The sequence below is a fragment of the Paraburkholderia sp. DD10 genome (genome assembly GCF_049177125.1).
GTDB classification, from domain to species: Bacteria; Pseudomonadota; Gammaproteobacteria; order Burkholderiales; family Burkholderiaceae; genus Paraburkholderia; species Paraburkholderia terricola.
Genome location: NZ_CP185392.1, coordinates 734,831 through 847,679 on the forward strand (window position 1 = coordinate 734,831; position 112,849 = coordinate 847,679).

102 protein-coding genes and 2 pseudogenes (2 of these 104 cut by a window edge) are annotated in these 112,849 nt (G+C 64.1%); 45 read left to right on the plus strand and 59 right to left on the minus strand.

Annotated features, from left to right (window positions below):
• The 5 genes from ACOCG7_RS03435 to ACOCG7_RS03455 all read left to right on the plus strand — a co-directional run.
• A protein-coding gene (locus ACOCG7_RS03435) for a NupC/NupG family nucleoside CNT transporter (RefSeq protein WP_244745928.1) crosses the window boundary here: on the plus strand, window positions 1–232 show its 3' end. It extends 1,046 nt beyond the left edge of the window; the window shows 232 of its 1,278 coding nt (coding positions 1,047–1,278); its start codon lies off the left edge, out of view; the stop codon is at window positions 230–232.
• A 15-nt stretch (window positions 233–247) separates the two neighbouring features.
• A complete protein-coding gene (locus tag ACOCG7_RS03440; RefSeq protein WP_083082592.1) occupies window positions 248–637 on the plus strand; it encodes a cytidine deaminase in 390 nt (129 codons plus the stop codon).
• Window positions 634–1,599 (plus strand): nucleoside hydrolase, encoded by a 966-nt coding sequence (locus tag ACOCG7_RS03445; RefSeq protein WP_083082590.1) that lies wholly within the window; start codon window positions 634–636, stop codon window positions 1,597–1,599. The genes ACOCG7_RS03440 and ACOCG7_RS03445 overlap by 4 nt, the downstream gene beginning before the upstream one ends.
• Before the next feature lie 212 nt (window positions 1,600–1,811).
• Window positions 1,812–2,747, plus strand: a complete 936-nt coding sequence (gene panE / locus ACOCG7_RS03450; RefSeq protein WP_073430861.1) for a 2-dehydropantoate 2-reductase — start codon at window positions 1,812–1,814, stop codon at window positions 2,745–2,747.
• Window positions 2,748–2,792: 45 nt separating this feature from the next.
• Window positions 2,793–3,092 (plus strand): hypothetical protein, encoded by a 300-nt coding sequence (locus ACOCG7_RS03455; RefSeq protein WP_073430862.1) that lies wholly within the window; start codon window positions 2,793–2,795, stop codon window positions 3,090–3,092.
• Between the two features lie 75 nt (window positions 3,093–3,167).
• Here the strand turns inward: ACOCG7_RS03455 and ACOCG7_RS03460 are convergent, their stop codons facing one another.
• From ACOCG7_RS03460 to ACOCG7_RS03490, 7 genes are read right to left on the minus strand one after another with little or no spacing between them, the layout of a single operon-like run.
• On the minus strand, window positions 3,168–4,214 hold the full coding sequence (locus tag ACOCG7_RS03460) for an ABC transporter substrate-binding protein (protein ID WP_244745930.1): 1,047 nt from the start codon (window positions 4,212–4,214) through the stop codon (window positions 3,168–3,170).
• A gap of 55 nt (window positions 4,215–4,269) precedes the next feature.
• Window positions 4,270–5,394, minus strand: a complete 1,125-nt coding sequence (locus tag ACOCG7_RS03465; RefSeq protein ID WP_244745932.1) for an NAD(P)/FAD-dependent oxidoreductase — start codon at window positions 5,392–5,394, stop codon at window positions 4,270–4,272.
• Window positions 5,387–6,820, minus strand: coding sequence for an NAD(P)/FAD-dependent oxidoreductase (locus ACOCG7_RS03470; protein WP_244745934.1), 1,434 nt, complete (start codon window positions 6,818–6,820; stop codon window positions 5,387–5,389). Before ACOCG7_RS03470 ends, ACOCG7_RS03465 begins: the two co-directional genes overlap by 8 nt.
• A complete protein-coding gene (locus ACOCG7_RS03475) occupies window positions 6,817–7,179 on the minus strand; it encodes a (2Fe-2S)-binding protein (RefSeq protein ID WP_244746107.1) in 363 nt (120 codons plus the stop codon). The genes ACOCG7_RS03470 and ACOCG7_RS03475 overlap by 4 nt, the downstream gene beginning before the upstream one ends.
• A 23-nt stretch (window positions 7,180–7,202) precedes the next feature.
• Window positions 7,203–7,997 carry an ABC transporter permease gene (locus ACOCG7_RS03480; protein ID WP_083082580.1) on the minus strand — a complete coding sequence of 265 codons (795 nt, stop codon included), beginning with the start codon at window positions 7,995–7,997 and terminating at the stop codon, window positions 7,203–7,205.
• Window positions 7,998–8,024: 27 nt separating this feature from the next.
• The gene (locus ACOCG7_RS03485; protein WP_421376844.1) at window positions 8,025–8,939 is read right to left on the minus strand and encodes an ABC transporter permease; all 915 of its coding nucleotides are present in this window, start codon (window positions 8,937–8,939) and stop codon (window positions 8,025–8,027) included.
• A complete protein-coding gene (locus ACOCG7_RS03490) occupies window positions 8,932–10,023 on the minus strand; it encodes an ABC transporter ATP-binding protein (protein WP_421376846.1) in 1,092 nt (363 codons plus the stop codon). Before ACOCG7_RS03490 ends, ACOCG7_RS03485 begins: the two co-directional genes overlap by 8 nt.
• Window positions 10,024–10,326: 303 nt before the next feature.
• Here ACOCG7_RS03490 and ACOCG7_RS03495 point away from each other — a divergent pair, with 303 nt between their 5' ends.
• On the plus strand, window positions 10,327–11,205 hold the full coding sequence (locus ACOCG7_RS03495; protein WP_154872116.1) for an IclR family transcriptional regulator: 879 nt from the start codon (window positions 10,327–10,329) through the stop codon (window positions 11,203–11,205).
• Between the two features lie 80 nt (window positions 11,206–11,285).
• Here ACOCG7_RS03495 and ACOCG7_RS03500 read toward each other — a convergent pair whose 3' ends face one another.
• The 8 genes from ACOCG7_RS03500 to ACOCG7_RS03535 all read right to left on the minus strand — a co-directional run bounded on the left by ACOCG7_RS03500 (window position 11,286) and on the right by ACOCG7_RS03535 (window position 20,093).
• Window positions 11,286–12,845, minus strand: a complete 1,560-nt coding sequence (locus ACOCG7_RS03500; protein ID WP_310129482.1) for an OprD family outer membrane porin — start codon at window positions 12,843–12,845, stop codon at window positions 11,286–11,288.
• A gap of 154 nt (window positions 12,846–12,999) precedes the next feature.
• On the minus strand, window positions 13,000–14,058 hold the full coding sequence (locus tag ACOCG7_RS03505) for an oligopeptide/dipeptide ABC transporter ATP-binding protein (RefSeq protein WP_310129480.1): 1,059 nt from the start codon (window positions 14,056–14,058) through the stop codon (window positions 13,000–13,002).
• Window positions 14,055–15,053 (minus strand): ABC transporter ATP-binding protein, encoded by a 999-nt coding sequence (locus ACOCG7_RS03510; RefSeq protein ID WP_244745943.1) that lies wholly within the window; start codon window positions 15,051–15,053, stop codon window positions 14,055–14,057. The genes ACOCG7_RS03505 and ACOCG7_RS03510 overlap by 4 nt, the downstream gene beginning before the upstream one ends.
• A gap of 1 nt (window position 15,054) precedes the next feature.
• Complete coding sequence (locus ACOCG7_RS03515) at window positions 15,055–15,969, minus strand: ABC transporter permease (RefSeq protein WP_421376849.1); 915 nt, start codon at window positions 15,967–15,969, stop codon at window positions 15,055–15,057.
• 3 nt (window positions 15,970–15,972) lie between these two features.
• The gene (locus ACOCG7_RS03520) at window positions 15,973–16,911 is read right to left on the minus strand and encodes an ABC transporter permease subunit (protein WP_083082571.1); all 939 of its coding nucleotides are present in this window, start codon (window positions 16,909–16,911) and stop codon (window positions 15,973–15,975) included.
• A 16-nt stretch (window positions 16,912–16,927) separates the two neighbouring features.
• Window positions 16,928–18,544 (minus strand): peptide ABC transporter substrate-binding protein, encoded by a 1,617-nt coding sequence (locus ACOCG7_RS03525; protein WP_421376851.1) that lies wholly within the window; start codon window positions 18,542–18,544, stop codon window positions 16,928–16,930.
• Between the two features lie 171 nt (window positions 18,545–18,715).
• Complete coding sequence (locus ACOCG7_RS03530; RefSeq protein WP_073432490.1) at window positions 18,716–19,288, minus strand: cupin domain-containing protein; 573 nt, start codon at window positions 19,286–19,288, stop codon at window positions 18,716–18,718.
• A 367-nt stretch (window positions 19,289–19,655) separates the two neighbouring features.
• The gene (locus ACOCG7_RS03535; RefSeq protein ID WP_244745948.1) at window positions 19,656–20,093 is read right to left on the minus strand and encodes a carboxymuconolactone decarboxylase family protein; all 438 of its coding nucleotides are present in this window, start codon (window positions 20,091–20,093) and stop codon (window positions 19,656–19,658) included.
• Between the two features lie 112 nt (window positions 20,094–20,205).
• On the opposite strand from ACOCG7_RS03535, the gene ACOCG7_RS03540 reads away from it, so the two are divergent.
• From ACOCG7_RS03540 to ACOCG7_RS03565, 6 genes are all read left to right on the plus strand, one after another.
• Entirely contained in the window at window positions 20,206–21,684 is a 1,479-nt protein-coding gene (locus tag ACOCG7_RS03540; RefSeq protein ID WP_244745951.1) for a PLP-dependent aminotransferase family protein, read from the plus strand.
• Between the two features lie 280 nt (window positions 21,685–21,964).
• Window positions 21,965–22,414 (plus strand): HU family DNA-binding protein, encoded by a 450-nt coding sequence (locus ACOCG7_RS03545; protein WP_073432487.1) that lies wholly within the window; start codon window positions 21,965–21,967, stop codon window positions 22,412–22,414.
• Between the two features lie 458 nt (window positions 22,415–22,872).
• Complete coding sequence (locus ACOCG7_RS03550; RefSeq protein ID WP_073432497.1) at window positions 22,873–24,282, plus strand: circularly permuted type 2 ATP-grasp protein; 1,410 nt, start codon at window positions 22,873–22,875, stop codon at window positions 24,280–24,282.
• A gap of 198 nt (window positions 24,283–24,480) precedes the next feature.
• On the plus strand, window positions 24,481–25,431 hold the full coding sequence (locus ACOCG7_RS03555) for an alpha-E domain-containing protein (protein WP_073432486.1): 951 nt from the start codon (window positions 24,481–24,483) through the stop codon (window positions 25,429–25,431).
• Window positions 25,432–25,444: 13 nt separating this feature from the next.
• Complete coding sequence (locus tag ACOCG7_RS03560) at window positions 25,445–26,245, plus strand: transglutaminase family protein (protein WP_073432485.1); 801 nt, start codon at window positions 25,445–25,447, stop codon at window positions 26,243–26,245.
• A 177-nt stretch (window positions 26,246–26,422) separates the two neighbouring features.
• Entirely contained in the window at window positions 26,423–27,295 is an 873-nt protein-coding gene (locus ACOCG7_RS03565; protein ID WP_073432484.1) for a proteasome-type protease, read from the plus strand.
• 268 nt (window positions 27,296–27,563) lie between these two features.
• Here ACOCG7_RS03565 and ACOCG7_RS03570 read toward each other — a convergent pair whose 3' ends face one another.
• Both ACOCG7_RS03570 and ACOCG7_RS03575 read right to left on the minus strand, forming a co-directional pair.
• On the minus strand, window positions 27,564–28,745 hold the full coding sequence (locus ACOCG7_RS03570; RefSeq protein ID WP_073432483.1) for a porin: 1,182 nt from the start codon (window positions 28,743–28,745) through the stop codon (window positions 27,564–27,566).
• Between the two features lie 391 nt (window positions 28,746–29,136).
• On the minus strand, window positions 29,137–30,468 hold the full coding sequence (locus ACOCG7_RS03575) for a YihY/virulence factor BrkB family protein (RefSeq protein ID WP_244745955.1): 1,332 nt from the start codon (window positions 30,466–30,468) through the stop codon (window positions 29,137–29,139).
• 177 nt (window positions 30,469–30,645) lie between these two features.
• Between ACOCG7_RS03575 and ACOCG7_RS03580 the strand changes: the two genes are divergently transcribed.
• Window positions 30,646–31,185, plus strand: coding sequence for a YbaK/EbsC family protein (locus tag ACOCG7_RS03580; protein ID WP_244746109.1), 540 nt, complete (start codon window positions 30,646–30,648; stop codon window positions 31,183–31,185).
• 41 nt (window positions 31,186–31,226) lie between these two features.
• On the opposite strand, the gene ACOCG7_RS03585 is transcribed toward ACOCG7_RS03580, so the two are convergent.
• The 6 genes and pseudogenes from ACOCG7_RS03585 to ACOCG7_RS03610 form a co-directional block, all read right to left on the minus strand.
• Window positions 31,227–31,673, minus strand: coding sequence for a histidine kinase (locus ACOCG7_RS03585; RefSeq protein WP_073432481.1), 447 nt, complete (start codon window positions 31,671–31,673; stop codon window positions 31,227–31,229).
• 118 nt (window positions 31,674–31,791) lie between these two features.
• Entirely contained in the window at window positions 31,792–33,279 is a 1,488-nt protein-coding gene (locus ACOCG7_RS03590; RefSeq protein ID WP_421376856.1) for a SulP family inorganic anion transporter, read from the minus strand.
• Window positions 33,280–33,518: 239 nt separating this feature from the next.
• Window positions 33,519–34,109: a BPSL1445 family SYLF domain-containing lipoprotein gene (locus tag ACOCG7_RS03595; protein WP_073432479.1), complete on the minus strand. Its 591-nt coding sequence runs from the start codon at window positions 34,107–34,109 to the stop codon at window positions 33,519–33,521.
• Between the two features lie 153 nt (window positions 34,110–34,262).
• Window positions 34,263–35,342: a transporter gene (locus tag ACOCG7_RS03600; RefSeq protein ID WP_073432478.1), complete on the minus strand. Its 1,080-nt coding sequence runs from the start codon at window positions 35,340–35,342 to the stop codon at window positions 34,263–34,265.
• Window positions 35,343–35,489: 147 nt separating this feature from the next.
• Entirely contained in the window at window positions 35,490–36,881 is a 1,392-nt protein-coding gene (locus tag ACOCG7_RS03605; protein ID WP_114163841.1) for an FAD-binding oxidoreductase, read from the minus strand.
• Between the two features lie 2,661 nt (window positions 36,882–39,542).
• Window positions 39,543–39,835: pseudogene (locus ACOCG7_RS03610) on the minus strand (DNA ligase-associated DEXH box helicase); the annotation flags it as partial.
• Between the two features lie 61 nt (window positions 39,836–39,896).
• Here ACOCG7_RS03610 and ACOCG7_RS03615 point away from each other — a divergent pair.
• On the plus strand, window positions 39,897–40,847 hold the full coding sequence (locus ACOCG7_RS03615) for a carbon-nitrogen hydrolase family protein (protein ID WP_244746110.1): 951 nt from the start codon (window positions 39,897–39,899) through the stop codon (window positions 40,845–40,847).
• 367 nt (window positions 40,848–41,214) lie between these two features.
• Here the strand turns inward: ACOCG7_RS03615 and ACOCG7_RS03620 are convergent, their stop codons facing one another.
• Window positions 41,215–42,504 (minus strand): NRAMP family divalent metal transporter, encoded by a 1,290-nt coding sequence (locus ACOCG7_RS03620; RefSeq protein ID WP_073430219.1) that lies wholly within the window; start codon window positions 42,502–42,504, stop codon window positions 41,215–41,217.
• Between the two features lie 251 nt (window positions 42,505–42,755).
• On the opposite strand from ACOCG7_RS03620, the gene ACOCG7_RS03625 reads away from it, so the two are divergent.
• The 5 genes from ACOCG7_RS03625 (at window position 42,756) to ACOCG7_RS03645 (ending at window position 46,789) form a co-directional block, all read left to right on the plus strand.
• A complete protein-coding gene (locus tag ACOCG7_RS03625; protein ID WP_176035791.1) occupies window positions 42,756–43,106 on the plus strand; it encodes an FKBP-type peptidyl-prolyl cis-trans isomerase in 351 nt (116 codons plus the stop codon).
• A 411-nt stretch (window positions 43,107–43,517) separates the two neighbouring features.
• On the plus strand, window positions 43,518–44,591 hold the full coding sequence (locus ACOCG7_RS03630) for a DUF6765 family protein (protein WP_073430218.1): 1,074 nt from the start codon (window positions 43,518–43,520) through the stop codon (window positions 44,589–44,591).
• Between the two features lie 300 nt (window positions 44,592–44,891).
• Window positions 44,892–45,230 carry a hypothetical protein gene (locus tag ACOCG7_RS03635; protein WP_073430217.1) on the plus strand — a complete coding sequence of 113 codons (339 nt, stop codon included), beginning with the start codon at window positions 44,892–44,894 and terminating at the stop codon, window positions 45,228–45,230.
• Window positions 45,231–45,441: 211 nt separating this feature from the next.
• Window positions 45,442–46,284, plus strand: a complete 843-nt coding sequence (locus tag ACOCG7_RS03640; RefSeq protein ID WP_073430216.1) for an H-NS family nucleoid-associated regulatory protein — start codon at window positions 45,442–45,444, stop codon at window positions 46,282–46,284.
• Between the two features lie 22 nt (window positions 46,285–46,306).
• Window positions 46,307–46,789, plus strand: coding sequence for a hypothetical protein (locus ACOCG7_RS03645; RefSeq protein ID WP_073430215.1), 483 nt, complete (start codon window positions 46,307–46,309; stop codon window positions 46,787–46,789).
• A 12-nt stretch (window positions 46,790–46,801) separates the two neighbouring features.
• On the opposite strand, the gene ACOCG7_RS03650 is transcribed toward ACOCG7_RS03645, so the two are convergent.
• The 4 genes from ACOCG7_RS03650 to ACOCG7_RS03665 all read right to left on the minus strand — a co-directional run bounded on the left by ACOCG7_RS03650 (window position 46,802) and on the right by ACOCG7_RS03665 (window position 50,479).
• Window positions 46,802–47,689 (minus strand): DUF72 domain-containing protein, encoded by an 888-nt coding sequence (locus ACOCG7_RS03650; protein WP_073430214.1) that lies wholly within the window; start codon window positions 47,687–47,689, stop codon window positions 46,802–46,804.
• 104 nt (window positions 47,690–47,793) lie between these two features.
• Window positions 47,794–48,345 carry a hypothetical protein gene (locus tag ACOCG7_RS03655; RefSeq protein WP_073430213.1) on the minus strand — a complete coding sequence of 184 codons (552 nt, stop codon included), beginning with the start codon at window positions 48,343–48,345 and terminating at the stop codon, window positions 47,794–47,796.
• Between the two features lie 56 nt (window positions 48,346–48,401).
• Window positions 48,402–49,055: a response regulator gene (locus ACOCG7_RS03660; protein WP_073430212.1), complete on the minus strand. Its 654-nt coding sequence runs from the start codon at window positions 49,053–49,055 to the stop codon at window positions 48,402–48,404.
• Window positions 49,052–50,479, minus strand: coding sequence for a cache domain-containing protein (locus ACOCG7_RS03665; RefSeq protein ID WP_073430211.1), 1,428 nt, complete (start codon window positions 50,477–50,479; stop codon window positions 49,052–49,054). The genes ACOCG7_RS03660 and ACOCG7_RS03665 overlap by 4 nt, the downstream gene beginning before the upstream one ends.
• 195 nt (window positions 50,480–50,674) lie before the next feature.
• Between ACOCG7_RS03665 and ACOCG7_RS03670 the strand changes: the two genes are divergently transcribed.
• Both ACOCG7_RS03670 and mctP read left to right on the plus strand, forming a co-directional pair.
• Window positions 50,675–50,872, plus strand: a complete 198-nt coding sequence (locus tag ACOCG7_RS03670) for a DUF3311 domain-containing protein (protein ID WP_073430210.1) — start codon at window positions 50,675–50,677, stop codon at window positions 50,870–50,872.
• Window positions 50,869–52,350, plus strand: a complete 1,482-nt coding sequence (gene mctP / locus ACOCG7_RS03675; protein ID WP_073430209.1) for a monocarboxylate uptake permease MctP — start codon at window positions 50,869–50,871, stop codon at window positions 52,348–52,350. Before ACOCG7_RS03670 ends, mctP begins: the two co-directional genes overlap by 4 nt.
• A gap of 68 nt (window positions 52,351–52,418) precedes the next feature.
• Here mctP and ACOCG7_RS03680 read toward each other — a convergent pair whose 3' ends face one another.
• Both ACOCG7_RS03680 and ACOCG7_RS03685 read right to left on the minus strand, forming a co-directional pair.
• Window positions 52,419–52,649 (minus strand): tautomerase family protein, encoded by a 231-nt coding sequence (locus tag ACOCG7_RS03680; protein WP_073430208.1) that lies wholly within the window; start codon window positions 52,647–52,649, stop codon window positions 52,419–52,421.
• A gap of 78 nt (window positions 52,650–52,727) precedes the next feature.
• Window positions 52,728–53,438 carry an SDR family NAD(P)-dependent oxidoreductase gene (locus ACOCG7_RS03685; protein ID WP_073430207.1) on the minus strand — a complete coding sequence of 237 codons (711 nt, stop codon included), beginning with the start codon at window positions 53,436–53,438 and terminating at the stop codon, window positions 52,728–52,730.
• A 314-nt stretch (window positions 53,439–53,752) separates the two neighbouring features.
• Between ACOCG7_RS03685 and ACOCG7_RS03690 the strand changes: the two genes are divergently transcribed.
• Together ACOCG7_RS03690 and ACOCG7_RS03695 are read left to right on the plus strand one after the other, a co-directional pair.
• Window positions 53,753–54,664 (plus strand): LysR family transcriptional regulator, encoded by a 912-nt coding sequence (locus ACOCG7_RS03690; RefSeq protein WP_244745958.1) that lies wholly within the window; start codon window positions 53,753–53,755, stop codon window positions 54,662–54,664.
• An 82-nt stretch (window positions 54,665–54,746) separates the two neighbouring features.
• The gene (locus tag ACOCG7_RS03695) at window positions 54,747–55,847 is read left to right on the plus strand and encodes an NAD(P)H-dependent flavin oxidoreductase (RefSeq protein WP_421376865.1); all 1,101 of its coding nucleotides are present in this window, start codon (window positions 54,747–54,749) and stop codon (window positions 55,845–55,847) included.
• A 28-nt stretch (window positions 55,848–55,875) separates the two neighbouring features.
• Here the strand turns inward: ACOCG7_RS03695 and ACOCG7_RS03700 are convergent, their stop codons facing one another.
• Window positions 55,876–56,652, minus strand: coding sequence for a hypothetical protein (locus ACOCG7_RS03700; protein ID WP_310129456.1), 777 nt, complete (start codon window positions 56,650–56,652; stop codon window positions 55,876–55,878).
• A gap of 254 nt (window positions 56,653–56,906) precedes the next feature.
• On the opposite strand from ACOCG7_RS03700, the gene ACOCG7_RS03705 reads away from it, so the two are divergent.
• The 4 genes from ACOCG7_RS03705 to ACOCG7_RS03720 are packed head-to-tail and all read left to right on the plus strand — an operon-like array spanning window position 56,907 to window position 61,350.
• The gene (locus ACOCG7_RS03705; protein ID WP_073430202.1) at window positions 56,907–57,662 is read left to right on the plus strand and encodes a DUF3348 domain-containing protein; all 756 of its coding nucleotides are present in this window, start codon (window positions 56,907–56,909) and stop codon (window positions 57,660–57,662) included.
• Between the two features lie 10 nt (window positions 57,663–57,672).
• Complete coding sequence (locus ACOCG7_RS03710) at window positions 57,673–60,030, plus strand: DUF802 domain-containing protein (protein ID WP_421376867.1); 2,358 nt, start codon at window positions 57,673–57,675, stop codon at window positions 60,028–60,030.
• Entirely contained in the window at window positions 60,027–60,674 is a 648-nt protein-coding gene (locus ACOCG7_RS03715; protein ID WP_073430200.1) for an OmpA family protein, read from the plus strand. The genes ACOCG7_RS03710 and ACOCG7_RS03715 overlap by 4 nt, the downstream gene beginning before the upstream one ends.
• The gene (locus ACOCG7_RS03720; RefSeq protein WP_114163834.1) at window positions 60,667–61,350 is read left to right on the plus strand and encodes a DUF2894 domain-containing protein; all 684 of its coding nucleotides are present in this window, start codon (window positions 60,667–60,669) and stop codon (window positions 61,348–61,350) included. Before ACOCG7_RS03715 ends, ACOCG7_RS03720 begins: the two co-directional genes overlap by 8 nt.
• Here the strand turns inward: ACOCG7_RS03720 and ACOCG7_RS03725 are convergent.
• The 9 genes from ACOCG7_RS03725 to msuE all read right to left on the minus strand — a co-directional run bounded on the left by ACOCG7_RS03725 (window position 61,347) and on the right by msuE (window position 70,635).
• Complete coding sequence (locus ACOCG7_RS03725; RefSeq protein WP_421376870.1) at window positions 61,347–62,558, minus strand: MFS transporter; 1,212 nt, start codon at window positions 62,556–62,558, stop codon at window positions 61,347–61,349. The two genes, ACOCG7_RS03720 and ACOCG7_RS03725, sit on opposite strands and share 4 nt — an antisense overlap.
• Before the next feature lie 150 nt (window positions 62,559–62,708).
• Window positions 62,709–63,509, minus strand: coding sequence for an ABC transporter ATP-binding protein (locus ACOCG7_RS03730; protein WP_073430197.1), 801 nt, complete (start codon window positions 63,507–63,509; stop codon window positions 62,709–62,711).
• Between the two features lie 2 nt (window positions 63,510–63,511).
• Complete coding sequence (locus tag ACOCG7_RS03735; RefSeq protein ID WP_073430196.1) at window positions 63,512–64,882, minus strand: ABC transporter substrate-binding protein; 1,371 nt, start codon at window positions 64,880–64,882, stop codon at window positions 63,512–63,514.
• A gap of 80 nt (window positions 64,883–64,962) precedes the next feature.
• Window positions 64,963–65,982: a branched-chain amino acid ABC transporter permease gene (locus tag ACOCG7_RS03740; RefSeq protein WP_416448101.1), complete on the minus strand. Its 1,020-nt coding sequence runs from the start codon at window positions 65,980–65,982 to the stop codon at window positions 64,963–64,965.
• A gap of 86 nt (window positions 65,983–66,068) precedes the next feature.
• Window positions 66,069–66,950 carry a branched-chain amino acid ABC transporter permease gene (locus ACOCG7_RS03745; RefSeq protein WP_073430195.1) on the minus strand — a complete coding sequence of 294 codons (882 nt, stop codon included), beginning with the start codon at window positions 66,948–66,950 and terminating at the stop codon, window positions 66,069–66,071.
• A 13-nt stretch (window positions 66,951–66,963) separates the two neighbouring features.
• On the minus strand, window positions 66,964–67,743 hold the full coding sequence (locus ACOCG7_RS03750) for an ABC transporter ATP-binding protein (protein ID WP_073430194.1): 780 nt from the start codon (window positions 67,741–67,743) through the stop codon (window positions 66,964–66,966).
• 18 nt (window positions 67,744–67,761) lie between these two features.
• Window positions 67,762–68,919: an AMP-binding protein gene (locus ACOCG7_RS03755; protein ID WP_244745963.1), complete on the minus strand. Its 1,158-nt coding sequence runs from the start codon at window positions 68,917–68,919 to the stop codon at window positions 67,762–67,764.
• A gap of 2 nt (window positions 68,920–68,921) precedes the next feature.
• A complete protein-coding gene (gene sfnG, locus ACOCG7_RS03760) occupies window positions 68,922–70,025 on the minus strand; it encodes a dimethylsulfone monooxygenase SfnG (RefSeq protein WP_073430192.1) in 1,104 nt (367 codons plus the stop codon).
• Between the two features lie 28 nt (window positions 70,026–70,053).
• The gene (gene msuE / locus ACOCG7_RS03765) at window positions 70,054–70,635 is read right to left on the minus strand and encodes an FMN reductase (RefSeq protein ID WP_421376874.1); all 582 of its coding nucleotides are present in this window, start codon (window positions 70,633–70,635) and stop codon (window positions 70,054–70,056) included.
• Between the two features lie 465 nt (window positions 70,636–71,100).
• Here msuE and ACOCG7_RS03770 point away from each other — a divergent pair, with 465 nt between their 5' ends.
• Complete coding sequence (locus ACOCG7_RS03770) at window positions 71,101–72,216, plus strand: sigma-54 interaction domain-containing protein (protein WP_073430189.1); 1,116 nt, start codon at window positions 71,101–71,103, stop codon at window positions 72,214–72,216.
• A 110-nt stretch (window positions 72,217–72,326) separates the two neighbouring features.
• Here the strand turns inward: ACOCG7_RS03770 and ACOCG7_RS03775 are convergent, their stop codons facing one another.
• On the minus strand, window positions 72,327–73,571 hold the full coding sequence (locus ACOCG7_RS03775) for an acyl-CoA dehydrogenase family protein (protein ID WP_073430188.1): 1,245 nt from the start codon (window positions 73,569–73,571) through the stop codon (window positions 72,327–72,329).
• A gap of 424 nt (window positions 73,572–73,995) precedes the next feature.
• On the opposite strand from ACOCG7_RS03775, the gene ACOCG7_RS03780 reads away from it, so the two are divergent.
• The gene (locus ACOCG7_RS03780; protein ID WP_073430223.1) at window positions 73,996–74,958 is read left to right on the plus strand and encodes a response regulator; all 963 of its coding nucleotides are present in this window, start codon (window positions 73,996–73,998) and stop codon (window positions 74,956–74,958) included.
• Window positions 74,959–74,981: 23 nt separating this feature from the next.
• Complete coding sequence (locus ACOCG7_RS03785) at window positions 74,982–76,412, plus strand: ATP-binding protein (protein ID WP_421376877.1); 1,431 nt, start codon at window positions 74,982–74,984, stop codon at window positions 76,410–76,412.
• A gap of 49 nt (window positions 76,413–76,461) precedes the next feature.
• On the opposite strand, the gene ACOCG7_RS03790 is transcribed toward ACOCG7_RS03785, so the two are convergent.
• The 6 genes from ACOCG7_RS03790 to ACOCG7_RS03815 all read right to left on the minus strand — a co-directional run bounded on the left by ACOCG7_RS03790 (window position 76,462) and on the right by ACOCG7_RS03815 (window position 81,656).
• Complete coding sequence (locus ACOCG7_RS03790; RefSeq protein ID WP_073430186.1) at window positions 76,462–76,962, minus strand: acyl-CoA thioesterase; 501 nt, start codon at window positions 76,960–76,962, stop codon at window positions 76,462–76,464.
• Window positions 76,963–77,113: 151 nt separating this feature from the next.
• Entirely contained in the window at window positions 77,114–78,061 is a 948-nt protein-coding gene (locus ACOCG7_RS03795) for an alpha/beta hydrolase (protein ID WP_421376880.1), read from the minus strand.
• Between the two features lie 2 nt (window positions 78,062–78,063).
• Entirely contained in the window at window positions 78,064–78,564 is a 501-nt protein-coding gene (locus ACOCG7_RS03800) for a thioesterase family protein (protein WP_073430184.1), read from the minus strand.
• Between the two features lie 109 nt (window positions 78,565–78,673).
• Complete coding sequence (locus ACOCG7_RS03805) at window positions 78,674–79,639, minus strand: L-carnitine dehydrogenase (protein WP_073430183.1); 966 nt, start codon at window positions 79,637–79,639, stop codon at window positions 78,674–78,676.
• An 85-nt stretch (window positions 79,640–79,724) separates the two neighbouring features.
• The gene (locus ACOCG7_RS03810) at window positions 79,725–80,654 is read right to left on the minus strand and encodes a 3-keto-5-aminohexanoate cleavage protein (protein ID WP_083082500.1); all 930 of its coding nucleotides are present in this window, start codon (window positions 80,652–80,654) and stop codon (window positions 79,725–79,727) included.
• 48 nt (window positions 80,655–80,702) lie between these two features.
• Entirely contained in the window at window positions 80,703–81,656 is a 954-nt protein-coding gene (locus ACOCG7_RS03815) for a choline ABC transporter substrate-binding protein (protein WP_083083063.1), read from the minus strand.
• A 367-nt stretch (window positions 81,657–82,023) separates the two neighbouring features.
• On the opposite strand from ACOCG7_RS03815, the gene ACOCG7_RS03820 reads away from it, so the two are divergent.
• Both ACOCG7_RS03820 and ACOCG7_RS03825 read left to right on the plus strand, forming a co-directional pair.
• A complete protein-coding gene (locus ACOCG7_RS03820; RefSeq protein ID WP_347143389.1) occupies window positions 82,024–83,049 on the plus strand; it encodes a GlxA family transcriptional regulator in 1,026 nt (341 codons plus the stop codon).
• Between the two features lie 111 nt (window positions 83,050–83,160).
• The gene (locus tag ACOCG7_RS03825; protein ID WP_310125616.1) at window positions 83,161–83,487 is read left to right on the plus strand and encodes a DUF4148 domain-containing protein; all 327 of its coding nucleotides are present in this window, start codon (window positions 83,161–83,163) and stop codon (window positions 83,485–83,487) included.
• Between the two features lie 147 nt (window positions 83,488–83,634).
• On the opposite strand, the gene ACOCG7_RS03830 is transcribed toward ACOCG7_RS03825, so the two are convergent.
• The gene (locus ACOCG7_RS03830; protein WP_421376884.1) at window positions 83,635–84,540 is read right to left on the minus strand and encodes a LysR family transcriptional regulator; all 906 of its coding nucleotides are present in this window, start codon (window positions 84,538–84,540) and stop codon (window positions 83,635–83,637) included.
• Between the two features lie 100 nt (window positions 84,541–84,640).
• Between ACOCG7_RS03830 and ACOCG7_RS03835 the strand changes: the two genes are divergently transcribed.
• Genes ACOCG7_RS03835 through ACOCG7_RS03845 form a run of 3 tightly spaced genes read left to right on the plus strand, consistent with a single transcriptional unit; the run spans window position 84,641 to window position 87,651 of the window.
• Entirely contained in the window at window positions 84,641–85,945 is a 1,305-nt protein-coding gene (locus tag ACOCG7_RS03835; protein ID WP_154872077.1) for a CitMHS family transporter, read from the plus strand.
• Window positions 85,946–85,970: 25 nt separating this feature from the next.
• On the plus strand, window positions 85,971–87,332 hold the full coding sequence (locus tag ACOCG7_RS03840) for an acyclic terpene utilization AtuA family protein (protein WP_421376886.1): 1,362 nt from the start codon (window positions 85,971–85,973) through the stop codon (window positions 87,330–87,332).
• 1 nt (window position 87,333) lies between these two features.
• Window positions 87,334–87,651: an AtuA-related protein gene (locus tag ACOCG7_RS03845; RefSeq protein WP_421376888.1), complete on the plus strand. Its 318-nt coding sequence runs from the start codon at window positions 87,334–87,336 to the stop codon at window positions 87,649–87,651.
• On the opposite strand, the gene ACOCG7_RS03850 is transcribed toward ACOCG7_RS03845, so the two are convergent.
• The gene (locus ACOCG7_RS03850; RefSeq protein ID WP_154872075.1) at window positions 87,648–88,220 is read right to left on the minus strand and encodes a chromate transporter; all 573 of its coding nucleotides are present in this window, start codon (window positions 88,218–88,220) and stop codon (window positions 87,648–87,650) included. The genes ACOCG7_RS03845 and ACOCG7_RS03850 overlap by 4 nt on opposite strands.
• Window positions 88,221–88,222: 2 nt before the next feature.
• Window positions 88,223–88,801 (minus strand): chromate transporter, encoded by a 579-nt coding sequence (locus ACOCG7_RS03855; protein ID WP_310129423.1) that lies wholly within the window; start codon window positions 88,799–88,801, stop codon window positions 88,223–88,225.
• Between the two features lie 194 nt (window positions 88,802–88,995).
• Here ACOCG7_RS03855 and ACOCG7_RS03860 point away from each other — a divergent pair, with 194 nt between their 5' ends.
• The gene (locus tag ACOCG7_RS03860) at window positions 88,996–89,289 is read left to right on the plus strand and encodes an antibiotic biosynthesis monooxygenase family protein (protein ID WP_073430170.1); all 294 of its coding nucleotides are present in this window, start codon (window positions 88,996–88,998) and stop codon (window positions 89,287–89,289) included.
• Between the two features lie 208 nt (window positions 89,290–89,497).
• On the opposite strand, the gene ACOCG7_RS03865 is transcribed toward ACOCG7_RS03860, so the two are convergent.
• Window positions 89,498–90,781, minus strand: coding sequence for a 4-aminobutyrate--2-oxoglutarate transaminase (locus tag ACOCG7_RS03865; RefSeq protein ID WP_421376891.1), 1,284 nt, complete (start codon window positions 90,779–90,781; stop codon window positions 89,498–89,500).
• 121 nt (window positions 90,782–90,902) lie between these two features.
• On the opposite strand from ACOCG7_RS03865, the gene ACOCG7_RS03870 reads away from it, so the two are divergent.
• Window positions 90,903–92,426, plus strand: a complete 1,524-nt coding sequence (locus ACOCG7_RS03870) for a PLP-dependent aminotransferase family protein (RefSeq protein WP_347143385.1) — start codon at window positions 90,903–90,905, stop codon at window positions 92,424–92,426.
• Window positions 92,427–92,447: 21 nt separating this feature from the next.
• Here the strand turns inward: ACOCG7_RS03870 and ACOCG7_RS03875 are convergent, their stop codons facing one another.
• The 5 genes and pseudogenes from ACOCG7_RS03875 to phnC form a co-directional block, all read right to left on the minus strand.
• Window positions 92,448–93,020 carry a PIN domain-containing protein gene (locus tag ACOCG7_RS03875; RefSeq protein WP_347143384.1) on the minus strand — a complete coding sequence of 191 codons (573 nt, stop codon included), beginning with the start codon at window positions 93,018–93,020 and terminating at the stop codon, window positions 92,448–92,450.
• A gap of 3 nt (window positions 93,021–93,023) precedes the next feature.
• The gene (locus tag ACOCG7_RS03880; RefSeq protein WP_154872070.1) at window positions 93,024–93,482 is read right to left on the minus strand and encodes an excisionase family DNA-binding protein; all 459 of its coding nucleotides are present in this window, start codon (window positions 93,480–93,482) and stop codon (window positions 93,024–93,026) included.
• A gap of 103 nt (window positions 93,483–93,585) precedes the next feature.
• A complete protein-coding gene (gene phnE / locus ACOCG7_RS03885; RefSeq protein WP_083082486.1) occupies window positions 93,586–94,428 on the minus strand; it encodes a phosphonate ABC transporter, permease protein PhnE in 843 nt (280 codons plus the stop codon).
• Complete coding sequence (gene phnD / locus ACOCG7_RS03890; RefSeq protein WP_421376894.1) at window positions 94,425–95,402, minus strand: phosphonate ABC transporter substrate-binding protein; 978 nt, start codon at window positions 95,400–95,402, stop codon at window positions 94,425–94,427. The genes phnE and phnD overlap by 4 nt, the downstream gene beginning before the upstream one ends.
• 45 nt (window positions 95,403–95,447) lie before the next feature.
• A pseudogene (phnC, locus tag ACOCG7_RS03895) lies at window positions 95,448–96,358 on the minus strand (phosphonate ABC transporter ATP-binding protein).
• Window positions 96,359–96,654: 296 nt separating this feature from the next.
• Here phnC and ACOCG7_RS03900 point away from each other — a divergent pair.
• The 4 genes from ACOCG7_RS03900 to ACOCG7_RS03915 all read left to right on the plus strand — a co-directional run bounded on the left by ACOCG7_RS03900 (window position 96,655) and on the right by ACOCG7_RS03915 (window position 104,504).
• On the plus strand, window positions 96,655–97,689 hold the full coding sequence (locus ACOCG7_RS03900; protein ID WP_073430221.1) for a M14 family zinc carboxypeptidase: 1,035 nt from the start codon (window positions 96,655–96,657) through the stop codon (window positions 97,687–97,689).
• Complete coding sequence (locus tag ACOCG7_RS03905) at window positions 97,686–98,462, plus strand: alpha/beta fold hydrolase (protein WP_421376896.1); 777 nt, start codon at window positions 97,686–97,688, stop codon at window positions 98,460–98,462. The genes ACOCG7_RS03900 and ACOCG7_RS03905 overlap by 4 nt, the downstream gene beginning before the upstream one ends.
• Window positions 98,463–98,601: 139 nt before the next feature.
• Window positions 98,602–103,443 (plus strand): NAD-glutamate dehydrogenase, encoded by a 4,842-nt coding sequence (locus ACOCG7_RS03910; protein ID WP_421376898.1) that lies wholly within the window; start codon window positions 98,602–98,604, stop codon window positions 103,441–103,443.
• Between the two features lie 155 nt (window positions 103,444–103,598).
• Window positions 103,599–104,504: a cation diffusion facilitator family transporter gene (locus tag ACOCG7_RS03915; protein WP_083082476.1), complete on the plus strand. Its 906-nt coding sequence runs from the start codon at window positions 103,599–103,601 to the stop codon at window positions 104,502–104,504.
• A 43-nt stretch (window positions 104,505–104,547) separates the two neighbouring features.
• Here the strand turns inward: ACOCG7_RS03915 and ACOCG7_RS03920 are convergent, their stop codons facing one another.
• On the minus strand, window positions 104,548–105,528 hold the full coding sequence (locus ACOCG7_RS03920) for an aldo/keto reductase (RefSeq protein ID WP_347143379.1): 981 nt from the start codon (window positions 105,526–105,528) through the stop codon (window positions 104,548–104,550).
• A 271-nt stretch (window positions 105,529–105,799) separates the two neighbouring features.
• Between ACOCG7_RS03920 and ACOCG7_RS03925 the strand changes: the two genes are divergently transcribed.
• The gene (locus tag ACOCG7_RS03925; RefSeq protein ID WP_347143378.1) at window positions 105,800–106,870 is read left to right on the plus strand and encodes a purine nucleoside permease; all 1,071 of its coding nucleotides are present in this window, start codon (window positions 105,800–105,802) and stop codon (window positions 106,868–106,870) included.
• A 273-nt stretch (window positions 106,871–107,143) separates the two neighbouring features.
• Here the strand turns inward: ACOCG7_RS03925 and ACOCG7_RS03930 are convergent, their stop codons facing one another.
• Window positions 107,144–107,452 (minus strand): DUF4148 domain-containing protein, encoded by a 309-nt coding sequence (locus tag ACOCG7_RS03930; RefSeq protein WP_073430159.1) that lies wholly within the window; start codon window positions 107,450–107,452, stop codon window positions 107,144–107,146.
• Window positions 107,453–107,711: 259 nt separating this feature from the next.
• The gene (locus ACOCG7_RS03935) at window positions 107,712–108,716 is read right to left on the minus strand and encodes a LysR family transcriptional regulator (protein WP_073430158.1); all 1,005 of its coding nucleotides are present in this window, start codon (window positions 108,714–108,716) and stop codon (window positions 107,712–107,714) included.
• Window positions 108,717–108,889: 173 nt separating this feature from the next.
• Here ACOCG7_RS03935 and ACOCG7_RS03940 point away from each other — a divergent pair, with 173 nt between their 5' ends.
• The 3 genes in view from ACOCG7_RS03940 to ACOCG7_RS03950 are tightly spaced (at most 57 nt apart) and all read left to right on the plus strand, a layout consistent with a single transcriptional unit that may run on beyond the window.
• Window positions 108,890–109,744 (plus strand): alpha/beta hydrolase, encoded by an 855-nt coding sequence (locus tag ACOCG7_RS03940; protein WP_083083061.1) that lies wholly within the window; start codon window positions 108,890–108,892, stop codon window positions 109,742–109,744.
• Between the two features lie 46 nt (window positions 109,745–109,790).
• Window positions 109,791–110,999: an efflux RND transporter periplasmic adaptor subunit gene (locus ACOCG7_RS03945; RefSeq protein WP_073430157.1), complete on the plus strand. Its 1,209-nt coding sequence runs from the start codon at window positions 109,791–109,793 to the stop codon at window positions 110,997–110,999.
• Window positions 111,000–111,056: 57 nt separating this feature from the next.
• Window positions 111,057–112,849, plus strand: partial view of an efflux RND transporter permease subunit gene (locus ACOCG7_RS03950; protein WP_073430156.1) — the 5' portion only. The gene runs 1,393 nt beyond the window's last position; only the first 1,793 of its 3,186 coding nucleotides appear in the window; the start codon lies at window positions 111,057–111,059; its stop codon lies beyond the right edge, outside the window.

Sequence of the window (112,849 nt, forward strand, 5' to 3'; positions counted from 1 at the left end):
GAGCGCGGCCGGTCTGCAAGCGCTCGATCCGCGTACCATTGCTATTCTGTCGTTTGCGTTGTGCGGCTTCGCGAACTTTTCGTCGATCGCGGTGTTGACCGGCGGTTTTAGCGCCGTCGCGCCGGGACGCCGCGCTGAAGTCGCGCGCTACGGCCTGCGTGTCGTGCTCGCCGCGACGCTCTCGAACCTGATGAGCGCGACGATCGCGGGCATGTTCGTTACGCTCAATTGAATCGAGGATCGCTGCATGAACATGGAACAACTGCTGGAGCGCGCGGGCGTCGCGCGCGACAAGGCTTATGCGCCTTATTCGAAATTCAAGGTCGGCGCCGCGCTGCTGACAAAAGACGGCAAGATATTCGACGGTTGCAACGTCGAGAACGCGTCCTACGGTTTGTGCAATTGCGCTGAACGTACCGCGTTTTTCAGCGCGATCGCCGCCGGTTATCAACGCGACCAGTTCGCCGCGCTCGCCGTGATCGGCGATACGGACGGCCCCATCGCGCCGTGCGGCGCGTGCCGCCAGGTGATCATCGAACTCGGCGGACCCGAGTTGCCGATTCGCCTCGGCAATCTGCGCGGCGTCACACGCGACACCACCGCGCGCGAACAACTGCCGGACGCGTTCTATCTATGAGCCAGCACAAGGTCATCTACGACACCGATCCGGGCGTGGACGACGCAATGGCGCTCGTTTTTCAGGCGCTGCATCCGGACATTGAATTGCTCGGGTTGACGAGCGTGTTCGGCAACGCCACGATCGAAACGACCACGCACAATGCCCGTTTTCTCGCCGGACGGTTTGCGCCGGGCGTGCCGGTCGCGCAGGGCGCGGCGGCGCCGCTCAAGTGCCTCGCGCCCGAACCGCTCGCATGGATTCACGGCGACAACGGGCTCGGCAACATCGCGCTAGAAACCGGCGGGGAAGCGGCGCTCGACACGCGCCCCGCGCATCGCTTCATCATCGACACGGTGCGCGCGCATCCCGGCGAAGTCACGCTGATCGCGGTCGGCCCGCTGACCAATCTTGCATTGGCGCTCGCCGACGATCCGGGAATCGCCTCGCTCGTCAAGCAGGTGGTGATCATGGGCGGCGCGTTCGGCACGGACGGGGTGTTCGGCAATGTCACGCCCGCGGCGGAAGCCAATATTCTCGGCGACCCGGATGCCGCCGACATCGTTTTCGGCGCGCCGTGGCCGGTGGCGATCGTCGGGCTCGACGTCACGCAGCGCACGATCATGAGCCGCGATTATCTGGCTTCGCTGCGCGATCGTGGCGGCGCGGCGGGGCAGTTCGTGTGGGACGTGTCGCGTCATTACGAAACTTTTCACGAGCAAAGCGCGCGGCTCGCTGGAATCTACACGCACGATTCGTCCGCGGTCGCCTATGTGTTGGCGCCGCATCTCTACACGACGCGCAGCGGTCCCGTGCGCGTGTTGACGGAAGGCATCGCGGCGGGGCACACCATCCAGAAGCCTTCCACTATGCCGGTGCCCGCGCCGGATTGGGACAGCCGCCCCGAGTGCGAGGTTTGCGTGGACGTGGACGCGGCGGGAATGCTCGCGCTTTACGAACACACGATCTGCGGCACGGTTTAACCGGTCTATCGCATGGCACGACGCCAACGATTGATAGGACATAAACGCCAACGCCAGCCGTCATTGCATTGCAGCAAACCGCACACGCGCAATCGTGGCCGATGTCGATCATCAATCTTTGCTACATTTCTGCACACGCACTGCGCCCGCGGCCCCGGAGTTTTCGCTTCCCGGCGCGGCGCGCGTGATCCATCTTCATCAAGAGGCGAAAGATGCGAATTCTAGTAGTAGGGGCAGGCGCGGTGGGCGGCTATTTCGGCGGACGTCTCGCGGCGGCGGGCCAGGACGTGACCTTTCTCGTGCGCGCCGGCCGTGCCGAAAAACTGCGGCGTGACGGGCTCGTCATCAGCAGCCCGCGCGGCGATCTGACACTGCGCGACGTCAAGACGATTCTCGCCGGCGTGAGCGCCGAGCCGTTCGATCTGGTGCTGCTCAGTTGCAAAGCCTTTAGTCTCGACGACGCGATCGACTCCTTCGCGCCGCTCGTCGGCGAGTCCACGCTGATTCTGCCGATGCTCAACGGCATGCGCCATATCGACGTACTCACGGAAAAATTCGGCGCCGCGCGCGTGCTCGGCGGTCAGTGCGTGATCGCGGCGACGCTCAACCCCGAGCAGCACGTCGTGCATCTGAACGAAATGCACGCGATCACCTTTGGCGAACTGGCGGGCGGCGCATCCGAGCGCGTGCAGGCGATCGCGGACGCGATGACCGGCGCGAATTTCGACGTGGTGGTGAGCGAGAACATTCTGCTGCGCATGTGGGAGAAGTGGGTGTTCCTCGCCACGCTGGCAGCGAGTACCTGCTCGATGCGCGGCTCGGTCGGCGATATTCTGGCGGCGCCGGACGGCAAGCGCGTGATCGAAAATCTGCTGGGCGAGTGCCGCGCGGTTGCCGAGCATAACGGCTTCACGATGGGCCCGGACTTCGACGCCCGCGCCACTCAAACGCTGTTCACGCCGTCGCCGCTCACGGCTTCCATGTTGCGCGACATGGAAAACCACTCGCATACCGAGGCGGATCACATTCTCGGCGACCTGATCTCGCGCGGCGGCGACGCGCAAAAGGGCGAGCACGGCTTGTCGCTGTTACGTATCGCCTATACCCACCTGAAGACGTATGAAGCGAGGCAAACCCGCACGTCCTGAATGAACGGGCGGCGCGTCACGAAGCCTGACAATCGGAGGTGAAGCATGCCGAGCCCAACCGGATCGGTGCCCGCGCTCAGTGCCGCGTCGGCCACGATCTTCTCGATCGGCATCGTCTTTCTCGGCTACTGGGGCCTCTACGAGCCGACGGGATGGCGAGCCATCGACGTGATCGTGTTCGTGTTCGCGCTGATCGGTTTCGGCTGCCTCGGCCTCGTGCCGTGGATGGCGACGAGCCCCGTCGAGCCTGAAACGAGCGACGCGCGTATCCGCATCGCGCGTCACATGTTTCTTGCCGGCGTCGTGGCGATCTGGCTGGCGGTGGCGCTGTCGGTGATCTTCTGAGGCTTGTTGCACGGGCAAAAAAACGCGCGCCTTGCAGCAAACAAGGCGCGCGTTCCATTCAACGGAAAGCCGGCTTCAACGCTCGATCTGCCTGTTCCAGCGCGTGTCCCACTGCGCGCGATGCGCGTTGATCGTGTCCCAATCCACCACCGTCACCTTGCGCACCAGATCCTCGACATTGCCGAGGCTTTGCTGCATCGGCGGCGTCATCTTCGCGAGACGATTGGTCGGAATCTGGCGGCCGGCTTCGGCGGCTTTCGTCTGCGCCGGCGCGGACAGCAGGAATTGCGCGAGCTTCTGCGCCAGTTGCGGATCGGGGCTATTGTTGACCACGCACAGATCCACCAGCAGCAACACCGGGCCTTCTTTCGGATTCACATAGCCGACCGGAATGCCCTTGTCCTGCAGATCGCCCACGGCGGTCGGCGTCAACGGGAACAGGCCCGCTTCGCCGGTCTGCACCATTTCGGAAATCTTCGCGGAGTTCGGAATGTACTCCACCACGTTCGGGCCCACCGTGCTCGCCCATTTCGTGAAGCCCGGCTCGACGTTCTGCTCGCTGCCGCCCATCAGGCGGTTGATCGCGAGAAAGCCGTGCAGGCCGAACGTGCTGCTCGACGCCGATTGAAACACCACTTTGCCCTTGTACTTCGGATCGGTGAAATCCATCCACGAAGTCGGCGGCGCCCAGCCTTTTTCTGCAAACAGCTTCTTGTTGTACGCGATGCCGGTCATGCCCAGTTGCACGCCCGCGCCCATGTCGTCCTTCATGCGCGCGAACGGATAGAGCTCCTTGAGCACCGGCGCGTCGTCGAGCTTCTTGCACACGCCCATGCTGACCGCGCGCGCCATCACGCCGTCGTCGAGAAACACCACGTGGATTTGCGGATTGGTTTTGTTGGCGAGCAGCTTGGCGAGAATGTCCGACGACGTGCCGGGCACGACCACTACCTTCACGTTATTGGCTTTCTCGAACTCGGGCAGCACCTGGCTCGTATAGGCCTTTTCCATCGGGCCGCCGTTCATGCCGATGTAGATCGTTTTGGTCTGCGACCACGCCGGCGCGGCCGCGCCGAACGCACACAATGCGGCGAGCGCCGCGATCGTCTTGAACAGTTTCATGGATCGACTCCTGGGGTTTCACTAAACGATGACTAGCGTTGATTCAAGCGGACAATCACGCGACCGGTGAGGCAACAGCGGCAAAGCGATTGATCGAGAAAGCGTCGAGCGGTGTGGCCGTGGCGCCGTCGATCACGAGGTCGGCGAGCACTTCGCCGACGCCCGGCGCCAGCAAGAACCCGCCGCCCGAAAAACCGAACGCATGCAAGAGACGCGGCGCCGTGCGGCTCGCGCCGATGATCGGATTGCCGTCCGGCGTTTCGCCCTCCACGCCGCTCCACGTGCGGATCAGCAGCGCCTCGCGCAACGCGGGCAGCAGCGCGCAGGCGTCGCGCATCACGGCGCGCGTGGTTTCCGTCGACGGCTGACCGTATTCGCCGTCGCCCTGTCCGCGCCCGCCGCCGATCACGCAGTTGCCGCGCGCCACTTGCCGCGCGTAGATGCCGCCGCCATACACGCCGAGGTTGTGCGTGATGAAGAGCGGCAAGGGTTCGGTGACCCACAGGTTGGGGTAGATCGGTTTCATCGGCACCGTTTCGCCGAAGTAACCCGCCACCGTATTCGCCCATGCGCCGGCGGAATTGATGAGCCAGTCGGCGCTCATGCGCGTGTCGCCCGCGCGCAATTGAAAGCGCGTGCCGTCGTGATGGATGTCGGTGAGTTCGGTTTGCTCGCGCACGTCCGCGCCCGCCGCGCGGGCCGCTCGCGCGAACGCGGGCGACACGAGACGCGGATTCGCATGACCGTCCGTCGCGCACAACGAGCCGCCGATTGCCGCCGCGCCGAGCCACGGGTAGCGTTGGCGGAACGCCGCGCCGTTGATCAACTGCGCATGCAGTCCGTGGCCGCGCGCCATGTCGGCCCACGCCTGTAGCGCGACGAGATCGCCTTCGCTGCGCGCAAGCCGCAAATGTCCCGACACGGTGAATTCGCCGTCGATGCCGATCAGCTCCGGCAAGCGGTCCCAGATGCGCCGCGCGCGCATGGCGAGCGGCATCTGTTCGGCCGGACGTCCCTGGCAGCGCACGCCGCCGTAGTTCACGCCGCTTGCTTGCGCGCCGCAATAGCGCCGCTCGAACAGGCCCACGCGCAAGCCGCGCCGCGCCAGCGCCAACGCGGCCGATGAACCGACCAGGCCGCCGCCCGCGATTGCGACGTCGTAGTGCAGGGCGTCACTCATCGCGCGCCTCCTCGGGAATCTCGGCGACGCCGTCGGCGTACAGGGCGGGTGAGAGCGGAATCGGCTTGACGGGCGGCTGGCTGCGCAGACGGCCAAGCGCATCGAGCGGCTTGCCGGTTTCCTCGCTCAGCAGCGTCAACGCGGCTTCGCCGCACATGCGTCCCTGGCAGCGGCCCATGCCGACGCGCGTGAGCGCTTTCAGGCGATTGATCTCGTTCGCTTCGCCGTCGCGGATGCAGCGACGCAAGGCGCCCGCGTCGACTTCCTCGCAGCGGCACACGATCATGTCGTCGGACCATTGCGCGGCGCAGTGGGCAGGCGGCGCAAACGCCGTTTCGATGCCCTCGCGAAACACGGCGATGCGTTGCAGGCCGCGTTCGAGCGAGGCCGCGTTGCGCAGGCCGGGGCCACGCGGATGCGCAATGCCGAGGTCGTCGAGCAAGGCCAATGCGGCGCGGCGTCCGGCGAGTTCGGCGGCATCGGCGCCGGCAATGCCCGCGCCGTCGCCGGCGAGGTAGATGCCGCGCACGGAGCTGCGGCCGGCGGCGTCGAGCTCGGGCAGCCAGCAGCGGTTGCCGGCGTCGAAACGAAAGCGGCAACCGGCGAGATCGGCGAGTTGCGTTTCGGGCTTCAGGCCGAAGCTGATGCCGACCGCGTCGCAAGCGATGGTTTCGGTTGCCGTGCTGGAGCCTGAAGCGCGCCATTCGATCGCCTGCACGCTTGCTTCGCCGCGTACGGCCAGCGAGTTCACCTCGCGTTCGATACGCACGCCATGCGTTGTCAGCCAGGCGACGTAATAGAGGCCCTTGGCGAACGTGGCCGGCAGACGCGCGAGTTTCGGCGCGGCGGCGATCTGCTGCGAGAGAGGACTCGTATCGAGCACGGCCGCCACATGAGCGCCCGCTTTCACGTATTGATACGCGACCAAGTACAGCAATGGCCCGGTGCCCGCGAGCACCACGCGTCGACCGATCGCGCAGCCTTGCGACTTCAACGCGACTTGCGCCGCGCCGAGCGTGTAGACGCCGGGCAAGGTCCAGCCCGGCACCGGCAGCACGCGATCCGTCGCGCCGCTCGCGATGATCAGATGCGAGAACGGCACGCCGATTTCGCGTCCCGCGTTCAGCGTATCCAGGCGGCCCGCTTCGCACGCCCAGGCCAGCGTGTCGGGACGATAGTCGAGATGCGGCAGAAGCGCGGCCATCGTCGTATGCAAGGCGTCGGCCTTGCGTGCCTCGAAGCCGTAGAGTGCTTTTTTCGAGCGCTGAAAGCCGCCGTTTGCGGGCGGTTGCCGATAGATCTGACCGCCCCAGCGCGCGTTTTCATCGAGCACGATCGGCCTGACGCCGGCTGCGACCAGCGTCTCGGCGGCGCGCACGCCCGCCGGTCCCGCGCCGACGATCACGATGCGGCGTGCGTCGGTCATTGGGCGTCTCCGTTCGTCACGGTGGCAACGCCAGTAGCCAGCCGCGTCACCACGCGCATGCCCTCGGCCACCAGCGTCGAGCATGCGCGCAAACGCAATCCGTCTTCGGTGCGCATCCAGCAGTCCTGGCACGCGCCGATCAAACAGAAGCCCGCGCGCGGCGCGCCGCTGAATTCGCTTTCGCGCACGCGGCGTTGCTGCATCAGCACCGCGGTCAATAAGGTATCGCCGTGCAGCGCGGTGACTTCCTGACCGTCGAGAAAGAAGCGCAGCGGTTCACGCTGCGTTTCGGCGACGCGCAGGAATTGCGGCTCACGCCTCGGCGCGGCGGCATCGGAAGACGGCAAGTTCGACGGCATGGGAGAGCGTGCGGTGGAGGACATCAATGCTGGCCGATCAGAATCCGGTTGAGCCCATACACGCGATCGAGCAGCAGCATCGCGCCGGCGGTGATGAAGATCACCAGCGCGGACACGGAGGCCATCATCGGATCGATCGATTCGGTCGCGTACATGTACATGCGCACCGGCAGCGTGACGGTTTGCGGCGAGGTGACGAAAATCGACATCGTCAATTCGTCGAAGCTGTTGATGAAGGCGAGCAGCCAGCCGCCGGTAATGCCCGGCAGAATCATCGGAAAGGTGATGCGGCGAAACGTGGTCCACGCATCGGCGCCGAGCGAGTGCGCCGCGTGTTCGACGCTGCGGTCCTGTCCGCTGATCGAGGCCAGCACCAGGCGCATCACGAACGGCGTGATGATGATCATGTGCGCGAGCACGAGCCACGCGAACGAGCCGGTCGCGCCGATGAGCGCGAAAAAGCGCAGCAGCGCGATGCCGAGCACGAGGCCGGGAATCACCAGTGGCGAGAGCAGCAGGCCGTTGAGAAAGCCGCGGCCCGGAAAGCGCGCGCGGCCGATCGCCAACGCGGCGGGCAGTGCGACGATCAACGACAAGGTTGCGGAGGCGAACGCCAGCTTCAGGCTGTTGACGAACGCCGAGATGAAATCGGGGTAGTTGAGGATCGCGCGAAACCACCGCAGCGAGACGCCGTGCGTGGGCAGCGTGAGCGTTTCGTCCGGTGTGAAGGCGACCAGCACGACGATCACGAGCGGCGCAAGCACGAACGCAATGACGAGCGTGTGGAAAATCAGCGCGATGGGTCCGTTCTTTCTCATGATGTTCTCACTCGGCGGGCCGATGAATTAACCCAGGCTTCTGGTGTACTTGCGTTCCAGAACCTGGTAGTAAGTGAGCATCACGATCAGATTCGCGACCAGTAGCAGCAGCGCGATGGTCGCGCCGAGCGGCCAGTTCAGCGAGCCGAGGAATTCGTCGTAGACGGCGGTGGCGGCAACTTTCAGCCGCCGTCCGCCGAGCAGGCCGGGAATCGCGAAGGCGCTCGCGGAGAGGCCGAACACCATCAGGCTGCCCGACAGAATGCCCGGCGTGAGTTGCGGCAGCACGATGCGGCGCAGCGTGGCGGCGGGCGAGGCCATCAGCGAAAGCGCGGCGTTTTCCGTTTGCGGGTCGAGCTTTTGCAACGCCGTCCACACCGGAATCACCATGAACGGCAGCATCACGTGCACCAGTGCGATGACGATCGCGAAGGTGGTGTATTCGAGCTTGTACGGCCCGAGTCCGAACAGGCCGAACGCCTGATTCACGAGGCCGTTGGTGTTGAGCAGCATGCTCCAGCCGAAGGCGCGCACCACCACCGACACCAGCAAGGGCGCGAGAATCACCAGCAGGAACATCGAGCGATACGGATCGCGCATGCGCGACAGCACATACGCTTCGGGCGTGCCGATCACGACGCACAGCAGCGTGACCAGAGATGCGATGCCGAAGGTGCGCAGGAAAATCGTGTGGAAATACGACGAGCCCAGCACTTCCGCGTAATTGCCGAACTGGAATGCCGCGAGCGGCCCGCTGGCCGGGTCGAAGCGATAGAAGGTGAGCACGAGCGTCATCAGGAGCGGCGCCAGCACGAGCGCCGCGAAGAGCAGGAATGCGGGCAGGCACATCAGCCATAGCGGCAAGAACGCGTGCCACGGCGCGCGCCTGGCGTGGGCGGCGTTCATGCCGCTGTCGTCGGCAGCGGGCAGCGTGCTAGCCATGTTGCGCATCCCGTTGAATGAAGCGGATCGCTTCGCTGTTCCAGTCGACGCCGACCGCCGCGCCTTCCGGCAGCGGCTCGCTGCCTTCGTTCTGACAGCACACCAGCACTTCGCCGAGGCGGCTGTCGAGGCGATACAGCCATTGGCTGCCGAGGAAGAAGCGGCTCGTCACGGTGGCCGGCACGCGTCCCGCGTTCGGCGCGCACAGGCGCAGCTTTTCCGGGCGGATGCACAAGGTCACCGCATCGCCGACGTCGATCACGCGCTCGCGCATCGGCAGTTGCCTGGTGTGGCCGGTTTCGGCGAGGTCGTGGCCGAGGTCGATGCGGATCGCGTCGCCGTCGCGCGCGATCACGGTGCCCGGCAGCATGTTGGCCTTGCCGATGAACTGCGAAACGAAGCGGTTCTCGGGGCGTTCATAGGCTTCGTATGGCGTGTCGATCTGCGTGATGCGGCCGGCTTCCATCACCACGACGCGATCGCTGATCGACAGCGCTTCCGACTGATCGTGCGTGACCATGATGGTGGTCGTGCCGATCTTGCGTTGAATCGCGCGCAGCTCGAACTGCATGTCCTCGCGCAGCTTGGCGTCGAGATTCGACATGGGTTCGTCGAGCAGCAGCACGGGCGGCGCGATCACGATTGCGCGGGCCAGCGCCACGCGTTGCCGCTGTCCGCCGGACAACTCGCGCGGAAAGCGATGCGCGAGCGTGTCGAGCCGCACCAGCGCGAGCACTTCACGCACGCGTTCGTTGCGCTCGGCCTTGCCGACGTTGCGCATTTCCAGCCCGAAGCCGACGTTGTCGGCCACGCTCATGTGCGGGAACAGCGCATAGCTCTGGAACACGATGCCGAGGCCGCGCCGGTTCGGCTTCATGTGCGTGATGTCGCGGCCGTCGAGCGTGATGCACCCGCGTGTCGTTTCCACGAAGCCCGCGATCATTTGCAGCGTGGTGGTCTTGCCGCAGCCGGACGGCCCGAGCAACGAAACGAACTCGCCTTTTTCCACCGACAGGTTCACGTCGGCGACTGCTTGCAGGTCGCCGAACGATTTCGTTACGTCCGTGAGTGTGAGGAACGACATGATCTGGCCTTTGGATGTTCGACGCCGGTTCAATCGACTGCTGCCTCGATGGAGCCGACTCTAGCCAGCCAAATTACATGGCGTCAATTTCAAATTCCGTTTGGCGGTAGAAGATTAGAAAAAATTCCGTTTGACGGAATGTATTCGGGCGAAGCCACGGTAACTGTTCCGCTGCATGAGCTACGGAAAACCCCTATGAATTACCGTGCTCGCCGTCTTGTAAAAGGATCGGCCCGAACATTCCATTCGAAGATAAAACGCTCTATAGTGTTCCGGCCAATGAAATAGCTGAGATCGCTAACGATGAATGCCGCCGCCAAACGAGATACCGACACCGCACTCGCCGAAACAGGCAATGCGCCCGGCACAGGCATGCTGGAGCGCGCGTTCGCGGTGATCCGCGCGTTATCCGAAGCGCAACCCGAGGGCGGCCGCGTCACGCGTCTCGCGAAAGCGGTGGGGCTCACGCAAGGCACCGTCCATCGCATCCTGCATGCGTTGATCGCCCAGGGCATCGTCGAACAGGACGAGAACTCGAAGCTGTACCGCCTGAGTGTCGACTTCTTCGCGCTCGCCGCGCAGGCCGGCAATCCGAGCGGCATGCGCACGCTATGCCGTCCCGCCTTGCTGCGGCTGTGCGCCAGTCTCGGCGACACGATCTTTCTATTGGTCAAAAGCAGTTTCGACGCGGTGTGTCTCGACATCTGCGAAGGGCCGTTTCCGATCCGCTCGTTCACCGGCGATATCGGCGGGCGCGTGGCATTGGGCGTTGGCCAAGGGAGTCTCGCGATTCTCGCGTTCCTGCCGGAAGCGGAGCGTGAGGAGATCATTCGCTTCAACGTGCCGCGTATTCGCGGCTACGGCGTGCTCGACGAAGTGTATTTGCGCACCGAGATCGAACGCGTGCGCCAGTTGGGGTACGCGGGCCGCAACAGCGGCGTACTCGACGGCATGGCGGGCGTGGCCGTGCCGATTCTGGACCGTACCGGCGTGGCGGTGGCGGCCTTGAGCGTCGGCACGCTGGCGGCGCGTCTCGGCGACGACCGCTTGCCGATGGTGGTCGAATTGCTGCGCCGCCAGGCGGATGCGATCGGTCCGCAAACCAATCCGTTCGATGTCGCGTTGCGCCGGCCGATGCACGGCTTGTCGCGCGCGATGACAACCGAGCGGATCACCGGCTAGACGAGGCATGAAAAAGGCGTCACGTGGAATCAACCGGCGTGACGCCATTCGGAAGCCGCGAAAACCGTTGCGTTTAGCGCCTAGAACACCTTCACCGGCACATTCACCACCAGCCGGTACTCCATGTTGTTGCCGTCCGAGTAGTGGTACTGGCCGTTGTGCCACATCGCGATGAAGGTGATCTTCGTGTCCTTGAAGCGGCCGCTTTGCAGCGTATAGCTCGGAATGAAGCCGAACTCGTGATGATGGCCGTGCACGGGCTCACCGTTCTTCCAGTACAGATCATGCAGCGGGGCCGAGGGCGAGGCATTCTCCGCCGCGCCCGCCGACCCGTCCGCGCCCCAGCCATAGGCGCCCCAGAACATCGCCTTGAGTCCCGGCAAGCCGGCGTACTTGCCGTCGAACGTATAGCGCAATTGCAACGACTGCTCGTGCGGCGCGTTGTAGTCCACATCCATCGAGTTGGTGAGATAGATGCCGTTGGTCTCGTTGATGTAGTCGAAGAACTGGTCGCCGAGCACCTGCTGGTAGCCGAGCAGCAGCGCGTGCGGGCCGTGCTGCGCGGACACCGAGAGGCTGTACGCGTTGCTGTTGATATGCCCCTGGCGCGAGGCGCCGGTGTCGTGCGTCGAGTAGACGTTCGCGAGGCCGCTCCACTTGATCGTGCCGGGATCGCCGAACGATTGCGACACGGAACCGTAGTATTGACGCCAGACGTCGTCGGCCTGGTCGATATACAAGGACATCTCGCCGTTTTTGGCGTAATGCCAGGTGCCGCCCACATAGGTCACGCGGTCGATACGCGTGCCGCCGTAGGAAGTCGTCAGGTTGCTCAGGTTCGTATGGCCGCGGGCATCGACCTTGGTGAAGCTGCCGGCTTCGAGCGTGGTGTGCACCAGATCGTTGCTGACCAGCGAGACACCCAGGAAAGTCGGCGGCAACGCGCGATTGTCGTGGGGTTCGAGGAACGGATTGGCGACCGTCTGCAAGCCGTACTTCACCACCGTTTCCGAAATGCGCCCCTTGATGTCGTACATGCCGGGGTAGGCCCACGCGAGTTGCCGCGAACCGCCGCCGTCCTTGCCGACGTGCACCATGTTGCCCGCGCCGTTGCCGCCGTCGAGCTTGAGCGCGGCGAACAGCGACGCGTCCACGCCGAAGCCGATCAGCCCTTGCGTGTAGCCCGATTCATAGTTGACTTGCGCGCCTTGCACCCATGCGTGGCGATAAAGCGAGGGCGGCCCCTCGAAGTAATCCGAGTAGTTGCGGAACTGCAGGTTCAGATGGCTATCGGCGATGAAGCCCTTGCTGGCTGCCTGGCTCGACGGCGGCGTGGGCGGCGTGACGGTCTGATCGGCTTCCGCGTTGACGATTGCGTTGGTGGTATCCGGCTGATCGTTGCGCACCTGGCCGCCCGAATTCGCCCTGCGCTTGTTCGCGGTCTCGGCTTGCGCCTGCTGCGTGGGGGACGACAACGTTTGCGCGAGTGTTTGAGTGCTGGACGTGCTGGAGGTGGGCTGCGTTACGGCATCGTCGGCGTAGGCACTCGCGGCGACAGTTAGAGCGGGGAGGGTGAATGCGCAGCAAAGGAGGGTAGCTGTGCCGGATTTTTTTGAGCGGTTTTTTGTTGGGTTATTCATTAACGGTGTCTCCGTTTATTGTGGTGAATCCTTGGCTGGCGGTTAGCCAGTCCACGTTTACCGCTCGTCACAGAAACGACAGGACGAGCGGATCCAACGGCGCGACGGCCCGTCGCGCCGGGGAATACGGTTTTAAGTTCTCAGGCTGTGTGCTTTAGCTGTTCGCCAAGGGCGCTTCCTCCGGGGCGTGCCCCACGCGAATGCAGGCCACGCGCGTCGCGTTCGCACCGTGCGTGACGGGCTGCGGAATCTGCGTGGCGCAAGCGTCGATCGCATCCGGGCAGCGCGTGCGAAACGCGCAACCGGAAGGCGGATTCAGCGGCGACGCGATCTCGCCGCGCAACAGCAGATGACGCCGCGCGCGTTCGACGGCCGGATCGGGCACCGGCACGGCGGAGAGCAACGCGCGCGTGTACGGATGACGCGGCGTGCGGTACACGTCGCGCTTGTCGCCGAACTCCATCACACGTCCGAGGTACATCACCAGCACGCGGTGGCTGATCGCCTTGACGACCGCGAGATCGTGCGCGACGAACAGCAGCGAGAGCGACAACTCGCGTTGCAGATCGCGCAGCAGGTTGACGATCTGCGCCTGGATTGACACATCGAGCGCGGACACCGGTTCGTCGCAGATCACCAGTTGCGGCTCGCCGATCAAGGCGCGCGCGATGCCGACGCGCTGGCACTGTCCGCCGGAAAACTCATGGGGATAGCGGCGCAAGTGCTGCGCGTTGAGGCCGACGCGTTCGAGCATGGTCAGCACGCGCCGCTGCACGTCGGTGCGCGCAAGGTTCTGGCCGTGCGTGAGCAGCGGCTCCGCGACGATCTGTTCGATCGTCATGCGCGGATCGAGCGAGGCGAGCGGGTCCTGGAAAATCATCTGCACGTCGCGGCGCAAGCGCGAGGTATTGCGTGTCGTGCTCGAAGTCGACGCGGGCAGCACGGTTTCGTCGCCGAGCCAGCGCACGCTGCCGCTCGCCACCGGCGCGAGTCCGACGATCGCGCGCGCCAGCGTGGATTTGCCGCAACCCGATTCGCCGACGAGCCCGACGGTTTCGCCGCGCCGCACGTCGAACGACACGCCGTCCACCGCGCGCAGCGTCGTCTTGCCGGACCACGGAAAGCCGCCGCGCGGCACGCCGAATTGCACCTTGAGATTCTCGACCGACAGCAGCGTGGCCGCGTTCTGGTTAGCAAGAGGAGTCGCGTTCATGCGTGTTGTGCCTCGATGATTTCCGCAACCGGCCGATGGCACGCGCGCAACGCGTCGAGATAGCCCTCTGCCGCGGCAAGCGGCGGACGCGATTCGCGGCACCGCTCGCTGCAAAACGCGCAGCGCGGCGCGAATGCGCAGCCCGCGCCGACCTCGCCGGGCAGCGGCGGATTGCCGGGAATGGTTTGCAGCGGACGGTCGTCGTCTTCGTCGGTGAGGCGCGGCAGCGCGTTCAGCAAGCCGAGCGTGTACGGATGCGTCGGCGCGGCGAACAGCGCGGCGGCGCTCGCCTGCTCGACGGTCTGGCCGGCGTACATCACCATCACGTCGTCGCATAGACCGGCGACCACGCCCATGTCGTGCGTGATCAGAATGATCGCGGTGCCGCGTTCGCGGTTCAGCTCGCGCAGCAATTCGATGATCTGCGCCTGCACGGTGACGTCGAGCGCGGTGGTGGGTTCGTCGGCGATCAGGATTTCCGGCTCGGAGAGCAGCGCCATGGCGATCATCACGCGCTGGCGCATGCCGCCGGAGAACTCGTGCGGATACATGCCGATGCGCCGCGCGGCGTCGGGAATGCGCACGGATTCGAGCGTTTCGATCGCACGGCGGCGCGCTTCGCGGCGCGGCATCTTGCGGTGCAGTTGCAGCGTTTCGGTCATCTGCCGTTCGATCGTGAGGAACGGATTGAGCGAGGTCATCGGGTCCTGGAAGATCATGCCGATGCGGTCGCCGCGAATCCTGTTGAGCTCCGCCTCGGTCATGGTCAGCAGATTTTCGCCGCGATAGCTCGCCGTGCCCGACACGCGGCCGTTGCCCGCCAGCAGACCCAGCAGCGCCATCACGGTCTGACTCTTGCCCGATCCCGATTCGCCGACAATGCCGAGCGTCCGGCCGGCTTCCAATGAAAACGACACGCCCTGCACCGCGTCGACGGGGGCGCCTTCGCGGCGCGTAAAGCGCACGCCGAGGTCCTTGACTTCGAGTAGCGGCATGTCAGCGGTCCTTCGGATCGAATGCGTCGCGCAAACCGTCGCCGACGAAATTCACGCAATACAGCGTCACGCACAGCATCACGGCGGGGCACAGCAGGAGCCACGGCATGGATTCGAGCTTCTGCGCGCCGTCCTGGATCAGCACGCCCCAGCTCGTCATCGGTTCCTGCACGCCGAGGCCGAGAAACGACAGCACCGATTCGGTCAGCACAATGTTCGGCACCGTCACGCTCGCGTACACGACGACCACGCCGAACAGATTCGGCACGATGTGGCGCGCGATGATCGAGCGCGAACTCACGCCGATCGCGCGGGCCGCGTCGATGAATTCGCGCGAGCGCAGCGACAGCGTCTGGCCGCGCACCACGCGCGCCATGTCGAGCCACGAGAACGCGCTGATGGTCAGCACGACCAGATAGAACGCGCGGCCGAACAGGGTCATCATCAGGATCGCGATCAGCATGTAGGGGATCGCGTACATCATGTCGACGATGCGCATCATCACCGCGTCGACGCGGCCGCCCAGATAGCCGGCGCTCGCGCCGTAGGTGACGCCGATCAGCCCCGATACCAGCGTGCCGAGCAGGCCGACTTCGAGCGACACGCGCCCGCCTTGCAGCGTGCGCGCGAGCAGGTCGCGGCCGAGTTCGTCGGTGCCGAACCAGTGCGCGTTTTGCCAGGTGGGCGGCAGGCTGATCGCGCTCCAGTCGCTGTCGATCGGTCCGTTCGGCAAGAGCCACGGACCGGCCACGCAGGCGATCACGATCAGAAGCAGCACGACGGAGCCGGTCAACGCCGCGCGATTGCGCACGAAGCGCATGGCGGCGGTGGCGAGCGGCCCGCGCGAGCGCGGCGCTCCGGCGATGGCCGCGAGCGGATCGAGCGCCGCGGCGGTCGTTTGAAGAGAGCGGGACATGGATCAGTACCGGATGCGCGGATCGAGCCATGCATACGCGAGGTCGACCAGCAGATTGAACAGCACGGCGATCGCCGTGGTCAGCACGACGAGGCCGAGCACGAGCGTGTAGTCGCGATTGATCGCCCCGTTGACGACCAGTTGGCCGACGCCCGGCAGCGCGAACACCGATTCGGTGACCACCGCCGCGGTGATCGACGAGATGCACACCGAGCCGAGCAGCGACACGACCGGCATCAACGCGGGCTTGAGCGCGTGGCGCAACACGATCGTGCGGCCCGGCAGACCCTTGGCGCGCGCCGTGCGGATGAAGTTGCCCGACAGCACCTCGATCATGCTGCCGCGCATCACGCGGGCGATCGCGGCGACGTTGATGAAGGTGAGCAGCACGATCGGCAGCACGCGATAGCGCCATTCGCCTTCGCCCCAGCCGCCGGCCGGCAGCCAGCCGTGACCTTCGGAGGTTCTGAGCAGAATCGCGAAGATCCACACCAGCACCGGGCCGAGAACGAACGGCGGCACCACGTTGCCGATATTGCCGAGCACCATCACCGCGTGATCGACGAAACGGTCGCGCCGCACGGCGGCGAGCGTGCCGAGCGTGACGCCGATCACGAGCGCGATCGGCACCGACACGCCGCCCACGCCGAGGCTCACCGGCAACGCCTTCCACACCAGATCGTTGACCGACCAGTCGGCGTAGCGGAACGACGGCCCGAGATCGCCGTGCAGCAGCGAGCCGAGGTAGTGCAGGTATTGCAGCCACAACGGTTCGTCGAGGTGATATTTGGCGTTGAGGTTCGCGAGCACGGCCGCCGACAATTGCTTCTCGGTGTCGAACGGCCCGCCCGGCGTGAGGTGCAGCAGCAGGTAGCACGCGGTGATCACGGCGAGAATCGTCGGGATCGCCCAGAGCGTGCGGCGCAGCGTGTAAGCCAGCATGACGGTGCTCCCGCGCTTAGTGCTTGATCAGATACATGTCTTGCGTGGCGCGCTGATCGACGTAATTGGTCGACGTGTAGCCGCCGACATACGGCTTCACCAGCCGCACCGCCGAATACTGGAAGAGCGGCACCATCGGGTAGTCGTTCATCGCCAGATCGTGCGCCTGCGTGAGCATGGCGGTGCGTTTCGCGTCGTCGAGTTGCTGGTTGGCTTCATCGACCAGTTTGTCGACTTGCGGATTGCAATAGCGCTGATCGTTCTGCACGCTGTGGCAGCGTATCAAGTCAAAATACGACATGGCGTCGTTGTAGTCGACGAACCAGCCGTCGCGCGAGGCTTGCACCTTGCCGTCGTGGCGCTGCTTGAGCAGCACCTTGTACTCCACGTTCTCCAGTTTCGCGTTCACGCCGAGCTTGGTGCGCCATTCGGAGGAGGCGAATAGCGCGACCTTTTTATGCAGATCGTTGGTGTTGTACGTGAAGGTGAAGGTGAGCGGCTTCGCGTCCGAATAGCCGGCGGCCTTCAGCAGATTGCGTGCGTATTCCATGCGCCTGGGCATCGGCCAGGCGGCCCAGTCAGGCTTGAAGACCGCCGCGCCTTGCGTGCCCTTGGAGATCAGGCCGTACATCGGCAATTCGCCGTCCGCGGTCAGACGCTGGGTCAGCAGGTCGCGATCCAGCACCATCGACAGCGCCTGGCGCACGCGCTTGTCCTTGAACACCGGGTCTTCGTTGTTCAGGCTGTAGTAATACGTGGCGATCTGCAGGCCGGTTTTCAGTTCGGAGCCGAACTGCTTGCCGACCTGCGTATAGACGCCCGACGGAATCGTATAGGTGTAGTCGAACTGGCCGGCCTGATACATGCGCATCGCCGTTTCGTCGTTTTCGATCGGCAGGTAGGTCACTTTCGTGATCACGACCTTGCCGGCATTCCAGTACGTGCTGCTTTTCGTGCCCACGAGGCGGTTGCTCGGCTGCCAGTCGGTCAGCGCATAAGGACCGTTGCCGACGAAGTTGCCGGGCCGGGTCCACTCGCCGCCGAACTTCGTCACGACCGCGCGGTTGACCGGAACCATCGTCGGCATGGCGGTGAGTTGCGGGAAGAACGCGGCCGGCACCTCGGTGGTGACTTCCAGCGTGTAGGGATCAGGCGCGCGCACGCCGAGGCTCGTCATCGGCGCTTTGCCGGCGAGAATCGCCTTGGCGTTCTTCACGAATTCGACCAGCACCGTGTACTTCGAGCCGGTTTTCGGATCGAGCACGCGCTGCCATGCATAGACGAAGTCCGCCGCCGTGACCGGCTGCCCGTTGCTCCAGCGCGCGTCGTGGCGCAGCTTGAACACCCATGTGTCGGGCCCGGTGCGCGTCCACGATTGGGCGACGCCCGGCACGACCGCGCCGGCCGCGTCGATGCGCGTCAGACCTTCGAACAGGTCGAGCGCGATCGTATTGCCGGTCCAGGATTCGACGTGCGCGGGGTCGAGCGATTCGGTTTCGGCGGGCACCTGGCGGGTCAATTCCTGGCTGGCGGCGAGCGTGACGCCGGCGGGCACGTTGACTGCGAATGCGGAAGACTGAAACGTAAGGACGAGCGCGGTCAGCGCCGTCGCGTAGGCAAACGGGGTTTTCATCGGTTGAGATCGCGGATAAGGTCGAGAGAAGAACGCGTGGCGCGAGAGCGCCTGGTTATCTGCGTGGCTCGGGCCAGGGCGGCCCTTGTTGCTTGTCCGGCATCGAGGATTCCTTGCATTTGTTAATGCAGGCAATCCCTGACCGGCTCAACCGGAAAAGTTGCCTGCTCTTTAGAACAGTCTCGGTGTGCCCACCCAGACGACCACCGACTCGATACGCGCGGTGTTCATCCAGCTATGCGGCACCGTCGATTCGTAATGCGCGCTGTCTCCCGCGTGCAATACGAACGTCTTGCCTTCCAGCGTCAACGACACTTCGCCGTCGATCACGTAAATGAACTCTTCTCCGGCATGCGTCGTGACCTCGGAGCGCTTCTGCCCTGGCGGCATCCTGACGAGGATCGCTTCAAGCTGACGACCGCCCGTCAGATTGGTCAGCCGCGCGAACAGATTGGCCGAATCCGCAAAACCGAAAAACTTCAACTGATCCCCGCGACTCACGCAGCGTTCCTCGCTGGGTGTGTCGACGAAATACTGCACCGTTACGCCAAGCGCGCCGGCAATCCCGGCCAGCGAAGTGATGGACGGTGACGCCAGGCCGCGCTCGACTTGCGACAGGAACGGCTTGGAAATACCCGCCGCGGTTGCCGTGTCATCCAGCGTGCGCTTGAGCCGTTGCCGCAGCGCGCGGATCTTGCTGCCTAGTTCAAGTGCCGGATTGCTCTTTTGAATTGTCGTGACCATAGCAGGAGGAAATTAGCCCGTCAAAATTTGTTTGATATAAGTAAATATGGTTTGATCGCGGCTTGGACCGAGGCGCGGGCGATTGAACCCCTGGTCGTGGAAGGAACCGCTTTTAGAGACAGGCTCTATGTTGCCAGAAGCGAACGCGGCTCCCGCCAATTCGGCTTTGACGATGCCGAAAACAGCAGTGTTGCAAAGGGTGACGGCATTTATGCTGACTGAGTATTAGCGGGAATAAACGCATGGCGTCTTGAAGGGCGTATGCCGGGTAAACGCCGCGAGCGAGAACAAAAAAATGGCGCGCCGTTTCACACGGCGCGCCATTTTGCATTTATCCGCAGCGCGTCAGCGCCGCGTATCCAACGCTTTACTCCGGCATCTTCCTGAACGAAACCGCAATCCGGTTCCAGCCGTTGATCGCGATGAGCAACAAGGTCAGATCGCTGATCTCCTGATCGGTGAAATGCGGTTTGACCGCTTCCCACACCGCGTCCGGCACATGCGTTTGCGCGACCAGCGTGACGGCTTCCGTCCATTCGAGCGCCGCGCGTTCGCGCTCGGTGAAAAACGGCGCTTCACGCCAGGCGGCTATCGTGGCGAGACGCCGGTCGGTTTCGCCGTGCTTGCGCGCGTCCGCGACGTGCATGTCGAGGCAGAACGCGCAGCCGTTCAGTTGCGACGCGCGAATCCGCACCAGTTCCGCAAGCGTCTTGTCGACCGTGCTTTTGCCGATGGTTTCCTCGAGCGCGAGCATCGCGCGCGTGCCGCTCGGGTTGGCCTTGTAGAAGTCGAGACGTGCCTGCATGAGTTTCTCCTTTCGTAAATGTCCGCTCGTGGCGCGACGACGGAGGTAAGCTTACGATCGCCATTGGTCTTTCGGAATAACCATTTTCTGGATATTCGAGGTAACCACTCAAATGGAAATCCACATCGCCGTCGAAGGGCATCACGATCTGTCGGGACAGATTTATCGGCAGTTGCGCGCCGGCATTCTCGAAGGACGTCTTGCCGGCGGCACGCGCTTGCCGTCCACGCGCGATCTCGCCACGCAACTGGGCGTGTCGCGCAAGACCACGCTCGACGTATTCGAGCGGCTTCTGTCCGAGGGCTATCTCAGCGCTCGCGCGGGTTCGGGCACCTTCGTCGCCGACGGCCTGGAGCGTCTGCCCTCGGAGCGCTCGCCGCACGCGCGGGCCGCCGAAGCGGCCCGCGAACGGGCCAAGGCGAGGGCGAAGGGCGCGGCGCGCGCGCAACCGCTGTGGGAAGCGATGCCCGAGACCCTGCCGTTGCCGCGACCTTCGGTGAGGTCGCCGCAAGACTTCGTCGGCGGCGCGACGGACAAGACGCTGTTTCCCTTCGACGTCTGGCGCCGCTGCGTGAATCACGCGTTGCGTGCGCAAGCGCGCGCGCCGGGCACCTATCGCGATGCGGCGGGCGAGCAGGAGTTGCGCCTCGCGATCTCGCGCTACCTCGCGTTCAACCGCGCGGTGTCGAGCAACTGGGAAGACGTGATCGTGACGCAAGGCGCGCAGCACGCACTCGATCTGATGGCGCGCATCACGTTGCGCCCCGGCGAGATCGCGGCTGTCGAAGACCCCGGCTATCCGCCGGCGCTCGCGTGTTTCAAAGCCACGGGCGCGCGCGTCGCGCCGGTGCCGGTGGATGGCGAAGGGCTGATCGTGAGCAAGCTGCCGGACAAGGCGCGGCTCGTCTACGTGACCCCTTCGCATCAGTTTCCGCTCGGCATGCCGATGAGTCTGGAGCGGCGCGTCGAGTTGCTCGAATGGGCGCAGAAACGCGGCGCGGTGATCATCGAGGACGACTACGACTGCGAGTACCGTTTCGAGGGCCGTCCGATGGAGCCGCTGAAAAGCCTCGATCGCGCCGGGCTCGTCGCCTACGTCGGCACGTTTTCGAAGACGATCTTTCCCGAGTTGCGGGTCGGCTACATGGTGCCGCCGGCTTCGCTGTTCGGCGCGCTCTTCAAGGCGCGGCAGATCGCGGACTGGCACGGCTGCACGCTCACGCAAACCGCGCTTGCGTCCTTCATGCTCAACGGCGACTTCGCCAAGCATCTGCGGCGCACGCACAAGGCGTATGCGGCGCGGCGCGCGATGTTGCTGGAGCATCTGCGCGGCGGCCTCGCGCCGTGGCTGGAACCGATCGTGCCGACGGCCGGTATCCACATGGCTGCGCGCCTAAGAGCGCCGTTGACGGAGCAGGCGGTCGTGGGCGCGGCGCGTGAAGCGTCGATCGGTCTGTACGGAATCGCGCCGTTTTATCAGCGCGTGAAGCCGCAGGCAGGCTTGATATTCGGCTATGGCGCCATCGCCGTGGAGCACATCGACGCGGCGCTCACGAGGCTCGCGCAGATACTTCCGCGCCTTGTGCGCTGATCGTCTCGCGAAGAAAACACCGCTATTCATGCGGTGAAATGGCTTGTAACGCGCGTTACGAGTTCGTATCGCCGACCTCGCGAGATTCGCTAACGGACCGGTTTACCCGCTAAAACAAGCCTCAAAATGCGTTGCGCAGTCTGCGCCACGCAACAAACCTTGGCCGTTATACATAAAAGAGTCGCGCAAATCGTGCGAGCGCTTGTAGAATCCGGCGTTGAAGCGTGCACATACCGTGTGCGCTTCGTGCAATTCACTGACCACAACAGGTAGGAGAAACATGCCGACTTCCGCAAAAAAGGTGGCCAAGAAGGCTGCCCCGGTACCGACCAAAAAGGTTGCTGCAAAGAAAGCCCCTGCGAAGAAAGCCGTCGCAGCTAAGAAGGTCGCCGTGAAGGCGTCCAGCGCACCGTCGCCGATCAAGGACACCTTCACGAAGGCCTCGCTGGCTGCACACGTCGCTGAACGCGCCGCGGTGGAACCGAAGGCTGCCAAGGCCGTGCTGGCCGCGCTCGAAGACACGATCCTCGGCGCCGTGCACAAGAAGGGCGCTGGCGAATTCACGCTGTCGGGTCTTCTGAAGATCGTCGTGCAAGCCGTGCCGGCGAAGAAGCGCCGCTTCGGCAAGGACCCGTTCTCGGGCGAAGAGCGTTGGTTCCCGGCCAAGCCGGCTAGCGTGCGCATCAAGGCACGTCCGCTGAAGAAACTGAAAGACGCTGCCGCAGGCTGATCGCGCTTCATGCGTTGGCAGGGGGTTAACGCCACGGCGCTTAACCTTCGCTTAACCTTCGCTTAACGTTGTTAACGTCGCGAGGTTAACATTGCGAAGTTAAGTCGCTTAACGCTTGAGCCGATCCCTGGTGCAAGAAGCTGTCCGAATCCCCGTGGGTGCAAATCCACGGGGATTTTTCATGCGCGTGCGAAGCAGCTTGCGAATTCCGCCGCCGCGCCAGGATGCATTCTCCTGAGCGCGCACCGCCGTCGCCGGGCATGCACCGTACTAGCGCATCATGGGCCGCCGCAGTACGATGGCGACGAGGGCCATGCCGGTCGGATGCGCTGTTCGCGTGCATAGTCAGCGTTTCACGCGCGGGCAAGCCCAATGGCATAGCGCTTGCTTCAACGATTGTCGAACACCGAATGCGCAGCGCATTCGCCTTCTATCCGACAACAAGAGCGGGGCGTGACATGCGATGCTATGACGAGATGCGTCATCACGACGATGCCGTGCGGCCACACTACGCACGCTTCGAGCGATGGCTGGTGAAGCAGGGTAATGAAGCGATCGCGCGCAAGCGCGCGGAAGCCGACCTGCTGTTTCGCCGGGTCGGCATCACCTTCGCGGTGAACGGCGACCTGTCGGGCACCGAACGGCTGATTCCCTTCGATCTGATTCCGCGCATCATTCCGCGCAGCGAATGGCAGACACTCGAAGCCGGTTTGCGCCAACGGGTGCGGGCACTCAATCTGTTCATCCACGACGTCTATCACGAGCGCAATATCGTGCGCGCCGGCATCGTGCCGGCCGAGCAGGTTTATACCAACGCGCAGTACCGGCCGGAGATGCAGGGCGTGGACGTGCCGCTCGGTGTTTACGCGCATATCGCCGGCGTCGACGTGGTGCGCGCGGGCGACGACGGTGCGTTCTACGTGCTCGAAGACAACCTGCGGGTGCCGTCGGGCGTGTCGTACATGCTCGAAAACCGCAAGATGATGATGCGGCTGTTCCCCGAACTGTTCGTGCAGAACCGCATCGCGCCGGTCGCGCATTATCCCGATCTGCTGCTCGACACGTTGCGCTCCGTCGCGCCGGAAGGCGTCGACGATCCGGTCGTGGTCGTGCTCACGCCGGGCATGTACAACTCCGCGTATTTCGAGCACACGTTCCTTGCGCAGCAGATGGGCGTGGAACTGGTGGAAGGCAAGGATCTCTTCGTCGACGACAACTACGTGTTCATGCGCACCACCCAGGGGCCGAAGCGCGTGGACGTGATCTACCGCCGCGTCGACGACGATTTTCTCGACCCGCTCGCGTTTCGCAACGATTCGGCGCTGGGCGTGCCCGGCTTGCTGACCGCGTATCGCGCCGGTCGCGTCGCGCTGGCGAACGCGATGGGCACCGGCATCGCCGACGACAAATCGATCTACCCGTTCGTGCCGGAGATGATCGAGTTTTACCTCGGCGAAAAGCCGATCCTCAATAACGTCCCCACGTTCCAGTGCCGCAAGCCGGACGATCTGGCCTACACGCTCGCGCATCTGCCGGAACTGGTCGTCAAGGAAGTGCACGGCGCGGGCGGCTACGGGATGCTGGTGGGACCGGCTTCGACGAAGGCCGAAATCGAGTCGTTCCGCGAGCGCCTGATCGCGCGGCCGGCGGGTTATATCGCGCAGCCCACGCTGGCGCTTTCCGCGTGCCCGACGTTCGTTGAGTCGGGCATCGCGCCGCGCCATATCGACTTGCGTCCGTTCGTGCTGTCCGGCAAGACCGTCACGATGGTGGCGGGCGGCCTGACGCGCGTGGCGTTGCAGGAAGGCTCGCTCGTCGTCAATTCGTCGCAGGGAGGCGGCACCAAGGATACCTGGATGGTCGACTGACGCGGTTGCCGTCGCGGTTGCCCGTGCCGCTGCATTTCATGCCGCGATTCATGCGGCGGTTCATGCAGTGCTTCACGCAACCGCGCCCGCAGCCCAACGCGCCGGCCGGCGCTCGACGCGCCGCCGGCGCACACGGATAACCAGCGCGGACCCTTTACCTTTGCAAAGGTCCCGCGTCATCAGATACGGAACGCCGTCATGCTAAGCCGCACCGCCGATCACCTCTTCTGGATGGCCCGCTACATGGAGCGCGCGGAGAACACCGCCCGCATGCTCGACATCAACCTCAAGGCGCTGCTGTTGCCGCAGACGCCCGAACAGGAGGCGCGCGCGCAACGCTCGGTGCTGCGCATCTCCGAACTGGAAAGCGCGTTCTCGCAGCGCTACGACGAACCGACTCGCGAGCACGTGCTCGATTTCATGGTGGCGGATGCGACCAACCCGTCGAGCATCCATTCGTGCCTGCATGCCGCGCGTGAGAACGCCCGCGCCGTGCGCGGCACCTTGACCACCGAATGGTGGGAAACCATCAACGATACGTGGCTCGAATTCAACGAACGCGCGGCGTCAGGGCAAGCCGCGAGCAATCCGGGCGCGCTGTTCGAGTGGGTCAAGTTCCGCTCGCATCTTTCGCGCGGCGTGACGATCGGCACCGCGCTGCAGGACGACGCGTTCTTCTTCACGCAGCTCGGTACTTTTCTCGAGCGCGCGGACAACACCGCGCGGATTCTCGACGTGCGCTTTGCCGACGTCGAGCCGAATTCACGCGACGCGGCGCGCCAGCTCGAAGATTTCTATTACTGGACCTCGATCCTGAGTTCGGTGTCGGCGCTGGAAATCTATCGCAAGGTGTATCGCGACGTGGTCACGCCGGCGCGCGTGGTCGAACTGATGATCCTGAATCAGCAAATGCCGCGTTCGCTGCTTGCGTCGCTGGAAGGCGTCTGCGCGAATCTGGCGATGCTGCGCACCTCGGGCTCGAACCAGTGCGAGCGGTTTGCCGGCAAGCTGCGCGCCGAACTGCTGTACTCCGACATCCGGCAGATTTTCGAAACCGGCCTGCACGCCTATCTGACGCAGTTCCTTGCTCGCGTGTTCGAGCTCGGCAATCTGGTTGCGCGTACCTATCTGATGCTGCCAGTCGCCTGACGGAGTTCTTTTTATGTACCTGACGATCCGCCACGACACTTCCTATCGCTACGAAGCGACTGTCCATTACTCGATCCAGCAACTGCGTCTGACGCCGATGAGCGGCGCCTCGCAGGTGGTGCGGCGCTGGAGCATCGACGCGCCCGGCAAGCTCGACGCGACCTTCGACGCCTACGGCAACGCGCTGCACACGCTCGTGATCAACAAGCCGCATAGCGAGATTCGTCTGCACGTGTCGGGAGAGGTGGACACGATTCCGCTCGTCGACGGCTATCTGCCCGACGGCGTGGGCCCGATTCCGCTCGAGCATTTCACCTGCGCCACGCGGCTCACCGAAGCCGATGCGGCGATCCGCGAACTGGCCGACTCCGTGCCGAGCCTCGCGAGTTCGAGCAATCTGATCGCGCTGTCCGAACAGATTCTGCAGCGCGTGAAGTACAACCCCGGCATCACCGAGGTCACCAGCACCGCCGCGCAGGCGCTCGAACTCGGCAACGGCGTGTGCCAGGACCATGCGCATCTGATGCTGGCGTGCTGCCGCGCGCGCGGCGTTCCGGCGCGCTACGTGAGCGGCTATATCGAACCGGGCGACGTTCCGCATGCGGCGAGCCACGCATGGGTCGACGTGTGGCTGGAAGGCAAGGGCTGGATTTCCGTCGATGTCACGCACGCGGCGTTTGCCAGCGAGATCTACTGCCGGCTCGCCGTCGCGCGCGACTATGAAGCCGCCGCGCCGGTGCGCGGCCGGCGCATCGGCGGGCTGGAAGAACAGCTCAAGGTGTCCGTTACCGTGAGCGCGCAACTGTCGCAATAGCGGCCGGCGGCCGGCGGCCGCGGAGGGCGGCTTGCTCCCGGCTCGCTAGGGACGCCGGCGAGCGCCAGCCCTCACAACCATTCAGTTTGGACCTGCAAAGGCCGTAATACGGCATGGAGGCGCGTGCGCGCCGCATTACAATAGCGCCGTTCAGTCGTTTTTTTGCGGGTACTTCCTATGACTTATTGTGTCGCGATGTCCGTCGAAGAAGGGCTCGTGTTCCTCTCGGACACGCGCACCAATGCGGGCGTCGATCACATCAGCACCGCGCGCAAGATGTCGGTGTTCGAGCAGCCCGGCGAGCGCATGCTCGTGCTGCTTGGCGCCGGCAATCTGTCGCTCACGCAGGCGGTGCTGCACGAGTTGTCCGAGCCCGTGGATGCTTCGCAGCCGACGCTTTGGAGCGCGCCCACCATGGCCGACGCCGCGCGCGTGATCGGCCGCGCGGTGCGTTCCGTGCATCAGCGCGAGGCCGAGGCGTTGCAGGAATTCGGCGTCGACTTCAATTGCAGCTTCATTCTCGGCGGGCAGATCGCCGGCAACCGGCCGCGCCTGTTCATGATTTACGCGGCGGGCAACTTCATCGAAGCGTCGGCCGTGAATCCGTATTTCCAGATCGGCGAGGCCAAATACGGCAAGCCGATCATCGATCGCGTGTTGACGCCGTCCACACCGCTCGACGAAGCCGCCAAGTGCGCGCTGATCTCGATGGATTCGACGCTGCGCTCGAACCTGTCCGTCGGGCTGCCGCTCGATCTGCTGGTCTACGAGAAGGACGCGCTGTGCGTCACGCGTTTCGTCTCGGTCGACCACGACAACGCGTACTTCGAGATGATCCACCGCACGTGGGGCGAGCGGCTGCGCCAGGTGTTCGGCGAGATCCCCGATCCCGACTGGCAGGCTTCGCCCAATGTGCCGCTGTTGCAGCGCGAGCGGGCGCTGGTGCTGCACCGCGCGCCGGTGGGCGCGGATGGTATCGAGCATGAGTTCGACGCCACGCCTGCGCAGACGTTGGCGCAGGCGGACAAAGGCAAGGGGCAGCGGCGATAGCCGGTTAACTATGACCGCGCTCGCCGGCTCTCGGCGACGCGAATTGCATCAAGGTCGTCACGGGTCTTATCCAGGGCTGGCTGGCGGCCTTTTTTGTTTCCGTCGCGGATCTTGCGGCGCGAAAGCGGCGCTTCCTCAGGTTAAGCGCCGTGCCCGGGCCAGTGCACACCGCGCGCACCCCAACCACGGGACGAAAAAAACCAGCCACGGGCTTTCGCCCGTGGCTGGTTTTCAACTGCGTGTTGCTTCAGCAGTCCGTCAAGCTCGATTAGAACTTGTGGCGGATGCCCAGGCTGACGATCTCTTGCGAGCTGGTAGCCGAGTTGTAGCCATACGAGCCGATTGCCGCGCCGGCGTTGACCAGCGTGCCGTCCGAAGCACGTTGCTGGCCGCTTGCGTGTTGATACGCGCCGACCAGGTAGATGTCCGTGCGCTTCGACAGGTTGTAGTCGCCGCCGATGGAAGCCTGGTGGTACGTTGCGCTCGAGTCGCCGTTGGCCTTCGTGTACGTGTAGCCCACGCCAACCAGCATGGCCGGCGTTGCCTGGTAACCCAGGTATGCGCCGATGACGTGGAACTTCTCGGTCGAACCGAAGCCCGAGTTCGCGTCCGGCTTGTACTGTGCGTTGCTGTAACGCACGTTGGCCGTGAACGGACCTGCCACGTATTGCGCAGCGACCGAAGCAATGCCGATCGACTTGGCAGCGGCGTATGCGCCGTTGATCTGGTTGTCGAACGTGCCGTCCGACGTGCTGCCGTTCCAGCCCGGCGTGCCGGCCACCGTGCGGCTAGCCAGCGTGTTGCCGTTGTTGGCGCGGAAGTAGCCCGCTGCCACGCTGAACGGACCCGTTGCGAACGTTGCGGCGCCCGACCACGTTTGGCCCGAACCCGTTTGACCGGCCACGCCGCCGAATGCGTACATGCCTTCGAACTGGAAGCCGCCCCACACCGGCGAGGTGTACTTGACGGCGCTATTCGTGCGCGAGGAGTTGTCGTTGTTGTCGACGTCGCCCGGCGTGGTGAAGGTCGAACCGAAGTAGTTGTCAGCCGTCAGCGGTTGAACGAGGTCGACCACCGGATCGTACTGACGACCCAGCGTGACGGTACCGAACGAGTCGTTCGTCAGACCGACATACGCTTGACGACCGAACATCTTGCCGCCCTGACCGAGCCTGCCGCTATTGATGTCGAAGCCGTTTTCCAACTGGAAGATCGCCTTCAGACCGCCGCCCAGGTCTTCCGTACCCTTCAAGCCGAAACGGTTGCCTTGCAGGTTGCCGCCCACCAGGCCGACCTGGTTGCTGTTCTTGCCGGAAGCGTCGACGGTGTTGTGTGCGTACTGGATCGATTCATCGATCAAACCGTACAGGGTAACGCTGCTTTGAGCATGTGCCACGCCGGTGACGCTCAGAAGCGCCAGCGAGAGGGTAGACAGTGCGAGTCGTTTCATCCATTTCTCCACGCAGATGATTGGTTTCGTTGTTGCGAAAAGGAGAATAGCTCACCGGCTCTATCGGCACGAACTGGAAAAAAAAGAGTGTCGCCAAAATGTGACAAACAGCGGAAAGCCTTGTATTTACAGCGCGTTAAGAATTGTTGCCATTTGAGCAATAGTTATTCGTTGACTGAGCATTATTGTTGTTTTCCTGACAGTGGCGGCTGCACTACCTCCACTTTGGGTAGAGATTTGAAGGTTGTTTGTAATCTAGTTGTCTAACTGGAGGCCCTGGTCGCTGGCGTCGCTATCAAGAAGGCGGCGTGCTTCGTTTGATGAGCGTGCTGGACAGACTTCCAGCGTTGTGCGTTGGCGCAATTCACCAGCGGAGCGACGGCTCGGCAGGTCATTGCCGACGCGTGTTCTCGTCCGCGTGGCGGCGGCGTGCCAGCGCCACGGCGGCCAGCCCCGAAGCGGCTGCGAGCAGCACCGAAGTCCACGGGTGCCGCTTGACGTAGCGGTCGGCCGCGGCCGCCTTGCGACCGGCTTCGAGCAGCGCTACCGCGGCGACACGGATGGCCTGTTCCTCGGCGAGGGCAACGCTGCGGCTGACCTTGGCCGCAGCCGTGGTCACACCCGCCGAACCTTGCTTGCGCGGTCGCACGCGTAAACCCGAGCCTGCCGACGCGCCGGCAAGCGCCCCGGCGCTCGACGTGCGGACCGTCCGCGCCGCGCCATCGGCGGCGGCCGCCTCGCCCGTTCGTGGCGCCGCATCATCCGCGGATACCGTCGACGCCGCCAGCACCGAAGCGAGCTTCGCGCGGCTGCCGGGCGGCGTGTTGTCCTGCATGCCCCAGCCTCCGCGCGGATCGTGCATGCGCCCGCGCGCCGCCGAAAACTCCGCGCCGAGCAGGAGCACGGCGGCCGAGAAATACAGCCACATGAGCAGCACGGCGAGCGAACCGGCCGCGCCGAACGAACTGGTGATGCCCGCGTGCGCGAGATACAGCGCGAACAGCTTCTTGCCGGCCGAAAACAGCACGGCCGCAACGACTCCGCCGACCAAGGCATCGCGCCAGCGCACGTGCGCGTCCGGCAGAAATTTGAGCAGGCCGGCGAAGGCGAACGCCAGCACCACCAGACCGACGCTGAGTTGCAGCAGATTGCCGATCACCACATAAGGCGAGTCGCCCCACAGCCATTTGCCGACGAACGTGATGACCGTATCGAGCACCAGCGACACGATCAGCAGAAACGCGACGCCGAGCACCAGCCCGAACGAGATCAGCCGCACCCGCACCAGCGCGACGAGGCTCGACCAGCGCGGTCCGGTATACGGCCATACCACATTGAGCGCGCTATTGAGCGACGAGAAGGTGGCCGACGCGCCGATCGCCAGCATCGTGAACGAAATGATCGCCGCGACGCCGCCCGCGCTGCCGCTGTGATGCGCGTTCTCGACGATGGTCTGGACGCCCGCGGCGGCCTGGTCGCCGAGCAGGCCGTGAATGTGATCGAACAGTTCGCCGCGCGCGGCTTCGGCGCCGAAGAACCAGCCGGCCACCGCGATTACCATGACCAGGGTCGGCGCAAGCGAGAAGGCCGCGTAGAACGCGATGCTGGCGGCCATCGCGGCGCAGCGATTTTCGGAGAACTGCCTGAAGGCGCCGATTGCCCAGTTGGCCTGCTTGCGTGCCACGAGTTGCAGGTGCTCTGCGGAAAGCGTGTCGATATCCATGATCGTCGTTCTCGATGAGTCCGTCCTCGCGGCGGATGCGGCGTGCCCGCGCGGTGAACTACCTCGGCGCGGCGTTCGCATCCTGCCTTTCGCAAGCCTTATGCCTGTGACTATAACAAGCGCCGTCAGCGGGACGTGCCGTTAGAATGCCGGGAATCCTTGCTCCCTCTGATCACCATGCACTCGCACGAACTCGTACAGCAGCTCGACATCATTGCCGCGGAGAACCTTGGCTCGCACTTGCCGGCGCACGTCGTCGCCCAGTTGCCGGCACGCGGTGTGACCGTCTTCGCCGTCAGCGACGACGCCTCGGACACCGCCGAATTCAGCGCACGCTACGGCTTCGGCCTGGAGGACTGCGCGAACACGATCGTGATCCGCTACAGGAAGGAGGGCGCCGAACATTACGCGGCGTTGGTCTCGCTGGGTTCGCTGCGCCTGGACATCAACGGCGCGGTGAAGACGGCGCTCGGCGCGCAGCGGCTTTCGTTCGCCAAACGCGAGGCCGCGGTGGAGCATAGCGGCATGGAGTTCGGCGGCATTACGGCTTTCGGCTTGCCGGACGACTGGCGCATCCTGGTCGATGCCGCGGTGATGGAGCGCTCGCAGATCGTGATGGGCGCGGGCGTGCGCGCCGCCAAACTGCTGCTCGCACCCGAGGTGTTGCGGCAGTGGCCCCGCTGCGAAGTCGCTTCGCTGACGGTGGCGCCCGAGTAAGGTCACTCGGGCTTGTCACGCAAGCTCGCCGCGCAAGCCGCTCACGCGCCGGCGAAATAGCCTTCGAGAATATCCGCCACGCGCCATAGCGAGCACGGCCGCCGGCAGTGGCCGTCGAAACCGCCTTGTTTCAGCGAGCCGATCGGATCGAGCGGCCAGAGGTTGCTCATGGCGAGCAGCAGTAAGTCGGCGTTCGATGGGTCGGCGCGCACCGCGCGCGTGAACTGGTAGTCCGAGGCGGAGTCGAGCCGCGTATCGAGCAGGATCGCATGCGGCTTCCACCGGTTCATGAAGGATTTCACCTTCGGCAGGTCGGCGGCGTAGATCGCCTCGTAACCCTTTAGCGACAGCAGCAGCACCAGCGATTCGCCGATCGCCTTGTCGCGATGCGCGACCAGCACGCGGCGCGATAGCGTCGGCTGTACCGCGCTGCGGCGCTTCCAGATTGCAAACTCGGTTTCATCGTCAAGCGAGACCCGTCTCGTCACAATGGACTCCCCGGAAGACCGCGCACCGAAACGTCCAATGTAGTGAAAACAAAAGTCCGTGGGGAGTCTTATCGCGATCTTTCTCGACTATTACGTTTGGTCAGCGTTCGCATAACAGCTACGCGAACTCGATACCGGCCCGGCTCAGCAAGTGCCGGTTGCGGGCGGAGAGATTCTTCATACGGAGTTGCTTGCCGGCTTTTCGATAGCGTTCGTAGAGACCTTGCAAGGCCGCCAGCGCGGAATGATCCGCAAGCAGCAACTGACTGCAATCGATCGTGACGTGGCCGGGATCCCCGGCCGGGTCGAAAAGCTCGTGAAAGCGCGTGGTCGACGCGAAAAACAGCGTGCCGCGCGGCAGGTAGATCTTGTCGCCGGTGTGATCCTCGACATGCGCGTGAATTTCGCGGGCATGCTGCCATGCGAAGCTGAGCGCGGCGATCACGATGCCGCACAACACGGCGATCGCGAGGTCGGTGAACACCGTGATGATCGTGACCGCGACGATCACCAGCGCGTCGTTGCGCGGCACCTTGCCGAGCACCCGCAGCGAGCCCCACGCGAAGGTTTGCTGCGCGACCACGAACATCACGCCGACCAGCGCCGCCAGCGGAATCCGCTCGATCAGCGGCGACAGAAACAGGATATACATCAGGATCATCACGCCGCTGACGATGCCCGACAGCCGCGAGCGGCCGCCCGAGTTCAGATTGATCATCGTCTGCCCGATCATCGCGCAACCGCCCATGCCGCCGAACAGACCCGAGGCGATATTCGCCGCGCCCAGCGCGAGACATTCGCGGTTCGGCTGCCCGCGCGTTCCGGTGATCTCGTCCGTCAGATTGAAGGTGAGCAGCGTTTCCAGCAGGCCGACGGTCGCCATCAGCACCGCGTAGGGCAGCACCACCTGCAAGGTGTTCAGATCGAGCGGCACGTCCGGCATGCGCAGGCTCGGCAGGCTGCCGGCAACGTGCGCCATGTCGCCGAGCGTGCGCGTGGGCAGATGCAGCCACTGCGTGAAGAGTCCCACGCCGACGATCGCCACCAGCGCGGGCGGCGCGGCGCGTGTGAGCCGCGGCAGCAGATAGACGATCAGCATCGTGAGCGCGACGAGACCGCACATCGTCAGCAACGCGCCGCCGTGCAGCCAGGGTTCGCCTTGCGGCGTGCGCTGCCTGAAGTGCGCGAGCTGCGCCATTGCGATGACGATCGCGAGCCCGTTGACGAAACCCAGCATCACCGGATGCGGAACCATGCGGATCAGCTTGCCGAGCCGCAACGCGCCGAACAGCACCATCAGGATGCCGCTGAGGATCACGGTGGCGAGCAGATATTGCGCGCCATGCTGCACGACGAGCGCCACGATGACCACCGCCATCGACCCGGCCGCGCCGGAAATCATGCCCGGCCGCCCGCCGAACAGCGCGGTGAGCGTGCAGATGAAGAAGGCGCCGTAGAGGCCCATCAACGGATTGAGGTGGGCGACCAGCGCGAAGGCGATGCATTCGGGCACCAGCGCGAACGACGAGGTCAGACCGGCGAGCACATTGCTCCGGATGCCGGGAAGGTTGGCGAGCCAACTTCGAGTGGGACTAGCGGTGTTCATCTTCAACGATACGGGAAGCGGGCGCAGAAACGGCGTGGCGATGCACGCGGCCCGACATGGGATGGCTGCCCCGGCCTGAGACGACGATGGCCGGGCAAGCGTGCGAAAGGCGCGGATTTTACAGCAGTGCGGCCCTTGCGGCCGTGAAGGCGGGCGACGCCTGGTGAGAGGCGGGCAAGCCCGCCGCCTGAAACGCCACGCGGCCGCTGAGACGGCCGCGCGGCAATGAGCGTATTCCCTCAGATCATCAGACGTGAAATCTTGGTGCCTTCGAGCGACACGCCCGCCATCAAGCCCGCGTTGGTGAGCACGAAAGCTTCGACCGGGCTGGTGGCGGTGGAGGTGTCGACCGCGCCGTTCGCGCCCACGTTCAGCACGGCGACCGTGGCATCCGCGCCTGCGGCCCAGCCCTGGCTGCCGAGGAATTTATCGAGCGCTTCCTGCGTCATGAACAGGAAGATCAGCGCCTTCGACTGCGCGCCGATCTGCAAGCCGAACGAGCCCGCCACCGTGCTGTAGTAGCCGGCCGTGCGGCCGCCCACGCGCAACGCGCCTTCGCCGTACTGGCCGCCGACCCAGAAGCCCGCCGAGATGACGGAGGGAAACACCAGCACGCCGCGCGCCTTGGCGACGAGTTCACGCGAGCCATTGACGTTCGTATAGAGGCGCGAAAGCGTGGAGTCGACACCCGCATTGATCGTGTCGCGCTTGCTCGCATTCACCGCCGACGACGAACTGGACGATGGCGAGGTGGTGGTGCAGCCGGCGAGGCCAAGGCCGGCGGTGGCGAGAGCCGCGCTGGTGGTCATGATGAATTGTCGTCTGCGCATGATTGTTCTCCGGGTGCGTTCGTGTTCGTTATAGGAAGTTCGGCGTTGCTGTCCGCGCTAGGCCGCGCGCGAGCGCGCCGGGCCAAACGTGTGACGCGTTAACCGGGCAGCAGTTCCCGTGCCCGGCGCGCGGCATGACCTCGCGGCATGCGCTCAACGCCCCGCGCGGCGGCGAAAACCCCACCATCCGGCGAGCGCGGTGAAGCTCACCACCATCAGCACCATGACCCAGAAGCCGTGCCGGTTTTCCGCGAGCGGAATGCCGCCGACGTTCATGCCGAACAGCCCGGCAATGATGTTGATCGGCAACGCGAGCACCGTCACGAGCGTCAGCGTGAAGAGCGTGCGATTGCTTTGCTCGGTGAGCCGCGCGGCGATCTCTTCCTGCAGCAGCTTGATGCGCTCGGCAAGACCGGACAGGTCGCCGAGCACCAGCGAGAATTCTTCCGTCGAGTCTCGCAGACTCTGCACGTCCCGCTGCGAGAGCCAGATGGGCGGCCTCACCAGCAGCCGGAAGATCGAACCGGGCTCGGGCGCCAGCAGTCGTTGCAGGCGCACGAGCACGCGCCGCATCGCGCCCAGGTCGCGACGGTTGTCGAAGGTTCTGCGGGAGAGAAACTGATCCTCGAGCCGGTCCACCTCGGTACTGCTTCGGCGCACGATCGTGACGAGCAGATCGGCCTGGTCGCGCAACAGGTGAATCAGCAATTCGGCCGGCGTTTCGAAGATTTCGCCTTCGCGCACCGATGCGCGCAGGCGGTCGACGGAACGCAGTTGCTTCAGCCGCGCCGTGATCATGATCCGCTCATGGGTGTAAACCCATAGCGTGGCGATGTCGGACGGCGTTTGCTCGAAATCGAACATCACGTCGTTGACCACGGCGAGCAACGCGCCATGCTGATGTTCGATCCGCGTCGAGTGCGAGCCTTCGCGCAATGCCTCGAAAAAGGTCTCGGGCAGGTCGAGATGCGCGCGCATCCACTTTTCGCTGGACACGTGCGCGAGATTGAAATGCAGCCAGAGAAATTGGCCGTCGCCCCTGGACGGTTGCGGCACGGGTTGATTCCTGTCGTCGTCAGCGACGCCGGCGTGCTCGCGCGCATTGTCGGCGAGCCATTGGGCGGCGCCGTCCGTGTCGATCGATACGCCGGGCTCGCCCGCTGAAAAACGGAAGCCGCACACGAGGCCCGAGCGATCCGCACCATAAGTGACAGGCGCAACATTCAGGTTCATAAGCCGTTCGAGAAGAGCGTTCCACAGCCGCGCATTCTGACACATCATATTGAGCTGGTGTCCGCCGCACGGGCCTCGAGAGGATGGCGGCGGACACGCCGGTGTCACGATCGCGGTGTAGGGCGCTCGTCCCTTCGGCCTTTGCCTTTAGCGCACGGCTGGCTGAATGTTCTGGTTGTGACGGAACAGGTTGTGCGGATCGTAGCGGCCTTTCACGGCGACGAGGCGCTCGTAGTTCGGGCCATACGCATCGGCCACCCGGCCGCCTTCTTCCTGCGTCATGAAGTTGACGTAGACGCTGCCCAACGCGAACGGCGCGGCGGCGTCGAAGAACGCGCGCGCCCAGCCGATGCAGCGCTCGTCATCGCTTGCGTCGTCCCAACGGCCATGCACGTTCATCGCATACTGCGTGTCGCGGCTCGAGTAGGCGGTGGCCTCGACCGGCACGCGGCTGGTCTGCGCGCCGATCTGACCGAAAAAGATCTCGCATTGCGGCGACGGCAACGTGTCGATCGCAGCGAGCAGCGCATCGATCAACCCGTCTTCTATGACGCCGATATTGTGCGACTTCCAGTAATTGCGCGCGCCCGGCGTGAGCAGTGGATCGAACGCCTGTTGCCACATCGCGTAGGGCATTGGTCCCAGATGTTCGCCGACGGGTGTGCCGAAGCCTCGCACGAACTCGACGGCGAGCGGTCCGTTGTCGACCGGGCCGGAGTAGCACATGGCGAATACGATCACCGGCTTGCCGTGCGCTTCGGGCGGCAGAAACGGTAGCGGCGGCGCGAGCCGCAGCACCGCCCATACGCTCAGATCCTCGGGCATGTCGGCCGCCGCCGCGCGGTATTGAGCGAGGGCGTCCCTCGCCTGATCGAGCGGCAGCACGACGAGGCCGCCGTATACCAGCGGGCCGACCGGATGCAGCGCGAATTCGAAGAGCGTGACGACGCCGAAATTGCCGCCGCCGCCGCGAATCGCCCAGAACAGATCTTCGTGCGAATCGGCGCTTGCGTGGAGCAGCTCGCCGTCGGCGGTGACGATGTCCGCGGATAGCAGATTGTCCACCGTCATGCCGTATTTGCGGCTGAGCCAGCCGAAGCCGCCGCCGAGCGTCAAGCCCGCCACGCCCGTGGTCGAGTTGATGCCGAGCGGCGTGGCGAGGCCGAACGCCTGCGCCTCATGATCGAAGTCGGCGAGCGTCGCGCCCGGTTCGACGTAGGCGCGTCGCGCCGCCGGATCGATACGCACGGATTTCATCGGCGACAGGTCGATCACCAGGCCGTCGTCGCACAACGCGCTGCCGGCGATGTTGTGGCCGCCGCCGCGCATCGCGAGCGGCAGGTCGTTGTCGCGCGCGAAGGCGACGCCGCGGCGCACGTCCGCGACGCCCGCGCAACGCAGGATCATCGCGGGGCGTTTGTCGATCATTGCATTCCAGATGCTGCGGGCTTCGTCGAAGCCCGCGTCGTCGGGCAGCAGCAGTTCGCCGCGCACGGCCGTTTTCAGTTCGTCGATGGCGCTACTGGACACCTGAGCCATGGCACACCTCGTGAGATAGTGGAAGACGCTCCCGGCGCACTATTCAGCCGATCAAATCAAAAACGAATATGCGTTGGGCAATTTGGTCTGTTTCAGTAAACGGGCCGGCATCCTTAAGTCAAACATAGGTTTACCCGCGCTTTGCGCCGCCGCTGTGCGAAGCTCATGCAGCAAGCGTCCGCGGGGCGCGCGGTCACTGCAGCGTGTACCGGTGGCGTGGATGATGGGAATGCTTCGGAAAAAAAGCGGCGAGGCGAACTCATCGGGCATGCCGCCTGGCAATGACGTGTCCGCGTTTTCATTGGCTCGGTGTTTCTCGTGCGTTGGCGAAGTCCAACGATAGATGGCGCGATAACAGTGTGGAACGCTCTGGTGTCGGCTGTCTGTGGGATTGCTCTCACTCGCGCTATCGCAATCCACCTGCTGTGTTCGGATAAGTACTTATCGAAGCGATCCGACTAGCCATAGCCCACTTATTTTCCTGTACGTGTCGGCACTCGCGGTGCGAGATCCGTTGCAGCGATTCGATTCATTCGGCGACGCAAAAGCCGGAAGTAAAGGTAATGGCTCGGATTGCGTATGCAGCAGAACGTATAGCGGAATCCGCGAATCCGGCAATTGACGATTGCCGACATTCCCATTGCGAAATTAATGGAAACGCCTCGGCGGTATCGCATTGCGTGGGCTAACGCACCGTCACTCGATGACGCTCCGCATAACTTTAGCCTCCATCAGGCCCTGATGCGTGCGTTAGCGGTTTTGTTCGCGCATCGCTAGTCGTTTCTCTCGGATCACCTCGAATCGGAACGGGATTTTCCGCGAGAAAGAAGATGCCGGATGCGATGCGTTCCGCTGTAACGCGAGGCAATGCCGACTGGGCTTTGAAGTTTCATTTTGCACAGTGAGCTGAGATTCACTCGTTATCCAGTCCGGTCTTTCGATAAAAAAATGGGGAGCATGAAATGAAAAAGCAAAACGGGGACGCGCGGGCGTTGGGGACGCGCAAGGCGGTATTGGCGGCTGCCGTGAGTCTGTATGCGGCGATGGCGGGCGCTGAAACTAATCCTGCATTATTTGCCGCACCGCCGGTCAGTCCGGCGGAGATGATCGTCGCGCAAGCATTGCCAATCGATTGCCCGATGTTCGACACGCCAGGTTGTAAGCAGGAAGCCGATAGCTTGTCGACGTCTGTCGGAATCGGCGTGGCTGCCGCCGCGGCTGAGGGTCCGGGTTCAGCGGAGGCCGGAGGGGCTCCGGGCAGTGATGGAAGTGGGACCGCGTCGGCAGGCTTGGGAGCGGGCGGCGCGCGAGGAGGCGCGAACTCGGGGGCGGCAGGAGTCGGTGCGGGGAGTCCGGGTAGTGGGGGGCAAGGAGGCGTGGCTGCGGGTGGTGGGGGCGGCGGTGGTGCGGGTGCGGGCGATGGGGGAACAGGAAGTGGTGGGGTTGGGGGTGGTGGGAGTGGGGGTGGTGGGAGTGGGGGTGGTGGGACTGGGAGTGGCGGGACTGGAAGTGGCGGGACGGGGAGTGGCGGGACTGGAAGTGGCGGGACTGGGACTGGTGGGACTGGGAGTGGCGGGACTGGGAGTGGCGGGACTGGGAGTGGTGGGACTGGAAGTGGCGGGACTGGAAGTGGCGGGACTGGAAGTGGCGGGACTGGAAGTGGTGGCACTGGGAGTGGTGGGACTGGAAGTGGTGGGACTGGGAGTGGCGGGACTGGGAGTGGTGGCACTGGCAGTGGAGGAACAGGTAGCGGAGGGGATGGCGGCAGCGGTCATGGCGGCAGCGGTCATGGCGGCGGTGGCCAAGGTGGTGGCCAAGGCGGTGGTGGCCAAGGCGGCGGCGGTCATGGCGGTGGTGGTCATGGCGGCGGTGGCCAAGGTGGTGGTGGTCAAGGTGGTGGTGGCCAAGGCGGTGGTGGCCAAGGTGGTGGTGGTCAAGGTGGTGGTGGCCAAGGCGGTGGTGGCCAAGGCGGCGGCGGTCATGGCGGCGGTGGCCAAGGTGGTGGTGGTCAAGGTGGCGGCGGTCATGGCGGTGGTGGTCATGGCGGGGGTGGCCAAGGTGGTGGTGGTCAAGGCGGCGGTGGCCAAGGTGGTGGAGGTCAAGGCGGTGGTGGTCAAGGCGGCGGCGGTCATGGCGGTGGTGGTCAAGGCGGCGGTGGCCAAGGTGGCGGTGGCCAAGGTGGTGGCGGTCATGGCGGTGGTGGCCAAGGCGGTGGTGGCCAAGGCGGCGGAGGCCAAGGTGGTGGCGGTCAAGGCGGCGGCGGTCAAGGCGGCGGTGGCCAAGGCGGCGGTCATGGCAGCGCTGGCCAAGGCGGTGGCAGTCAAGGCGGTGGCAGTCAAGGTAGCGGTGGCCAAGGCGGTGGTGGCCAGGGCAGCAGCGGTCAAGGCGGCGGTGGTCACGCCGGTGGCCAAGGCGGCAGCGGTCAAGGCCAAGGCGGTGGCTTCGGCCGTGGCGGCGGCTTCGGCGGCGGCGTCGGCGGCGGTGGCCGCGGCCACTAACGCGGCGCCCGCAAAAATGCGGACAGGCTTCGGGCGGCCGGGCAACCGGCCTCCCGTTCCGACGTCGGGCCCAAGCGCACACCTGCCGGGCCGCTCACAGCAAACGAGCCGACAGCAACAAATCAGACACACGCACCACAACGCAGCGCCGGATCGAAGATCGCGCAAACGGTGTCGGGTTTTTGGGCCGCGTAATGACCACGCGGCTCGCGTTCATGCGTTTGCGCGCAGTACGAATGCGCCGGGCGTCGAGTTCCTGCAACAGCACTTCCGCATCGGCCTGATCGAGCAGCGGATTGCCGCTATCGTGATTGCGGAAGATCTCATGGAAAAGACCCCTCGACGCCTGCAATTGCCGCGCGCTTTTCTGCTGTGCGGGATGCTCCCGAAACACCCGCCCCGAACGCGGGCAATCGCGCGAAAGCGCCGCATCGAGAGTTCGGACGAGTCGACGCTGGTGGATGTCTTCTGGACCCGCGGACCCGGTACCCTGGCACTAACGCGCGCCACGGTGTCCGTGTTTAAATGCCGAGGCTTCGCTCGCCGCTCTCGAAAGCTGACAGTCAGAAGCGGGCGCATACGCAATGGTCCATTCATAACGGAGTTCGCGTTGAATAACAAACAGGCATCGTTGCCGCAAACGTCGTTGCGAATCGCGGCGGCCCAGGCTCAACCCGTTTCGGGCGACGTCACCGCCAACATCGCAAGAACGGTCGAACTGACCCGCCTCGCCGCCGATCACGGCGCGAAGCTGGTGGTATTCCCCGAGAAATTCCTGAGCGGATATGAGCCCGACCTGATTGCCGGCGATCCAACGAACTATGCATTCGATGCACACGATGCCCGGCTCGAACCGATTCGCAAGGTGTGCCGTCAGCGGGAGATTGCCGTCGTCGTCGGCGCGGCCACGCGCGGCGCGGACGGGCTTCGTATTTCCTCGCTGGTGTTCAACCGTCGCGGCGAGCAGATCGAGCCTTATCACAAGCAATACCTCTACCGTAGCGAGACGGAAATCTACCGGCCGGGCACGCACGGCGGCATGCTCGAACTCGACGGCTGGCGCCTCGCACTCGGCGTGTGCTACGACTCCGGCTTTCCGGAACATGCCCGGCTTGCCGCGCTCAACGGCGCGCACGCTTACCTGGTGAGCGCGCTCTTTAGCGTCAAGAGCGGTTATCACCAGTCACGCATCTGGTTTCCGGCGCGTGCCTTCGACAACACCGTGTACGTGCTCATGTCGAATCACGTCGGCACGACCGGCGGCTGGTCGACGTGCGGTTCGAGCGCGATCTGGAGCCCGTACGGCGATGTGCTGACCGAGGCGGGCCGCGAGCGCGACGAAGTCATCACCGCGCTACTCGATCCGGCCGTGCTGACCGACGTTCGTGCGCGCGAGACGGTACTGGCCGACTTCAACGCGCGAGGCGATGCGATGGCGGGCGACTACGTGGTGCAGAGCCTCGATTGATCGCGCCGACAGCTTGCGTCGATTACCGCGCCAACGCGCCAACGCGCCAACGCGCCAACGCGCCAACGCGCCAACGAGCCCAACGAGCCCAACGAGCCCAACGAGCCCAACGAGCCCAACGAGCCCAACGAGCCCAACGAGCCCAACGAGCCCAACGAGCCCAACGAGCCCAACGAGCCCAACGAGCCCAACGAGCCCAACGAGCCCAACGAGCCCAACGCGCCCAACGCGCCCAACGCGCCCAACGCGCCCAACAAGCCCAACAAGCCCAACAAGCCCAACAAGCCCAACAAGCCCAACAAGCCCAACAAGCCCAACAAGCCCAACAAGCCCAACGAGCCCAACGCGGCGACCAAACCGCACCGAGTCAATCCGGCCACACAACGCCGAGCGCGGCCAGCGCCATTGCGACGGTCGCGGTCCACCCCATCCAGCGCAACCAGCCGGTCACCGCGAATTGCCCCATCACCTTGCTGCTGCCCGCCATCAACATCACCAGGGCCATGATCGGCACGGCCGCGATTCCGTTGATCACCGCGCTCCAGTACAACGCCTTGATCGGATCGAGATGCATGAACGTGAGCGCGATGCCGCCGAGAATCGCCAAGGCGATCACGCCGTAGAACTGTTTCGCCAGATTCACCTGCAAAGCGAGGCTGTTCTTCCATCGCATCGTGCCCGCTGCCGCGTAGGCGGCGGACCCCGCGAGTACCGGCAAAGCCAGCAGACCCGTGCCGATGATCCCGACACTGAATAGCGCGAAGGCCAGATCGCCGGCGATCGGCTTGAGCGCAGTGGCGGCGTCGGCGGTCGTTTTCACCTCGACGTGATGCACGTTCAGCGTGGCGGCCGCCGCCAGCATGATGAAGAACGCCACGCCATTCGAAACGGCCATGCCGACCCATGTGTCCAGGTTGATCCGCTTCAGTTGCACCGACGCCTGCATCGGCGCGCGCAATAGCGGACGCTGTGCGGGCTCCGAGCGAATCTCCTCGACTTCCTGCGAGGCCTGCCAGAAGAACAGGTAAGGGCTGATCGTGGTGCCGAGTACCGCGATCACGGTGGTGAGATAGTCGCCGGACCATTGGATCGGCGGCTTGACGATGCTCAGGCCGACCGTCTTCCAGTCGATCGGAATCACGAAAACGATCGCGACGTAGGCGAACAGCACGAGCGTCAGCCACTTCAGAATGCCGGAGTAACGCTCGTACGAAATGAAGACCTGCATCAACAAGGACACCGTGCCGAACAACGCGACATACAGTTGAACCGGCCCGCCTATCACCAGTGTCGCGGCTGCTGCCATTGCCGCGAGGTCGGCGGCGATGTTGATGATGTTCGCGGTCAGCAGGATCAGTACCGCGAGATATAACAGCGGGGCAGGGTAGTGGCGGCGCAGGTTCGTGGCGAGCCCACTGCCCGTCACGCGTCCCATCCTCGCGCAGACCAACTGGATCGACGCCATGAGCGGGTAGGTGATCAGCAGCGTCCATAACAACCCGTAGCCGAATTGCGCGCCGGCTTGCGAGTAGGTGCCGATGCCGCTGGGGTCGTCGTCCGCGGCGCCGGTGATGAGGCCCGGGCCGAGCCGCCTCATCCACGAACGCTCGGCGCGGTCCTCGACGACGAGTTCCGGTTCCATGTTGTCAGTGGTCATGTGTTATCCGCACGTGAAGAGAGCCGTCCCGAACGCCGTATGAATCGCATGCGAGCGAGTCAGCATTCTTCGTGCCACTTCCGCGGCGTTCAATTGCAACGGGATGTGTGATTGCTTGCGTCGCCGCGCGGCGCTGGGCAACATGTCATCCGCTACAATGACCCGCACTTTCCACCTGGAGACTCGCTTTGAAATTCGCCTTGAAATCTGTCGGTGCCCTGGTTGCCGCGGCTGTTCTTTCTTCCACGGCAATGGCCGCTGCTCCCACCACCGAGAAATTGCCTTCCGGCGTGGTCGTCGAACATCTCACGCAGGGCACGGGCGCGCAGCCGGCCGCCGACTCGGTCGTGAAGGTCAGCTACCGTGGCACGCTCGCCAACGGCACCGAGTTCGACAGCTCCGCGAAGCACGGCGGCCCCGCAACGTTTCCGCTCAATCGCGTGATTCCGTGCTGGACGCAAGGCGTGCAGAAGATGAAGGTCGGCGGCAAGGCCAAGCTGACCTGCCCGGCGGCGACCGCTTACGGTGAACGCGGCGTCGGTCCGATTCCGCCGAACAGCGATCTGACTTTCGAAGTCGAACTGGTCGGCATCGAAAAGTAAAAGCGCGCAACGCGCAAGGAACAAGCCCCGCTGTGAAGATCGCAGCGGGGCTTTTTGTTGGAAAAGACCGTCTGGGCGTTTTGATCCGGCAAGCGCGAAAAGCGTCGACAATACCGTTTTGCATGACGTTTCGCATGACGAATGCCTGCAAGAAAGAAAACGTGATCAAGCAAACGGACCGTGCAAGAAGATAAACGCCGGTCATTCAATGTCCGTTTGTCGCGAGTCTTCTCGTTCATGCGAGAGAAGAGGCGTTCAGCGTCTGGAGAGGCATCGGCGGCGAGTTCTTTAAAGACCCGCCGCGCCCGGTCGTTTACTACGTGCTCATGCTCATGCGCCGCCGCTCCAGCGCGGCTCACCGCGCAGCCGATAAACCCCGCTGTCATTCCCCGCGCTTCAGGAGCGCCCGTCATGAATATCGACTTTCACTATGGGGTGGTCTACATCGTCGCCCGTGTTGGCGGCATGACGGCTCGCGAGGCGCTCACGGTGGCGCACGCGTGCCAGTATGTCGACGACGCCACCACCACGGGAATACTGCGCTTTGCGGGCGGCGAGACCTTCGAGCGTTTTGCCACTGCGCACAGGTTATTCGACTACGCCAATACCGAGGACGACCAGAACCGGCTGGTATGGACGCCGTTTCATTTTCTGCCGGCCGGTGAAGGAGAAACGCTGCACGAAAAAGCCGTGTGCCGGCCGGACAGCGCAATCGCGCGCGAGGTAGTGCGGCGCGCGATCCGGCAGCGAGACGCCGATACGGGTTTACATCGACTCGGTGTGACGCTTCACACGTATGTCGATACCTGGGCGCATCAGGGCTTCGCGGGCATCGAAAGTCCGGCGAACCGGGTGAGTTCGCTGGTAGCGGAAGATTGCACGCACGAAGGCTGGCTTGCCCGCCTGGGCCGCGCCACTCGGCATCTGATCGAGCATATCGAGGAGGACGTGCTGACGATCGCGCTGCCTGTCGGTCACGGCGCGGCCTTGCACTATCCTGACCAGCCGTGGGCAAAATGGCATTACGTCGACGGCAGGAACATTCGCGTTGAAAGACACAATTTGCCGGAGTTCATGCAGGCGGCTGAAATGAGTTGCCGCGCGGTGCGTGCCCATGTAGCGGGCCGGGAAGATTTCGACACGCAGCCCGGCCTGCCGCATGACGTGAAAGAGGCGCTCACGCGCCTGCTCGACACCAACCGGCATGGGGACGACAACGAACGCTTGTTGACCATTTGCGCGGCGGTGGAAGCCGGCGCCATTCCCGGCCTGAAGGAGTCGATTCCGAACTATGTGCCCAAGGGCCCCGGCTCGTGGAAATACAAAGCCACTGGCTTGAAATCGCACGATGATACCGGCGAGCGCCCTCGCTGGACGGCAGCGTTCGAGAAAAGCGATTACCGGTTATTTCACGACGCAGTCAAACAACATCGCTTCGTGACCACTCAAGAGATTCTGCCGGATCACGGACTACGGATCGCGTAAACGCCGCCGCCGGCGTCCGGTTATTCGGCTATTGAGTCTCGCTTGCTGATATTGCGCCGTCTGCTCTTACATCGGGTTCTTTGGGTTTAAGGCGTTTCCGGCGCGCGAAATCCGTCGCCGCCGGGCGGCCGGTTTCTCCTTCCGATAGCGTTTCTTTCAGTTCTTTCCCCGCGCGGGCCCATCGAAACAATAAAAAAAGTACTATGGCCCTGTGAATCTCCGAATGCTTGCCTATAGTAGAAGCGGCTATTGCCGCCGGGTGGCGGGCGGGTTCTTTCATGTGGGTGACGGGGAATGCAAATGACGCGCTCGAATGCTGTGATCTATCAGCCCCAGGCTTGCACGCCGGAATCGTTGCGAATACTTGCGCGCTATCTCGAACTGGCGCTCGACGAAGGCGAAAGTGTGATCCTCATGCGGATCGGCACGCAGGTGCGCAGCGTTTATGTCGGCGATCCGTCCGGCGCATTGGAGGACCTGACGGACCACGGCGTCGTGGCCGCTTTCCAGGCCGATGAGATGCTGGCGTTGACGCGCCTCGGACTCAACCGGATAACCGCCGACGATCAGCAGTACCGCTTCATGCGTAGCGTGAGGTACATCGCCGATCGCCAGGCCGTCGTTTTTACGCCGACGTAAGTGGGTCGAAGAATTGGAAAGGAGAAGAAGGCACGGGAGGAAAGACACGGGAAAGACAAAATCAATGCGGCGATTTCGTAGTGAGCTCGAAAGATTCGCACTGCACCCAATGCGTAATCGATTAAGACGTGTGTCTTTATAGTCGCAGGATCTGCCTTTCTCTCGCCATTCGTGGCATAGTTCGATCGATTACCACATAAGGAGCAATCAAATGCCCACGTTAGATCAAATCCAGGCGAAGCTAAGGAAGCTCCAGGCGCAAGCCGATGTCCTTATTGCCAGGAAAGCACAAATCGCAGTCGACCAGATTCGCGACCTGATGCTCAAGCACGGCCTGACTACCGCCGATATCGAAGCGGGCGCGAAAGCGAGGCGCGCCGCGAAAGCGCTGAATGGACATGCAGGAAACGGCAAGGCAAAAGCCGCCGTCTCGGGCAAGCCGAAGTACCGCGACCCCAAGACCGGTGCGACCTGGACCGGCCACGGCCGCGCACCGGGCTGGATCTCCGGCGTGAAAGACCGTACTCAATTCCTGGTCGAGGGCGCGAGCGAATCCACTTCCGCGGTCAAGAGCCCGGTCACTCGCGCGAAGCGCGGCAAAGGTCAGCCAAAAGGCGCGCAACCTCCCAAGTATCTGAACCCGAAAACCGGCGCTACCTGGAGCGGACGTGGCCCGGCGCCTGCATGGCTGGCAACCGTCAAGGACCGCAGCAAATTCCTGATCGGTGGTGCAACGGCGGCGAGCGACGCAAGCAAACCGAAATCGGCGGCCGCCAGCGGCGCAGCGAGCAAGAAAGCCGCGGCAAAGAAGGCTGTCGCTTCGAGAAAGACCGCGGCAAAGAAGGCAACTTCGGCAACCTCGGCAACCCGGAAAGTCGCGGTAAAAAAACGCGCCGTCAAACCCGCCGCGAAGAAGCTCACCGCAACCAAAGCAGCCACGAAGCGGTCAGCCAGGGCAGCAGGCAAGGCGCCCAAAACCGCCGCTAGCGGCAAGGCCGGTGCGGCGAGCGTTGCCGCAGCGCCGCAAAGCTCGACGGTGCAAGCCAGCGCGTAAGCGCATCGGAGTCGTGAAGCCGATGACCAGTATCGAACTACCCCAGCAGGAAGATCACGTCGTCCTGCTGGACTCCGTTCCTCATCCGGCGGCGGATGCCGCCGAGCCTTTCATCGTTGCCAGCGACCGGCGGGTGATTCTGGCTTATCCGATCGCCGAATCCGACTTCGAACGCTTCGGGCCATTCGATCCCGACGACGATCCGTTTTGCGCGGTGCTATTTCCAGACACTGCGTTTCATCGTTTGGGTCCGCCCGGCGATAGCGATCTCGGCATTCATCCGCTTGCGTCGCAAGGTTTGGCCGGGTACTCGGTTCACGAGGTTATCGCTTCGTCGCTGGCCGCCGAAATTGCAGCGGTCGCTTCGGCGGAACTCGCGCGGCGCCATTTCGTGCTCACGTTTCAGGCGTCGACGTTCGAATGCGTGGCGTCGGACTACACCGTGGTCGGCGTATATGGCGCGGGTGAAATCGCCATTCGGGAAGCGTTCTCGCTGGTTCGCTGAGGGCGGTAAACGCTAGGCTTTCGCCAGAAGACTCATTAGGCGCTTCGCGTCGAATGGCGCCTGAACTTTCTTGTCGTTGTCGAAATAGCAGAACACATCCCGGCTTTTGCGCAGCGGCGCCGGTGCGGGTGAGAACCGTTGCGCGTCGTCCGGTTCTTTTCCCGCGGCCCATGTTGCTATTCTGCTGGCCCAACGTTCGAGCGCCGGATCGGCGTACTGTCCGCCGTAAAGCGTTTCCGTGCCGTGCAAGCGGATGTAGATGAAGTCCGCCGTCACGTCCTCGGTATAGGGCCATTCGGCGACGGAATCGGAAATCACACAGGCCACCCGATGCTTGCGCAGCAGCGCCGGAAAGTCGGGCGTGCAAAAGCTCGGATGGCGAATCTCTATGGCGTGCCGCAAGCGCCGTTTGCGTTCAACTACGCAATAAGGCGTCTTTACACGGGCGTCGTGCTGACGCGCCAGCGCCGCGGCCGACTCCGTATCGCGAGGAAGCAACGCGAAGAATCGTTCGAGCCGTTCGGCATCGAACTTGAAGTTCGGCGGGAATTGCCAAAGGAACGGGCCGAGCTTTTCTTTTAACGCCAGCACGCCGGAAGCGAAAAAGTTGGCAATGGCCGGCCGCGCGGTTTCGTCGCGAAAGCGCAGCATATGCGTGAGATAACGCGGTCCCTTGACGCTGAAAACAAACTCGGCGGGCGTGGCTTCGTACCAGCTCCGATAACTGTTCAAGCTTTGCAGCGAGTAATGCGAGCCGTTTATTTCGATCGTCTCGACCTCGCGCGAAGCAAAGTCCAATTCTCTCGCCTGCTTGAGATCTTCCGGGTAAAAGACGCCGCGCCAGCCTTCATAACGCCAGCCGGAAATGCCGATGCGTACATGGACGGACTTCTTTCTCACACTAAGCGTGCCTCGCTGAACCCGTGTCTTTTGCTGCGTAGCAAGGCGCGGTCCTGACAATGGCGACGCGTAATGGCGTGGGTGACTAGCGATCCGGCTGTGAGCTAGTTGCCGGGATCGAGCACCGGCCTGTCCGGCTCCGAAAGCGTCCTGTAGGGCAATCGCGCCGCGCGCGGGTTCTTCGTCGTGTTGTCGATCACGCGCTCCACGTCCGCGGTTTTTGCGAGTTCCGCGAGAAAGGCGCGTTTGTCGAAGCCAGGCGCAACGCAGCCCTCCACGTAGATGAAGCGGCGTTGCAACGTCAGCCACAGCGTCGATTGTTCGCGCCAATGCGTGGCGAAATTGATGTTCGTGAGACGGCGTTGCACGGCCTCCACGATTTCCTTGTCGTACAGGTACGCGTTCGGCAAACGGCAGCGGCCCTCCACCCAGCAGCTATTGCCGCGTTCGATCCGGTAATGGCTGTCGTCGAGCCATTCCTTTTCGGTTTCGAGCGGGCCCAACGGCACAGGACATTCGCCGATCGCTTGCGAAATCTGAAAGAACGGGTCGTGGCCGCGGTTGATGCGCGGTTCTTCCGCATCGGCATGCGCGATCGGCAGCGCGGCCAAGCAGATCAGCAGGCTCGCCAGCCGCATCGGGATCAGGCGTTTCATCGCCGTCCGCTCCGGTTAGGGGGCTTGCCGATTATGCGGCGATTGCGGTGCGGGACTCAAGATCCACGATGCGTGCGCCGGTTCTCCACCGCGAACTTGATCAGTTCCGCCTGACCTTCGATATCGAGCTTGCGTTTCAGATTCAGCCGATGCGTTTCCACCGTGCGCACCGACAGATCATTGCGCTGGGCGATCTGCTTGCTCGACAGCCCTTCCGCGAGCGCGTCGAGAATATCGCGCTCGCGCGGCGTGAGCCGTTCAATCGGCGCTTGCATCGCGGACGCCTGGATCAGACGCGCACCGAGCCCCGCGCTGAAGAACTGCTTGCCGTCGAGCACCGCGCCGATCGCCTGAATGATCTCGGTGGCGGGGGAGTCCTTCAGCACATAGCCGCTGGCGCCCGCGCGCACCGCCTGGGTCACGTATTCGAGGTTGTCGTGCATCGAGAGCATCAGCACGCGAATGGCCGGGAAGCGTTCATGAAACATGCCGGCCAATGCGATGCCGTTCATGCCGTTCATGCCCACGTCCATCAGCACGAGGTGCGGCTCGCAACTGGCGGCGAGCGCGAGCGCTTCCTGCGCATTGCCCGCCTCGCCGACGATTTCGATGTTGCGCACCGCTTCGAGCCGGGCGCGCAAACCGTCGCGCACGAGCGGATGATCGTCGACGAGAATCAGACGGGCGACGGCGGGTGGGGTGTCGTTCATGATCGAATATCCTGCAAGGCCGGCGATTGCGGCTCGTTTCGAGGCTCGCCCGTTCCGAGCGGCACGCGGGCGGTGACGAGGGTATGGCGGGGCTGCGAACTGAGCGACAGGTTGCCGCCGAGCGCTTCGAGCCGCTCGCGCATGTTGCGCAGACCCACGCCCGAGCGCCGGCCGACGAAGGCATGCGTGACGTCGAAGCCGCGGCCGTCGTCCGCGATCGAGAGCGTGACGGCGTCGTTCGAGATTTCTAGCGCCATCGCCGCGCTCGACGCCTGCGCGTGGCGCACGATGTTGGTCAGCGCTTCCTGCGCGATACGGAACAGCACGGTGTTGACCGCTTCGGGCAACACCGCTGCATGGGTGTGCGTGATTTGCGTGAAGCCGATTTCGATGCCCGACTGCTCGCTCAGTTCGCGCGTGAGCTGTTCCAATGCGGCCGCGACGCCGAGGTCGTCGAGCATCGACGGACGCAGCGCATGGGAAATGCGGCGCACCTCGCGCAAGGTGTCGCCGAGCCGCGCGAGACTGGTCGACAGTGCGGCTTCCGCGGCGGGCACGCGCGTTTCGCTGCGCTCGAAACGCGCGAGCGCCGATTCGAGCAGCAGCTTCACGGAGACCATCATCTGGCTGATGCCGTCGTGCAGTTCACGCGACAAACGCGCCCGTTCGTTTTCCTGCGACTCCACCACCTGCCGCGCGAGCCGCTTCAATTTGGCATCGGCGCTGCGGTATTCGGTGAAGTTGAGCACGAGCGCGCACAGCGCGATTACCGCGAGCCCCGCCACGGCGATCGCGTCGATCCACATCATCGTGCGATCGATGTTGGCCGCAGCTTCCCGGTCGATGCGCGCCAGCGCGAGATCCACGTCGTCGAGATAGATGCCGGTGCCGATCATCCAGCCCCAGCGTTCGAGCGGCACCACGTAGCCGAGCTTCGAGGCGAGCTTGCCCGTCGACGGACGATGCCACATGTAGCGCACATAGCCGCCGCCGCGCGAGGCTGCGGCGAGCAGACGCTGGATGGTCGGCGTGCCTTGCGGATCGCGCAACTCCGAAAGATCGCGGCCCACCAGGTTCGGCTCGCGCGGATGCATCAGCGAGCGGCCATGCATGTCGTAGACGAAGAAATAGCCGTCGCGGCCGAAGTCCATGCTTTCCAGAACGTCGAGCGCGCGCGTGCGCAGCAAGGCATCGTCGCGCGCATTGTCGTGGGCGGCCTCGTAGAGCGGCGCGATCGCGGTGGTCGCCAGTTCGACGTAATGCTTGAGTTCGACTTCCTTGCTCGCCATGTACGCGGCCTGGGTGGTCGCGTGCTGGGTCCTGGCGAGTTCGACCGCCTCATGGCGAACGCCGCTTTCGATGCTCGCGATGGCCGCCAGGAAGGGCACGATCGCCAGCAGGACAATCTTGGCTTTGAGTTTCATCGTAGAAAAGACGGCCGACGGGCTACGTAGTATCACGTAGCGGGCTTACGTAGTTGCGCGCTTGTGACGACGCTCACGAAGGCGAATACTACATCCCCACGGCGTCCCGCGCCTTGCGGCGAAGCCGCCGCGTGTTCCGCGCGCCCGGCCACGAGTCATGGCGCGCGCTTTCAATAATAGACATCAGGAGATGTTGTGGAGACATCCAGACCCGCCGGCCGCTCATGGCTATGGCTCATCCTTCTGCTTCCGTACGTCGCGCTGTTGTGGCTGCCGTTCTATAACGACACGCGTCCCTCGTTCGCGGGCTTCCCGTTCTTCTACTGGTATCAGTTCCTGTGGGTGCCGTTGACCTCGCTGCTGATTTACGTCGTGTATCGAGGTGCCAAATGAGCGATCTGAATCCTGTGAATCCGGTTGCGATGACCGTCTTTATCGCGTTCTTCGTTCTCGTCACCGTGATCGGCTTTTTCGCCGCGCGCTGGAAGCGGGGCGACCTGACGCAATTGCACGAGTGGGGCCTGGGTGGCCGCCAGTTCGGCACGGTGATCTCGTGGTTCCTCGTGGGCGGCGACTTCTATACCGCCTACACCGTGATCGCGGTGCCCGCGCTGGTGTATTCGGTGGGCGCATACGGCTTCTTCGCGTTGCCGTACACGATCATCGTCTATCCGTTCGTGTTCGCGGTGATGCCGAAGCTGTGGAAGATCGCGCATGCGAAAAACCACATCACGGCCGCCGACTACGTGCAGGGCGAATACGGCGGCAAGTGGTTCCCGGCGGCGGTGGCGATCACCGGCATTGTCGCGACGATGCCGTATATCGCGCTGCAACTGGTGGGCATGCAGGTCGTGATCAAGGGGCTCGGCGTGAGCGGCGAAATGCCGTTGATCGTGGCCTTCGTGATTCTCGCGCTCTACACGTATGCGAGCGGCCTGCGGGCGCCGGCGATGATCGCGTTCGTGAAGGACATCATGATCTATATCGTGGTGATCGCCGCGGTGTGGCTGATTCCGGCGAAGCTCGGCGGCTACGCGCACGTGTTCGACGCGGCCGATACGTACTTCAAGGCCAAGGGCGGCGCGACCGGCATCATTCTGAAGCCGGCGCAATTCACCGCTTATGCGTCGCTGGCGTTGGGCTCGGCGCTGGCCGCGTTCATGTATCCGCATACGATGACGGCGGTGTTGTCGTCCTCGTCGGCGAATACGGTGCGCAAGAATGCGATTTTCCTGCCGGCCTATACGTTGCTGCTCGGTCTGATCGCGCTGCTCGGCTACATGGCGATCGCGGCCGGCGTGCATGTGAAATCGGCTTCGGACATGGTGCCGGCGTTGTTCAATACGCTGTTCCCGTCGTGGTTCGTCGGCTTCGCGGCCGCGGCCATCGCGATCAGCGCGCTGGTGCCGGCGGCGATCATGTCGATCGGCGCGGCGAATCTGTTCACGCGCAATTTGTGGCGTCCGCTGGTCTCGCCGAATATCACGCCCCAAGCCGAAGCGGCCAACGCGAAGATCGTGTCGCTGGTCGTGAAGTTCGGCGCGCTGCTGTTCATCGTGTTCCTGCCGACGCAGTATGCGATCGATCTGCAATTGCTCGGCGGCGTGTGGATCCTGCAGATTTTCCCGGCGATCGTGTTCTCGTTGTACACGCGGCGCTTGAATACGCCGGGCCTGTTCATGGGCTGGCTCGTCGGCATCGTGCTCGGCAGCGGCCTCGCGATCTCGCAAGGACTCAAGCCGGTGTTCGCATTGCATCTCGGCGACGCGGTCTATCCGGTCTATATCGGCTTGATCGCGCTGGCGGCGAATGTGGTCGTGAGTTTCGCCGTGTCGGTTTTGTCGCCGCGTAGAGTGGCGGTCACTGCCTGATTGTCTTGCCTTGTTTGGTGTTGCCCGGCCGGCGCCGCGGGTTCTCTCCGCGGCGCCGGTCAACCTTTCTACTTCAAGCCGCGCTGCTTTCGATATTCGTCGACCGGCAGCCCGCCCCATCCCCAGTTCTCCTTCTCCACCTCTTCGATGACGACGAACGTCGCCTCCAGCGGCTTGTTCAACACGTCGAGCAGTAGCTGGCTCACTCCCTCGATGAGTTGCGCCTTTTCATTCGCCGTGACGGAATCGGCGCCCGGTTTCGTGCCCTCGCGGGTCACCTGAATCGTGACGATCGGCATGGTGTTCTCCTGGTTCGTGGCTCGGAATGGGACGCCGGCTGGCGGCGCCCGGTCGAATCAATCGCGCTGCATGCAAGCTCAATGGCCGGCGCTTTGACCGCCATCCACATGCAGGATTTCGCCCGTGACGAACGGCGCGGAATCCAGATACACGATGGCGTTCACGATATCGCTCATCTCGCCCATGTGGCCGACAGGATGCAGCGCGCCCAACGCCGCGTGCGTCTCGGGCGCGTGCATCGGCGATTTGATGATGCCGGGGGCCACGGCGTTGGCGCGAATGCCGCGTTTCGCGTATTCGATCGCGAGCGATTTCGTCGCCGCGTTCAGTCCGCCCTTGGTCAGCGAGGCGAGTACCGACGGCACGCCGTCGATCGCGTGATCGGCGAGCGCCGTCGTGATCGTGACGATATGCCCGCTCGACTGCTTCTCCATTTCGGCGATGGCCAACTGCGTGATGTGGAAGAAGCCGGCGAGGTTCACGCCTGTCACCGCGGCGTAGTCCTCGGCGGTATAGGACGTGAAGGGCTTCGCGACGAATATGCCGGCGTTGTTGACCAGCGTGTCGATGCGGCCGAAGCGCGCCACGCCTTCGCGGATCACGCGGCGAGCGGTGTCGGGGTCGGCGATGTCGCCGGCCACGGTGACGATGTTGGAATCGTCCGACGGTTTGATGCTGCGCGCGGTGGCGACCACGCGGTGGCCGCGCTCGCGGAATGCCTTGACGACCTCCGCGCCAATGCCTTGCGACGCACCGGTAACGACGACGACTTTTTGTGAGTTGCTCATGATCCATCTCCGAAAATGTTGAATCGGCTTTCCTGCCGATCGGGCCAGCGGCTCCGATAGGTGCCCAATCTAGGCGCATTCGCGTGAAGTTCGAATACCCGGCGCGGACAAACACTTGTGACGGACGGGAACAAATGAGGCGGGGCCGGACACGCGGCGGATGAGGGGGCGCGGCAGGTGTGGACGGGCAGAGCCGGCACGCTGGAACGTAACCGGAAGCGCGTCGTATCATGCGGTACTCCGCAGAGCTCGCAGCCAGGTCCTGCTTCGCACTTCGCGCGAGACCGATACCGCACCCACGTCCTTAAGAGACCATGCAGCGTCAGTTTGACGACCTTCTTCTCGGCAGCATCGAACTGTTCTGCCTTGCGGCGGAACTGGGCAGCTTCACGAGCGCGGCCGCCGCCGCGAGCGTCACGCCGGCGGCGGTGAGCCGCTCGGTGGCACGGCTCGAAAAGCGCCTCGGCGCGCGGCTGTTCGTCCGCACGACCCGGCAGATTCGCCTCACCGATCTCGGCAGGCGCTACTTCGAGCAATGCCGCGAGGCGCTTCGGCAACTCGCGGATGCGGAGCGGGAAGCGACCGGGCAACAGGCCACCCCTGCAGGCGTGCTGCGCATCAGCATGCCGACGCCCTACGGCCATTACCGGGTTCTGCCGTTGCTGGCTGAGTTTCGCGCGCGCTATCCGCAAGTCACGGTCGAAACGCACCTCAGCAACCGCAACATCGACTTCGCGGACGAAGGTTTCGACCTCGCCATCCGCGGACGCGCGCCGCAGGATTCGGGGCTGATCGCGCGCAAGATCGAGGATGCGGAACTGGTGGTGGTGGCATCGCCCGGCTATCTGCGCACCGCGGGCAAGCTGAAAGTGCTGGACGATCTGCTCAATCACGATTGCATTCAATACGAGTTGCCGAGCAGCGGCCGCAACCTGCCGTGGCAGTTCATTCGCGACGGCGAGAGCGTCGAGATGGTCACGCGCGGAAACTATGGATCGTCGGGCGACGTGCTCGCGGGCGTGACGTTGGCGCGTCACGGCGCGGGCCTGTTTCAGACCTATCGGTTCGTGGTCGAGAAGGACCTTGCGGACGGCACGCTGAAGGAACTGCTCATCCCCTACGGCGGGGCTTCGCGGCCGTTCATTCTGCTTTATCCGCACGCGCGGCATCTCACGTCGCGTGTACGCTGCTTCGTCGATTTCCTGATGGAGCGGCTGCAAGCGTAGCGCATCACCGGTTATCGAACGCGGCGCATCGCGGCTCACGGTGCCGGTATTGACGACAAGCTCATTTCGAAGAGGACGAGACATGACGATTCACACTGACAACCGGTCGCTGCTGCGCATACTGGGCATCGACAAGCCGATCATTCAGGCGCCGATGGCCGGCGTGAGCACGCCCGCGCTCGCGGCGGCCGTGTCGAATGCGGGCGGCCTCGGGTCGCTCGGCGTCGGCGCCATGAACGCCGAGGGCGCGCGCAAGGTGATCCGCGAGACGCGCGCGCTGACGGCGAAGCCCTTCAACATCAACGTGTTCTGTCACCAGCCGGCCATGGCCGATGCGAGCGTGGAGCGGCAATGGTTGAACTGGCTCGCGCCGCACTTCGAGCAGTACGGAGCCACGCCGCCGTCGTCGTTATCGGAGATCTACACGAGCTTCCTGGTGGACGCCGCCATGCTCCAGGTTTTTCTCGACGAAAAGCCCGCGGTGGTCAGCTTCCATTTCGGTTTGCCATCGGCTGAAGTCATCGCGGCGCTGAAGCAGGCTGGGATCAAGCTGCTCGCCTCGGCGACGAATCCGCAAGAAGCCGCGCAGGTTGCAGCCGCGGGCGTCGACGCGATCGTCGCGCAAGGTATCGAGGCGGGCGGACATCGCGGTGTGTTCGATCAGGATGCGCCCGACGACCGGCTGGGCACGTTTGCATTGACGCGGCTGCTGGTCAGGGAATTCGATCTGCCGGTGATCGCCGCGGGCGGCATCATGGACGGCGCGGGCATCGCCGCCGCGCTCGCGCTGGGCGCGCAGGCCGCGCAACTCGGCACCGCGTTTGTCGCGTGCCCCGAAACCTCGATCGACGAAGGCTACCGCCGCGCCCTGCTCGGCGAGCCGGCTCGCCACACCATGTTCACCACGGCCATTTCCGGGCGTCTCGCGCGCGGCATGGTGAACCGGCTCACGGAACTCGGCGACGACCCACGTTCACCGAGGCCGCCCGCGTATCCGATCGCATACGACGCGGGAAAGGCGCTGCATGCGGCAGCCAAGGCCAAGGGCGAATTCGGCTACGGTGCGCAGTGGGCGGGGCAGGCTGCGGCGCTCGCCAAGTCGTTGCCCGCAGCGGAACTGTTTGCCGAGCTGGAGCGCGAGTTGAAGGAAAGCGTGAGGCAGTTGGCGCAGTGGGCGGGCTAACGCGCGACATGTCCTGCCATTCACGCGCTCACTTCGTGCCGGGCTGATTCGGCGGCGGCAATGCCGGATCGAGTTTGGACGATTCCCGGACGAGTTGATCCGTCAACGCGGCCGCAACCGGATTCGGACCGCGGCGGGACCGATCGTCACGGACGAGAGGCGGCGCCGACGGCGACGGCGGCGGCAATGAAGGATCGAGTTTCGCCGACTCCTTGACGAGCTGATCCGTGAATGAGGACGCCACCGCGTTCGATCCTGGGTTCTGCCGGCTCGTGTTGTCACGCGCGCGTGCGCTGGGCGGCACGCTGCCCGGCTTCGCGGCGACGGAGGCCGAAGCCTCGACCGGCGCCGGTGCCGGCGCTCGCGCGAGTTCCTGACGCGGCTGTGTCTTGGGCTGCGGCGCTTGCACGGGGCGCTTTGCTGACAAATCGGTTTCAGGCGCGATGCTACCGACCTGCGACTGCGACTGCGACTGCGACTGCGACTGCGACTGCGACTGCGTCGGGGCGCGGGCCGCGATGTCCTTGGACGGCGCTGGCTGCATCGTGCGTGCGGCGTTGTTCGTGGCTGGCGCGGGCTGCACCGTGCGGGCCGCAGTGTCCACGCCTGACGCGGGCTGCGCCGTGCCGGCCACGCTTCCCGCGGTGATATGCGTGCCGTCCAGTCGGGAGCCGGCCGTTGCCGTGGTGGCGGTGGCGTCGGCGGGCGGCGCCGACTGGTCTTCGTTGTGTGTCAGGAAGTAAGCGCCGAACGCGACCTCTGCAAGCACCAACGCAACCACCAATACTTTTCCGGTATTCCTCATATTAACCAACGGGTCGTTCAGGCAAATTCAATGCGCCCATGATAACCATTTGCCCGCCGCGAACGTCAACGCTGGTTTGTAACGTGACGTTGCAGCGGCGAGCCGACGCGGCCCATTGTCTTCGTCACGCGTGCGCCTGAAAGCGCATCACGCCGAGCGTCGAGCGGATAAGGCTGCATCGGCGTCACACGGCGACACGAGAGGCTCGCGAGGCCGTCAGCGTGTAAACTGCTGACTTTTTCGCTTCCGGTGGTATGTTGCAAATCCTCCCGCGCACAGTTTTCAGCGGCCCGGCGCTCATCCGCCTGCTGGCTCGCCTGACGGATGCCGACGTTCCCGAATCCAGGCAATCGCTTTCAGACCGGCTCAGCCAATGGCTCGGCTGGACCGACGCGATTGCGCTGTCCTCGGCGCTGAACGGCAATCCGCCCGCGGTGGCCTCTGGCGCGCGCGCTTTCGGCAGCGCCGACGAGGAAGAATGCGCTCGCGTGCGCAGTTCGTTGGCGAAGGCCATCGCGGGCGACAGCGTTCTCGCCACGGCGAAGCGGCGCGCACCCGCGCCGGCGTCCGCGCCTAGTGCCGCCACGGATACGGCAGTCGACTACGCGGTGTTCCGTCAACGCTATCTCTCGCTGCAGCAGACGATGGAGACCGGCATCGGCACTTTGCGCGGCCGTCTGCGGGGCATGCTGGCCGCGCGCACGCCCGCGATGGCGCGGCTCGCGTTGGTGGATGCGGTCATGGAGCGTGCGCTCGCCGAGCGCGAGCGGGGTGTGCTCGGCGCGGTGCCCGGATTGCTCGCCGGGCATTTCGAGCGCTTGCGCGTGGCGGAGCAAGCGGCGCTGGCCGAAGCCAACGCCAACGCCAACGCCCCGGCGCTCACATCGGCACACATCCCCGGCGCATGGCTCGACGTATTCCGCAAGGACATGCAGAGCGTCCTGCTTGCCGAACTGGATGTTCGTTTTCAACCGGTCGAAGGGTTGCTCGCCGCCCTTCGCGCCAGCTAACTGGGACACTATGTCCAGATATCGTATCGACCTCGTTGTGTTTTTGGCCGGCCTCGCCGCCGTGTGCTGGATCGCTGGCGGCTATGTCGTTTCGAACCCGCTGGCGCTGGCCGTCACGCTGTTGATCGGCGCCTGTTACCTCGCGGGCGCGTTCGAACTGCGACGCTATAGCCAGGCCACGTCCAGCCTGACGCGTGCCGTCGCGGATCTGTCCGCGCCGCCGTCGAGTCTAGGCGCGTGGCTCGACGCCCTGCATCCGAGCTTGCGCAATGCGGTGCGCCTGCGCGTCGAAGGCGAGCGCGTGGCGCTGCCGGGGCCGGCGTTGACGCCGTACCTCGTCGGCTTGCTCGTGCTGCTCGGCATGCTCGGCACGCTGCTCGGCATGGTGGCGACGCTGAAGGGCACCGGCATGGCGCTGGAAAGCGCGACCGACCTACAGGCGATTCGTGCTTCGCTGGCCGCGCCGGTGAAGGGCCTCGGCTTCGCATTCGGCACGTCGATCGCGGGCGTGGCCACCTCCGCGATGCTCGGGCTGCTGTCCACGTTGTGCCGGCGCGAGCGGCTGCACGCGGCGCAACTGCTCGACATCGAGATCGCCACGACCTTGCGTAGCTACTCGCGAAGCCATCAGCGCGAAGAGGCCTTCAAGCTCCTGCAGCGCCAGGCGGACGTGATGCCCACGCTGGTCGACCGTCTGCAAACGATGATGGCGGCCATCGAGCAGCAGAGCCTGGCATTGAACGAACGGCAGATCGCCAGCCAGGACGCCTTTCACGGCAAGACCGAGGCCGCATACCTGCGGCTCGCCTCGTCGGTGGAGCAATCGTTGAAGGCGAGCGTCGCCGACAGCGCCCGCGCCGCGAGCGCGGCGTTGCAGCCCGTGATGGAGGCCACGATGGCGGGCCTCGCGCGCGAGACGGCGGCGTTGCACGACACCGTCACGCATGCCGTGGAGCGGCAGTTGAACGGACTGTCGAGCGGTTTCGAAGCGACGACCACGACCGTCGCCGACATCTGGAACAAGGCGTTGGCGGAACACCAGCGGTCGAGCGAAGCGTTGGCCGGGCATCTGCGCGCGTCGCTGGACCGCTTTACCGAGACCTTCGAGCAACGCTCGGCCGGCCTGCTGGATGGCGTTTCCGCGCGGCTGGAAGCGACCGCGGGCGACGTGTCGCAAGCGTGGAACGCGGCGCTGTCGCGGCAGGAAAGCGCCGGCGAAAAGCTCGCGGCTCAGAACCAGCAGGCTCTCGCGGCGGCGGCGGCGACTTTCGAGCAGCATTCGGCTGCGCTGCTGCGCACGGTCGGCGAGTCGCATGCGGACTTGCAGAGCGCCTTGGCGTCGCGTGACGAGCAGCGGCTCGCGGCGTGGACCGAATCGCTCGGTTCGATCGCCGCCACGTTGAGCAAGGAATGGGAGCAGGCCGGCGCGCGCAGCGCCAGCCGGCAACAGGACATGTGCGATACGCTGGCTCAGACCGCGCGCGACATATCGGCCCAGACGCAGGCGTACGCGAGCAGCACGATCGCCGAGATCGACCGCCTCGTGCAAGTGGCTGCCGAGGCCCCGAAGGCCGCGGCGAACCTGCAGGCGGAACTGGCGTCGCGCGACCAGCAGCGGCTCGCGGCATGGACCGAATCGCTCGGTTCGATGGCCGCGACCTTGCGCGCGGAGTGGGAAAAAACCAGCACGCACGCCGCCAGCCGCCAACAGGAAATCTGCGACGTGCTGGAGCGCACCGCGCGCGACATATCCGCTCAAACGCAGGCGCAGGCGAGCGAAACGATCGCGGAGATTGCACGGCTCGTGCAGGCCGCGTCGGAAGCGCCCAAGGCCGCGGCGGAAGTCGTCGCGGAACTGCGCCAGAAGCTCTCCGACAGCATGGTCCGCGACACCGCGATGCTGCAGGAACGCAGCCGTCTGCTGGAAACGCTGGAAACCTTGCTCGATGCCGTGAACCATGCGTCCACGGAACAGCGCACCGCCGTCGACGCACTGGTCGCCACATCGGCGGATCTTCTGCAGCGTGTCGGCACGCAGTTCACCGAGAAGGTCGAGCTCGAGACCGGCAAACTCGGTGCCGTCGCCGCGCAGGTCACCGGCGGCGCCGTCGAGGTGGCGAGCCTGGGCGAAGCGTTCGGCATGGCCGTGCAGACTTTCGGCGCATCGAACGACAAGCTGGTGGACCACTTGCAGCGGATCGAAACCGCGCTCGACAAATCGCTCGCGCGCAGTGACGAACAGCTTGCCTATTACGTCGCGCAGGCGCGCGAAGTGATCGACCTGAGCATGATCTCGCAGAAGCAGATCGTCGAGGAGTTGCAGCAGCTTGCCGGTCAGCGGACTTCAGCCGGAGCCGAGGCGGCATGAACGAGGAAATCGACGGCGGCGTGGAGCAGACGGCGCCGATCTGGCCTGTTTTCGGCGACTTGATGTCGGTACTGCTCGGCGCGTTCGTGCTGATTCTGGTCGGCGTGATCGGCGTGGAGATGGAGCTTTCCAGCAAGCTGGAGCAGGAGGTCAAGCAGCGTCAGGTGGAAACGCAGCGCCGCATGACGCTGGAGCAGGCGTTGGCCGGACCGCTGGCGGCGGGGCGGGTGACGCTCGTCAACGGGCGCATCGGCATCAACGGCAGCGTGCTGTTCAAGCTGAACTCCGATCAGTTGCAGCCCGAGGGCCGGGAGGTGTTGAAGAGCCTGGCCGCGCCGCTCTCCGCCTGGCTCAAGACGCGCGACGAAATCCTGATGGTGAGCGGCTTCACCGACGACCGCCAGGTGCGCGACGGCAATCGCCGCTTCGCCGACAACTGGGAGTTGTCCGCGCAGCGCGCGTTGACGGTGACGCGTGCGTTGATCGACGAAGGCGTGCCTTCGGCGTCCGTGTTCGCGGCCGCGTTCGGCTCCGGGCAGCCCGTCAGTTCGAATGCCGACGAGGACGGCCGGGCCAGGAACCGGCGCGTGGAAATAGCGCCTGTGCCGAGGCCGTCGAGCGCGACGGTGAAGTCCCGTGAGTAGGGGCGGCGACAGTGGCCGCGATAGTGGCGGTGATAGTCGCGACGCAGGCGCGGTCCGCGCGACGCTCGACGCCTGGCGCGAGCGCGGCGCCGATCGCGTGAACCCGATCCGCTTTCATTTCATCGAGGCGCTGGAACGGCGCGCAGCCGGCCACGGCGGCGAGGCGCGCCGTATCCTCGACGACCGGCTGTCGACACTGCTTGCGGACTATGCGGGCGATCTGGAGCGGCGGGCCGCATCGGCGGTCGACGAGGCGCGCGGCGCGGCATCGCCGGGTGCGTCCCCTCATGAATCGCTTGCCGGGTTGATCGCGTACATCGGCGGCATTCATTCGGCGGTGCATGCCTCGGGCCCCGCCGCGTCGCGCTCCGCCGCATACCCGGAACTGGAGATGCTCGACTACTTCCGCGAGCTTGCCTCCAGGGCTCGCACCGAAAAGCAGTTGCGGCAATCGCTTGAACAGGTGCCGGGGAATGCGGGGCCGCTCAATTCGAGCAGTCTCGTGCATCGGTCGCTTTCGCTGATGCGTGAACTCTCGCCGGGATATCTCAAGCAGTTCCTGTCCTATGTCGACGCATTGTCGTGGATGGAGCAGATGACCGGCGGCGCGGCGGCGGGAAAGGACGCGCCGCGCGCGGCGAGCGCCGGCAAGAGTGCGCGCGGAAAATCGCGCTAGCGGTTCGCCCGTGATTGCGTGGCCGACGATCGTCCGAACACCAGCAACGTGATCGTCAAAACGCAAAAGCCCGCTCCCGCGTAAAAAGTCGCCGTGGCGCCCACGCGATCCCACAAGGCGCCCGCGATCACGCTGGACGCGAGCGTCACCATGCCGCTGAACAGATTGAAGAAACCGAAGGCCGTGCCGCGCAAGTGCGCGGGCGCGGTTTGCGCGACCATGGTGGCGAGCAAGCCCTGCGTCATCCCCATGTGCAAACCCCACAGCGCGACGCCCACTAGCACCATGCTCCAGTGCGCGCCATGCGCGAGCACCACGTCGGCGGCGATCAAGGCGACGAGGCCGGCGATCAACAGGCGCGTGTGGCTCGTCGTATCCGCGAGCTTGCCGAACGGATACGCGGACAGCGCGTACACGATGTTCATCGCCACCATCACGAGAGGAACCAGCGCAACCGGCACGCCGCTGCCCATCGCGCGCAAGACCAGGAACGCTTCGCTGAAGCGCGCCAGCGCGAAGACCCCGCCCACCACGACCACCCACCAGTAGCCGCCGCCGAGCTGCTTCACGCTTTCCCAGCGAATCGGATTGACCCGCTTCGCACCCGGCTCGCGCGCCGGTTCCTCGACGCCGAAGGCCAGCAGCGCGACCGCGAGCAAACCGGGAATCACGGCGAGCCAGAACGCAAGCCGGAAGTTATCCGCCCACGCGAGCATGATGATGACCGCCAGCAGCGGTCCGAGAAACGCGCCGACCGTGTCGAGCGATTGGCGCAGTCCGAACGCGGCGCCTCGCAGATGGGGCGGCGTGACGTCGGCCACCAGCGCGTCGCGCGGCGCGCCGCGAATGCCCTTGCCGACCCGGTCCAGAACGCGCGCCGTCACGACGATGCCGATGCTGGGCGCGATCGCGAACAGTGGCTTGCTGAGCGCGCCGAGACTGTAGCCGGCGACGGCGAGCCATTTGCGATTGCCGAGGTAATCGCTGAGCGTGCCGGAAAACACCTTGACCGCGGGAGCGGTGGCTTCGGCGACGCCTTCGATCAGGCCGATCGTCGTCGCGCTCGCGCCGAGGCTCGCCATGAGGAACATCGGCAACAGGCTATGGACGATCTCCGACGACACGTCCATCAACAGGCTGACGAAGCCCAGCACCCAGACACTGCGTGGAATGTGCTGAAGAACGCGCGGGCGCGGGCGGGTTTGCATCGACATGGTCCTCGGGAAGTGTGGACTCGTTGCGTCAAACCTCACGCCGACGCTCGGAGTTCCGACCGTCAGCGTGGCAGCAGGTCTGAAGCGCTGTCAATGATAATCGCCGCGCGCGTCGGTTCCGGTCCGCTCCCGTCGGCGTTCGGGCTATGCGCGCACGTACCGTCGCGCTGCCCCGCCTGTTCCCTCGCGCGTGCGTTGTGTGCCGCCGCCCAGATAAGCATCGCGCAGGACATCGAGCTCCAGCAGCGCTTGCGCCTTCCCATGCGCAACCACCCGGCCGCCTTCGAGCACGTAACCGGATTGCGCATAGCTCAGCGCGATCGCGGCGTTCTGCTCGGCCAGCAGAAAACTCACACCGTCGTCGCGATTGAGCGCCGCCACCGTCTCGAAGATTTCCTCGACCACTTGCGGCGCGAGCCCCATCGACGGTTCGTCGAGCAGCACCAGCGAAGGCCGCGCCATCAACGCGCGGCCGATCGCGACCATCTGCTGTTCGCCGCCCGACGCGTAGCCCGCCAGCGTCGCGCGGCGCTCCCTGAGCCGCGGAAAGATGCCGTAGATGCGTTCGAGCTCCGTTTCGAGTTCGGCGCGTTTGGGCCGCCGCACGAACGCGCCCAGCCGCAGGTTGTCTTCCACCGACAAATGCGCGAAACAACGCCGCCCCTCCAGCACCTGGACGAGCCCGCGTTCGGCGAGCGTCCACGGATCGGCGTGGGTGATCGCTTCGCCGCGATACGCGATGCGCCCCGACGTGAGCTCGCCGCGCTCCGCGCGCAGCAGACTGGAGACCGCCTTCAGCGTGGTCGTCTTGCCCGCGCCGTTGCCGCCCAGCAAGGCGACGATCGCGCCGGACGGCACGCTCAGCGACACGCCGCGCAATGCCGGTATCAACTGGCTGTACGTCACCGCGATGTCGTCGACTTCGAGGATCGGGGCGGCGCTCATGCTCAGATATCCTTGCCGCAATCGCGCGGCGTAATGCCTTTCTCCTTCGCGTAGGCATTCGCCGACTTCTCGATGATCGGACGCAGCAGCGCGCGGTCGGCCTGCACCCAGCCGCTGATCACCTTCCATTGCTGGCCGTCCCATTGCTGAAAGCGCACGGCGCCGCCGCCTTCGTGATCGGCGCACGACAGTTTCAGCGGCTGAACCAGACCATACGCGCCGAGCTGCTTCAGGCGCGCGTCGTCGAGATTCAGATGCTCGAAGCCCCAGCGCACCTGTTCGCCCGTCAGCGGCTTGTTGCCGAATTTCGCCTGCGCCACGCGCAACGCCTCGACATTCAGAATGCCGTTGACGACGCCCAGGTTGTAGTACACCGTGCCGAAGCGCGCCGGGTCCTTCAGATTGCCGTTGCCCGGCTTGATCACGTACTGGTCGATCGCTTGAATCACCGGGAAGCCGGTGCCCGACGGATGCGTGGTGATCGAGATGAAGCCCTTGGCGGCGTCGCCCGCCGGACGCGCGTCCTCTTCCGAGTTGCTCCAGATGTTGCCGATGATGTGATCGGCCGGGAAGCCCACCTTTTGCGCGGACTTCAACGCGACCGGATTCATCACGCCCCAGCCGCGCAGAATCACCCAGTCGGGCTTGATCCGATGGATGGTGAGCCACTGCGAGCCTTGCTCGTTACCCGGATGCGGCACTTCGATCTGCGTGAGTTCGAAGCCGTATTTTTTCGCGAGCGTATCCAGCACCGGAATCGTCTCGCGGCCATAAGGCGAGCCGTGATAGAGCACGACGATCTTCTTGCCCTTGAGCTGAGTCAGTCCGCCGGATTGCTGGCCGATGTAATTGACGATCGCGGAGACTTCGCTATACGGATTGAGTTGCAGCGGGAACACATAGGGGAATACCGCGCCGTCCGTCGAATCCGTGCGGCCGTGGTTGATCGTGACGAGCGGAATCTTGTCCACGGACGAACGATCGAGCGTGGCGTAGGCGATGCCGACCGAGAGCGGATTGGTCGCCGCCGCCGGCGCGCCGTTCAGGCCGCTCTTCAGCCGCTCATAGCACTCCACGCCCTTTTCGACCACGTACTCGGTTTCGCATTCGCTCCACGTCAGCTTGACGCCGTTCACGCCGCCGTCGCGCTTGTTGACGAGGTTCATATAGTCGATGAAGCCGCCGAAGAAGCCGCTGCCGCCAGCCGCATAAGGACCGACGCGATAGCTTTGCAACGGGAAGTATTCCTCGCCCGCGGCTTGCGCGTTGGAAAAGGGCGTGGCGCCGAGCGCAAGCAGCAGGCTCGCGGCGGCGAGGCGCGCTGACAGGCGCGCTGACGTTCCGCGCCTTTTGAAGGAGTCGATGAAATTCATACGGGGTTAGACCTTGATTAATGAAGCAGTGAAATGAAGCAGTGAAATGAAGAGCGACGAGCGAGGCAATGCAGCCGGCTTCACGCGCGCAACGGCCAGTCGCGCAGCCGGTTCCGCGCGGTCTGGACCAGTCGCGCGAGGCCGTCCGGTTCCTTGATGAGAAAGACGATGATGAGCGTGCCGAAGAGGATCTTCTGCAGGTTCTGCAACTGGCCGGCCTCGATGCCGACGCTGGCGAGCGCGCCCGCCGCATGCGAGAGCAGTATCGGCAGCAGCACGATGAACGCGGCCCCCAGGAAATTCCCGCCGATGCTGCCCATGCCGCCGATGATGATGATGAACAACACCTGAAACGACAGATTCAGATCGAAGCCGTGCGGCTCCACCGTGCCGAGATAGGCGAATGCCCACAGCGCGCCGGCGATGCCGAGCACGAACGAACTGAGCGCGAACGCGAGCAGTTTGGTGCGGCCCACCGGAATGCCGATCACGCGCGCGGCGGTGTCCATGTCGCGCACGGCCATCCAGCGCCGGCCGAGTTCGCTGCGCACGAGACTGGACGCCATCGCGAAGACAATCGCCACGACGCTCAGCACGAGCAGATAACGCGCCGCGGGCGTGGCGATTTTCAGGCCGAACGCGGAGAGCGCGGGCGCGCTCAACACGCCGGAACTGTCGTTGTTCGAAAACCAGCTCACCCGCGTAAAAATCCATTCGACGAGGAATTGCGCGGCCAGCGTCGAGACGATCAGATAGAAGCCCTTGATGCGCAGGCTCGGCAGGCCGAACAGCGCGCCCACCGCGGCGGTGATGAGTCCGCCGAGCAGCAGGTCGACGGCGAGCGGCAGCGCCGGCGCTCGCACCAGCAGGTTGTAGGTGGCGTAGGCGCCGACCGACATGAACGCCGCCGAGCCGAGCGAGAGTTGTCCCGCGTAACCGGTGACGAGGTTCAGCCCCAGACCCGCCAGCGACAGCACGAGGAAGGGAATCAGGATCGCGCTGAGCCAGTAGTCGTTGCTCAGGCGCGGCACGGCGACGAACGCGATCAGCGCGGCTAATGCGATCAGCGCGAGTAGCGCGCCGCCCGACAGCCTGAGCAGCGACGAGCGGCGCGGCGGCGCGCCCGGCTTGCGCGATACGCTCGCGTTGGATTGAAGAGACGACACGGTTGGCCTCGCACTCACGTTCACACCCGTTCCACGGCGGGTTCGCCGAACAAACCGGCAGGGCGCGCGAGCAGGAACAGCATCGCGAGCAGATAGGGAAACCAGTTTTCGATGCCGCCGCCGAGCAGCGTGCCGACGTAGACTTCGGCGAGCTTCTCCGACGCGCCGATCAGCAGCCCGCCGACGATCGCCCCGCCGATCGACGAAAAGCCGCCGATGATCAACACCGGCAGCGCTTTCAGCACCACGAGCGACAGCGAGAACTGCACGCCGAGCCGCGCGCCCCACAGGAGTCCCGCCACCAGGCTGACGAAGCCGGCGAGCGCCCACACGATGGCCCAGACGCGCGGCAGCCGCACACCGACCGCCAGCGCGGCGAGCGGGTCGTCGGCGACGGCGCGCAACGACAAGCCGAGCCGCGTTCGCCGGGTCAGCAGCGACAGCGCCAGCACCAGCGCACCGGCGGTTGCCGCCGCGAAGATGTCGAACTGGCTGATCATGACGCCGGCGAGATTCAAAGGCTTGTCGTCGATGCCGAGCGCGAGGCCATGCACCTGCGCGCCCCAGAAGAGTTGCGCGGCGCCTTCGAGAATGAAGCTCAGGCCGAGCGTCGCCATGAACAGCACGATGGGCGGCCGGTTCACCAGAGGCCGCAACACGAGGCGGCCGATCAGCACCGCGATCAACACGAGCGCCGCGAGCGTCACGCCGAAGGCGAGCACCGGATTCACCTGCCGTTCGACGAGGCTCACATAGGTCAGTGCGCCGAACAGCACCATCGAGCCCTGCGCGAAATTGAACACGCCGGACGCTTTGTAGATCAGCACGAAGCCGATCGCGACCATCGAATACATCACGCCCGCCAGCAAGCCGCCGACGAGCACTTCGAGAAAAAATTCCATGTTGTCGAGTCTCTCAATGACGGGTGCCGAGATAGGCGGCCAGCACGTCCGGGTTGCCGCGCACGTCGGCGGGCGCGCCATCGGCGATCTTCTTGCCGTAATCGAGTACGACCACGTGATCCGACAGGTCCATCACCACGCCGATGTCGTGCTCGATCAGCACGACCGTCACGCCGAATTGCCTGTTGGCGTCGAGCACGTAGCCGGCCATCGCGCGCTTTTCGTCGGCGTTCATGCCGGCCATCGGTTCGTCGAGCAGCAGCAGGCGCGGCTCGGCGGCGAGCGCGCGGGCCAGTTCGACGCGCTTTTGCACGCCATAGGGCAAGGTGCCGACGGCGGTGTGCCGGAAGCGCTGCAAATCGAGTGCTTCGATCACCACTTCCGCATAGCGACGCTGCGCCGTTTCATCGCCGCGCGCGCGGCCGACGCGCAACGTCTGTTCGAGCCACGTGCTGCGCCGATGCAGATTGCGGCCGGTCAGCACGTTGTCCAGCACGCTCATCCGGCGAAACAGCGCGATGTTCTGAAACGTGCGCGCAATGCCGCTGTGCGCCGCGTGATACGGGTTCATGCGCCGATAAGCGTTGCCGTCGAAACGCACGCTGCCGTGCTGCGGCCGATACACGCCGTTGATCACGTTGAGCAGCGAGCTTTTGCCCGCGCCGTTCGGACCGATCAGCGCGCAGATTTCCCCGGCTTGCACGTTGAAGCTGATGTCGGTGATGGCTTTGACGCCTTTGAACGACAGCGAAATATGGTCGAGCGAGAGCAGCGCGTGAGTGGATCGAGTCATTTAAGGTTGGGTCATGCGTCAGTAGGCCGGTTGTTCAGACGCGCGGTCAGCCGCATGGCGTTGCGGCGTTTCCGGCTGTGCGCGTTGTTCGACGCGTTGCCAGTCGCTGTGATCCGGCCACGCGCGGACCGGTACGCGTAGCGCATCGAACAGCGCTGCGGTTTTAGCGTCGAGCGGCGGGCCGATGACGAGCGCCGCATGCGTGCGTGAAAAACCGATCACTTCGCGCAACGGCCGCGTGATGAGCCACCACGTCAGCGTGCGGATGAGCGGGCCGAACGGACCACGCTGCCCGCGTAGAGCGCGATCGATCAGGCGGCGGCGCCATGAGCGCTCGCCGGGCAAGCGGTCGTCCACGAGTTGCGCCACGCGGGCGTAGGTGTCGCGCGTGCCGGCGACGAGCGTCGGTGCGAGTTCGCGGCGGTCGTTATCGCGCGTGGCGAGCGACTCGGGAAAGTTCAGGCGGAAGCCGCTCAGCACCCACGGCGCGATCAGATAGCGCTCCTGCGAAGCGGCGGCAAACGCGCGCGCGGCGAAGGCTTCGTCGTTCGCGTGCAGCTTCTCGGTGTCGACCAGATGCCGCGCTTCGCGCACCAGCGTCGCGTGAGTGAAGCGCTGTTCGACGAGGTGCCCGTCGTCATTCAGCCGCACGAAGGCGAACGCATCGCCGTGCGGCAGCGCGGCCGGTGCGAAGCCTTCACGACTCGCGAGCGCCAGCGCGCGATAGTCGATCACGGCGGGATGCGGATGCGGCGTGAGATGGCGCGGGTTCGCGTCGATCACTTGCAACGCCTGTTCCTGCGCCAGCAGACGGTCGACCTGACGGTCGTCCTCGGCAAGCACGAAACGCGGGGCGAGATGCGTGAGCGCGGCGCGCAACGCGGCGTCGCCGAGTTGCGGGTCGAGCGGTATCGCCACGCCGCCGCTCCACTGCGCCGCGAGCGACAGCAGCAATGCCTGCTCGCGCGGCTGGCTCACGAGCAGTAGCGCGTCGCCCGCCGCAAAGCCTCGCTGCGCGAGGCCCGCCGCGAGTTGCTCGACCGCCGCGGCGACCTCTCGCCACGACAGCGCGTGCCACGCGCCCAGCCGCTTGTGCCGCAACGCAAGAGCATGCGGCCGATGCCGCGCCTGATGGCGCAGCCAGTCCGGCAGCGTCGAGGGTTGCGCGCCCGTCATGATCACGCGGCCTTGGCCTGTTGCTTGCGTTCGAGTTCGCGCACCAGCGGCAGAACGCGTTTGCCGAAGTACTCCACCTCTTCGATGAAATGGAGAAATCCGGTCAGCACCAGATCCACGCCAATCGATTTCAATTCGACGATGCGCTCGGCGATCTGCTGCGGCGTACCGATGAGATTGGTGCGGAAGCCGTCGTTGTACTGCACGAGGTCTTCGAAGCTCGATTTGGCCCAATTGCCTTCGCCTTCCGGCGAAGCCGCGCCCGCCTGCCTGGCGGCATCGCCGAACGCATGCACGGCTTCGACGTGCGCATGCCTGATGATGTCGTCGAGCACCGCTTTGGCTTCTTCCTCGGTATCGCGCGCGATCACGAAGGCGTTCACGCCGATGCGCACCTTGTGATTGTTTTTCGCCGCCTTCGCCTGAATGTCGTCGATTTGCGCCTTCAGGTTCTCCGGCGTATTGCCGTTGGTGAAGTACCAGTCGGACACGCTCGCGGCGTTGTCGCGGGCGGCGCGCGAACTGCCGCCCTGGAAGATCTCGGGATGCGGCTTTTGCACCGGCTTCGGACTCAGCGTGTAATCGTTGAAGCGGTAGAAGTCGCCCTTGAAGGTGAAGTGGTCCTGCGTCCAGATGCCCTTGAGCGCCTGAATGAATTCGTTCGAGCGCCGATACCGTTCGTCGTGTTCGAGCCACGGCTCGCCGATCGCGGTGAACTCGCCTTTGAACCAGCCGCTCACGACGTTGATTGCAATGCGCCCATTCGAAATGTGGTCGATGGTCGCCAGTTGCTTGGCGACGACCGCGGGATGCCAGGGTCCGGGCAGGATCGCGGCCAGCACCTTGAGTTGGGTGGTCGCGTGCAACAGCGCCTGGCTGAAGGAAACCGATTCGTGCTGATGCTCCGCGCCGTAGCCGGCGGTAAAGCGAATCTGGCTCAGCGCGTACTCGAAACCCGCCTGCTCGGCGGTTTGCGCGAGCTTCTGGTTGTATTCGAGACTCCAGTCGGTGCGTTGCTCGATCGTGCTGACGACCAGGCCGCCGCTGACGTTGGGCACCCAGTAGGCGAACTTGAGGGCGTCGTCGTGAGAATGGGTGTGGCTCATGATGTTCCTGGTGATTGAATGAAGGAGGTTAGGCAGCCAGCGTTGCCGCTCGCGAGGAATAGGCCGGAAGGCGTCCCGCATGCAGCCACGGCAGCGCGCGTGTCACGGCGAGCGCGATGCGCTCTTTCAGCGCGGCGCTTGCGATGGCATGGCCGTCGAAATCCGCATCCGACGCATAGACGCCGATCGGCAGCGTGCGAGCCTGAAAGAAGCTGAAGAGCGGCCGCAGTTGATGATCGATCACCAGCGCGTGACGCTCGCTGCCGCCGGTTGCCGCGAGAAGGACGGGCACGTCGAACAGCGCCTCGTGATGCACGAGATCGAACAGATGCTTGAAGAGCCCGGTATACGAAGCGCGATAGACAGGGCTCGCGGCGATGATCAGATCGGCCGATTCGATCGCCTTGATCTGCGCTTCGACGTCGGCGGGAAGCTGCGCGCGCAGCACGGCGCCGGCGAGTCGCGGCGCGATCTGGCCGAGTTCGACGAGGTGCGTGTCGATCGGCAGCGCGTCGCCGAGCGCCGCGAGCAGGCCCTCGACCACGGCCAGCGTGCGCGATGGCCGTTGCAATCCGCCGGAAACCGCGACCACGTTCAATCTGTTGCTCATGCGAACGATCCTTTCAATGGGAAGCGAATCAAATAGGGAGTTCGGCTTATTGAGCGAATAGCGTGCCATTCGCCGCTGCCGGCGCGAGCTGTACTTTGGGGCGGTCGCGCGTTTCGGCCCGATGGCGCGGCGAGTCAAATGACATAGCCGTTTGCGGCGTTTTCCCGCGCGTATATCGCGGCGGCATGGAACGATTGCAGGCGTGCGTATGAAGCTGACGAAGCAAGATGGCCTCGGCGCTGCTGCTGGAGAAGCAGTGCCGGGTTTCGGCGAGCGCAACGCGGACTTTCAGAATGCCGACAAAACCGCGTGAACGGCGTCGAGCGAAGCGTGTGTCGATGCGGAAGCGGCATTCATGACGATGCTGCTGCCAAAGAAGCAATTCGACTTTGGTTCCCACAACAAAATGCATAGGAAGTCGCGCCGGGTGTTCAGAATAGGCTGTCCGACACCGAGCTTCTACTCATGAATTCTTCATTCAATCACGTGTTGGCGGAACGCTCAGCCATTACACGAGCGGAGTCGCCGCCTTTATTGACGATGCCCGACACGCGCACGCTGACCACTTCCATCCGCGCCACCGCGCAAGTTTTCTCGGACCCGCGCTCGCTGGCGTTGCTCGAACGTATTCGCATGGTGGCGCCGAGCGACGCCAATGTCCTCGTGATCGGCGAGACCGGCACCGGCAAGGAACTGGTCGCGCGTCACGTGCATAACCTCAGCGCGCGCAGGGACCGGCCTTTCGTGGCCGTCAATTGCGGTGCGTTTTCCGAGTCGCTGGTGGAGAGCGAGTTGTTCGGTCACGAGAAAGGCGCGTTCACCGGCGCGTTTTGCGCGAAGCCCGGCTGGTTCGAGGCGGCCAATGGCGGCACGCTCTTTCTCGACGAGATAGGCGACCTGCCGCTTTCGATGCAGGTCAAGCTGTTGCGCGTGTTGCAGGAACGCGAAATCGTGCGGCTGGGCTCGCGCCGGAGCATTCCTATCGACGTGCGCGTGCTGGCGGCCACCAACGTGCATTTGCAGGACGCGGTGGCGGCGGGTCATTTCCGCGAGGATCTGTTTTATCGCCTGAACGTGGTGCATCTGGCCGTGCCCACGCTGCGCGACCGGCCGGGCGATATCTTGCCGCTCGCCAGATACTTCATTGAAGAGTACAGAAACCGGCTGGGTTATGGCGCTGTCGGCATCGAGCCGTGCGCGGAGCGAAAGCTGCTGGCGCACAGTTGGCCCGGCAACATCCGCGAACTGGAAAACGTCATTCACTACGCTTTGCTCGTGTGCAGCAGCGATTCGTTGAGGGAGGGCGATTTGCAGATGTCGTCGTTCGGCGTTCAGAGCGCGCGGCGAGCGGGCAATGAGCCGGCGCCATGCACGCCGCTCGAAGGGCTCGAGGGCGCCTTGCGCAATCTGTTCGATAACGCGGAAGGCAAGCTGTTCGAACAGATCGAAGACACCGTGATGCGGGTGGCGTTCGAGTTCTGCTATCGCAACCAGATCCAGGCCGCGAGATTGCTGGGCATTAGCCGAAACGTATTGCGCGCGCGGCTGATTCGCGCGAGACAGATTTCCGCGCAAAAGTAGCCGCGAGTTCGCGCGGCCTCGTCGCGGCGTAGCGGCGAACATCTCGCTTGACGCCGCCTGCGGACCGGCCGTCGAGCCGGTCCACGCATGATGCTCGCCGCGCCGCCGAATCATGCCGCCGACACGCCGTTGCCGATCTGCCAGATGAAAGGCGGCTCGGTGCCGTTGATTTCCCAATCGCCGACGATCCGTTCCTTGTAGATGAGCGGGTTATGCGATGCGGCGGTGCGAGCGTTGCGCCAGTGGCGGTCCAGCAGTTTGTTCTCGCTGACGCCGGATGCGCCGAGTGCGTTGAAGAGGTCGGTGGTGGCTTGCAGAATCAGCGCGGCCACCGCGACTTGCGCCTTGGCCGATTCGATTTCGGCGGCGACGTTCGCCGACTTCTCGGCTTCGCGATCCGCGCCGAAGCGCGTTTCGTATGCGCGTTGCGACGGCTCGGCCGCGCGCACGGCGGCGGCTTCGGCCGCATATACGCGCGCCGCGATTTGCCCGACCACCTGCTGCACCTGGGCGTCCTCGCTCACGCGCGGCGCGTTGCCGTGGCTGTAAACGCGGGTGCGCTTGCGGACTTCATGCGAGATGTCGCGTAACGCGGCGCGGCCCGTCCCCGCGATCACGGCGATCAGCACGAGCTGATAAAACGCGGTCTGGTATTTGAAGCGCGTCGAGAAGTCGATGATGTTTTCCTCGTCGACCACGGCATTCTCGAACACCGAGGTTCCGCTGCCCGTGGTGCGTTGGCCGAAACCGTCCCAGTCGTCGCTCTGTTTGACGCCCGGCTGGCGGGTGCTCAACGCCGCGATGACGTCGGCGCCGTTATCGTCGCGTTGCGCGTACACGTCGATCCAGTCCGCAAAGATGCTGCCCGTGCTGTAGTACTTCGTGCCGTTCACGACCCACTGGTTGCCGCGCCGCGACACACGCGTGATGACTTCGCCCAGTTTGACCGCGCCGACTTCGGTCCACGCATTGCCGACGATTTCACCATTCACGAAACGCTCGAACCATTTTTCCCGCGCGGGGCCCGGCACAGCGTTGATGCGGTCCTCGACGAAGGCGAAGTGTCCGCGCAACGCCTGCGGCAAACTCGAATCGGCTTCCGCCAGTTCGATCAGCAAGTGCACGAGTTGCGGCAGCGATGCGCCGGCGCCGCCGTATTCGGCCGGCACGCGAATGGCGCCGAAGCCCGCTTCCTTCAACCACTCGATCTGTTCGTGCGGGAGCGTGCGAGTGCGTTCGCGCTCGAGCGCGCCTGCCGCGATGCGTTCGAAAATGGGCCTGAATCTGGCGGCCAATGGCTCGTAGTCCGTGCCGCGGGAAAGCGGCAAATCTTCACGCTGGTTTTGTGATGCCATACGCCTGCTCTTGAGTCGGTGAGGGGAGGGAGCCGGAACGTTTCGAGTTCCGGCCGTATGGATTGATTTGCACGATCCATGCCATTCAGGCGAACGCTTATTGCATCGCGCCATAGAGAATGGCGCTGCGTTTCAAGCTGCTGAACTGGCAGCATTGTGCTGGCGCATTGCTCGCCCCAAAGCAGTGAATCAATGTGTGGTGGGTTGAAATGCGATTAACATTATTCAGTTTGCATATACCAATAAAAAAGTAAAGGAAAGTTTGTGCGGTGTTTCACTGTTAATGCCTGGACGCCTGTACTATATGGATCGGCGGGGACCAGCCTGGTAATCAGAGTTAGAAAAAACGTATAGGAAGCTTTTTCGTATGGTTGCCGCCTTTGCCGTTCGTGTCAGCGGCGGTGTGACGAGCCACGTGAAAAATATGAACAACTTTATTCGACCACCAGTTTCGTATCCGGCAACTGTCGTTTTCGTGGACGACAACGACAGTTATCTCGACGCGCTGCGCCGTTTCTTTCCGGATATCTCCACCAATCTGTTTTTCACGCGGCCGCAAGCGGCACTCGCGTTTATCCGTCAACATGCCCGCGCGAATTCACTGGAGTTTGCGCCGGCGTCGGCGTGTTTGAGCGAAACCGGTGTCGAGCGATTTGTCGAAACCTCGGCTGAGCGCGACATCTTGCTGCGTAAGTCGCGCTTTGCGGAGGTCGCGGCGGTCGTCGTCGATTACGACATGCCGGGGGTGAGCGGTGTCGAATTGCTCTCTTCGATATCCGACTTGCGGTGCGCGAAAGCGCTGCTCACCGGCGTCGCGGACGAGACCGTCGCGGTCAACGCGTTCAATGCCGGAATCGTCGATTTATATCTGAGAAAGACCGACGCGGAGTCGGCAAGCCGATTAACCCATTTTCTGAACGACGCCCGAGCCCGGCATTGTTCCGAAAGCGGTTGGCTGGCGTTGGGCGAAAACGGCACCACGTATTGCGATCCGAGAACGCGCAAGCTGATCGACGAGCTGGCCGCCGCCGAAGGTATCGTCGAGTACTATTGGCGTCCCGAGCAAAATGCCATTCTGATGTTCGACCGCGCGGGCAACCCGAGCGTGTTCGTCGCGTGGGCCGAGCACGACTGGATCTTGCAGGGCGAGATCGTGGCGGACGAAAACGGCCCGGCGGAACTGCTGAGACAGATCGCGGTGCGCGAGGTGATGCCGCTTTTCTGGCCGCATCTGGCCTACCGCGCGGGCGTCGAGTTCCGCATGCTGCAGCCGCGTGAAATTCCCGGCTGGCACGACGCTTACTATGGTTGGGCTCGCATCGACGCGGCCGAGGTGGGTTTGGACGTTCGAACGTTTGCGCAATGGCGCAATGAGGCGAAGCGCTAACGCTCTTCAACACGTCGAGCCCCATGTACGCCATTCCGACCGCCTTCGTGTCCGCGTTGTTCGTGGTGTTCGGGCTTTACGTACTCATCACCCAAGGCATCACACGCCTGTCCGCGCCATTCCTTTTGATGTGCGCGACGACCTTTGCGTGGCAGGGCACGTGGACATTGCTGTTCCAGACGCAAAGTCCGCACATCGCTAGCCTGCTGGTCAGGCTCGGCTATCTGTTCATTCTGTTTCTGCCCACCACGTTCTATCACTTCATTACCGAAGTGACGGCGCGGCGCCGTGAGCAGCCTGTATTGCTCGCGTCCTACGGCCTGTGCCTGGTGCTCGCGGCGCTGCTTCCAGGTGATCTCGTGGTCGCCGGCTATCGGCGGTTCTTCTTTGGTTATTATCCGGCCGCGGGGCCTTTGCATCCCTTGCACGTCGCGCAAACCGTGCTGCTTGCGGGGCGCTGCGCGCAGCTTCTTCTCGCCGCCCGCAAGAAGGCCGGCGGCGAAGCACGCAGGCGTCTCGATCTGTGCCTTGCGGGCGTGTGCCTCTATGCGTTCGCCGCAGTCGATTACGCCGTCAACTACGGCCTGCCGTTCTATCCGCCAGGCGTGCTGTTCATCGCGCTGAGCCTGGGGCTTCTCGCGATCACGATCGTTCGCTATCACCTGATTCACCCGTATGCGCTGGCGGCGACGATCGCGCACGAGATCGCGACGCCGCTCGCGACCATCGGCATGCACGCCGACGAAATCGCGAGCGTGTGGTCGCATGTGTTCAAAGGTTATCGGCTGGCCGTCACGCACGGCATTTACGACGACCAAGGGCATGCGGGGCAGTCAGAACGCATAAGCCAGCTCGCAGCGGCAATCCGGCGCGAAGTATCGGGCACCAGCGCGATGGTCGAAATGGCGCTCGCGTCTTTTACGCTCGATCGTCTGGATCGCAGCCGTTTCAGTCCGCATTCGCTGCAGCAATGTGTGGCGTCGGCGTTGGAGCGTTATCCGTTTCGCGGCGACGAACGTGCCCGCGTGACGGTGACGCCCATCGGCGCGGCCGTGCGTTTTTCGGGCTCGGATACGCTGGTGGTTTTCGTGTTGTTCAACCTGCTGAAAAATGCGTTTCATGCCATTCGCGTGAGCGGCGACGGCGAGATCACGATCAGCGCCGCAATGGAGCAGGACTTCTGCGTGCTGCGATTCCGCGACACCGGGCCCGGCATTGCGCCCGACGTATTGCCCCACATCTTCGACGCGTTCTTCTCGACCAAGCGGCACGGAAGCGGCGCGGGCATGGGCCTCGCGTTTTGCCGCCGCGCAACCGAGCTTCTGGGCGGCACGATCGAATGCAGTTCGGTGCGCGGTTCGCACACCGCCTTCACCGTGCGATTGCCGGCGCCGGGTTCAGCGGCGGACCGCGCGACGCGCGCAGCGCCGGCGCGCTCCAGGCGCCGGCGTTGATCCGTCAGGTTTAAAGGTCAAGCGCTGTCATGCGCAAGATTGCCCGCTATCAGGCATTCGTCAGCGCCGAAAACGGCAGTTCATATTCCTTCACCCGCTCGACGATCGCATCCGGGAAGCGCCTGATCTTCCGGTCTCGCCCGGCATACAGGATTTGCTGGTAGCCCTGCGAAACCTGCCGCCCGTCCACGCAGAAGCGAAACAGCAGATACGCGGAGCAGTGCCTGACCTGCACGGTGTTCAGATAGCAATCCACTCGCTGGAACGGGAAGGTTTCATGGACGTATTCCTGGTGCGCGCGTTTGGTCACGAACATGCCGTCCGATCCCAGCAGGTCATCGTGTATGCACTCGTGGAACCACCGCTCGCGGCAAACGCCTTGCCACTCGAAATAGCGCGAGAAATACGTATTCATGAAAGCATTCGAGTCCTTGAGATAAATGTCGAACGTGTGCTGGAAGGTTTTGGGTGAAGCCGTAGTCGTCGGGTTCTCTGAAAGAAGGGCGGATCCGCGGTTCAGAGCATGGGGGATTACGTCACGCATCAACATATGATTTTCCTTTCACAGGAACGGCTGCTTGTGGCAGCCACACATGCCTGCCAGTGCGGCAGGCACGTCTCATTCTGTTGGGGATTGCGGCCGCGTGGCTATTGGCCTGCAAGCGTGGAGCGCGTTGACCCTTCGATTATTTTTCAGTGGGTCAGCCGACAAAGCAGGTACACAAAAAACGGCACACTTCATGATGCAATGCCTGAACGCCGGGACTCGAATCCATTGCGCGCCAGCATCCATGCACGAGTCCGGCGCCGAGCCAGTAGCGCGCCTCTCCGCCGGCTGAATCGATGCGTTCCGCAAACACGCGCGCGTCGTCTCTTAACGGATCGTGTTCGCAGCCGATTGCGAGCGTCGGCGGTAGTCCGTCGATGCGTGTTGCATCGAGCGGTATTGTCCATGTCGGGTAGGGCCTCTGTTCTCCGCCCCAATAGAGATCGCGAAACGCGTGAACGTCGGCGAGCGTGAGCATCGGCGCGTGCGCCTCGGTTTCGCGCGCGGGCATCTGCGGTTCGATGCCGAGCATCGGATAGATCAGCGCCAGTCCGCGCACGCCTTCAACACCGTCGTCGCGCAGACGCATGGCCACGCTCGCCGCAAGATTGCCGCCGGCGCTGTCGCCCGCGAGTCGCAGAGCGCAACGCGTGGGGCAATCGAAAGGCAAGCGCCCTTGCAACGCGGCGAGCGCGATCTCCAGGCAATCTTCGTGCGCGGCGGGCGCGCGGTGTTCGGGAGCCAGCCGGTAGTCGACGGCGATCACGTCGAGCCCCGTATCGGCGGCAATGCGCGCCGTCACGATCTGATGACTGTCCAGCGAGCCGAGCACGAAGCCGCCGCCGTGGAAATACAACACGACGCCGGAGACGGCGTCATGCGCTTTTGCGCGATTCCGATAGAGCCGTAGCTTGATCGAATGGCCCGCGCGGGCGCGGAACGCGGCGTCTTGTGTCGCGACGCCCTCAGGCAAGCGAGGCGTGAACGCAGCCGCATACCGGTCGTATATTGCTCGCTGCTCGCGCAGCGCTAATGAAGCTGCATGCGCCGGATAAATCGCAGCGGTTCTTGCGACGAACGCGGCGATCTCCGGTTCGAGCATGGTCAGTGCTTTTGTGCGGCGGCATGCGCGGGCAGGCCGATCACGCGTCCCGCGAATCTTGCCGCCGGCAATACCGCATGCGCGTGCGCCAACGACTGCACACGCGCCGCCACATCGGGATCGAACGCAATCGCGCGCGGCCCGCCGGTATCCACATGCAGCAGCATCTGTTCGCCGGCCGCTACCGGTTCGACGCCATCGCCGGAGAACATCTCCAGGTAGAGATGCAAGCGCTTCGCGTCCGCCCCGAGCACGCGCATATCGACGCGAACCTGCGCGCCTTCCTTGATCTCATGCAGATAGTTGATATGCGCTTCGAGCGTATAGATCGAGCGGCCCCGCGCTTTGCGCACCGCGTCCGGTAGACCGATCTGCTCGATCAGCACGTCGGTCGCGAAGCTGAAAATCAGCATATAAAAAGCGTCGCGCAAGTGGCCGTTGTAGTCGACCCATTCGGCGCGCACGGTGTCGCGATAGCAGGGCAGTGAAGCATCTTGCGGCATGGGTCATCGTCTCCTTCATTCCCGGATGAAATGCAGCGGCGGCGGCAGTGCGCGGTCGCAATGCATCGACGCGAGGCGGCACGCCTCGCGGCATGCCGCTCCTCGCGCATCAATCGGCGGGCAGCAAGCCGTGCCGCGCCTTTACGTCGCCAATCGCCGCCAGTACGCTCGTAATGCAATCGTCGCGATAACGTTCGAGCTGCTTGATCGAGCGCGGCCCGACCTGTTCCGCCGTGCCGTCCACGACGCGGTCGATCAGTTCGTCCGTCAGCGTCGGCGCCACCAGTTTAGTCCACGGCAGTTCGAGCGCCGGTCCGAACTGCTGCATGAAATGGCGCATGCCCGCGTCGCCGCCCGCCAGCGTGTAAGTGAGGAACGTCCCCATGAACGACCAGCGGATGCCCGCGCCGAAGCGGATCGCGTCGTCGATTTCGCCGGTGGTCGCCACGCCGTCGTTCACGAGGTGCAGCGCCTCGCGCCATAGTGCTTCGAGCAAACGGTCGGCGATGAAGCCCGGCACTTCCTTGCGCACGCGCAGGGGCCGCATTGAAAGCGAACGATAGATACGCATGGCGGCGTCGACGGTTTCCGCGGCGGTTCTTTCACCGCCGAGCACTTCGACGAGCGGCAGCAGATACACCGGATTGAACGGATGCCCGACGATGCAGCGCTGCGGATTCACCGCACGCGCGTAAAAATCGCTCGGCAACAGCCCCGACGTGGACGACGCAATGATCGCCTCCGGCTTCGCCGCGCGGCTGATCTGCTCGTGCAGCGCGAGCTTCAATGCCTCGCGTTCCGGCGCGCTTTCCTGAATGAAGTCCGCGTGTTCGACGCACGCCTCGATCGTATCGACGAAGCGCAATCTCGCCGGCGACGCGCCGTCAGCGAGACCCACGCGCTCCAAGGCCGGCCATGCATTCGCCACGTTCTCGCGTAACTGTTTTTCAGCGCCGGGAGCGGGGTCCCACGCGATCACATCGAGTCCGTGCGCGAGCGCCCGCGCCACCCAGCCGCTGCCGATCACGCCCGCGCCGATGGCGGCAAATGTTTTGATATCGACGATCACTGCCATTGCTGACGTTCCTTTTTTTGCCTATGAGTTCTCAGGTTCCAAGCCGATGCGCGTTCAATGAGGCCATGCGAACGCGCCGCACGTTTCACGCGTACTGTTCCGCCGCACGCCGTTCCAACTGACGCTCGCCACGCGCGGGCAAGCCCAGTTTGCGGCGTCCTTCGGCGGGCGTCAGCACGCGGCCGCCGAGCCGTTCGACGATCTCCACCGCACGCTGTACCAGCGTGCCGTTCGTGGCATGCACGCCTTTGTCGAGCCAGATGTTGTCTTCGAGACCGACGCGCACGTGGCCGCCGAGCAGCATCGCCTGCGCGACCATCGGCATCTGCATGCGGCCTATGCCGAAGCCGGCCCATTGCGCGCCGGGGGGCAGGTTGTCGGCCATTGCTTTCATCGTCGTGGTGTCGGCGGGTGCGCCCCACGGAATGCCGAGGCAGATCTGAAACAGCGGCGGCGCGTCGAGCAAGCCTTCCTTGAGCAATTGCTTGGCGAACCACAAGTGACCGGTGTCGAAGATTTCCAGTTCCGGCTTCACGCCGAGTTCCTGGATGCGCTTCGCGCCGGCGCGCAATTGCGCGGGCGTCGACACGTAGATGTAATCGCCGTCGCCGAAATTGAGCGTGCCGCAATCGAGCGTGCAGATTTCCGGCAGCAGTTCCTCGACATGCGCGAGCCGCGTCAAGCCGCCCACCAGATCGGTGTTGACGCCGAAGCGCAGCGGATCTTCACCGGGGCCGATCTCCAGATCGCCGCCCATGCCCGCCGTCAGATTGATGATGACGTCGGTGCCCGACGAGCGGATGCGGTCGACCACCTCGCGATAAAGCCGTGGATCGCGGCTGCCGCGGCCGGTTTGCGGATCGCGCACATGGCAATGCGCGACGGTGGCGCCGGCTTTCGCGGCTTCGATGGCGGCCTCGGCGATCTGCTTCGGCGTGACGGGAATGGCCGGATGCTTGCCGACGGTGTCGCCTGCGCCGGTGACCGCGCAGGTCACGATGACTTCATGATTCATGCGTGCGAGTCCCTCTGTTCTGTGAATTGAAATGCGCGATTGAAAAGCTCAAAGCCCGAGATAAGCCTTCACTGCCGGCAAGCCGTCTTTACCGTCGTAGGTCTTGACCCCGGCGAGCCAGGCGTCGAGTACTTGCGGGTTCTTCTTCAGATACGCCTTGGCGGCTTCGGCGGGCTTTTCCTTGTTCATGACCGACTGCATCACGACGTTTTCCAGTTGCGTCGAAAAGCGCAGATTGCTCACGAGCTTGCCGGCGTTCGGGCAGCGTGTCAGAAAGTCGGGGGACGTCAGCGTGTAAACGCGTGCTTCGCCGTCGTTCGGACCGAATACGCCGTCGCTGCCGGTGAGGTATTTCATGTCGATCTGAATGTTCATCGGATGCGGTTCCCAGCCGAGAAACACCACCCATTTCTTCTCGCGAATCGCGCGGTCCACGGAAACCAGCATGCCCGCTTCGCTCGATTCGATCAGCTTGAAACCGCCGAGGCCGAACTGGTTGTTGGCGATCATCTTCTGGATCGCCGCGTTGGCGCTGCTGCCGGGTTCGATGCCGTAGATCTTGCCGTCGAGTTGATCGCGGTGTTTGGCGATGTCGGCGAAGGTTTTGAGGCCGGCGTCGTAGGCATAGCCCGGCACCGCGAAGGTCGCCTTGGCGCCCGTCAGATTCGGTGGTTGCAGCACCTGAATCGATTTCGATTCGACGAAGGGCGCAATCGCTTTTTCCTGCACCGGCCACCAGTAACCGAGCGACACGTCGAGCTGTTTGCTCTTCAGACCCGCGAACGAGATCGGCACGGAGGCGACAGTCGTGACCGGCTGATAACCGAGGCCTTCGAAGACGGTCGAGGCGAGCGCGGTGGTCGACGTGATATCCGTCCAGCCGATGTCCGCGAAACGCACGGCGCGGCAGGCGGGCGGATCCTGGGCGAGCGCGGGCGAAGCGGCGAGCACGGCCGCGAGGCACGCAAGATGGGCAAGCAAGGCTTTGACGCTGAACTTCATGACGTTCCCCTTCGACATTTTGGATACGTTGGACACGTTCGACTGCGTGTTTCGAACCGGGCCGCAATGAACGAAACGACGCGGGCCACGGACCTGCGCGATACCGCTTGCTGTGAGGCCTGAACCGCGGCCTGAACTGCAAGAATGACGCTACGGTAATGCCCCATATTCATGCCAAAGCGACCATCAGCGACCCGTTCTTGCTCCCATGCGACAACGAGGGAAAACCAGTATCGCGGCGCATTGCGCCGTGGCACCGCCAGGCGGGCGGAATTTTGGCGCGCCTTGCCGGCTCGCGAGCCGCTTGCTACGCTCGCCGGAACCCCGCGTCCGCCTGCTTTTTGGCCCTCACCGAGTCCTCAGCACGATGCCCGAAGATATGTCGTTCCTGTTGCTGCCGGGCTTCTCCGCGATCGGCTTCATGTCGGCGGTGGAGCCGTTGCGGGTGGCGAACCGCTTTCGCGGCGATCTTTACCGCTGGCGCATTCTCAGTCTGGACGGCGCGCCGATAGCGGCCAGCAACGGCATTTCGATCAACGCGGACGCGGCGATCGGCGAGGTGAGCGAGGCGCGGACGGTCTTCGTCGTGGCCGGCTTCGAGCCGCTGGCCTGCTATACGCGCGTGCTCGGCGACTGGCTGAAACGCCTGGAACGCGGCGGTGCGACGCTCGGCGGGATCGACACCGGCAGCTTCGTGCTCGCGGAAGCGGGGCTGCTGCGCGGCTCGGACAGCGTGACGGTGCATTGGGAAGCGCTGTCGGCGTTTCGCGAGCGCTACCCGTCGCTGGACGCGAGCCAGGAACTGTTCGAGATCGGCGAGCGGCGTATCACGTGCGCGGGCGGCACGGCGTCCATCGATATGATGCTCGACCTGATCGGCCGCAAACACGGCGCGGCGCTCGCCTCGGCTGTGTCGGAACAGTTCGTGGTGAGCCGCATCCGGCAGCGCTCGGACCATCAGCGCATGGAGATCGCCGCGCGTTACGGCGTGCACAACCGCAAGCTGATTCAGGTGATCGGCGTGATGGAGCAGCATATGGAGGAGCCGCTCGCGCCCGACCGGCTCGCGCAGGAAATCGGCGTGACACGGCGGCAACTGGAGCGGCTGTTTTGCGCGTCGCTGAAGGACACGCCGACGCATTTCTATCTGCAACTGCGCCTCACCCGCGCGCGTGAGTTGCTGCAACAGACCGATATGTCGATTACGTCGATTTGCGTCGCTTGCGGATTCGAATCGCCGTCGCATTTCTCGCGCACGTATCGGGCGCGCTTCGGCGCAAGTCCCAGAAGCGACCGGCAAGTGATGGGCGGAAGCAATGCGGGCCGCGTGCCGCCGTCCCAGGCGCGCACGCATGCACCGGACGCGTCATTGTCTCGTTTGCCGCAACACTGATTGTTTGGATTAGGCGTTTACCCTCATCGCTCCGACTTCTAGACTGTCTTCAACGGCTGGGGACAAACAGGTCTTCAGCACCCAACAAGACAATCTCTGGAGGTAGGAATCATGAAGTCCCTGATCGAAGCTGTTGCTATCGCTGCTCTCATTACCGCGCCGCTCGCCGCTTTTGCTCAATCCAACCAGCCGGTCACGCGCGCTCAGGTCCGCGCCGAACTGGTCCAACTGGAAAAGGCCGGTTACAACCCCGCGATTGCGAACGACGACGACTATCCGGCGAACATTCAGGCAGCCGAAGCGCGGGTCGCCGCGCAGAACGGCAAGGCTCAAACCAGCGGGTATGGCTCGGCGACGAATGGATCGTCGCAGGCTGGCGCTCGTACGGAAGCGGCGCCGAGTTCGTATTCGCCTCCGGTGGTTTATGTTGGTCATTGAGTGAACACGGCGCGAATCGACCGATTTCGCGCTGTAGATCCTTCGCAGCATTTTCAACAGGCCAGCTTCGCCGTGCGGTGAAGCTGGCCTGTTGTGCGTTCGGGCGCCGCCGGACAAGGCTCGTGTCACCTGTGCCCGCACCACGCGTTAGCCAAACGAGGCACCCTCGCCGAGCCTCTCGATCAACGCCGCAACGAACGTCTCCGTCACCGGCGGCAACGTCCTTCCGCGCTTCTTGATCAACGCAATGGGCCGCACGAACGCCGGATCGTCGATTGGACGAACCAGCAGTTCCGGTTCGGCGCGCACCTCGCGCGCCGACGCGGGCAATATCGTCACGCCCAGCCCCGCGCGCACCATCGCCACGGCGGTCATCATGTACGTGGGTTCGCACGCGATCTGCGGCGTGCAGCCCGCGTTGTCGAACGCGCCATCCACCACCGCGCGAACGCTCGTGCCCTGCGCGGTCGGCACGAGCGGCACGCCGGCCAGATCGGCGAGCGTCACGCGCTTGCGCCGCGCGAGTGCATGACGTTTCGGAAGCACCGCGACGAGGCGATCGTCGCTGGCGTGCAGCACTTCGAGCGCTGAATCCGTGAGCTCGCCTCCGGTCACGCCGATATCCACCTCCTCATTGCGCACGAGCGTGTTGACCATGCTCGCGACCACGTCGCGCACCTGGAAGCCGGCGCGCGGCACGGCTTTCCTGAGTTGCTGCACGAGTTCGGGCAGCACGCTCGCCGCGAAGGTGGGCAAGCAGGCAATCCGCACCGTGCCGCTCGATCCATCGCCGAGCGCGCGCGCGTCGATCAGCACATGCTCCATGTCGTGCAGCGACTTCTGCAATACCGGCAGCAATTCGCGCCCGGTGGGCGTGAGCGCGACGCTTCGGCTGTTGCGGTCGAAAAGCCGTGCGCCGACCGTTTCCTCCAGCCGCCGGATCTGCACCGTCAACGCCGGTTGCGACAGATGCAGCCGCGCCGCCGCCCGCGTGAAACTGCCCGTTTGCGCGACAGCGACGAACGCGCGGATGTCCCTGAGATTCAGATCCATGATGGTTTGTAATGGCTGCGATCAAATCATTTCAATTGTTCTATTGTGGGATCGAACTTACGCTGGCTTCCAGTAAAAAACAACATCGGAGACGTGCAACATGCTGCCATTACTGGGGCTGGCCACCATCGTCGTGCTGCTGGCCGCCATCCTGTCCAAACGAATGTCGCCGCTGGTGGCGCTCATCATCGTGCCGATCGCCGCGTCGCTGATCGGCGGCTTCGGGTTCCAGACGAGCAAGTTCGTCATCGACGGCCTGAAGAACCTCGCGCCCGTCGTCGGCATGTTCGTGTTCGCGATTCTCTACTTCGGCACCATCACCGATGCGGGCACGCTCGACCCGATCATCGACCGGATCTTGCGCGCGGTCGGCACGCGGCCCACGCGAATCGTGATGGGCACGACGCTGCTGGCGCTGCTGATTCACCTCGACGGGTCCGGCGCGGTCTGCTTTCTCGTCACCATTCCCGCGATGCTGCCGCTCTACGATCGCCTGAAGATGGACCGGCGCGTGCTCGCCGCGGCGGTTTCGATGGCGGCCGGCATCAATTTTCTGCCGTGGACCGGACCGATGATCCGCGCGTCCGCTTCGCTGCATCTGCCGGTTTCGGCGCTTTTCAATCCGCTGATTCCGGTTCAGGCGATCGGGCTCGTGTTCGTCTTCGGCATGGCGTTCTGGCTCGGCCGGCGCGAGGAAAAGCGCCTCGGCCTCACCGGCGCGGCGGGCGCCATTCCGATGCCGAAGCGCGAACTGACGCCCGACGAGCAGGCCTTGCGCCGCCCGAGGAACTTCTGGTTCAACATCGTGCTGACGCTCGTCGTGCTCGGAACGATGGTGGTGATGGGCGAAAAAATTCCGCCCGCGCTGATGTTCATGGTCGGTCTGTGCGTCGCGCTGATCGTGAACTACCCGAACGTCGAGATGCAGCGCAAGCGTATCGACGCTCACGCGCGCGCCGCGTTGATGATGGCCGGCATCCTGCTCGCCGCCGGCGTGTTCACCGGCGTAATGCAAGGCAGCGGCATGCTCAAGGCGATGGCGCAAGCCGCGGTCGGTTTCGTGCCGCCAGCCATGGCGAGCCACATTCCCGTCGCGCTTGGCCTCGTGTCGATGCCGCTCAGCATGCTGTTCGATCCCGATTCGTTCTATTTCGGCGTGCTGCCCGTGATCGCCGAAGTCGCGGGGCAACTCGGCGTGCCGTCGGTGCACGTGGGACAGGCGGCGCTGCTCGGTCAGATGACCACCGGTTTCCCGGTGAGCCCGCTCACGCCCGCGACGTTTCTCGTGGTCGGCCTGTGCGGAATCGATCTCGCGGACCATCAGCGGTTCACCTTTCCACTGCTGTTCGCCGCGTCGATCGTCATGACGATTGCGTGCGTGGCGCTAGGCGTATTCCCTTTGTGAGCTTCATCGAATGGATGAGACCAGCATGACCGTTACTCAAGATCGAGGACGCGTGGTCCGCATCGGCGCGGGCGCGGGTTATTCGGGCGACCGGATCGAGCCGGCGGTCGAGTTGGCCGAACACGGCGCGCTCGATTACCTCGTGTTCGAATGCCTGGCCGAGCGGACCATCGCGATTGCGCAGCAGGCTCGACGACAGGATCCGCAACTTGGGTACGACCCGCTGCTCGAAGCGCGAATGAAAGCCGTGCTGCCCGCCGCGATCCGCAATGGCGTGCGGATCATCTCGAACATGGGTGCGGCGAACCCGCTGGCCGCGGCGCGCAAAACCGCGCAGATCGCGCGTTCGCTCGGACTGGGCGACGTGAAGATCGCGGCCGTCACCGGTGACGATGTGCTCGATGTCGTGCAGCGCGGCGATTTCACGTTCGAGGAATCGGGCGAACGCGTGGCGTCATATCGCGATCGCATCGTCTCGGCGAATGCCTATCTTGGCGCGGCGCCGATCGTCGCGGCGCTCGCAGCGGGCGCGCAAATCGTGCTGACCGGCCGCGTGGCCGATCCCTCGCTTTTCACCGCGCCGCTGATTCATAGGTTCGGTTGGAGCATGGACGACTGGGACACGCTCGGTCAGGCAACCGTCGTCGGCCATCTGCTCGAGTGCGCGGGGCAGATCACGGGCGGCTATTTCGCCGATCCGGGTTTCAAGGACGTTCCCCATCTGGCGAGACTCGGCTTTCCGATCGGGGAAGTGGCGGCGGACGGATCGGTTGTCATCAGCAAGGTGCCTCATGCGGGAGGACGCGTGACCGAAGCCACTTGCAAGGAACAGTTGCTCTATGAAATCCACGATCCGCAGCGCTACTTGCAGCCCGATGTCGTCGCCGATTTCTCTAACGTATGCGTGAATGAAGAGGCGCCGGACCGCGTCCGCATTACAGGCGGGCGCGGCTCACCGCGCACCGATACGTTGAAGGCATCCGTGGCCTACGTCGACGGGTTTATCGGTGAAGGGCAAGTTTCATACGCGGGTCCGGGCGCGGTGGCGCGTGCGCGGCTCGCGCTGGGTATCGTCCGCGAACGGCTCGCGTTGACCGGTGTGCAAACGAGCGAGTTACGGTTCGATCTGATCGGCGTGAACGCGTTGCACGGCGAAACGGCGGGCGCGCGCGGCGCGGAACCCTATGAAGTGCGGGCGCGGGTGGCGGGACGCACGGCGTCGCTGGCCGAGGCGGTGCGGATCGGCAATGAAGTGGAGACGCTTTATACCAACGGTCCGGCGGGCGGCGGCGGAGTGACGAAGTCGACACGCGAAGTGGTGGCGGTGCAATCGGTGCTATTGCCGCGCGAGTCCACGAATCCGACTTTCTCGTTTGTGGAGGCGTGACATGAAGCTACGCGAACTGGCCCATTCACGCACGGGCGATAAGGGCAATACGTTGAACGTATCCGTCATTTGTCATGACGCGCGGCATTACGATCTTCTGCGGAAGGTGCTGACCTCCGAGCGCATGAAGGCGTTTTTGAGCGACGTCGTGCTCGGCGACGTGGTGCGCTATGAATTGCCTCGCCTCGCCGCGTTCAACTTCGTATTGGGGAGGGCGCTCGGCGGCGGCGTAACGCGTTCGCTCGCTCTCGACGCGCATGGCAAATCGCTGAGTTCCGCGTTGATGGATCTGGAGATCGACGAGGAAGCGGGCCTTTAGCCCGCGACATGCACCTGAAGCAAATACGGAAGGCCGGCGCCGAACTCGGACACGCCGAGCAACAGCAACGCGCCGCCGAGCAATAGCAGCAGCGGATTGATTCGTGTGCTCAGCAATAGCGCCATTGAAGCGAGGGCAATTGCCTTGGCCGGCATGCCGCCGTCGAGCGACTTCAGCAGCACCCAGCCCGCTGCGAGGATCATTCCCGATGCAACGGGACGCAGGCCGCGTTCGAGCGCGAGTTGCCAGGGCGCGCCCTGATAACGCGTCCAGACGTGCGTGACGCCGTAGATCAGCAAGCCAGTGGGCGCGAGCAGCGCGAGCGTCGCCACGACGGCGCCCCAGAACCCGGCGATTTGCCAGCCGATCAACGTGGCGAGCAGCGATCCGGGGCCGGGCGCCATGCGCGAAATGGCGAAGTCGGCGGCGAATTGGCCGTGTGTCATCCAACCGTGGACGTCCACGACCTGCCGCTGGATATCGGCGATGATGGCCTGGCCGCCGCCTATCGTCACCAGCGACAGCGGCGCAAAGACCGCCGCAAGCTGCACGAGAACGCGTGTCGACATGTCTATGCCTTGCGGAGTTGGGTGCGGAGTTTGGTGTACTCGGACAGCACGCTCAAGCCGCCCGCGCCTGTCACGACCCATACCAGCGGCAAGCGCAAAACGCCGATCGCGACAAACGTGCCGGCGAGAAAGAGCATGGGCAACAGCGTGCGCGGCACGCGGCGCGCGGTGGTCACGCCCATCGACAGCGACAGGCCGGTGGCCGCTGCCGCCGCGCCCGCAAGCAGGACATGAGCGGGCGGAAAATGAAGCAGATAGGTGAAGGCCGTGCCGAGAATAATGATGAAAACGGCGGGCGGAACGATGATTCCCGTGACCGCGAGCAGCGCGCCGCGCCAGCCGAGCAGCCGGTGTCCGATCCAGATCGCCATGTTCTTCACGTTGATGCCCGGCAGCGCTTGTGAAATTGCCAGGCCGTTCAGGAAGTCTTCCTCGCTGATCCAGTGGCGCTCTTGCACGAATTCCCGCAGAAGCCAGCCGCTCAGACCGCCGCCGAAGCTCGTGAGTCCGATCCGGCTGAAGATGAGGAATAGCCCGCTTAGCGTGGGCGGTCCGCTTGCGTTAGCCGTTTGCTTGGACATCGAATCTTCCAGTCAGATTGACGTAGGGCGTATGAAATTATTTTGGCGATCGCCGTGGCCGAATGCGTGCGTGCGGCTGGAAAATTATAGCAACCGTGGTTTGGTGGCAGGGCTGTGCTTCGTCGTTCGATGAACCTGCTCGATGAACCGTTACGGCGTAGAATCGCGGGGACTCAATTCCATTGGAGAGTTGTATGGTGAATGAAATGGCAGTAATCGAAATCGCGCCGGGAAAAGATGCGGAGTTCCAGGCCGGCGTCGCACAGGCAATACCGCTGTTCAATCGGGCGCGCGGCTGCAAGGGCGTCGAGCTTCATCGAACCGTCGAACAGCCGAACCGTTATGTTCTGCTCGTTCAGTGGGATACGCTGGAAGATCACATGGTGCACTTCCGCGAGTCGGATGACTTTCAGGAATGGCGTCGACTTGTCGGGCCGTTTTTTGACAAGCCGCCGGTGGTGACGCATACGGAAGTTGTGGTGAAGTAGGGGGCTTTTCGTCAAGGCCCTGTGCACTGACGCCAATATGACGATGACGGCCGTTCAGCCCGGGAGTCTTCGCCCATACCAGATAAGAAAACGGCCACGTCGGACATTCCGGCGTGGCCGCTTCACTTTTCGAATTTAGCCGAGCTGCATGTACTTGATCGCGGCCTGGCCATGGATGCTGTAATGCGAGTCCGCGCAGGCGAAAAACTCAAACCCCCACAGCAACACTATCCCTGATCACGCCCTCAAGAATAGCCATGGCTTCATCAAAGACCGAGTCCTGAATGGTGAGCGGGAACAGAAACCGAACCACGTTCGAATAGACACCACACACCAGCAGCAACAAGCCACGCTCGAGCGCGCGAGTTTGCACGCGCCTGGTAAACTCCGCGTCGGGCTCGGTGCCCCCCGCCTTGCAAAATTCGACCGCCACCATGCCGCCCGGTCCACGCACATCGGCGATTTGCGGCACTTCGCCTTGCAGCGCGATCAGCTTCGCCTTCACGCGGTCACCCAACACCGTGGCGCGCTCGCAAAGCTTTTCTTCGTCGATGATATCGAGCACGGCATGCGCGGCGGCAATCGCCAAAGGATTGCCGGCATACGTGCCGCCGAGGCCGCCCGGCGCCGCCGCATCCATCACGTCGGCGCGACCGACCACGCCCGACAACGGCATGCCGCCCGCGAGGCTCTTCGCCATCGTCATCAGATCGGGCACCACGTCATGGTGATGCATCGCAAACAGCTTGCCGGTGCGCGCAAAACCCGTTTGCACTTCGTCGGCGATCAGCAGAATGCCATGCTCGTTGCACAGCTTGCGCAATGCGCGCACGAACTCGGCCGGCGCTGAATAGAAACCGCCTTCGCCCTGAACCGGTTCGAAAATGATCGCCGCCACGCGCTTCGGGTCGATGTCGGCCTTGAACAAAGCGTCGATCGCCTTCAACGAATCGGCGGTAGTCACGCCATGCAGCGGATTCGGGAACGGCGCATGGAACACATCGGACGGGAACGGACCGAAGCCGATCTTGTACGGCGCGACCTTGCCGGTCAGCGCCATGCCCATCAACGTGCGGCCATGAAAGCCGCCGGTGAACGCGATCACGCCCGGACGGCCGGTCGCGGCGCGCGCGATCTTGATCGCGTTTTCGACGGCTTCCGCGCCGGTCGTGAAGAATGCGGTCTTCTTCGGATAGTCGCCCGGTGCGCGCTGGTTGATCTTCTCCGCCAGTTCGACATACGACGCGTACGGCACGATCTGATACGCGGTGTGCGTGAAGTGATCGAGCTGGTCGCGGATCGCGGCGAGAATTTTCGGGTGACGGTGGCCCGTATTGCAGACGGCGATGCCCGCGGCGAAGTCGATGAAACGGCGGCCCTCGACGTCCCACAGTTCGGCGTTCTCGGCGCGCTCGGCGTAGAAATCGCACATCACGCCGACACCTCGCGGCGTGGCGGCGTCCTTGCGGCTCTTCAATTCTGCATTCTTCATCGTGATCTCCGGCGCTCCTCGGTTTTTTGCGGACGCCGCGCTTAAGCGGCACATGCAGCGACTATAATGAGATTTGGCTCTCAACTTCAGAGCCATTTCAATAAAAATGTAGGAGCCACTGATGCGCGCGAGTGTGTTGTCCGATTGGCTGGCGCAGCGCCTCGATCGCGGCAACGGCCAGCCGATCTATCGTCAACTGCATCGGCTGCTGCAACAGGCGATCCTGTCGCGCGAACTGCCGGCGGGCGCCAAGGTGCCGTCGTCGCGTTTGCTGGCCAAGGAGTTGGGCATCGGGCGTAACACCGTCACGCAGGTGTACGAGCAGTTGGCGCTCGAAGGCTATGTGAATTCGGCGACCGGCAGCGGCACCTTCGTTGCCGATAGCGCGCCGGACGAGATCGTCGGCGGGCCGGATGCCGACGCGGCGCACGCCCGCCCCGCGCCGTTGAACTCACCGCTGTCCTCGCCGTTGCCGGCAAAGCGCGCGCTGTCCACGCGCGGCGCGCGGCTGATCGCGGGCGCCGGCGTGTCGAAGCGTCAATGGGGCGCGTTCATGCCGGGCGTGCCGGACGTCACGAAGTTTCCCGCGCGCGTGTGGAGTCGCCTGCACAACAAGTATTGGCGCCGGCTGCGCCCGGATCTGTTGACCTACGCGCCGGGCGGCGGCCTGGCGTCGCTGCGCCACGCGCTGGCCGACTATCTGCGCACCTCGCGCTCGGTGCGCTGCACGCCCGAGCAGATCATCATCACGACGGGCATTCATCAGTCGGTCGACCTCGCCGTGCGTCTGCTGTCCGATCCGGGCGACGTGATCTGGACCGAGGACCCGTGCTATTGGGGCGTGCGCAGCGTGATGCACGTTTCCGGGCTGCAATCGCGGCCGATCGCCGTCGACGAGGAAGGCATCAATCCATCCGCCGACGACCTCGCACAGCCGCCCAGGCTGATGCTCGTCACGCCGTCGCATCAATATCCGCTCGGCATGGTGATGAGCCTCGCGCGCCGCCGCATGCTGCTCGAATACGCGCGGCAAAACCAATGCTGGATCATCGAGGACGACTACGACAGCGAGTTCCGTTACGGCAGCCGGCCGCTGGCGTCGCTGCAAGGTCTGGACACCTCTGGGCAGGTGATTTACGTGGGCAGCTTCGGCAAGACGCTGTTTCCCGGCTTGCGCATCGGCTACCTGGTGGCGCCGGAAGCGCTGGCGGAGAGCTTTGCCACGGCGAGCGCCGAACTGTATCGCGAGGGACAATTGCTGCAACAGGCCATGCTCGCGGAGTTCATCGACGAAGGGCATTTCACCTCGCATATCCGCAAGATGCGCACGCTTTACGGGCAGCGTCGCCAGAGTCTGCTCGACGCCGCCGCACGCCGTTATGGCGACGCGTTGCCGGCGGTGGGCGGCGATGCCGGCCTGCATCTGGTGATGCAACTGCCGCCGGGCAGCGACGACCGCGCGGTGGCAGCCGCGGCGCTGGAGCGCAATATCGTCGTGCGGCCGTTGTCGGGGTATTACGCGCAACCGTCGCTGGCGCCGTCGGGTTTGCTGATCGGCTATGCGTGCGTGCCGGATGAGGACATCGCGCCGGCTTTCAATACGCTGGGTGGTGCGATTGATGCGACGTTGGTGGAGTTGGCGTGAGGGGCTCGCGGACGCGGCTCTTCAGATAGCGATGCCGTATGGTCGAACAACCGAAACGGTTTGCGTGAGCCCGAGCCCGGCCAGCGTGTCGAGATACGCGTCGACAGACTTCGGTGGATTCCTCAACGACTGCCGGTGCTCGGCCATCGCCTCCAGAACCTTGGCGTGGTTCAGGTCGAACAGATCGGCAATGAAGTCGTCGGGATGCTGCGCGACCAGGTTGAAAGTGCGCAACGTGCTGACTGGAAAATCCTTCAGGTTGAACGTGACGATGAGTTCCGCCCCGCAATGCGCGGCGGCAGCGACGACATGCGCATCGCCGGGATCGGGCAAATCGATCGCCGGTATCAGGTGCTCGTAGTTTTCGACCAAAGCGTCGCGGACATGTGCGTCCATGAGTTCGCGGGTGCGATGGATTCGAACAGGATCGAGGTCGGGACGGTTTGCGATCAGATTGCGGGTCCATTCGTCATGAATGGCCTGCGTCCAGCGCGCCCTATAAAGATCGGTGAGCGCGAGGCGCATCAACAGATTGCGCAACGGTTGGGAGTAGAGAACGCAAGCGTCGTAGATTGCCGTGAAATGCGACGACATCGGCTATTCGAGTCCCATTTCCTGCGACAAGGCCGCGAGTTCGTCCAGTGCCTTGCGGCGCGATGAATCGATTCGATCCTTGTAGGCCATCACATCTTCATAGCGCACGCGCCGATGCGTATTCACCTTGCGAAATGGAATCTCGCCTTTCTCCAACAACTGCACGAAGTACGGCCGCGAAACATTGAGCAGATCGGCTGCCTCTTGCGTGGTGAGTTCGGCATGAATAGGGATGATCGATACGGCATTGCCCTGGCCGATTTCCGCGAGCACGTCGACCATCAGGCGGACGACCGATGTCGGCAACTCCACGCTACGTGTTTTGCCCTTGTCGTCCTTGAAGTTGAACCGTTGCGTCTCGGCACGGCTCGAAAGCACGACCGACAGATTCCGGCCGGAGGTACGGGCGAGCTCGGCCTCTTGCTCCGAAGGAAGCGACGTGAGGTGCATCGTGGTGTGCATGGCGGTAGTCCTCGCAATGTCGGCATTGTAAAACGCAATATCCGAAATCGCAATAAACGAAATGCGAGGGGCGTGTTGCGAACCGCCAGGACCCCCCAAACCCTCACGTCACCCGCTCACGCAGCCACGCCGACGCCAGATCGATCACCGTCACGACCACCACCACCATCAGCATCACCGCAGCGGTCTGCGCATAGTTGAACGAGCGGATCGCTTCGTACAGCACCACGCCGATTCCGCCCGCGCCGACCATGCCGACCACCATCGCCGAGCGCACGTTCGATTCGAAGCGATACAACGCGTAAGAGATCCACAACGGCAGCACTTGCGGCAGCACGGCATAAACGATTTCGTCGACACTGGTCGCGCCGGTTGCGCGCACGCCTTCGGCCGGACGCGGATCGATGGCCTCGACCGCCTCCGCGAAGAGCTTGGCGAGCACGCCCGTGGTATGCACCCACAGCGCCAGCACGCCGGCGAAAGGGCCGAGACCGACCGCGACGATGAACAGCATCGCGAACACCATTTCATTGATCGCGCGGCAGGCGTCCATCACGCGGCGCATGGGCTGCACGATCCACGCCGGCGCGATGTTGTGCGCCGACATCAAGCCGCACGGCACCGCGCAGACGAGCGAGAGCGCGGTGCCCCACACCGCCACCGAAAGCGTCACGTACATCTCGTGCAGATAGTTGCGCCATTCGCTGAAATCCGGCGGGAAGAAGTCCTTGGCGAACTGGCCCATGTTGCCGGAGTCGCTCAGCAAATCCAGCGGACGCATGTCGGCGCCGTGCCATGCGCCGCCCAGCACCGCAAGCACCGCGATCCAGCCGACCAGCGACAGCCAGCCGCGCTTGCCCGCGGCGGGCGGGCCATGACGCGCCGCCCGCGCGGCGAGCGCTTCGTTCGCGCGAGCCGGCGACGTGATCAGATCGACCGTGTTCATTGCTTCGATTGCACGTTGCCGAGCGCGGCGAGCTTCGCGTCGAGCGCGGCCAACTGGGTCTTGCGGTCGTCGTCGGAGAGATGCGTGTCGCTCTCGATCTTCTGCTTCTGCTGGAACAGCGCAACCTGGCGGATCGGCAGCAACTGCGCATCCGACGACGCCGCGAAGCCGCCATAGCCGGTAATCGCGGCCATCACCGCTTTTTCGCTCGGATCGGTCTTCGCATAGTTCAGGAAGAAGTTGCGCAGCTTGTCCTTGGTGGCTTGCGGCAGATCCTTGCGCCACACGAGCGGGTCGGACGGAATCAGCGGCGAGGTCCACAGCACGCGGACTTGCGCGAACTTGTCCGGGTGCTGCTTCTTCAGCGTGTCGAGCATCTCGGTGTTGTTGGTGGCGATGTCGATCTTGTTGTTCACCACGGCGAGCAGATTCGCCTCGTGGCTCGACGGCAGCACCGTCTTGAACGACGTCTTCACCGGCACATTGCGTTTGGCGAAGAGGTAATAGCCGGGAATCAGCGTGCCCGATGTGGAGTTGGGGTCGCCGAAACCGAGCGTGACGTCCCTGGTGTTTTTGAACACGTCGTCGAGTGTCTTGAAGCGGCTGTTCACGTTGGTGATCAGCACCGAGTAATAACCGGCGTCGCCGTTCGCATACAGGACCTTCGCGAACACTTCGCCTTGCGAGCGATCCACCGCTTCGATCGCCGACGCATTGCCGAAATAGCCGACCTGTACCTTGTTAAAGCGCATGCCTTCGATAATGCCGGCGTAGTCCGTCGCGAAAAATGCCTTCACGTTCAGGCCGGTTTGCCGGTTCATGTCCTCGATCAGCGGTTCCCAGCGCTGTTTGAGCACCGAGGACGAATCCGTCGAGATGATGCCGAGGTTGATGGCCTCGGCTTGTGCGGTAGCGACGCAGGCAAGGGCCGCCGCGCCGAGCGTCAGCGTGATCAATGAACGCAGGAGTTTCATCGGTTGAGGTCCGGTTGAATGAACACAGTGGATTGATTGGCGCGCTCAGTTCGAGTGCGCCGGGTCGAGGGCGAACGCGTAGCGCGTCGAGGTGGATGGGGGGTCCTGAAGCCGCGCGCTGCTTTCCATGCCGGCGGCGTTGCTTGCGGTGCCGGTCGCGCCAGGGTCCGCGTCATCGAGCAGTTCGTGGACGTCGTCGCCATAGAGCTGCTTGAGCAGCGCGGGGTTGAGCGCCGCGGAGGGCCCGTCGTACACCACCTTGCCGCGCCGCAGCGCGACGGTGCGCGGGCAATACTGCATGGCGAAGTCGACCTGATGCAGCGACACCAGCACCGTGAGCCGATGTTCGGCGTTCAGCGTGCGCAGCATGTCCATCACGCGGCGCGACGATTCGGGGTCGAGCGAGGCGATCGGCTCGTCGGCGAGCACGATGCGCGCGCGCTGCACCAGCGCCCGCGCCAGGGCCGCGCGTTGCTGCTGTCCGCCGGAGAGGTTCGCGGCGCGCTCGCGCGCGTGTTCGCCGATGCCGACTTCGTTGAGCGCGGCCATCGACAGGGCCCGCTCCGGGCCGGAAAACGCCCGGTGAGACGGCGCCACCACGGCAGACGCGACAGCGCGCCGATCAGCACGTTGGTCTCGACGGAAAGCCGGTTCACCAGATTGAATTGCTGAAACACGAAGCCGATGTCGCGGCGAATGCTGCGCACTTCCCGCACGATCCGGCCGTTCTGCTGAATCGGCCGGCCGAGAATCGCGATCTGCGAGGGCTGCGCATCCGAGGCCGTGAAGCCCGCGATATGCCGCAACAGCGTGGACTTGCCCGAGCCCGACGCGCCGATCAACGCAACCATCTCGCCGGGCTCGACGCGCAGATCGATTTCGTCCAGGGCCTTGCGGCCGTTGCTGAACGTCTTGCTCAACCGCTCGATACGGATTGCGTCCGGCGTCGCTTCCATGAGTACCTCTTTTCCGGCCGCTACGGGCCTGTGTGGGCTCATTCTAGAAAGCGTCTGTGACGGTTGAGTGAAGGCATCGTAACGTCTAGACGACTACATCTCCGTGAATGTTTTCCGCCGTCGAAAAAGGCCGCACCCAAGGCGCACCCAGGGCATTCCTTCGAGCGGAAAATGACATACGGATGACACGCTTTGCAACTACGCCTCACGCCACCTGCATGATCGCGCGGCGCCAGGCTATATTGCGTCTGCGGCTCGCCGCCCCCCATAACCTCGCAGTTCCATTCGACGTCGTCATGCAGCCTTTGAGCTTTCTTCCCGACAGTTTCGCGGAGTATGAAGATCTCAAGACGATTCTCGAGCAGGGCAGCGCCAGCTTCGAGATCCGTTCTGTCTGCGAGACGACGGTGCGTGGCCGGCAATTCACCGTGCACACGGCGAGCATCGGCTCGACCGATCCGCTTGCGCCCGCGATCGGATTCTTCGGCGGCATTCACGGACTCGAACGCATCGGCTCGCAACTCGTACTCGACTACATGCGCGCGCTGCTCGCGCGCCTCGAATGGGATGAGTTGCTGGTGCGGCAATTGCAGTCGATTCGTCTGGTCTTCATGCCGATCGTCAATCCCGGCGGCATGTGGGCGGCGACGCGCGCCAATCCGAACGGCGTCGACCTGATGCGCAACGCGCCGCAGAACGCCGACGAACGCGTGCCGCTGCTCGCGGGCGGTCAGCGCGTGGGCGCCTGGCTGCCGTGGTATCGCGGCCGCCACGGCGAGCCGATGGAGCCGGAAGCCGCGGCGCTCCTGCAAGTGGTGGAAAGCGAACTGGCGGCGCGGCCCTTGAGTATCGCGCTCGATTGCCACTCGGGTTATGGCTGGACCGACAGCATCTGGTTTCCCTACGCGCGCACTCGCAAACTGATGCCGCATCTGCCGGAAATGTACGTGCTGAAGACGATGTTCGAGCGCTCGCATCCGCATCATGGCTACACGTTTGAACCGCAGAGCCATCAGTATCTGCTGCACGGCGATCTATGGGACTTCGCGTATGACCGCACGCCGGCCCCCAACGTATTCCTGCCGATGACACTCGAACTCGGCTCGTGGCTGTGGATCAAGAAGAATCCGCGCCAGCTCTTTTCGCGTCAGGGCATGTTCAATCCGGTGAAGGCGCATCGCACCGCGCGCGTGCTGCGGCGTCACGCGAACCTGCTCGACTTTCTCGCGCGCGCGGCTTTCTCGTCGCAACGCTGGCTGCCGCAGGGCAACCGTCGCGAGGCATTGCTGCAAAGCGCGATCGACCACTGGTACAAATCGGACGCCCCATGAGCACGTGGATCCTGCTGCGCGGACTCACGCGCGAAACGCGCCACTGGGGCCGCCTGCCCGACGCGCTGCGCGAAGCCATTGGCGGCGAGCGCCTGTTGCTGCTCGATCTGCCGGGCAACGGCGAGTTCGCGCAGGCGCGCGCGCCGGCCACGGTCGCGGAGATGGTCAGCTTCGTGCGGATCGCCGCTTTGCAAAGCGGGGCGAGCGTCCCATACCGCGTGCTGGCAATGTCGCTCGGCGGCATGGTGGCGACGGATTGGGCGCAACGTCATCCCGCCGAGATCGAACGGCTCGTGCTGATCAACACCAGCATGCGGCCGTTCAGCCGCATGCATGAGCGGCTGCGTCCCTCGGCATGGCCGGGGCTCGTGGGCGTTGCGGCGCACTGGCGCGACGCGCCGTGCGCGGAGCGCGGCGTTCATCGGTTGACGTGCAATAACGTCGACACGCTGAACGCCGATCTCGACGCATGGAGCGAGATTCGCCGCAGCGCGCCGGTGAGCCGCGGCAATGCGTTGCGGCAACTCTGGGCCGCGGCGCGTTTTCGCGCGGCGGCCGTCAGGCCGGACTGCCCGCTGCTGGTTCTATCATCGCGTGGCGACAAGCTCGTGAACCCGGCATGTTCGTCGAAGCTCGCAGCCGCGTGGGGCGCGACGCATCGCGAGCATCCGTGGGCCGGTCACGATCTGCCGCACGACGACCCCGCGTGGATCGGCGCTCAGGTCCATGCGTGGCTCGCGCAACAGCCCGCCGTTTCGAAGGCTGTGCTTTAGCCGGGGCAGCGGGTATAACCTAAGTGGGGTCGCGCATCGCATCGCGGGGCGGCAGGCGCATAATCCCCATTCAGACGTTGAGACGTTGCATGCGAATCGGGCGAATACGCGCCATTGCCGCCAGCCGGGGGAGTTCATCATGCAAGCAAAGAACGAAGAAGCCGTCACGCATTTGCTGAACGATGTCGTCGAGTTTGCGAGGGGGCGCTTGCCCGAGCCGACCTTCGACGTCGTCGATCCTTTCCTGCGGCACTACTACGACTTCGTCGACGCCGACGATCTGCAAAGCCGCTCGATTGCGGATCTGTACGGCGCGGCGCTCGCGCATTGGCAAACCGCGCAGCGCTTCGTGCCGGGCAGCGAACGGCTGCGCGTCTATAACCCGATCCTCGAACAGCACGGCTGGCACTCCGATCACACGGTGATCGAGATCGTCAACGACGACATGCCGTTTCTCGTCGATTCGGTATCGATGTCGGTGAACCGTCATGGGCTCGCGCTGCACTCGGTCGTGCATCCGGTGTTTCGCATCTGGCGTGGACCCGACGGCGGCATCGAACGCGTGAGCCAGGGCGCCGAGGACGCCGCCGATACGCGCTCGCAGCTCACGTCGTTCATCCATTTCGAAGTGGATCGTTGCGGCGATGCGGCAAAGCTCGACGCGTTGCGCGAAGAAATCGCCGGCGTGCTGCGCGACGTGCGCGCCGCGGTTGAAGACTGGCCGAAGATCGTCGAACTCGCGCGCGCCACCATCAAGGGCATGAAGGCCGGCGAGGGCGGGCCGGAAGGTCTGGAGGCGCGCGCGTTCCTCGAATGGATGGTGGCCGATCACTTCACCTTTCTCGGCCAGCGCGACTACGAACTGGTGCAGCACGACCTCGGCTATGGTTTGCGCGCGGTGCCGGGCTCCGGCCTCGGCATCCTGCGCGATGCGCTGCGAACTGCTGGCGCGGCCGAGGTCACGTCCTTGCCGCCGGCCGCCGCCGAGATCATCTCCAGTTCGTCGCCGATCTTTCTGACCAAGGCCAATTCGCGCGCGACGGTGCACCGGCCCGGCTATCTCGACTATGTCGGCATCAAGCTGACCGGCGCGGACGGCAAGGTGACAGGCGAGCGGCGTTTCATCGGCCTCTATACGTCCACCGCGTATTTCGTGTCGGCCTCGGAGATTCCGATCGTGCGGCGCAAATGCGCGAATATCGTGCGAAGGGCGGGATTCCTGCCGAAAGGTCATCTCGCCAAATCGCTGGTGACGGTGCTCGAAACCTATCCGCGTGACGAGCTTTTTCAGGCCGATGAAAATCAGCTCTACGACACCGCGCTCGGCGTGCTGCGTTTGCAGGAACATCAGCGCACGCGCCTGTTCGTGCGGCGCGACCGCTTCGACCGTTTCGTGTCGTGCCTCGTGTTCGTGCCGCGTGACAAGTACAACACCGACCTGCGCCAGCGCATTGCGAATCTGCTGGCCGACGCCTTCAACGGCGCCAGTGTCGAGTTCACGCCGCTGCTTTCGGAGTCGACGCTCGCGCGCATTCACTTTGTGGTGCATGCGAAGCCGGGCGGCATGCCCAATGTGGACACGCGCGAACTCGAAGCACGGCTTGTGCAGGTCGCGCGCCGCTGGCAGGACGATCTCGCCGACGCGTTGCTCGATGCGTTCGGCGAAGAGCAGGGCAACCGTCTGCTGCAACGTTACGCGGATTCATTCCCGCCCGGCTATCGCGACGATTACCCCGCCCGCACGGCGGTGCGCGACATCGAGTTGATCGAGCGCGTGCAGGGCAGCGAGCGCCTCGCGATGAACCTGTACCGTCCGATCGAAGCGGGACCGCGCGCGTTCCGCTTCAAGGTGTATCGCGCGGGGCAGCCGATCGCGTTGTCGCGCAGCTTGCCGATGCTCGAACATCTGGGCGTGCGTGTCGATGAAGAACGGCCTTATCTGATCGAAGCCTTGGGCGCCACGCCCGCGTGGATTCACGACTTCGGTCTCGAACTCGCGGACGATGCGGAATTCGACATCGAGCGCGTGAAGGACCTCTTCGAGGAAGCGTTCGAACAGGTGTGGACCGGCGCGATAGAAAGCGACGATTTCAACCGCCTCGTCTTGCGCGCGCAACTGAATGCGCGCGAGGTGACGATACTGCGCGCTTACGCCAAGTACTTGCGGCAAGTAGGTTCGACATTCAGCGACGCTTATATCGAACGCGCGGTGACCGGCAACCCGGCGATCGCGCGCATGCTGGTGGAACTGTTCGTCGCGCGCTTCGATCCGGTGTTGGGCGACACGCGCGAGGCGCGCATCGACGGCTGGCTGAAGAAGATCGATAGCGCGCTCGACCAGGTGCCGAATCTCGACGAAGACCGGATACTCCGGCAATTCCTCGGCGTCATCAAGGCCACGCAGCGCACGAACTACTATCGTTTCGACGCCGACGGACATCCGAAACCGTACCTCTCGTTCAAGTTCGATCCGGCGCAAGTGCCCGGCTTGCCCGAGCCGAAACCGATGTTCGAGATCTGGGTTTATTCACCGCGCGTGGAAGGCGTGCATTTGCGCGGCGGACGTGTGGCGCGCGGCGGCTTGCGCTGGTCGGACCGGCGCGAGGACTTCCGCACGGAAGTGCTCGGGCTGATGAAGGCGCAGATGGTGAAGAACGTGGTGATCGTGCCGGTCGGCTCCAAGGGCGGCTTCGTCGTGAAGAATCCGCCGCCGCAAAGCGAGCGCGACGCGTGGATGCGTGAAGGCGTGGCGTGCTATCAGACCTTTTTGCGCGGCCTGCTCGATCTGACGGACAACCTCTCGGGCACGGCGCTGGCGCCGCCGCCCGACGTGGTGCGGCACGATCCCGACGACCCGTATCTGGTGGTGGCCGCCGACAAAGGCACCGCCACCTTCTCCGACTACGCCAACGCGATCTCGCAGGAATACGGTTTCTGGCTCGACGACGCGTTCGCGTCGGGCGGCTCGGTCGGCTACGACCACAAGAAGATGGCGATCACCGCGCGCGGCGCGTGGGAGTCGGTCAAGCGGCACTTTCGCGAAATGGGCGTCGATACGCAGACAACGGATTTCACCGTGGTCGGCGTCGGCGACATGTCGGGCGACGTGTTCGGCAACGGCATGCTGCTGTCGCCGCATATCAAGCTCGTCGCCGCGTTCGATCACCGGCATATCTTTCTCGACCCGAATCCCGATCCGGCGGTCAGTCTTGCCGAGCGCGGGCGGCTCTTCGTTCTCGACCGGTCGAGCTGGGCCGATTACGATCCCTCGCTGATCTCCGCGGGCGGCGGCGTGTTTCCGCGCACGGCCAAGACGATTCCGCTCTCGCCGGCGGTGCAGGCGGTGCTCGGCATCAGCGCGGCGGCGCTCGCGCCCGCTGAACTGATGCGCGCGATTCTGCAGGCGCCGGTCGATCTGCTCTATAACGGCGGCATCGGTACGTATGTGAAGGCGAGCCGCGAGACGCATCTGCAAGTCGGCGACCGCGCCAATGACGCGATCCGCGTGAACGGCGCGGATCTGCGCTGCAAGGTGGTGGCCGAGGGCGGCAATCTCGGTCTCACGCAACTCGGGCGCATCGAATTCGCGCAGCGCGGCGGCCGCATCAATACCGATGCGATCGACAATTCCGCGGGCGTCGACTGCTCGGACCACGAGGTCAACATCAAGATTCTGCTGGGCCTCGTCGTCGCGGATGGGGAAATGACCGAGAAGCAGCGCAATGCGCTGCTCGCGGAAATGACCGACGAAGTGGGCCTGCTCGTGTTGCAGGACAACTATTACCAGACGCAGGCGCTGTCGATCGCGGGCCGCTACAGCGTCGAACTGTTCGATGCCGAGGCGCGCCTGATGCGCTACCTCGAACGCGCGGGCCGCCTGAATCGCGTGATCGAGTTTCTGCCCTCCGATGAGGAAGTCGTCGAACGGCTCACCGCGAGACAAGGTCTCACCACGCCCGAGCGCGCGGTGCTGCTCGCCTATAGCAAGATGTGGCTGTACGACGCGCTGCTCGAATCGTCGATGCCGGAAGACCCGCTCGTCGCCGACATGCTGGTCGACTATTTTCCGAAACCGTTGCGGCAACGCTTCAGCGAGCCGATGCAGCGCCACCCGTTGCGCCGCGAAATTCTCGCGACGCATCTGACCAACGCGCTGGTGAACCGTGTGGGTTGCGAGTTCGTGCATCGCCTGATGGAAGAAACCGATGCGCAGCCGGGCGCCATCGTGCGCGCCTGCATCATGGCGCGCGACGTGTTCGATCTCGACGACGTATGGCGCAGCATCGACGCGCTCGATAACCGCGTCGCCGACGACGTGCAGGCGCGCATGTTCGTCGAGGTCGCGCGGCTCGTGGAGCATTCGGCGCTGTGGTTCCTGCGGCATTTGCAAGCGGGCGCGATCAGCGAGGGCGATGTGGCCGACTTGCTCGCGCGTTGCCGCGACGCCGCGCAACGCCTCGCGCCGCAATGGCCCGCGCTGTTGCCGGGCGCCGATCTCGAAGCGCTGTCCGAGCGCCAGCGCGTGCTGGTGGATGCGGGCGTCGATAGCGAGTTGGCCGTGCGGATCGCAAGCGGCGAGATTTCGGCGGCTCTGCTCGACATCGCCGAAGTGGCGTCGACCTGCGCGCGCAGCCTCGAACTGGTGGCGGGCGTCTACTTCGCGCTCGGCACGCTGCTCAACTACGGCTGGATCAGCGAGCGCGCGGCTTCACTGCCGGCGCCGTCGCACTGGGACATGCTGGCGCGCGCCACGGCGCTAGCCGAACTGGCGCGCCTCAAACGCGCGCTGACCACGAGCGCATTGGCCCATGCCGACGAAGCGTCGACGCCCGATACGTTGGTTCAGGCATGGCGTGAGAAGCGCGCCGCGCAACTGGAGCGCTATGCGCGGCTGCTTGCCGATCTGCGGGCCACGGGCGGCGCGAGCCTGTCGATGCTGCTGGTGATCGTGCGTGAGATGGCGGCGCTGGAGCGGGCCTAGAACGGCGGAAGATGCGCGAGCGCGCAGGCGGTGGGCAGGGTACACGAAGATGCAAGGCAACACCGGGGTTGGACGCATGCCGCCCGGCATGTCCATAATACGGGCTGTTGCCAACTGAAAGCGCTTTGCAAACCCACGGGACCCTCTCACCGACGATGAAAGAAGAATCGCCGAAAGCCATTATCTACGCGCTCGCCGCCAACTTTGGCATCGCCATTTGCAAGTTCGCCGCGGCCGCCTTCACCGGTTCAGGCTCGATGTTCGCGGAAGCCATTCACTCGAGCGCCGATTGCGGAAACCAACTGCTGCTGCTATTCGGTCTGCGTCAGGCGCGCAAGCCGGCAAGCCCGTTGCATCCGATGGGCGGCGGCCGCGCAATCTATTTCTATTCGCTGCTCGTCGCGCTGCTGCTGTTCTTCGTGGGCGGCGCGTTTTCGGTGTATGAGGGCGTGCACCGTCTGATCGTGCACGAGCCCTTGCAGTATGCGTATGTGGCGCTCGTGGTGCTCGGCATTTCGGTGGTGCTCGAAGCGCTGTCGCTGTGGGGGGCGATCAAGGAAATCCGCAAGACCAATCCCGACAAAAGCCTGTGGCGCTGGTTTCGGGAGACGCGCGAATCCGAACTGCTGGTGGTGGCGGGCGAGGATATCGCCGCCCTGGCGGGTCTCGCGATAGCCTTCGTCGCCGTGCTGCTGACGATGATAACGGGCAACGCCGTCTACGACGCGTTGGGCTCGGTCGCCGTCGGCTTGCTGCTGATGGTGATCGCGTGGGCGGTCGCGCGCGAAGTGAAGTCGATGATCGTCGGCGAATCGGCGAGCCCCGAAGTGCGCCGCGCGATCGAGGCGCATCTGCGCGCGCGCCGCGAGATTCGCAGCATCATCAACATCATTACGATGCAATGGGGCCGTCAGGTGGTGGTGGCCGTGCAGGCGGAAATGATCGACTACCCGAGCGGCCGCGCGATGGTGGATGCGATCAACGTGATCGAAGCGGACTTGCAGGCCGCGTTTCCGCAAGTGCGCTGGGTGTTTTTCGAACCAGACGTGCCGCGCGGTTGAGACAGGGTTTGCGCCGCCGGGGCGGCGCTCTCCAACATACCGCTTATTTGAAGCCGGTCACCGCGTGCGGCACATACAGTTCTTCGAGCAGGCGAATTTCATCGTCGCTCAGATTCAGCGAGAGAGCGGCCACCGCGTCGTCCAGATGATGCAGCTTCGTCGCACCCACGATCGGCGCGGTAATCGGCTTCTTCTGCAAGACCCACGCTAGCGCGACTTGCGCCCGCGGCACGCCGCGCTCGGCGGCGATCCGGCTCACCCGTTCGACGATCTGACGATCCGCGTCCTCGGTTTGCGCGTACAACGTGCGGCCGAATTCGTCGGTCTCGGAGCGCGCGCTTTCGGTGTTCCAGTCGCGCGTCAAACGTCCGCGCGCGAGCGGGCTCCACGGAATCACGCCGATGCCCTCGCTTTCGCACAGCGGCAGCATCTCGCGTTCTTCCTCGCGGTACAGCAGGTTCACGTAGTTCTGCATCGTTACGAAGCGCGTCCAGCCGTTGCGTTCCGCCACGTGCAGCGCCTTGGCGAACTGCCACGCATACATCGACGATGCGCCGATATAGCGCGCCTTGCCCGCCTTCACGACATCGTGCAGCGCTTCCATCGTTTCTTCTATCGGCGTGTCGTAATCCCAGCGGTGGATCTGATAGAGATCGACGTAATCGGTGCCGAGGCGCCGCAGGCTGTTGTCGATCTCCGCCATGATGGCCTTGCGCGACAGACCGGCGCCGTTCGGGCCCGGATGCATGCGGCTATTGACCTTGGTGGCCAGCACGATCTCGTCGCGCTTCGCAAAGTCCTTCAGCGCGCGGCCGACGATTTCCTCGCTCGTGCCGTCCGAATAGACGTTCGCGGTATCGAAGAAATTGATGCCTTTATCGAGCGCCTGCTTGATGAATGGACGGGACGCCTGTTCATCGAGCGACCAGGGATGAGTGCCGCGCGAGGGCACGCCGTAGCTCATGCAACCGAGGCAAAGACGCGATACATCGAGGCCGGTGCGGCCGAGTTTCACATACTCCATCGTGGTGCTCCTGTTGAGAACTGCACAAAGGCGGTGCGTGCCCCAAGGGACTTTCCTTCGGACTTGCCGCGGATCGTCGATTATAGGGAAGCCGGGAGAAGCGCGTGTAGAGCCGCCGCGCCGGCTTTCAGCAGTAAGGTTCAGGCGTCGGGCGGGAAATGATGCTTTGCATAATGGAAAGTAAGGAAAATAATTTCTTCGCACTTATACTTCTTTCGGCTTGAAAGCAGCACTCTCCCAAACTGCATCACAAGCAAAAGGAAGAATCACGATGCTGACTCGCACATTCGGCGCTGTCTGCGCCATTACGCTCGCGGCGTGCGCCGCGTTTTCGTCGGGCCCCGCCAGCGCCGACGAGGACGGTTTCTCGCAAGGCGAGGGCGGCTCGCATGGGCGGCCCGTCAAGGTGATGATCATTTCGATGTTCGGTCCCGAGGGTCAGGTGTGGCTCGACCGGCTCGGACCGTGGCGTGATATTCCGGTGGACGGCTTGTCGCCCGATTACCCGGCGGTTCATTGCAACCGGCAGGACGTGTGCGTGATGACCACCGGCATGGGACATACCAATGCCGCAGCGTCGATCATGGCGTTGACGTTCTCGCCGCGCTTCGACTTGCGGCGCACGTATTTCATGGTGGCCGGCATCGCCGGTATCGACCCGCAACAGGGCACGGTCGGGTCCGCCGCCTGGGCGAAGTACCTGGTCGACTTCGGCATTCAATGGGAGATCGACGGGCGTGAGATTCCGTCGGGCTGGAATACGGGCTACCTCGGCATCAATACGAAGAGCCCATCGGAAAAGCCGCCGCTCGACTATCGGACGGAAGTATTCCAGTTGAACGCGCAACTCGCCGATACGGCGTTTGCCTTGTCGCGTAACGTTGCGCTCGCCGATAACGCGCAGGCTCAGGCGGCGCGCGCGAAGTACTCGTATGCGCCGGCTAACCGTCCGCCTACCGTCATTCAATGCGACACGCTGGCGGGCGATACGTGGTGGTCGGGTACGCTGCTTGGTCAGCGGGCCCGCGACTGGACCAGGACTTTGACGGATGGCAAAGGCGTCTATTGCACCACGCAGCAGGAAGACAACGCGACCTACGAGGCGCTCAAGCGCGCGGCCGCGGTGCATAAGGTCGACTTGAATCGCGTTGCCGTGGTGCGCTCGGGTTCCGATTTCGACCGGCCCTACGATGGACAAACCAGCGCGGACAATCTGATCAACTATGCCGCGCAAGGCGGCTTTACGATCGCCCTCGAAAACCTGTACCGCTCGGGGAATCCGCTCGTGCAGGATATTGCTACTCACTGGGGCGAGTGGCGCGACGGCGTGCCGAAACGCTAACTCTCTCTCTACGTGGCGTGCCCGTGGAACGAAGCCGCGGGCACGCCCATCACCCATTACTAACGCGGCGTAACGCGGAATTGCCAACCGTACTTAACGTTGCGGTGCGCGAAACGGCGTCCAGACCGGAGCGTCGGTATTCCAATGATCGAGTTCGGATGGTGCCATGATGTTCTCCTTTTTGAAGACTGCATGAATGGCGCCGCAATGACTACTTGTTCGAACTGAATCATCGCGGCGTTTTCATTTTTACTGCCCGCTTCACTGCCCGCTTCACTGCCCGTTAGCAACGCGCGTGACCTCGCCATTCGTGCCTTCCTGCAATGCAATGCGCGCGGCCTGCGTTTGACCGATCAAGCCTTTGTTCGGATACGTGGTGCGATTCAGTGCCGGCAGTGAACCGTCGCGATAAGCGGCGACCAGTTCGGCCTTCACCTCGGCGCGTGTTTTAGTGCTCGTGCTCGGGGCCGGTTGCGTTTGATAGCTGCCGGCATGACCAATACCGCCACTGCTGCTTTGTGCAAACACCGGTGCGCTTGCGAGCAGCGAAAGAGCCAGACCTGCGAAGAGATTGCGTTTCATGATTCACTCCTGTCGATTCATTTGCAGCAATGCGGTGTGCTGCGACAGGGTGAAATGTAGGCTTCGGCGGAGTGCGGATAAATCGCACTTTCACGAAATGAATTGTCGCGATTCAAGAACAATCGCCGCGAGGATCAGTCCGCAAAGGCTGCGCGAGCGCGCTGGCACTGGGCTCGCCGTGAGTACAAAAAGAAAACCGCGGCATTGGAGCCGCGGTTGAAATTCACTATTCCAGAATCCGTACTTCAGATCAAACGAATCAGGCGACCCACTCGGATATCACGGGCGTGTCGAGTGTCGGGGCGGATTCACGTTCCTCCAGAGTACGCTTCGTGCAGGTGGCGTCGAGACTGCCGCGGCCGCTCAGCAATGGGCAACGGTCGAACAGTTCGGCAATCCAGTCTACGAAAACACGGACTTTAGGCGACAGATGCCGACTGTGCGGATAGACTGCGGAAATCGGCATCGGCAAGGGCTTCAACTCCGGCAGTACTTCCACCAGTTGGCCCGAACGCAGATGCGGCAGCACCATGAAGAGCGCCGGCTGAATCAGGCCGAAGCCTTCAAGCCCGCAGGTCACGTAGGCATCGGCGTCGTTCACCGAGACGATGCTCTTCATCTTCACTTCGATTTCCTTGCCGTCCACCATGAAAGCCCAATCGAGCGTGCGTCCCGTGCGGCTCGAAAAGTAGTTCACTGCTTTGTGATTTTGCAAGTCGTCGAGCGAGGTCGGCATGCCGGCGCGCTCGATATAGTCGGGGGACGCGCAACTCACGCCCTCGAACAAACCGATACGGCGCGCCACCAGCGAGGAATCCTGGAGCGCGCCCACCCGCACCACGCAATCCACGCCTTCCTGCAACAGATCGACGGGGCGATCCGTCAATCCGAGTTGCAGGTCGATGTCCGGGTAGCGCGTGTGGAACTCACATAGTGAAGGAATCACCAGCAAGCGGCCGATCGATCCCGGCATATCGATGCGCAGTTTGCCGTGCGGCTTCTTATTGCCGCTTTGAAAACTGGCCTCGGTTTCCTCGACGTCCGCGAGAATGCGCACGCAGCGCTCGTAGTACGCCGCGCCGTCCGGCGTGAGCGACAAACGCCGCGTGGTTCGGTGCATGAGCCGCGTGCCGAGGAACGCTTCGAGATTCTGAATGATGGTGGTAACCGATGCACGCGGCAGGTCGAGCGTTTCCGCTGCACGGGTAAAGCTGTTGGTGTCGACGACGCGCGTGAACACTTGCATGGCCTGAAGCCGGTCCATTGCAAACCTCCGGAAAGGGCGGGCGCACTGAGCGGAAATCGAATCCGCGGAGCAATCGCATTCGATTGTTCAGAGTCGCCGAATTGTGTTGCCGGATTATAGGCATTTATTTACGAGTCTGCCGAACCCACAATTCGCACCATTGCAGTTTTGTGCGCATTGCGCGGCTCGACATGGATTTATTGAAACCGCCGTACTCCCTCGCGCCCGCCGGCAACGGCCCGGCAGAGGCCAGCAGCACGGCACTCGGCGTGACCGACGTGCAGATAGAAGGGCACGCGCAGGACATTACCTTGCGTTTGTACCGGCAAGGCCAGAAGACCGCACTGCCGGTATTGCTTTATTTTCACGGCGGCGGCTTTACCAAGGGCTCGATCGACCAGGCCGATTTCGCCGCGCGTTATTTCGCGGAACACTTACCGGCATTGGTCGTGTCGGTGGGTTATTCGCTCGCGCCGCAGTTTCCGTTTCCGGCGGCGCCTGAAGACGCGCACCGCGCGGCGCTGTGGGTGCAGACCCGGGCGCGCGCGTTCGGCGGCAACAGCAAGAAGGTCGGCGTGGCCGGGCACGACGCGGGCGGGCAGTTGGCCAATTGCCTCGCGTTCATCGCGCGCGATCGCGGGGATGTGCAGATTGCCGCTCAGGCGTTGTTCGGGCCGATGCTCGACCCGAGCCTCACGCGCCTCGGCGACGAAAAGCGCCTCGGCTCGGACATCACCGCGAAAGAGTGCGCCGCCTGTTATCGCGCGTACTTGCCGCAAGCGTCGCAGCGCATGCATCCGTATGCGGCGCCGCTGGAGTCGTCGCGGCTCGCGGGCCTGCCGGCCACGCTGATCGCGACGGCGCAAAACGACGTGCTGCATGTGGAGGCGGAGAAATACGCGAGCAGTCTGATCGACGCGGGTGTGCTGACTCAGGTGGTCCGTTATCCGAGCGTCTCGCATGCCGCGTTGGCCGATCATCCGCCCGCCTTGCAGGAAGCGGTGCGATTTTTTCAGTGGCGCTTCGATGCGCGCGCCCATCGCTGAAACAGAAACAAGCAAAAACTTTAATCAACGATACCGGGAGCTTTTCATGACTATCCTTCCTCTTTCCCGCCGCCGCGTGGCGGTTGCCGCGCTTGTCGTGGTCGTGCTGGCCGGGCTGGGCACGTTCGGCGCGATTCGTGTCGACGCCAGTTCGCCGGCCGCGCCGACGATCGTGCCGGAAGTCGATGTCGCCACCGTGGTGCAAAAGACGATTACCGACTGGCAGACCTATTCGGGCCGCCTCGAAGCCGTCGAAAAGGTGGACGTGCGTTCGCAGGTGCCGGGCACGATCGTGTCCGTCAACTTCAAGGACGGCGCGCTCGTGAAGAAAGGCGACACGCTGTTCGTGATCGACCCGCGCCCCTACGCGGCGGAAGTCGATCGCGCGGCCGCGCAGCTTGCGGCCGCACAGGCGCGCACCGGTTACACGCAAAGCGACTGGGAGCGCGCGCAGCGCCTGATCGCCGACAACGCGATCGCCAAGCGTGATTACGACGAGAAGCAGAACGCCGCACGCGAGGCGAGCGCCAACCTGAAGGCCGCGCAAGCCGCGCTCGAAACCGCCCGCATCAATCTCGGCTACACGAAGATCGTGGCGCCCGTGTCGGGCCGCGTGTCGCGCGCGGAAATCACGGTGGGCAACGTGGTGTCGGCGGGCGCGAGCTCCACGCCGCTCACCACGCTCGTGTCGGTGTCGCCGATCTACGCATCGTTCGACGCGGACGAACAAACCTACCTGCAATACCTGAGCCGCGCGAAAGACGGCGGCAAAGTGCCGGTGGAACTCGGTCTCGCGGACGAAAGCGGCTATTCGCGCAGCGGCACGATCGAGTCGGTGGACAACCGGCTCGATACGTCGTCGGGCACGATCCGGGTGCGCGCGCGTTTCGACAACCAGGACGGTGCGTTGATTCCGGGTCTCTATGCACGCGTGAAGGTCGGCGGCAGCGAGCCGCATCCGGCCCTGCTGATCGACGATGCCGCGGTGGGCACCGATCAGGACAAGAAGTTCGTGCTGGTGGTCGATCAGGGCAATCACGTCGTGTATCGCGAGATCGCGGTGGGCGGCATGCAGGGCAACCTGCGCGTCGTCAAGGGCGGACTGAAGGCCGGCGATCGCATCGTGGTGAACGGCGTTCAGCGGGTGCGTCCGGGCGATTCGGTGCGCGCGCATATGGTGCCGATGACGACCGATCAGGACCCGAACAGCGCGCCGCTCGCGCAGGCGCGCGCCAAGGCGGACAAGAATTCGTGAGCCTCGCGCGCCGCGGCTAGACACGCGCGGCGCGTGCTCCAACGTTAAGAGCTTCCCATGAACATATCCAAATTCTTCATCGATCGGCCGATCTTTGCCGGCGTGCTGTCGGTATTGATTCTGCTGGGCGGCATCATCGCGCTCTTCAAGCTGCCGATCTCGGAGTACCCGGAAGTGGTGCCGCCGTCGGTGGTGGTGCACGCGCAGTATCCGGGTGCGAATCCGAAAGTGATCGCGGAGGCCGTCGCCGCGCCGCTCGAAGAGCAGATCAACGGCGTTGAGAACATGCTGTACATGCAGTCGCAAGCGAATAGCGACGGCAATCTCACGCTCACGGTCACTTTCAAGCTCGGCACCAATCCCGACCTCGCGACGCAACTGGTGCAGAACCGCGTCAATCAGGCGCTGCCGCGTCTGCCGGAAGACGTGCAACGCCTCGGCATCACGACCATCAAGAGTTCGCCGACGCTGACGATGGTGGTCCATCTGATCTCGCCGAACAATCGCTACGACATGACGTATCTGCGCAACTACGCGCTGCTCAACGTCAAGGATCGGTTGGCGCGGATTCAGGGCGTGGGCCAGGTGCAGTTGTGGGGTTCGGGCGACTACGCGATGCGCGTGTGGCTCGATCCGCAGAAAGTCGCGCAGCGTGGTTTGACGGCGACCGAAGTGGTCAATGCGATCCGCGAGCAGAACGTTCAGGTGGCGGCCGGTGTGATCGGCGCATCGCCTTCGGTGCCGGGCACGCAGTTGCAGTTGTCGGTGAATGCGCGCGGCCGGCTAAAGACCGAGGGCGAATTCGGCGACATCATCGTCAAGACCGCGCCGGATGGCGGCGTGACGTACCTGCGCGACATCGCGCGGGTCGAGCTTGCGGCTTCCGAATACGGTCTGCGTTCGCTGCTCGACAACAAGCCGGCGGTGGCGCTCGCCATCAACCAGGCGCCGGGCGCGAACTCGCTCGCGATTTCCGATGAAGTGCGCTCCGCGATGAAGGAACTCGCGGAAGACATGCCGGCGGGCGTCGAATACAAGATCGTCTACGACCCGACGCAGTTCGTGCGTTCGAGCATCGAGGCGGTCGTGCATACGCTGCTCGAAGCCATCGCGCTGGTGGTGATCGTCGTGATCGTGTTCCTGCAAACGTGGCGTGCGTCGATCATTCCGTTGATCGCGGTGCCGGTCTCGATCGTGGGCACGTTTTCCCTGCTGCTCGCATTCGGCTTCTCGATCAACGCGTTGTCGTTGTTCGGCATGGTGCTCGCCATCGGGATCGTGGTGGACGATGCGATCGTGGTGGTGGAGAACGTCGAGCGGAACATCGAAAACGGGCTGAGTGCGCGCGACGCGACGTACAAGGCGATGCAGGAAGTGAGCGGGCCGATTATCGCCATTGCGCTGACGCTGGTCGCCGTGTTCGTGCCGCTCGCCTTCATGACCGGCTTGACGGGCCAGTTCTACAAGCAGTTCGCGATGACCATCGCGATCTCGACGGTGATCTCGGCATTCAATTCGCTCACGTTGTCGCCGGCGCTCTCCGCGATGCTGCTGCGTAGCCACGGCGCGAAGGAAGACGTCCTCACGCGTGTGATGAATCGCTTGCTGGGCGGCTTCTTCAAGCGCTTCAACAAGGTCTTTCATCGCGGCTCGACGGCCTATGGCCGCGGCGTGACCGGCGTGCTGCGCCGCAAGGGCGCCATGCTCGCGGTCTACGCGGTCCTGGTGGGCCTGACGGTGCTGGTCTCGCGCGTCGTGCCGGGCGGTTTCGTGCCGGCGCAGGACAAGGAGTACCTGATTGCCTTTGCGCAATTGCCGAACGGCGCATCGCTGGATCGCACGGAAAAAGT

Excerpts from the sequence above, each read along its gene's own strand:
- ACOCG7_RS03440 (WP_083082592.1), top strand. The coding sequence starts at position 248 with ATGAACATGGAACAACTGCTGGAGCGCGCGGGCGTCGCGCGCGACAAG.
- ACOCG7_RS03445 (WP_083082590.1), top strand. The coding sequence starts at position 634 with ATGAGCCAGCACAAGGTCATCTACGACACCGATCCGGGCGTGGACGAC.
- panE (WP_073430861.1), top strand. The coding sequence starts at position 1,812 with ATGCGAATTCTAGTAGTAGGGGCAGGCGCGGTGGGCGGCTATTTCGGC.
- ACOCG7_RS03455 (WP_073430862.1), top strand. The coding sequence starts at position 2,793 with ATGCCGAGCCCAACCGGATCGGTGCCCGCGCTCAGTGCCGCGTCGGCC.
- ACOCG7_RS03460 (WP_244745930.1), bottom strand. The coding sequence starts at position 4,214 with ATGAAACTGTTCAAGACGATCGCGGCGCTCGCCGCATTGTGTGCGTTC.
- ACOCG7_RS03465 (WP_244745932.1), bottom strand. The coding sequence starts at position 5,394 with ATGAGTGACGCCCTGCACTACGACGTCGCAATCGCGGGCGGCGGCCTG.
- ACOCG7_RS03470 (WP_244745934.1), bottom strand. The coding sequence starts at position 6,820 with ATGACCGACGCACGCCGCATCGTGATCGTCGGCGCGGGACCGGCGGGC.
- ACOCG7_RS03475 (WP_244746107.1), bottom strand. The coding sequence starts at position 7,179 with ATGCCGTCGAACTTGCCGTCTTCCGATGCCGCCGCGCCGAGGCGTGAG.
- ACOCG7_RS03480 (WP_083082580.1), bottom strand. The coding sequence starts at position 7,997 with ATGAGAAAGAACGGACCCATCGCGCTGATTTTCCACACGCTCGTCATT.
- ACOCG7_RS03485 (WP_421376844.1), bottom strand. The coding sequence starts at position 8,939 with ATGGCTAGCACGCTGCCCGCTGCCGACGACAGCGGCATGAACGCCGCC.
- ACOCG7_RS03490 (WP_421376846.1), bottom strand. The coding sequence starts at position 10,023 with ATGTCGTTCCTCACACTCACGGACGTAACGAAATCGTTCGGCGACCTG.
- ACOCG7_RS03495 (WP_154872116.1), top strand. The coding sequence starts at position 10,327 with ATGAATGCCGCCGCCAAACGAGATACCGACACCGCACTCGCCGAAACA.
- ACOCG7_RS03500 (WP_310129482.1), bottom strand. The coding sequence starts at position 12,845 with ATGAATAACCCAACAAAAAACCGCTCAAAAAAATCCGGCACAGCTACC.
- ACOCG7_RS03505 (WP_310129480.1), bottom strand. The coding sequence starts at position 14,058 with ATGAACGCGACTCCTCTTGCTAACCAGAACGCGGCCACGCTGCTGTCG.
- ACOCG7_RS03510 (WP_244745943.1), bottom strand. The coding sequence starts at position 15,053 with ATGCCGCTACTCGAAGTCAAGGACCTCGGCGTGCGCTTTACGCGCCGC.
- ACOCG7_RS03515 (WP_421376849.1), bottom strand. The coding sequence starts at position 15,969 with ATGTCCCGCTCTCTTCAAACGACCGCCGCGGCGCTCGATCCGCTCGCG.
- ACOCG7_RS03520 (WP_083082571.1), bottom strand. The coding sequence starts at position 16,911 with ATGCTGGCTTACACGCTGCGCCGCACGCTCTGGGCGATCCCGACGATT.
- ACOCG7_RS03525 (WP_421376851.1), bottom strand. The coding sequence starts at position 18,544 with ATGAAAACCCCGTTTGCCTACGCGACGGCGCTGACCGCGCTCGTCCTT.
- ACOCG7_RS03530 (WP_073432490.1), bottom strand. The coding sequence starts at position 19,288 with ATGGTCACGACAATTCAAAAGAGCAATCCGGCACTTGAACTAGGCAGC.
- ACOCG7_RS03535 (WP_244745948.1), bottom strand. The coding sequence starts at position 20,093 with ATGCAGGCACGTCTCGACTTCTACAAGGCCAACCCGAGCGGCACGCGC.
- ACOCG7_RS03540 (WP_244745951.1), top strand. The coding sequence starts at position 20,206 with ATGGAAATCCACATCGCCGTCGAAGGGCATCACGATCTGTCGGGACAG.
- ACOCG7_RS03545 (WP_073432487.1), top strand. The coding sequence starts at position 21,965 with ATGCCGACTTCCGCAAAAAAGGTGGCCAAGAAGGCTGCCCCGGTACCG.
- ACOCG7_RS03550 (WP_073432497.1), top strand. The coding sequence starts at position 22,873 with ATGCGATGCTATGACGAGATGCGTCATCACGACGATGCCGTGCGGCCA.
- ACOCG7_RS03555 (WP_073432486.1), top strand. The coding sequence starts at position 24,481 with ATGCTAAGCCGCACCGCCGATCACCTCTTCTGGATGGCCCGCTACATG.
- ACOCG7_RS03560 (WP_073432485.1), top strand. The coding sequence starts at position 25,445 with ATGTACCTGACGATCCGCCACGACACTTCCTATCGCTACGAAGCGACT.
- ACOCG7_RS03565 (WP_073432484.1), top strand. The coding sequence starts at position 26,423 with ATGACTTATTGTGTCGCGATGTCCGTCGAAGAAGGGCTCGTGTTCCTC.
- ACOCG7_RS03570 (WP_073432483.1), bottom strand. The coding sequence starts at position 28,745 with ATGAAACGACTCGCACTGTCTACCCTCTCGCTGGCGCTTCTGAGCGTC.
- ACOCG7_RS03575 (WP_244745955.1), bottom strand. The coding sequence starts at position 30,468 with ATGGATATCGACACGCTTTCCGCAGAGCACCTGCAACTCGTGGCACGC.
- ACOCG7_RS03580 (WP_244746109.1), top strand. The coding sequence starts at position 30,646 with ATGCACTCGCACGAACTCGTACAGCAGCTCGACATCATTGCCGCGGAG.
- ACOCG7_RS03590 (WP_421376856.1), bottom strand. The coding sequence starts at position 33,279 with ATGAACACCGCTAGTCCCACTCGAAGTTGGCTCGCCAACCTTCCCGGC.
- ACOCG7_RS03595 (WP_073432479.1), bottom strand. The coding sequence starts at position 34,109 with ATGCGCAGACGACAATTCATCATGACCACCAGCGCGGCTCTCGCCACC.
- ACOCG7_RS03600 (WP_073432478.1), bottom strand. The coding sequence starts at position 35,342 with ATGAACCTGAATGTTGCGCCTGTCACTTATGGTGCGGATCGCTCGGGC.
- ACOCG7_RS03605 (WP_114163841.1), bottom strand. The coding sequence starts at position 36,881 with ATGGCTCAGGTGTCCAGTAGCGCCATCGACGAACTGAAAACGGCCGTG.
- ACOCG7_RS03620 (WP_073430219.1), bottom strand. The coding sequence starts at position 42,504 with ATGACCACTGACAACATGGAACCGGAACTCGTCGTCGAGGACCGCGCC.
- ACOCG7_RS03625 (WP_176035791.1), top strand. The coding sequence starts at position 42,756 with ATGGCCGCTGCTCCCACCACCGAGAAATTGCCTTCCGGCGTGGTCGTC.
- ACOCG7_RS03630 (WP_073430218.1), top strand. The coding sequence starts at position 43,518 with ATGAATATCGACTTTCACTATGGGGTGGTCTACATCGTCGCCCGTGTT.
- ACOCG7_RS03635 (WP_073430217.1), top strand. The coding sequence starts at position 44,892 with ATGACGCGCTCGAATGCTGTGATCTATCAGCCCCAGGCTTGCACGCCG.
- ACOCG7_RS03640 (WP_073430216.1), top strand. The coding sequence starts at position 45,442 with ATGCCCACGTTAGATCAAATCCAGGCGAAGCTAAGGAAGCTCCAGGCG.
- ACOCG7_RS03645 (WP_073430215.1), top strand. The coding sequence starts at position 46,307 with ATGACCAGTATCGAACTACCCCAGCAGGAAGATCACGTCGTCCTGCTG.
- ACOCG7_RS03655 (WP_073430213.1), bottom strand. The coding sequence starts at position 48,345 with ATGAAACGCCTGATCCCGATGCGGCTGGCGAGCCTGCTGATCTGCTTG.
- ACOCG7_RS03660 (WP_073430212.1), bottom strand. The coding sequence starts at position 49,055 with ATGAACGACACCCCACCCGCCGTCGCCCGTCTGATTCTCGTCGACGAT.
- ACOCG7_RS03665 (WP_073430211.1), bottom strand. The coding sequence starts at position 50,479 with ATGAAACTCAAAGCCAAGATTGTCCTGCTGGCGATCGTGCCCTTCCTG.
- mctP (WP_073430209.1), top strand. The coding sequence starts at position 50,869 with ATGAGCGATCTGAATCCTGTGAATCCGGTTGCGATGACCGTCTTTATC.
- ACOCG7_RS03680 (WP_073430208.1), bottom strand. The coding sequence starts at position 52,649 with ATGCCGATCGTCACGATTCAGGTGACCCGCGAGGGCACGAAACCGGGC.
- ACOCG7_RS03685 (WP_073430207.1), bottom strand. The coding sequence starts at position 53,438 with ATGAGCAACTCACAAAAAGTCGTCGTCGTTACCGGTGCGTCGCAAGGC.
- ACOCG7_RS03690 (WP_244745958.1), top strand. The coding sequence starts at position 53,753 with ATGCAGCGTCAGTTTGACGACCTTCTTCTCGGCAGCATCGAACTGTTC.
- ACOCG7_RS03695 (WP_421376865.1), top strand. The coding sequence starts at position 54,747 with ATGACGATTCACACTGACAACCGGTCGCTGCTGCGCATACTGGGCATC.
- ACOCG7_RS03700 (WP_310129456.1), bottom strand. The coding sequence starts at position 56,652 with ATGAGGAATACCGGAAAAGTATTGGTGGTTGCGTTGGTGCTTGCAGAG.
- ACOCG7_RS03705 (WP_073430202.1), top strand. The coding sequence starts at position 56,907 with ATGTTGCAAATCCTCCCGCGCACAGTTTTCAGCGGCCCGGCGCTCATC.
- ACOCG7_RS03710 (WP_421376867.1), top strand. The coding sequence starts at position 57,673 with ATGTCCAGATATCGTATCGACCTCGTTGTGTTTTTGGCCGGCCTCGCC.
- ACOCG7_RS03715 (WP_073430200.1), top strand. The coding sequence starts at position 60,027 with ATGAACGAGGAAATCGACGGCGGCGTGGAGCAGACGGCGCCGATCTGG.
- ACOCG7_RS03725 (WP_421376870.1), bottom strand. The coding sequence starts at position 62,558 with ATGCAAACCCGCCCGCGCCCGCGCGTTCTTCAGCACATTCCACGCAGT.
- ACOCG7_RS03730 (WP_073430197.1), bottom strand. The coding sequence starts at position 63,509 with ATGAGCGCCGCCCCGATCCTCGAAGTCGACGACATCGCGGTGACGTAC.
- ACOCG7_RS03735 (WP_073430196.1), bottom strand. The coding sequence starts at position 64,882 with ATGAATTTCATCGACTCCTTCAAAAGGCGCGGAACGTCAGCGCGCCTG.
- ACOCG7_RS03745 (WP_073430195.1), bottom strand. The coding sequence starts at position 66,950 with ATGGAATTTTTTCTCGAAGTGCTCGTCGGCGGCTTGCTGGCGGGCGTG.
- ACOCG7_RS03750 (WP_073430194.1), bottom strand. The coding sequence starts at position 67,743 with ATGACTCGATCCACTCACGCGCTGCTCTCGCTCGACCATATTTCGCTG.
- ACOCG7_RS03755 (WP_244745963.1), bottom strand. The coding sequence starts at position 68,919 with ATGACGGGCGCGCAACCCTCGACGCTGCCGGACTGGCTGCGCCATCAG.
- sfnG (WP_073430192.1), bottom strand. The coding sequence starts at position 70,025 with ATGAGCCACACCCATTCTCACGACGACGCCCTCAAGTTCGCCTACTGG.
- msuE (WP_421376874.1), bottom strand. The coding sequence starts at position 70,635 with ATGAGCAACAGATTGAACGTGGTCGCGGTTTCCGGCGGATTGCAACGG.
- ACOCG7_RS03770 (WP_073430189.1), top strand. The coding sequence starts at position 71,101 with ATGAATTCTTCATTCAATCACGTGTTGGCGGAACGCTCAGCCATTACA.
- ACOCG7_RS03775 (WP_073430188.1), bottom strand. The coding sequence starts at position 73,571 with ATGGCATCACAAAACCAGCGTGAAGATTTGCCGCTTTCCCGCGGCACG.
- ACOCG7_RS03780 (WP_073430223.1), top strand. The coding sequence starts at position 73,996 with ATGAACAACTTTATTCGACCACCAGTTTCGTATCCGGCAACTGTCGTT.
- ACOCG7_RS03785 (WP_421376877.1), top strand. The coding sequence starts at position 74,982 with ATGTACGCCATTCCGACCGCCTTCGTGTCCGCGTTGTTCGTGGTGTTC.
- ACOCG7_RS03790 (WP_073430186.1), bottom strand. The coding sequence starts at position 76,962 with ATGTTGATGCGTGACGTAATCCCCCATGCTCTGAACCGCGGATCCGCC.
- ACOCG7_RS03795 (WP_421376880.1), bottom strand. The coding sequence starts at position 78,061 with ATGCTCGAACCGGAGATCGCCGCGTTCGTCGCAAGAACCGCTGCGATT.
- ACOCG7_RS03800 (WP_073430184.1), bottom strand. The coding sequence starts at position 78,564 with ATGCCGCAAGATGCTTCACTGCCCTGCTATCGCGACACCGTGCGCGCC.
- ACOCG7_RS03805 (WP_073430183.1), bottom strand. The coding sequence starts at position 79,639 with ATGGCAGTGATCGTCGATATCAAAACATTTGCCGCCATCGGCGCGGGC.
- ACOCG7_RS03810 (WP_083082500.1), bottom strand. The coding sequence starts at position 80,654 with ATGAATCATGAAGTCATCGTGACCTGCGCGGTCACCGGCGCAGGCGAC.
- ACOCG7_RS03815 (WP_083083063.1), bottom strand. The coding sequence starts at position 81,656 with ATGAAGTTCAGCGTCAAAGCCTTGCTTGCCCATCTTGCGTGCCTCGCG.
- ACOCG7_RS03820 (WP_347143389.1), top strand. The coding sequence starts at position 82,024 with ATGCCCGAAGATATGTCGTTCCTGTTGCTGCCGGGCTTCTCCGCGATC.
- ACOCG7_RS03825 (WP_310125616.1), top strand. The coding sequence starts at position 83,161 with ATGAAGTCCCTGATCGAAGCTGTTGCTATCGCTGCTCTCATTACCGCG.
- ACOCG7_RS03830 (WP_421376884.1), bottom strand. The coding sequence starts at position 84,540 with ATGGATCTGAATCTCAGGGACATCCGCGCGTTCGTCGCTGTCGCGCAA.
- ACOCG7_RS03835 (WP_154872077.1), top strand. The coding sequence starts at position 84,641 with ATGCTGCCATTACTGGGGCTGGCCACCATCGTCGTGCTGCTGGCCGCC.
- ACOCG7_RS03840 (WP_421376886.1), top strand. The coding sequence starts at position 85,971 with ATGACCGTTACTCAAGATCGAGGACGCGTGGTCCGCATCGGCGCGGGC.
- ACOCG7_RS03845 (WP_421376888.1), top strand. The coding sequence starts at position 87,334 with ATGAAGCTACGCGAACTGGCCCATTCACGCACGGGCGATAAGGGCAAT.
- ACOCG7_RS03850 (WP_154872075.1), bottom strand. The coding sequence starts at position 88,220 with ATGTCGACACGCGTTCTCGTGCAGCTTGCGGCGGTCTTTGCGCCGCTG.
- ACOCG7_RS03855 (WP_310129423.1), bottom strand. The coding sequence starts at position 88,801 with ATGTCCAAGCAAACGGCTAACGCAAGCGGACCGCCCACGCTAAGCGGG.
- ACOCG7_RS03860 (WP_073430170.1), top strand. The coding sequence starts at position 88,996 with ATGGTGAATGAAATGGCAGTAATCGAAATCGCGCCGGGAAAAGATGCG.
- ACOCG7_RS03865 (WP_421376891.1), bottom strand. The coding sequence starts at position 90,781 with ATGAAGAATGCAGAATTGAAGAGCCGCAAGGACGCCGCCACGCCGCGA.
- ACOCG7_RS03870 (WP_347143385.1), top strand. The coding sequence starts at position 90,903 with ATGCGCGCGAGTGTGTTGTCCGATTGGCTGGCGCAGCGCCTCGATCGC.
- ACOCG7_RS03875 (WP_347143384.1), bottom strand. The coding sequence starts at position 93,020 with ATGTCGTCGCATTTCACGGCAATCTACGACGCTTGCGTTCTCTACTCC.
- ACOCG7_RS03880 (WP_154872070.1), bottom strand. The coding sequence starts at position 93,482 with ATGCACACCACGATGCACCTCACGTCGCTTCCTTCGGAGCAAGAGGCC.
- phnE (WP_083082486.1), bottom strand. The coding sequence starts at position 94,428 with ATGAACACGGTCGATCTGATCACGTCGCCGGCTCGCGCGAACGAAGCG.
- phnD (WP_421376894.1), bottom strand. The coding sequence starts at position 95,402 with ATGAAACTCCTGCGTTCATTGATCACGCTGACGCTCGGCGCGGCGGCC.
- ACOCG7_RS03900 (WP_073430221.1), top strand. The coding sequence starts at position 96,655 with ATGCAGCCTTTGAGCTTTCTTCCCGACAGTTTCGCGGAGTATGAAGAT.
- ACOCG7_RS03905 (WP_421376896.1), top strand. The coding sequence starts at position 97,686 with ATGAGCACGTGGATCCTGCTGCGCGGACTCACGCGCGAAACGCGCCAC.
- ACOCG7_RS03910 (WP_421376898.1), top strand. The coding sequence starts at position 98,602 with ATGCAAGCAAAGAACGAAGAAGCCGTCACGCATTTGCTGAACGATGTC.
- ACOCG7_RS03915 (WP_083082476.1), top strand. The coding sequence starts at position 103,599 with ATGAAAGAAGAATCGCCGAAAGCCATTATCTACGCGCTCGCCGCCAAC.
- ACOCG7_RS03920 (WP_347143379.1), bottom strand. The coding sequence starts at position 105,528 with ATGGAGTATGTGAAACTCGGCCGCACCGGCCTCGATGTATCGCGTCTT.
- ACOCG7_RS03925 (WP_347143378.1), top strand. The coding sequence starts at position 105,800 with ATGCTGACTCGCACATTCGGCGCTGTCTGCGCCATTACGCTCGCGGCG.
- ACOCG7_RS03930 (WP_073430159.1), bottom strand. The coding sequence starts at position 107,452 with ATGAAACGCAATCTCTTCGCAGGTCTGGCTCTTTCGCTGCTCGCAAGC.
- ACOCG7_RS03935 (WP_073430158.1), bottom strand. The coding sequence starts at position 108,716 with ATGGACCGGCTTCAGGCCATGCAAGTGTTCACGCGCGTCGTCGACACC.
- ACOCG7_RS03940 (WP_083083061.1), top strand. The coding sequence starts at position 108,890 with ATGGATTTATTGAAACCGCCGTACTCCCTCGCGCCCGCCGGCAACGGC.
- ACOCG7_RS03945 (WP_073430157.1), top strand. The coding sequence starts at position 109,791 with ATGACTATCCTTCCTCTTTCCCGCCGCCGCGTGGCGGTTGCCGCGCTT.